General features: G+C 47.1%; 108 protein-coding genes, 8 tRNA genes and 2 riboswitches (1 of these 118 running past the window's edge). Of the genes, 24 read left to right on the top strand and 92 right to left on the bottom strand.

The window, feature by feature from the left end:
* Both BLU30_RS05450 and BLU30_RS05445 read left to right on the top strand, forming a co-directional pair.
* Nucleotides 1–898, top strand: partial view of an aminopeptidase gene (locus tag BLU30_RS05450; protein WP_090244251.1) — the 3' portion only. Its footprint begins 332 nt before the window's first position; the window shows 898 of its 1,230 coding nt (coding positions 333–1,230); its start codon lies beyond the left edge, outside the window; the stop codon is at nucleotides 896–898.
* 122 nt (nucleotides 899–1,020) lie between these two features.
* Entirely contained in the window at nucleotides 1,021–1,530 is a 510-nt protein-coding gene (locus BLU30_RS05445) for a nitroreductase family protein (RefSeq protein WP_090244248.1), read from the top strand.
* Between the two features lie 109 nt (nucleotides 1,531–1,639).
* Here BLU30_RS05445 and BLU30_RS05440 read toward each other — a convergent pair whose 3' ends face one another.
* The 20 genes from BLU30_RS05440 to BLU30_RS05350 form a co-directional block, all read right to left on the bottom strand.
* Nucleotides 1,640–2,440: a hypothetical protein gene (locus BLU30_RS05440; RefSeq protein WP_090244246.1), complete on the bottom strand. Its 801-nt coding sequence runs from the start codon at nucleotides 2,438–2,440 to the stop codon at nucleotides 1,640–1,642.
* 117 nt (nucleotides 2,441–2,557) lie between these two features.
* The gene (locus tag BLU30_RS05435; protein WP_090244244.1) at nucleotides 2,558–3,097 is read right to left on the bottom strand and encodes a 50S ribosomal protein L25/general stress protein Ctc; all 540 of its coding nucleotides are present in this window, start codon (nucleotides 3,095–3,097) and stop codon (nucleotides 2,558–2,560) included.
* Between the two features lie 247 nt (nucleotides 3,098–3,344).
* On the bottom strand, nucleotides 3,345–4,508 hold the full coding sequence (locus BLU30_RS05430; RefSeq protein WP_090244242.1) for a glycosyltransferase: 1,164 nt from the start codon (nucleotides 4,506–4,508) through the stop codon (nucleotides 3,345–3,347).
* Nucleotides 4,509–4,575: 67 nt separating this feature from the next.
* A complete protein-coding gene (gene msrB, locus BLU30_RS05425) occupies nucleotides 4,576–5,538 on the bottom strand; it encodes a peptide-methionine (R)-S-oxide reductase MsrB (RefSeq protein WP_143024206.1) in 963 nt (320 codons plus the stop codon).
* A 136-nt stretch (nucleotides 5,539–5,674) separates the two neighbouring features.
* Nucleotides 5,675–6,031 (bottom strand): ArsR/SmtB family transcription factor, encoded by a 357-nt coding sequence (locus BLU30_RS05420; protein WP_090244241.1) that lies wholly within the window; start codon nucleotides 6,029–6,031, stop codon nucleotides 5,675–5,677.
* Between the two features lie 11 nt (nucleotides 6,032–6,042).
* Nucleotides 6,043–6,942: a polyprenyl synthetase family protein gene (locus BLU30_RS05415; protein WP_090244239.1), complete on the bottom strand. Its 900-nt coding sequence runs from the start codon at nucleotides 6,940–6,942 to the stop codon at nucleotides 6,043–6,045.
* Complete coding sequence (xseB, locus tag BLU30_RS05410; protein WP_090244237.1) at nucleotides 6,935–7,162, bottom strand: exodeoxyribonuclease VII small subunit; 228 nt, start codon at nucleotides 7,160–7,162, stop codon at nucleotides 6,935–6,937. Before xseB ends, BLU30_RS05415 begins: the two co-directional genes overlap by 8 nt.
* Before the next feature lies 1 nt (nucleotide 7,163).
* Nucleotides 7,164–8,357, bottom strand: a complete 1,194-nt coding sequence (xseA, locus tag BLU30_RS05405; protein ID WP_090244235.1) for an exodeoxyribonuclease VII large subunit — start codon at nucleotides 8,355–8,357, stop codon at nucleotides 7,164–7,166.
* A 3-nt stretch (nucleotides 8,358–8,360) separates the two neighbouring features.
* Nucleotides 8,361–9,320 (bottom strand): Kae1-like domain-containing protein, encoded by a 960-nt coding sequence (locus BLU30_RS05400; protein ID WP_090244233.1) that lies wholly within the window; start codon nucleotides 9,318–9,320, stop codon nucleotides 8,361–8,363.
* A complete protein-coding gene (gene nusB / locus BLU30_RS05395) occupies nucleotides 9,317–9,799 on the bottom strand; it encodes a transcription antitermination factor NusB (RefSeq protein WP_090244231.1) in 483 nt (160 codons plus the stop codon). The genes BLU30_RS05400 and nusB overlap by 4 nt, the downstream gene beginning before the upstream one ends.
* Nucleotides 9,800–9,860: 61 nt before the next feature.
* Complete coding sequence (locus tag BLU30_RS05390) at nucleotides 9,861–10,205, bottom strand: Asp23/Gls24 family envelope stress response protein (protein ID WP_090244229.1); 345 nt, start codon at nucleotides 10,203–10,205, stop codon at nucleotides 9,861–9,863.
* Nucleotides 10,206–10,216: 11 nt separating this feature from the next.
* Nucleotides 10,217–10,666 (bottom strand): CD1247 N-terminal domain-containing protein, encoded by a 450-nt coding sequence (locus BLU30_RS05385; RefSeq protein WP_090244226.1) that lies wholly within the window; start codon nucleotides 10,664–10,666, stop codon nucleotides 10,217–10,219.
* A 5-nt stretch (nucleotides 10,667–10,671) separates the two neighbouring features.
* Nucleotides 10,672–11,229, bottom strand: a complete 558-nt coding sequence (efp, locus tag BLU30_RS05380; protein WP_090244224.1) for an elongation factor P — start codon at nucleotides 11,227–11,229, stop codon at nucleotides 10,672–10,674.
* A gap of 80 nt (nucleotides 11,230–11,309) precedes the next feature.
* Nucleotides 11,310–12,170, bottom strand: coding sequence for a peptide chain release factor N(5)-glutamine methyltransferase (gene prmC / locus BLU30_RS05375; RefSeq protein ID WP_176770834.1), 861 nt, complete (start codon nucleotides 12,168–12,170; stop codon nucleotides 11,310–11,312).
* A gap of 43 nt (nucleotides 12,171–12,213) precedes the next feature.
* Nucleotides 12,214–12,423, bottom strand: coding sequence for a 50S ribosomal protein L31 (rpmE, locus tag BLU30_RS05370; RefSeq protein ID WP_090244219.1), 210 nt, complete (start codon nucleotides 12,421–12,423; stop codon nucleotides 12,214–12,216).
* Between the two features lie 110 nt (nucleotides 12,424–12,533).
* Nucleotides 12,534–14,267: a transcription termination factor Rho gene (gene rho / locus BLU30_RS05365; RefSeq protein ID WP_242873520.1), complete on the bottom strand. Its 1,734-nt coding sequence runs from the start codon at nucleotides 14,265–14,267 to the stop codon at nucleotides 12,534–12,536.
* 105 nt (nucleotides 14,268–14,372) lie between these two features.
* Nucleotides 14,373–15,179, bottom strand: a complete 807-nt coding sequence (locus tag BLU30_RS05360) for a DUF2238 domain-containing protein (RefSeq protein ID WP_090244217.1) — start codon at nucleotides 15,177–15,179, stop codon at nucleotides 14,373–14,375.
* Between the two features lie 88 nt (nucleotides 15,180–15,267).
* Nucleotides 15,268–15,339, bottom strand: a tRNA-OTHER gene (locus BLU30_RS14210).
* Nucleotides 15,340–15,472: 133 nt separating this feature from the next.
* The gene (locus BLU30_RS05355; protein ID WP_090244216.1) at nucleotides 15,473–15,883 is read right to left on the bottom strand and encodes a type II toxin-antitoxin system HicB family antitoxin; all 411 of its coding nucleotides are present in this window, start codon (nucleotides 15,881–15,883) and stop codon (nucleotides 15,473–15,475) included.
* A gap of 34 nt (nucleotides 15,884–15,917) precedes the next feature.
* Nucleotides 15,918–16,100, bottom strand: a complete 183-nt coding sequence (locus BLU30_RS05350) for a type II toxin-antitoxin system HicA family toxin (protein ID WP_090244214.1) — start codon at nucleotides 16,098–16,100, stop codon at nucleotides 15,918–15,920.
* Nucleotides 16,101–16,305: 205 nt separating this feature from the next.
* Here BLU30_RS05350 and BLU30_RS05345 point away from each other — a divergent pair, with 205 nt between their 5' ends.
* Nucleotides 16,306–16,509: a hypothetical protein gene (locus BLU30_RS05345; protein WP_090244212.1), complete on the top strand. Its 204-nt coding sequence runs from the start codon at nucleotides 16,306–16,308 to the stop codon at nucleotides 16,507–16,509.
* A 578-nt stretch (nucleotides 16,510–17,087) separates the two neighbouring features.
* Here the strand turns inward: BLU30_RS05345 and BLU30_RS05340 are convergent.
* The 8 genes from BLU30_RS05340 to BLU30_RS05305 form a co-directional block, all read right to left on the bottom strand.
* A tRNA-Thr gene (locus BLU30_RS05340) sits at nucleotides 17,088–17,163 on the bottom strand.
* A 114-nt stretch (nucleotides 17,164–17,277) separates the two neighbouring features.
* The gene (locus BLU30_RS05335) at nucleotides 17,278–18,531 is read right to left on the bottom strand and encodes a murein hydrolase activator EnvC family protein (RefSeq protein WP_090244210.1); all 1,254 of its coding nucleotides are present in this window, start codon (nucleotides 18,529–18,531) and stop codon (nucleotides 17,278–17,280) included.
* Nucleotides 18,532–18,545: 14 nt separating this feature from the next.
* Nucleotides 18,546–19,484, bottom strand: coding sequence for a permease-like cell division protein FtsX (gene ftsX, locus BLU30_RS05330; RefSeq protein WP_242873521.1), 939 nt, complete (start codon nucleotides 19,482–19,484; stop codon nucleotides 18,546–18,548).
* Entirely contained in the window at nucleotides 19,453–20,139 is a 687-nt protein-coding gene (gene ftsE, locus BLU30_RS05325) for a cell division ATP-binding protein FtsE (RefSeq protein WP_090244206.1), read from the bottom strand. Before ftsE ends, ftsX begins: the two co-directional genes overlap by 32 nt.
* 167 nt (nucleotides 20,140–20,306) lie before the next feature.
* Nucleotides 20,307–21,485 (bottom strand): methionine adenosyltransferase, encoded by a 1,179-nt coding sequence (gene metK / locus BLU30_RS05320; protein ID WP_090244204.1) that lies wholly within the window; start codon nucleotides 21,483–21,485, stop codon nucleotides 20,307–20,309.
* A 100-nt stretch (nucleotides 21,486–21,585) separates the two neighbouring features.
* Nucleotides 21,586–21,681: riboswitch (SAM riboswitch) on the bottom strand.
* A 79-nt stretch (nucleotides 21,682–21,760) separates the two neighbouring features.
* Nucleotides 21,761–22,972: an aminopeptidase P N-terminal domain-containing protein gene (locus BLU30_RS05315; protein ID WP_242873519.1), complete on the bottom strand. Its 1,212-nt coding sequence runs from the start codon at nucleotides 22,970–22,972 to the stop codon at nucleotides 21,761–21,763.
* Between the two features lie 20 nt (nucleotides 22,973–22,992).
* Complete coding sequence (locus BLU30_RS05310; RefSeq protein WP_090244202.1) at nucleotides 22,993–23,790, bottom strand: Cof-type HAD-IIB family hydrolase; 798 nt, start codon at nucleotides 23,788–23,790, stop codon at nucleotides 22,993–22,995.
* A 1-nt stretch (nucleotide 23,791) separates the two neighbouring features.
* Nucleotides 23,792–24,283, bottom strand: coding sequence for a COG2426 family protein (locus tag BLU30_RS05305; RefSeq protein WP_090244309.1), 492 nt, complete (start codon nucleotides 24,281–24,283; stop codon nucleotides 23,792–23,794).
* Between the two features lie 146 nt (nucleotides 24,284–24,429).
* Here BLU30_RS05305 and BLU30_RS05300 point away from each other — a divergent pair, with 146 nt between their 5' ends.
* Genes BLU30_RS05300 through BLU30_RS05285 form a run of 4 tightly spaced genes read left to right on the top strand, consistent with a single transcriptional unit; the run spans nucleotide 24,430 to nucleotide 28,766 of the window.
* Complete coding sequence (locus tag BLU30_RS05300; protein WP_090244200.1) at nucleotides 24,430–25,140, top strand: tRNA 2-thiocytidine biosynthesis TtcA family protein; 711 nt, start codon at nucleotides 24,430–24,432, stop codon at nucleotides 25,138–25,140.
* Between the two features lie 21 nt (nucleotides 25,141–25,161).
* Complete coding sequence (locus BLU30_RS05295) at nucleotides 25,162–25,848, top strand: response regulator transcription factor (RefSeq protein WP_090244198.1); 687 nt, start codon at nucleotides 25,162–25,164, stop codon at nucleotides 25,846–25,848.
* Between the two features lie 10 nt (nucleotides 25,849–25,858).
* Nucleotides 25,859–27,652, top strand: coding sequence for a sensor histidine kinase (locus BLU30_RS05290; protein ID WP_090244195.1), 1,794 nt, complete (start codon nucleotides 25,859–25,861; stop codon nucleotides 27,650–27,652).
* The gene (locus BLU30_RS05285; RefSeq protein ID WP_090244193.1) at nucleotides 27,645–28,766 is read left to right on the top strand and encodes a hypothetical protein; all 1,122 of its coding nucleotides are present in this window, start codon (nucleotides 27,645–27,647) and stop codon (nucleotides 28,764–28,766) included. The genes BLU30_RS05290 and BLU30_RS05285 overlap by 8 nt, the downstream gene beginning before the upstream one ends.
* Nucleotides 28,767–28,780: 14 nt before the next feature.
* On the opposite strand, the gene tsaD is transcribed toward BLU30_RS05285, so the two are convergent.
* The 6 genes from tsaD to BLU30_RS05255 are packed head-to-tail and all read right to left on the bottom strand — an operon-like array spanning nucleotide 28,781 to nucleotide 34,688.
* Nucleotides 28,781–29,818, bottom strand: coding sequence for a tRNA (adenosine(37)-N6)-threonylcarbamoyltransferase complex transferase subunit TsaD (tsaD, locus tag BLU30_RS05280; protein ID WP_090244191.1), 1,038 nt, complete (start codon nucleotides 29,816–29,818; stop codon nucleotides 28,781–28,783).
* Entirely contained in the window at nucleotides 29,799–30,509 is a 711-nt protein-coding gene (locus tag BLU30_RS05275) for a TIGR01906 family membrane protein (protein ID WP_176770833.1), read from the bottom strand. The genes tsaD and BLU30_RS05275 overlap by 20 nt, the downstream gene beginning before the upstream one ends.
* Nucleotides 30,502–30,957, bottom strand: coding sequence for a ribosomal protein S18-alanine N-acetyltransferase (gene rimI / locus BLU30_RS05270; RefSeq protein WP_090244187.1), 456 nt, complete (start codon nucleotides 30,955–30,957; stop codon nucleotides 30,502–30,504). The genes BLU30_RS05275 and rimI overlap by 8 nt, the downstream gene beginning before the upstream one ends.
* A complete protein-coding gene (tsaB, locus tag BLU30_RS05265) occupies nucleotides 30,954–31,643 on the bottom strand; it encodes a tRNA (adenosine(37)-N6)-threonylcarbamoyltransferase complex dimerization subunit type 1 TsaB (RefSeq protein WP_090244185.1) in 690 nt (229 codons plus the stop codon). Before tsaB ends, rimI begins: the two co-directional genes overlap by 4 nt.
* The gene (locus BLU30_RS05260; RefSeq protein WP_242873518.1) at nucleotides 31,643–34,231 is read right to left on the bottom strand and encodes a beta-glucosidase family protein; all 2,589 of its coding nucleotides are present in this window, start codon (nucleotides 34,229–34,231) and stop codon (nucleotides 31,643–31,645) included. Before BLU30_RS05260 ends, tsaB begins: the two co-directional genes overlap by 1 nt.
* Nucleotides 34,232–34,268: 37 nt before the next feature.
* Nucleotides 34,269–34,688, bottom strand: a complete 420-nt coding sequence (locus BLU30_RS05255; protein WP_090244181.1) for a hypothetical protein — start codon at nucleotides 34,686–34,688, stop codon at nucleotides 34,269–34,271.
* 123 nt (nucleotides 34,689–34,811) lie between these two features.
* On the opposite strand from BLU30_RS05255, the gene BLU30_RS05250 reads away from it, so the two are divergent.
* The 3 genes from BLU30_RS05250 (at nucleotide 34,812) to BLU30_RS05240 (ending at nucleotide 37,589) form a co-directional block, all read left to right on the top strand.
* On the top strand, nucleotides 34,812–35,813 hold the full coding sequence (locus tag BLU30_RS05250; RefSeq protein WP_090244179.1) for a 3'-5' exonuclease: 1,002 nt from the start codon (nucleotides 34,812–34,814) through the stop codon (nucleotides 35,811–35,813).
* Between the two features lies 1 nt (nucleotide 35,814).
* On the top strand, nucleotides 35,815–36,714 hold the full coding sequence (locus BLU30_RS05245) for a putative ABC transporter permease (protein ID WP_090244177.1): 900 nt from the start codon (nucleotides 35,815–35,817) through the stop codon (nucleotides 36,712–36,714).
* Nucleotides 36,715–36,812: 98 nt separating this feature from the next.
* Nucleotides 36,813–37,589 carry a Tle-like phospholipase domain-containing protein gene (locus BLU30_RS05240; RefSeq protein ID WP_176770832.1) on the top strand — a complete coding sequence of 259 codons (777 nt, stop codon included), beginning with the start codon at nucleotides 36,813–36,815 and terminating at the stop codon, nucleotides 37,587–37,589.
* Nucleotides 37,590–37,618: 29 nt separating this feature from the next.
* Here the strand turns inward: BLU30_RS05240 and asrC are convergent, their stop codons facing one another.
* The 8 genes from asrC to BLU30_RS05200 form a co-directional block, all read right to left on the bottom strand.
* Nucleotides 37,619–38,581 (bottom strand): sulfite reductase subunit C, encoded by a 963-nt coding sequence (asrC, locus tag BLU30_RS05235; protein WP_090244173.1) that lies wholly within the window; start codon nucleotides 38,579–38,581, stop codon nucleotides 37,619–37,621.
* Nucleotides 38,582–38,594: 13 nt separating this feature from the next.
* Nucleotides 38,595–39,389: an anaerobic sulfite reductase subunit AsrB gene (gene asrB / locus BLU30_RS05230; RefSeq protein WP_090244171.1), complete on the bottom strand. Its 795-nt coding sequence runs from the start codon at nucleotides 39,387–39,389 to the stop codon at nucleotides 38,595–38,597.
* A complete protein-coding gene (gene asrA / locus BLU30_RS05225) occupies nucleotides 39,379–40,398 on the bottom strand; it encodes an anaerobic sulfite reductase subunit AsrA (protein ID WP_090244169.1) in 1,020 nt (339 codons plus the stop codon). The genes asrB and asrA overlap by 11 nt, the downstream gene beginning before the upstream one ends.
* A 139-nt stretch (nucleotides 40,399–40,537) precedes the next feature.
* Nucleotides 40,538–40,789, bottom strand: coding sequence for a helix-turn-helix domain-containing protein (locus BLU30_RS05220; protein WP_090244167.1), 252 nt, complete (start codon nucleotides 40,787–40,789; stop codon nucleotides 40,538–40,540).
* A gap of 66 nt (nucleotides 40,790–40,855) precedes the next feature.
* The gene (clpB, locus tag BLU30_RS05215; protein ID WP_090244165.1) at nucleotides 40,856–43,480 is read right to left on the bottom strand and encodes an ATP-dependent chaperone ClpB; all 2,625 of its coding nucleotides are present in this window, start codon (nucleotides 43,478–43,480) and stop codon (nucleotides 40,856–40,858) included.
* Between the two features lie 33 nt (nucleotides 43,481–43,513).
* A complete protein-coding gene (locus BLU30_RS05210) occupies nucleotides 43,514–44,152 on the bottom strand; it encodes a hypothetical protein (protein ID WP_090244163.1) in 639 nt (212 codons plus the stop codon).
* 191 nt (nucleotides 44,153–44,343) lie between these two features.
* Nucleotides 44,344–45,549: an isocitrate/isopropylmalate family dehydrogenase gene (locus BLU30_RS05205; protein ID WP_090244161.1), complete on the bottom strand. Its 1,206-nt coding sequence runs from the start codon at nucleotides 45,547–45,549 to the stop codon at nucleotides 44,344–44,346.
* A gap of 40 nt (nucleotides 45,550–45,589) precedes the next feature.
* The gene (locus BLU30_RS05200) at nucleotides 45,590–46,090 is read right to left on the bottom strand and encodes an HDIG domain-containing metalloprotein (RefSeq protein WP_090244159.1); all 501 of its coding nucleotides are present in this window, start codon (nucleotides 46,088–46,090) and stop codon (nucleotides 45,590–45,592) included.
* Nucleotides 46,091–46,257: 167 nt separating this feature from the next.
* On the opposite strand from BLU30_RS05200, the gene BLU30_RS05195 reads away from it, so the two are divergent.
* On the top strand, nucleotides 46,258–46,956 hold the full coding sequence (locus tag BLU30_RS05195) for a YoaK family protein (RefSeq protein ID WP_090244157.1): 699 nt from the start codon (nucleotides 46,258–46,260) through the stop codon (nucleotides 46,954–46,956).
* A 182-nt stretch (nucleotides 46,957–47,138) separates the two neighbouring features.
* Here BLU30_RS05195 and BLU30_RS05190 read toward each other — a convergent pair whose 3' ends face one another.
* On the bottom strand, nucleotides 47,139–47,489 hold the full coding sequence (locus tag BLU30_RS05190; RefSeq protein WP_090244155.1) for an Hpt domain-containing protein: 351 nt from the start codon (nucleotides 47,487–47,489) through the stop codon (nucleotides 47,139–47,141).
* Between the two features lie 61 nt (nucleotides 47,490–47,550).
* Nucleotides 47,551–47,901, bottom strand: coding sequence for an Hpt domain-containing protein (locus BLU30_RS05185; protein WP_090244153.1), 351 nt, complete (start codon nucleotides 47,899–47,901; stop codon nucleotides 47,551–47,553).
* Nucleotides 47,902–48,093: 192 nt separating this feature from the next.
* On the opposite strand from BLU30_RS05185, the gene BLU30_RS05180 reads away from it, so the two are divergent.
* Nucleotides 48,094–48,738: a TetR/AcrR family transcriptional regulator gene (locus tag BLU30_RS05180; RefSeq protein WP_090244151.1), complete on the top strand. Its 645-nt coding sequence runs from the start codon at nucleotides 48,094–48,096 to the stop codon at nucleotides 48,736–48,738.
* Nucleotides 48,739–48,795: 57 nt separating this feature from the next.
* Here BLU30_RS05180 and BLU30_RS05175 read toward each other — a convergent pair whose 3' ends face one another.
* The 10 genes from BLU30_RS05175 to BLU30_RS05130 all read right to left on the bottom strand — a co-directional run bounded on the left by BLU30_RS05175 (nucleotide 48,796) and on the right by BLU30_RS05130 (nucleotide 59,634).
* The gene (locus BLU30_RS05175; protein ID WP_340148129.1) at nucleotides 48,796–50,172 is read right to left on the bottom strand and encodes an FAD-dependent oxidoreductase; all 1,377 of its coding nucleotides are present in this window, start codon (nucleotides 50,170–50,172) and stop codon (nucleotides 48,796–48,798) included.
* Between the two features lie 11 nt (nucleotides 50,173–50,183).
* Nucleotides 50,184–50,609 carry an RrF2 family transcriptional regulator gene (locus tag BLU30_RS05170; RefSeq protein WP_090244147.1) on the bottom strand — a complete coding sequence of 142 codons (426 nt, stop codon included), beginning with the start codon at nucleotides 50,607–50,609 and terminating at the stop codon, nucleotides 50,184–50,186.
* A gap of 21 nt (nucleotides 50,610–50,630) precedes the next feature.
* Nucleotides 50,631–51,032 carry a rhodanese-like domain-containing protein gene (locus tag BLU30_RS05165; protein ID WP_090244145.1) on the bottom strand — a complete coding sequence of 134 codons (402 nt, stop codon included), beginning with the start codon at nucleotides 51,030–51,032 and terminating at the stop codon, nucleotides 50,631–50,633.
* Between the two features lie 160 nt (nucleotides 51,033–51,192).
* A complete protein-coding gene (locus BLU30_RS05160) occupies nucleotides 51,193–52,314 on the bottom strand; it encodes a hypothetical protein (protein ID WP_090244143.1) in 1,122 nt (373 codons plus the stop codon).
* On the bottom strand, nucleotides 52,311–53,720 hold the full coding sequence (locus tag BLU30_RS05155; RefSeq protein WP_090244141.1) for an FAD-binding oxidoreductase: 1,410 nt from the start codon (nucleotides 53,718–53,720) through the stop codon (nucleotides 52,311–52,313). Before BLU30_RS05155 ends, BLU30_RS05160 begins: the two co-directional genes overlap by 4 nt.
* 27 nt (nucleotides 53,721–53,747) lie before the next feature.
* A complete protein-coding gene (locus tag BLU30_RS05150) occupies nucleotides 53,748–54,113 on the bottom strand; it encodes a DUF1667 domain-containing protein (RefSeq protein WP_090244138.1) in 366 nt (121 codons plus the stop codon).
* Between the two features lie 2 nt (nucleotides 54,114–54,115).
* Entirely contained in the window at nucleotides 54,116–55,366 is a 1,251-nt protein-coding gene (locus BLU30_RS05145) for an NAD(P)/FAD-dependent oxidoreductase (RefSeq protein WP_090244136.1), read from the bottom strand.
* A gap of 2 nt (nucleotides 55,367–55,368) precedes the next feature.
* Nucleotides 55,369–57,081 (bottom strand): FAD-dependent oxidoreductase, encoded by a 1,713-nt coding sequence (locus BLU30_RS05140; protein WP_090244134.1) that lies wholly within the window; start codon nucleotides 57,079–57,081, stop codon nucleotides 55,369–55,371.
* Nucleotides 57,082–57,168: 87 nt separating this feature from the next.
* Nucleotides 57,169–58,659: an FGGY family carbohydrate kinase gene (locus BLU30_RS05135; protein ID WP_090244133.1), complete on the bottom strand. Its 1,491-nt coding sequence runs from the start codon at nucleotides 58,657–58,659 to the stop codon at nucleotides 57,169–57,171.
* A gap of 207 nt (nucleotides 58,660–58,866) precedes the next feature.
* Nucleotides 58,867–59,634 (bottom strand): DeoR/GlpR family DNA-binding transcription regulator, encoded by a 768-nt coding sequence (locus BLU30_RS05130; RefSeq protein ID WP_090244131.1) that lies wholly within the window; start codon nucleotides 59,632–59,634, stop codon nucleotides 58,867–58,869.
* A 146-nt stretch (nucleotides 59,635–59,780) separates the two neighbouring features.
* On the opposite strand from BLU30_RS05130, the gene BLU30_RS05125 reads away from it, so the two are divergent.
* Nucleotides 59,781–60,458 carry a response regulator transcription factor gene (locus BLU30_RS05125; protein WP_090244128.1) on the top strand — a complete coding sequence of 226 codons (678 nt, stop codon included), beginning with the start codon at nucleotides 59,781–59,783 and terminating at the stop codon, nucleotides 60,456–60,458.
* Nucleotides 60,451–61,500 carry a HAMP domain-containing sensor histidine kinase gene (locus BLU30_RS05120; RefSeq protein WP_242873517.1) on the top strand — a complete coding sequence of 350 codons (1,050 nt, stop codon included), beginning with the start codon at nucleotides 60,451–60,453 and terminating at the stop codon, nucleotides 61,498–61,500. The genes BLU30_RS05125 and BLU30_RS05120 overlap by 8 nt, the downstream gene beginning before the upstream one ends.
* A 39-nt stretch (nucleotides 61,501–61,539) precedes the next feature.
* Here BLU30_RS05120 and BLU30_RS05115 read toward each other — a convergent pair whose 3' ends face one another.
* The 11 genes from BLU30_RS05115 to BLU30_RS05065 all read right to left on the bottom strand — a co-directional run bounded on the left by BLU30_RS05115 (nucleotide 61,540) and on the right by BLU30_RS05065 (nucleotide 73,627).
* The gene (locus tag BLU30_RS05115; RefSeq protein ID WP_090244126.1) at nucleotides 61,540–62,037 is read right to left on the bottom strand and encodes a glycosyl-4,4'-diaponeurosporenoate acyltransferase CrtO family protein; all 498 of its coding nucleotides are present in this window, start codon (nucleotides 62,035–62,037) and stop codon (nucleotides 61,540–61,542) included.
* A 4-nt stretch (nucleotides 62,038–62,041) separates the two neighbouring features.
* Complete coding sequence (locus BLU30_RS05110) at nucleotides 62,042–63,133, bottom strand: glycosyltransferase family 2 protein (protein ID WP_090244124.1); 1,092 nt, start codon at nucleotides 63,131–63,133, stop codon at nucleotides 62,042–62,044.
* A 19-nt stretch (nucleotides 63,134–63,152) separates the two neighbouring features.
* Nucleotides 63,153–64,742 carry a phytoene desaturase family protein gene (locus BLU30_RS05105; protein ID WP_090244122.1) on the bottom strand — a complete coding sequence of 530 codons (1,590 nt, stop codon included), beginning with the start codon at nucleotides 64,740–64,742 and terminating at the stop codon, nucleotides 63,153–63,155.
* Between the two features lie 81 nt (nucleotides 64,743–64,823).
* The gene (locus BLU30_RS05100) at nucleotides 64,824–65,642 is read right to left on the bottom strand and encodes a tryptophan-rich sensory protein (RefSeq protein ID WP_207647988.1); all 819 of its coding nucleotides are present in this window, start codon (nucleotides 65,640–65,642) and stop codon (nucleotides 64,824–64,826) included.
* 296 nt (nucleotides 65,643–65,938) lie between these two features.
* Entirely contained in the window at nucleotides 65,939–66,580 is a 642-nt protein-coding gene (tsf, locus tag BLU30_RS05095) for a translation elongation factor Ts (RefSeq protein ID WP_090244120.1), read from the bottom strand.
* 25 nt (nucleotides 66,581–66,605) lie between these two features.
* Complete coding sequence (gene rpsB, locus BLU30_RS05090; protein WP_090244303.1) at nucleotides 66,606–67,394, bottom strand: 30S ribosomal protein S2; 789 nt, start codon at nucleotides 67,392–67,394, stop codon at nucleotides 66,606–66,608.
* Between the two features lie 140 nt (nucleotides 67,395–67,534).
* Entirely contained in the window at nucleotides 67,535–68,971 is a 1,437-nt protein-coding gene (hslU, locus tag BLU30_RS05085) for an ATP-dependent protease ATPase subunit HslU (RefSeq protein WP_207647991.1), read from the bottom strand.
* Between the two features lie 23 nt (nucleotides 68,972–68,994).
* Nucleotides 68,995–69,543 (bottom strand): ATP-dependent protease subunit HslV, encoded by a 549-nt coding sequence (hslV, locus tag BLU30_RS05080; RefSeq protein ID WP_090244118.1) that lies wholly within the window; start codon nucleotides 69,541–69,543, stop codon nucleotides 68,995–68,997.
* A 20-nt stretch (nucleotides 69,544–69,563) separates the two neighbouring features.
* The gene (topA, locus tag BLU30_RS05075; RefSeq protein WP_090244117.1) at nucleotides 69,564–71,621 is read right to left on the bottom strand and encodes a type I DNA topoisomerase; all 2,058 of its coding nucleotides are present in this window, start codon (nucleotides 71,619–71,621) and stop codon (nucleotides 69,564–69,566) included.
* A 33-nt stretch (nucleotides 71,622–71,654) separates the two neighbouring features.
* Nucleotides 71,655–72,824, bottom strand: coding sequence for an NAD(P)-dependent malic enzyme (locus BLU30_RS05070; protein WP_090244115.1), 1,170 nt, complete (start codon nucleotides 72,822–72,824; stop codon nucleotides 71,655–71,657).
* A 62-nt stretch (nucleotides 72,825–72,886) separates the two neighbouring features.
* Entirely contained in the window at nucleotides 72,887–73,627 is a 741-nt protein-coding gene (locus BLU30_RS05065; RefSeq protein WP_090244112.1) for a GH25 family lysozyme, read from the bottom strand.
* Between the two features lie 157 nt (nucleotides 73,628–73,784).
* Here BLU30_RS05065 and BLU30_RS05060 point away from each other — a divergent pair, with 157 nt between their 5' ends.
* Entirely contained in the window at nucleotides 73,785–74,168 is a 384-nt protein-coding gene (locus BLU30_RS05060) for a hypothetical protein (RefSeq protein WP_090244110.1), read from the top strand.
* 47 nt (nucleotides 74,169–74,215) lie between these two features.
* Here the strand turns inward: BLU30_RS05060 and BLU30_RS05055 are convergent.
* Nucleotides 74,216–74,301 (bottom strand) — tRNA-Leu (locus BLU30_RS05055).
* Nucleotides 74,302–74,380: 79 nt separating this feature from the next.
* On the opposite strand from BLU30_RS05055, the gene BLU30_RS05050 reads away from it, so the two are divergent.
* Nucleotides 74,381–74,755, top strand: coding sequence for a NusG domain II-containing protein (locus BLU30_RS05050; protein WP_090244108.1), 375 nt, complete (start codon nucleotides 74,381–74,383; stop codon nucleotides 74,753–74,755).
* Nucleotides 74,748–75,266, top strand: a complete 519-nt coding sequence (locus BLU30_RS05045) for a Gx transporter family protein (protein WP_090244106.1) — start codon at nucleotides 74,748–74,750, stop codon at nucleotides 75,264–75,266. The genes BLU30_RS05050 and BLU30_RS05045 overlap by 8 nt, the downstream gene beginning before the upstream one ends.
* Here the strand turns inward: BLU30_RS05045 and der are convergent.
* From der to BLU30_RS05025, 4 genes are read right to left on the bottom strand one after another with little or no spacing between them, the layout of a single operon-like run.
* Nucleotides 75,263–76,588 (bottom strand): ribosome biogenesis GTPase Der, encoded by a 1,326-nt coding sequence (gene der / locus BLU30_RS05040; protein ID WP_090244104.1) that lies wholly within the window; start codon nucleotides 76,586–76,588, stop codon nucleotides 75,263–75,265. The two genes, BLU30_RS05045 and der, sit on opposite strands and share 4 nt — an antisense overlap.
* 1 nt (nucleotide 76,589) lies before the next feature.
* Nucleotides 76,590–77,909 (bottom strand): DUF512 domain-containing protein, encoded by a 1,320-nt coding sequence (locus BLU30_RS05035; RefSeq protein WP_090244102.1) that lies wholly within the window; start codon nucleotides 77,907–77,909, stop codon nucleotides 76,590–76,592.
* Nucleotides 77,890–78,600, bottom strand: a complete 711-nt coding sequence (locus tag BLU30_RS05030; protein ID WP_176770831.1) for a 4Fe-4S double cluster binding domain-containing protein — start codon at nucleotides 78,598–78,600, stop codon at nucleotides 77,890–77,892. The genes BLU30_RS05035 and BLU30_RS05030 overlap by 20 nt, the downstream gene beginning before the upstream one ends.
* Nucleotides 78,597–79,304 carry a 4Fe-4S double cluster binding domain-containing protein gene (locus BLU30_RS05025; protein ID WP_242873515.1) on the bottom strand — a complete coding sequence of 236 codons (708 nt, stop codon included), beginning with the start codon at nucleotides 79,302–79,304 and terminating at the stop codon, nucleotides 78,597–78,599. Before BLU30_RS05025 ends, BLU30_RS05030 begins: the two co-directional genes overlap by 4 nt.
* A 69-nt stretch (nucleotides 79,305–79,373) precedes the next feature.
* Between BLU30_RS05025 and BLU30_RS05020 the strand changes: the two genes are divergently transcribed.
* Entirely contained in the window at nucleotides 79,374–79,895 is a 522-nt protein-coding gene (locus BLU30_RS05020; protein ID WP_090244096.1) for a DUF4364 family protein, read from the top strand.
* Between the two features lie 93 nt (nucleotides 79,896–79,988).
* Here BLU30_RS05020 and BLU30_RS05015 read toward each other — a convergent pair whose 3' ends face one another.
* The 10 genes from BLU30_RS05015 to BLU30_RS04970 form a co-directional block, all read right to left on the bottom strand.
* Nucleotides 79,989–82,613 carry a calcium-translocating P-type ATPase, PMCA-type gene (locus BLU30_RS05015; RefSeq protein ID WP_207647990.1) on the bottom strand — a complete coding sequence of 875 codons (2,625 nt, stop codon included), beginning with the start codon at nucleotides 82,611–82,613 and terminating at the stop codon, nucleotides 79,989–79,991.
* Nucleotides 82,614–82,935: 322 nt separating this feature from the next.
* Nucleotides 82,936–85,575 (bottom strand): valine--tRNA ligase, encoded by a 2,640-nt coding sequence (locus tag BLU30_RS05010; protein ID WP_176770836.1) that lies wholly within the window; start codon nucleotides 85,573–85,575, stop codon nucleotides 82,936–82,938.
* A gap of 115 nt (nucleotides 85,576–85,690) precedes the next feature.
* Nucleotides 85,691–86,506 carry a M15 family metallopeptidase gene (locus BLU30_RS05005; RefSeq protein ID WP_090244090.1) on the bottom strand — a complete coding sequence of 272 codons (816 nt, stop codon included), beginning with the start codon at nucleotides 86,504–86,506 and terminating at the stop codon, nucleotides 85,691–85,693.
* Nucleotides 86,507–86,575: 69 nt separating this feature from the next.
* Entirely contained in the window at nucleotides 86,576–90,679 is a 4,104-nt protein-coding gene (locus tag BLU30_RS05000; protein WP_090244088.1) for a PolC-type DNA polymerase III, read from the bottom strand.
* 11 nt (nucleotides 90,680–90,690) lie between these two features.
* Entirely contained in the window at nucleotides 90,691–91,755 is a 1,065-nt protein-coding gene (ispG, locus tag BLU30_RS04995) for a flavodoxin-dependent (E)-4-hydroxy-3-methylbut-2-enyl-diphosphate synthase (RefSeq protein ID WP_090244085.1), read from the bottom strand.
* Nucleotides 91,756–91,763: 8 nt separating this feature from the next.
* Nucleotides 91,764–92,561 (bottom strand): M50 family metallopeptidase, encoded by a 798-nt coding sequence (locus BLU30_RS04990; protein ID WP_090244083.1) that lies wholly within the window; start codon nucleotides 92,559–92,561, stop codon nucleotides 91,764–91,766.
* Between the two features lie 32 nt (nucleotides 92,562–92,593).
* The gene (locus BLU30_RS04985) at nucleotides 92,594–93,397 is read right to left on the bottom strand and encodes a phosphatidate cytidylyltransferase (RefSeq protein ID WP_090244081.1); all 804 of its coding nucleotides are present in this window, start codon (nucleotides 93,395–93,397) and stop codon (nucleotides 92,594–92,596) included.
* A gap of 1 nt (nucleotide 93,398) precedes the next feature.
* A complete protein-coding gene (locus tag BLU30_RS04980; RefSeq protein ID WP_090244079.1) occupies nucleotides 93,399–94,115 on the bottom strand; it encodes an isoprenyl transferase in 717 nt (238 codons plus the stop codon).
* Nucleotides 94,116–94,131: 16 nt separating this feature from the next.
* Nucleotides 94,132–98,364 carry a 2-hydroxyacyl-CoA dehydratase gene (locus BLU30_RS04975; RefSeq protein WP_090244077.1) on the bottom strand — a complete coding sequence of 1,411 codons (4,233 nt, stop codon included), beginning with the start codon at nucleotides 98,362–98,364 and terminating at the stop codon, nucleotides 94,132–94,134.
* Nucleotides 98,357–99,910, bottom strand: coding sequence for an FGGY-family carbohydrate kinase (locus BLU30_RS04970; protein ID WP_090244075.1), 1,554 nt, complete (start codon nucleotides 99,908–99,910; stop codon nucleotides 98,357–98,359). The genes BLU30_RS04975 and BLU30_RS04970 overlap by 8 nt, the downstream gene beginning before the upstream one ends.
* 169 nt (nucleotides 99,911–100,079) lie before the next feature.
* On the opposite strand from BLU30_RS04970, the gene BLU30_RS04965 reads away from it, so the two are divergent.
* Nucleotides 100,080–100,910: a carbon-nitrogen hydrolase family protein gene (locus tag BLU30_RS04965; protein WP_090244073.1), complete on the top strand. Its 831-nt coding sequence runs from the start codon at nucleotides 100,080–100,082 to the stop codon at nucleotides 100,908–100,910.
* 1 nt (nucleotide 100,911) lies between these two features.
* Nucleotides 100,912–101,583, top strand: coding sequence for a helix-turn-helix domain-containing protein (locus BLU30_RS04960; protein ID WP_090244071.1), 672 nt, complete (start codon nucleotides 100,912–100,914; stop codon nucleotides 101,581–101,583).
* A gap of 119 nt (nucleotides 101,584–101,702) precedes the next feature.
* Here BLU30_RS04960 and BLU30_RS04955 read toward each other — a convergent pair.
* From BLU30_RS04955 to polA, 4 genes are all read right to left on the bottom strand, one after another.
* Nucleotides 101,703–101,777, bottom strand: a tRNA-Gly gene (locus tag BLU30_RS04955).
* Between the two features lie 39 nt (nucleotides 101,778–101,816).
* Nucleotides 101,817–101,904 (bottom strand) — tRNA-Leu (locus BLU30_RS04950).
* Between the two features lie 79 nt (nucleotides 101,905–101,983).
* Nucleotides 101,984–102,583, bottom strand: coding sequence for a dephospho-CoA kinase (gene coaE / locus BLU30_RS04945; RefSeq protein ID WP_176770830.1), 600 nt, complete (start codon nucleotides 102,581–102,583; stop codon nucleotides 101,984–101,986).
* Between the two features lie 13 nt (nucleotides 102,584–102,596).
* A complete protein-coding gene (gene polA / locus BLU30_RS04940) occupies nucleotides 102,597–105,248 on the bottom strand; it encodes a DNA polymerase I (RefSeq protein ID WP_090244067.1) in 2,652 nt (883 codons plus the stop codon).
* 141 nt (nucleotides 105,249–105,389) lie between these two features.
* Nucleotides 105,390–105,486: riboswitch (THF riboswitch) on the top strand.
* 117 nt (nucleotides 105,487–105,603) lie between these two features.
* On the opposite strand from polA, the gene folE reads away from it, so the two are divergent.
* Genes folE through folK form a run of 4 tightly spaced genes read left to right on the top strand, consistent with a single transcriptional unit; the run spans nucleotide 105,604 to nucleotide 108,308 of the window.
* Nucleotides 105,604–106,161 carry a GTP cyclohydrolase I FolE gene (gene folE / locus BLU30_RS04935; protein WP_090244066.1) on the top strand — a complete coding sequence of 186 codons (558 nt, stop codon included), beginning with the start codon at nucleotides 105,604–105,606 and terminating at the stop codon, nucleotides 106,159–106,161.
* A 5-nt stretch (nucleotides 106,162–106,166) separates the two neighbouring features.
* On the top strand, nucleotides 106,167–106,646 hold the full coding sequence (locus BLU30_RS04930) for an HD domain-containing protein (RefSeq protein WP_090244064.1): 480 nt from the start codon (nucleotides 106,167–106,169) through the stop codon (nucleotides 106,644–106,646).
* Between the two features lie 9 nt (nucleotides 106,647–106,655).
* Complete coding sequence (gene folP, locus BLU30_RS04925) at nucleotides 106,656–107,462, top strand: dihydropteroate synthase (protein WP_090244062.1); 807 nt, start codon at nucleotides 106,656–106,658, stop codon at nucleotides 107,460–107,462.
* A gap of 12 nt (nucleotides 107,463–107,474) precedes the next feature.
* Nucleotides 107,475–108,308 (top strand): 2-amino-4-hydroxy-6-hydroxymethyldihydropteridine diphosphokinase, encoded by an 834-nt coding sequence (gene folK / locus BLU30_RS04920; RefSeq protein WP_090244060.1) that lies wholly within the window; start codon nucleotides 107,475–107,477, stop codon nucleotides 108,306–108,308.
* On the opposite strand, the gene BLU30_RS04915 is transcribed toward folK, so the two are convergent.
* The 8 genes from BLU30_RS04915 to BLU30_RS04880 all read right to left on the bottom strand — a co-directional run.
* A complete protein-coding gene (locus BLU30_RS04915; protein ID WP_090244058.1) occupies nucleotides 108,305–108,616 on the bottom strand; it encodes a type II toxin-antitoxin system RelE/ParE family toxin in 312 nt (103 codons plus the stop codon). The two genes, folK and BLU30_RS04915, sit on opposite strands and share 4 nt — an antisense overlap.
* Before the next feature lie 4 nt (nucleotides 108,617–108,620).
* The gene (locus BLU30_RS04910; protein WP_090244056.1) at nucleotides 108,621–108,890 is read right to left on the bottom strand and encodes a type II toxin-antitoxin system Phd/YefM family antitoxin; all 270 of its coding nucleotides are present in this window, start codon (nucleotides 108,888–108,890) and stop codon (nucleotides 108,621–108,623) included.
* A gap of 162 nt (nucleotides 108,891–109,052) precedes the next feature.
* Nucleotides 109,053–109,128: transfer RNA gene (locus BLU30_RS04905), tRNA-Phe, on the bottom strand.
* A 10-nt stretch (nucleotides 109,129–109,138) separates the two neighbouring features.
* A tRNA-Ile gene (locus BLU30_RS04900) sits at nucleotides 109,139–109,215 on the bottom strand.
* 15 nt (nucleotides 109,216–109,230) lie between these two features.
* Nucleotides 109,231–109,307: transfer RNA gene (locus BLU30_RS04895), tRNA-Pro, on the bottom strand.
* Between the two features lie 49 nt (nucleotides 109,308–109,356).
* Nucleotides 109,357–111,759, bottom strand: a complete 2,403-nt coding sequence (locus tag BLU30_RS04890) for a cation-translocating P-type ATPase (protein ID WP_242873514.1) — start codon at nucleotides 111,757–111,759, stop codon at nucleotides 109,357–109,359.
* 189 nt (nucleotides 111,760–111,948) lie between these two features.
* On the bottom strand, nucleotides 111,949–113,052 hold the full coding sequence (wecB, locus tag BLU30_RS04885) for a non-hydrolyzing UDP-N-acetylglucosamine 2-epimerase (RefSeq protein ID WP_090244054.1): 1,104 nt from the start codon (nucleotides 113,050–113,052) through the stop codon (nucleotides 111,949–111,951).
* 365 nt (nucleotides 113,053–113,417) lie between these two features.
* The coding region (locus BLU30_RS04880; protein ID WP_143024205.1) for an NlpC/P60 family protein at nucleotides 113,418–115,343 on the bottom strand (1,926 nt) is incomplete at its 5' end.

Raw genomic sequence — 115,343 nt, 5'->3', positions numbered from 1 at the left:
TGCTTCAAAAATCCAGGCCGCCTCCAACGCCATCCAGGAGGCCACCGAATTCTATAGCCAGGCAATTTCCAGTAATGATCGCCGCTGGTGCGTCATTTCAGTCCCCACACCGGGCTGGGCAAAAAGAGTCTTTCCGGATTGTACCGAAGCAGAAGCAATGGACCATTTATGGGAAGCCATTTTTAAAACAACCCGTACCGATCAGCCAGACCCCATCACCGCCTGGGAAAACCATGACCGTAATTTTGAGAGCAAATGTGCCTTCCTGAATGACAAGCAATTTGATGCCTTCATTTATTCCAACAGCCTTGGCACCAACCTGACGGTAGGCATGCCGAAAAACCATGTCTGGGCCGGCGGCAGTGAAGTAGCCGCCGATGGCATCTCTTTCTTTCCCAACATCCCCACTGAAGAGGTTTTTTGTGCCCCCCACAAATCCCGGGTGAATGGCCGCCTGGTGGCCACTCACCCCCTCATTTATAAAGGGCAGCTGATTGATGGTTTTGAATTCACCTTCAGAGACGGTCAGGTCGTGGATTACGCCGCCCAAGTTGGGTTAGACGCCCTTAAAAGCCTGGTAGAAGCCAACCCAGGCTCCAACTTCCTGGGAGAAATTGCCCTGGTGGCCCACCACTCCCCCATTTCTGATTTGAACCTGCTTTTCTACAATACGCTTTTTGATGAAAATGCGTCCTGTCACTTTGCCCTGGGTTCAGCCTATCCTTCCTGTATTGAAGGGGGTACTCAAATGCACCGGGAAGAGCAAGAGGCGGCTGGACTTAATTATTCCCTCAGCCATGTGGATTTTATGGTGGGCAGTGCAGATCTCTCTATTATCGGTGTCGATGCGGATGGTCATCAAACGCCTATTTTTGTCAATGGGGATTGGGCCATTTAGTATAGCTTAAATTGAGATAATTAAAAGATTCTTGAAAAATGCTACTGACTTATTTCTCAGTAATTGTATTTTTTAACCATCTGGTAGATAATAGAATCATTATAAAAAAGTGAGGTTTAAACATGAACGAAATTTTTTTGCGGCATTCGGTTCGCCGCTTTTCCGATTTACCTGTTGAATCAGAAAAGATTGAAAAACTATTAAAGGCCGCCATGGCAGCACCCACTGCCGGAAACCAGCGGGAATGGGAATTCATCGTCATCACAGACCCGGCATTATTGGGAAAAATTGCCCTGGCATCCCCCTATGCAAAGTCTGCTGCCACAGCCCCCTTAGCTATTATCACTCTGGCTAATTTACAGACAGCCCATTTTCCTGAAAACTGGGAACAGGACCTTGGTGCGGCGATGGAAAACATTCTCCTGGAAGCGGTTCATCTGAATCTTGGAGGTGTCTGGCTTGGGATTGCGCCGATGGAAGACCGTATGAATCAAATCTCAAAAATCTTTGATTTACCCGAACATATCAAACCCTACGCCATCGCAACTTTAGGGTACCCCCTGGCTTTTCCTGCCGAAGACGGCCGGGACTATGATTTTAGCCTGGTCCATTACAACGGTTATACAAAATAAGAATGAGGCGATCTCACTCACAAGTATCAGCAAACTGCTTTTCTTAAGTGAGATCGCCCGATCCATGCCATTTCTTTAACATATTTGACACCTTGCAAAGAACATTTGGTCAAAGGACATTTGATTTTTCGATTTCTTTATGAATCGTCAGTTTTTCCGGAATACGGTTTATTCGACAGAAATACCGGTAAATTCCCATTGCTTCGGCCGCTTTGACCGTCTCTGCGGTTCTTTGACAAATGTCAAACAAGATTTTTTCCATTACCTGATTCTGAACATACTTAAATGGAACACTCCCCCAAGGATTTTGAATCACATTTTTCTTGAAATACTTCCAAAATGAAATTCGATGCTCATGGGGTAATATCAATTGGTACGTCTCGTGCAGTTTTACCCGTCCGTCTGTACATGTATCCCCCCAAAAGTGTTCGTCCACCATTGATACCCCAATAATTTTTCGCTCATCCTCATTGCCTGGGGTGCAATCCGTCAAAACAATGGCCGAATTTGGTTGTATGTTGGCTGGAATTCGTGGTTTTCCCTTATTTAACCCGCTTAAAAAGCATCCTGTGTCCACATATTTCAAGCCATCAAGAGCCTCTTCAGAAAGATTATAAGCCATCTGGGATTTCGGCGGAATTTTCATTGTATACAGAAGACTCCGATATTGATTCTCCTCTGCAGCTTTTCGTCTCTTTTCATTTATTTTTTGTTCCCAGGCTTTATTTATTTTCTCAATTTTCTTTTGGATTGCAGTATTTTTCAACGTCAAATATCGGGGAACGGCATCTGGAAACAAAAATATTTTTTTGTTTTTTTCAAAGTGTACTGTGATTTTGTTATCACAATGATCCGTTATTATTCCCTTTCCAAAGATTTTGTGATTTACGGCCTGACCTAATAAATTCATGACTCTCCTCCCATAAAATACAAAAAAGCTCTTCCTGCACAACCCTTTTTCCGTCGGCATTCCAAGCTCTTTTGTGTTTGCTGTTTGCTTAAAAAGGTATTCTACCTATCAGGGATGTTACTGTCTTTCATTAATACGAAAGATTATTTCATCCACATCGACCTGAAGTTCAATTTTATCACTCATCAATTCAGGAATATCTTTTACGGTAACCATATCTCCGGGTTTCAATCCGTCGACATCAATACTAATCGTATCAATCATATCTCCCGGCAATGAGGCATAGGGAATTTCTGTTAGGATTTTTTCCATCTGGCCGACAAACTTTTCATCATTTGCAGAAAGGATATGAATAACACTATTCACTTTTTCATTTTCTGTTAATACCTGGAATCTAATATTTAAAATTTCATTGCTTAATGGATCTAAAGATTTTTCTTTGATTTGTACCGGAATAACCTGCCCGTCGATATTCAGTGAGATCTTGCTACCCTCACGTTTTTGACGAACCAATTTACGAGCAACCTTTTCGTCCATTTGAATTGAAATCGAATCCGACAACGATTTACCGAAGACGCTTCCCGGAACCATGCCGAGACGTCTTATTTTCTTTGCTTTTACCGATAAATCCCGTTTTTGAACAGTAATGCTCTCCATTATTCACTACCTCCTGTAGTTTGTGACTTTATATTAATAGCACCTACTGGTGTCATTAACCGTTATTTCCTCACCTATAAAAAAAAGAAGAGCCCTTCATATAACGCTGCCCAGCGTAATACCAAAAGCCCTTCTTCAAGACGGTTCTTTTTGTTTTTATTTTATTGTTTATAGTATAGCATGATTCTTTGGAAAAAGCAAATCCATCAGGAGGAAGTTGCGTTTTACCGTTTATTCTCCCATCCCTTTACCCTCCAAAATATTCCACAGCCAACTGGACAACCCGGTCCGCGCCGCCAAGGACCGTCAATTCCTTCCCCAAAATCTGTGCGTTTTTAGCATAGCCTTTATTCTCGAGTAAAGTTCGCATAATTCCACGAATATAAGGAGGCTCAAAGCAATGGGTATCAAGGACAATCCCCGCTTTGTTCTTAGCAATGCTTTGGGCATTGTAGCGCCGTTCAAAAACCTTTCCAGGACACAAAATCTGGGGAATACCATGGTAAAGGGCATCCATTATACTGTTTTGTCCTCCATGGTTAATGGATAGGCAGCACCGGGGATAAATCTCTGAAAAATCAAAATACTCACCAATATGGATGAACCCACGATGACTTTCCTTCACTCCCGGTGCCACAATAAATACCTCAAAATCCAGTTCACTAAAAACAGGATATAAGGCATTGACCAAGGCCTTTCCTGAGAGGGTTCCCGTTCCCATATAGGCTACAATGGTCGAACGCAGCCCATCCTCGTAATGGGTTTGATGAGCGGAGAAGGGACCAGTAAAGCAGACATTATCCCCAATAATGGGTTCCAGGCGTGGGCTGCTTGGCACGATCCGCCGATCCACCCACTCTAAAATATCCAGACTGGAGTCGACCTGGGGTAAACCCAGGGATTTTAACACACGCTTTACCCCATAGGCCAACCCCGGTGATGCGGCAAAATCCACCTGAGCCGGACGGCTATAGCTTCCAAAGACAGCAGTCCCGGCAAGCTTAGCCGCCGCGATTGCTGCCAGATTAAATTCAGAATAAACCACATCTGGTCGAAAGTCCTCAATAGCGGCCTGGATCTGATGGATCGCCCTTTTAAAATACCCTGGCTGGATATTCCCGCTAATAAACTGGACCTCTTCAAAACTGGAAATTTTTTTATGGCTTTGAATCCCCGTTTTTTCTACCACAGGCAGTAGTCTTTTCCCCATCATTTTGGGCAAGCCCAAGGGTACTGGCGTCTCTAAATCATAGAGGGGATAGTCCGTGGTCCCGTCAAAATTCCCATCCTTAGCCGCACAAAGGGCAACCTGATTCCCCTTTTTTGTAAAGGCCTCAGCCAAAGCCTTCGTCCGGTTAATTGGACCAGACATCTTTCCCATTGCTGCCATGGGGCATATCAGAATGCGCATATTCCCTCCCTGGTTCTTAAATATTTTCTAGTATACCACGAACCATGCAAAATAAGAAAGTCCGGGATTATCTAACAGCATCTACCAGGTCACCATACCCTGCCTCAACCATCTTATCTAAAGGAATAAATCGCAGAGCCGCCCCATTAATACAATAACGAACACCCTGTGGGCCCTCGGCGCTCCCCCGAAATACATGTCCCAAGTGGGAATTCCCCCTACGGCTGCGAACCTCTGTTCGGACCATACCGTGGCGATGATCCCGCTGTTCGGTAACGCCTGATTGCGCAATGGGTGCAGAGAAGGAGGGCCAGCCACAGGTACTTTGGAATTTATCCTTTGAGGAAAACAAGGGCTCCCCGGTTACCACATCCACATAAATACCTGGTTTGTCGGCGTCCCACAAAGGACTGGAAAAGGGGGGCTCAGTTCCATCCTCTTGAGTCACAGCGTACTGCATTTCATCCAGAGTATGGCGAAGGGTCTCCTCCGATGGCTTTACAAAACGACTTAAACGAGATGCTAAATCCCTGGCTTTTGCCATTTTTTCCAAGGAAATATGGCAGTACCCACCCGGATTTTTATCGAGATAATGCTGATGGTATTCCTCTGCGGGATAAAAATTTTCTAAGGGCCCAATTTCAACCATAAAGGGCTTTCCCCCAGCCGCCACCTCCGCCGCTGCCCTTTCCACAGCAGTTTTTTGTGCCGCGTCAAGATAATAAACCCCGGTTTGATATTGATGCCCAACATCATTCCCCTGGCGATCCGCCACCGTCGGGTCAATGACCTCAAAAAAAACGGACAACAGCGTATCCAGGGCTATTTTCAAGGGGTTATAGATTACCTCAACAGCTTCTTTAAACCCTGTTTCCCCGCCGCACACCCTTTCATACTGGGCATCGGCCGCTCCCCTTCCGTTGGCGTAGCCTGCACGGGTTTCTAAAACGCCCGGCAAACCATCCATCAGTTTTTGCAATCCCCAAAAACAGCCACCAGCAAAAATTATTTTTAATCCTTTCGTCTCCATATTCTGCCTCCTTTGTCATTGGTGCTATATTAACATGGAAATCTAAAGAATAACGGGAGGAGGGGACGAACGGAATGTGACTCATTTCGCAAAAAAGGGAGATAAGCTACCCATGATGGTCTTATCTCCCTCAATATTATAAGCAGCCCTCTTCCATTTTGTGGATGATATGGTTAAGGGATTCTTTTAGAATTCCCACCACATGATGGTCATCCAAAGAATAATATATATTTTTTCCCTCTCGGCGGGATTTCACCTGACCGTTGAGCTTTAAAAGTTTCAGTTGGTGGGAAACTGAAGATTGGGAAAGGGTGAGTGCCTCGGCCAAATCGCCCACGCACATTTCCTGGATCGAAAGGGCATAGATAATTTTTACCCGGCTCTCTTCCCCAATTACCTTAAAAAAGGTGGAAAGACCGGTGATGTATTCTGGCTTGATCATTTCCTCCCGGACCCGGGAGATCGCCTCTGAATCGTGCTGTTCCGTGTTCATCGTCCACCGTCCTAGTTTGCCCGGGTGCAAATATATGTGGCTAATTCCCGCAGGAAGGTGGTATCGTGGTCCAGACAATCCAGTGCTTTCAGTGCCCGTACCTCGAGCTCACCAACCTTGACTTCTGAAGATGCCAGACCATAAAGGGATACAAAGGTCGTCTTATGGTTTTTTTCATCACTCCCAATGGGTTTTCCAAGGGATTCCTCAGTCCCGGTTACATCTAAAATATCATCTACAATTTGGAAGGCCAAACCGATGGCATCCGCATAATCCTCAAGGGCCGCCAGCTCCGACTGCTTCGCCCCAGCGATGACAGCACCACATAAAACCGATGCTTTAATGAGGGCCCCGGTTTTATGGGCATGGATGTAAGCCAGCTTTTCTTCCGTAACCTCACCATCCTCTTCACAGAGGATATCCCCGGTTTGTCCCCCAATCATGCCATTGACACCTGAAGCATAAAACAGAATCTGAAGGGCCCGAATATAGCGGGTCATGGCCTCTGTTTCGCTATTAGGTACCCCGGCCAGAGCTGTTTCCACTGCATAATTCAGCAAAGCATCCCCTGCTAAAATAGCAATGCTTTCACCATAGACCTTGTGGTTTGTCGGCTCACCCCGACGGAGATCATCATCGTCCATGGCCGGTAAATCGTCATGAATCAACGAGTACGTATGAATCATCTCCAGAGCACAGGCTAATTTAACGACCATCTGAGAATCCCCTCCCAGGCAACGACAGGTCTCTTTCATTAAAACAGGGCGCAGGCGTTTACCACCGACAAAAAGGCTGTACTTCATCGCACTGATAATGATATCCGGCGAATCAAACTGCTCCATGAAGCAGGCGGTTAATTCCTCCTCGACTTCTGCTGCCAAGGTCTTCATTTTTTCAGAAAATTCACTCATTGGACTTCATCTCCTCCATAAAAGGTTTTTCTTCATCCGACTCTGTCAGAATCATGACCTGATGTCCAGCAGCATCCAGCTCCTTTTCACAGGCCTTCAGTAGCGCCATTCCCTCTTCAAAGCTGGCCAGGGATTCTTCCAGTGCCAAATCCCCCTGTTCCAGGGCTATGGTAATTTCCTCCAAACGATTTATCTTTGTTTGATACGTTAATTTTTCCATCTCAATCCTCCGATACAATAACAGTCAGGTCACCCCCGGCAAAGGTCAGCTTAAGCCGGCTTCCAGGCTCGAGATTCCCCGGGGTTCGAACCAGTTGCCCCTTGGTATCTCTGACGATGACAAAGCCCCGCTCCAGGGTTGCGCGAATATCCAATACGCCCATCCGCTCCCGAAATCCGGAAAACAGAAGGTGTTCCTCCTGTAAGACAGAATGGATGCCACTTATAAGACGGCTCTCAAGATAAGCGAGGTTCAACCGCTCCTTCTCCAGAACGCTACCAGGATTTTTCGCTGCTATGCGGTAGGACAGTGCCTCCATCCATTGGCGATGGCGTTTAAGGGACCCCATCATAGCCTCGGTCAAGCGCAGACGGTAAGCCGCCAGCACCTGATACCGCTCCCGGATATCCTGGGCTACCATTTCTCCAGCCACCGATGGCGTTGGTGCCCGGAAATCCGCCACAAAATCAGCAATGGTAAAATCAGTCTCGTGGCCCACCGCCGATATAATGGGGATATCGGCAAAGTGGATAGCCTCAGCTACGGGCTCTTCATTGAAGGCCCACAGATCCTCCATGGACCCGCCTCCGCGGCCAACGATAATGACATCAATGTCCCCCAGATCACATAGTTGATCGATGGCGGAAGCAATGGAAAGAGCCGCGCCATCTCCCTGTACCACAGTGGGACAGAGGAGGATTTCCACCCCCGGATCCCGTCTGGTAATCACTGAAATAATATCGTGGATTGCCGCCCCACTTGGTGAAGTAACGACCCCCACCCGCTTAATGACCTCGGGCAGCCCCGCCTTTTTTTCTGGATCAAACCAGCCCTTCTTAGCCAGCCGTTCCTTTAAAGCTTCAAATTGCTGAAACAAGTCACCCTGACCGTCGGGCTCCATAGTCCGCACCATCAGCTGGTACTGTCCGCTGGGCTCATAGACCGAAATATTCCCCCGGACCACCACCTTCATCCCATCCTCAGGCAGAAATGTGAGACCTCGGGTATTTCCTTTAAACAGCACACAGCTGATGCGGCTGCCTGCATCCTTGAGATAGAAATAGAGATGACCAGAGCCCTGACGCTTAAAATTTGAGATTTCCCCTGTCACCGTCATGCGTTTTAACACGCTGTTCGTTTCCAAAAGCGTGCTGATATAATGATTGACCTGGCTCACACTCAAATTTCGTTCCATGTTTTATTTCTCCTGTCGATAATGCTCCCACGCCAGTAAGGCCAGTCCCACCGCGTTGTCTGTAGCGTACCGGGGATCTGTAAAAAACAGTTCCATCCCACTGCCCTTCAAGCGATGCTCAATGGTCTTTCTCACGATGCCATTGGCCATGACCCCTCCGGAAAATACCACCTGTCGGATCCCCTCGGCCTGGGCCGATGCCCGGACAGCCCGTTCCAGGGTCTTCCCAATGGAGCGAAACAGGGCATAGGCCACCGCTGATTGGGGTGCGCCGCTCTCTAATAATGCCAGCGCCTGATTTTCCTGGCCCGAGAAATGAAAATTTCGTCCCTCTACCCGGGAAGAAATGGTGAATTGATGGTCCACATCCTGACTGGCCAGGGCTTCCAATGCCTTCCCTGCAGGAAAGCCCAGCCCCATGGCGACACCGATGCGATCGATAAGCTGCCCACTGTTTAAATCCAAGGTCTTTCCAAGGATTTCACAATCATATCCTATTTCCCTGGGGGTGACCTTTAGAATTTCCGAGGTTCCACCTGAAAAATGGACGGATAAAAAGGGAGAAGTAAGGCGATCCAGCTCAATCCCACACCCGTACATTGCCCCCCGAATATGATTTTCCTGATGGCTTAAAGGCAAAAAGGGAATCCCCAGGCCATGGGCTAAGGCACGCCCCTGGCCGCTGCCAACCCGAAAAACAGGCATATAGGAATCCTCCACCGGCCGAGGGGAGACCGAAGCCGCAATTCCCGTTACCTGTGCTTGGCTGAAGTCCAGGGCCTCCAGCATTTCCGGAAGATTTCGGACATGCTGAAACAATGCCTCGGATTGCCGAAGTCCCCTTTCCCCTGCCTTGACCGTTAATACCTGACGGCGATCCGAAAGAAGCTGTCCAACCTCATCGCACAGGGCAATGGATGTGGTATAATTACTGGTGTCAATCCCCAGAAAGCACGGGGTCATTCTGCCCCATCCCCTTTTTGGGTTTTCTTCAATATATTGTCACTGGCAAAATTATTCAAAATACCGTTGATATACTTTGTACTGTCCTCATCCCCATACTTTTTGGCCAACTCAATGGCTTCATTCATGGCAATTTCCTTAGGGGTTTCCATATAGAGCATCTCTGCGATACTCAGGCGCAAAATAGCCTTTTCCGCATTGGGGAGACGATCCAGGGCCCAGTCTTCTTTGAGATATTTTCGAATATAACCATCAATGGTGTCCCGATTCCCAAGAACCGCCATAATGATCCCTTCGGCAAAACCAGTCGTCTCACCGGGAATGCTATCTTCCGATTTTACTTCGGCATCGCCTTCCATAAAGCGCTCAATACAGCGCTCCACATCCCGCCCTTCTCCGTGAAAGGGTATTTGGAATATCCCACGGAGGGCCTGTTCACGTTCCTGGGTTCTTCCCATCTTACTTTTTTTATCTGACATTTTTCACTCTCTCAATAACGTTCAAAAAGGCCGCAAGAGTATGCCTGCGACCTTCTCAGCTTTAGTATTTTCCGCTGCCCTTCACATGGATATTGACTTGGGAGACCTGCTTTCCAGCCATAATCTCCACGGATTCCTTCACCTTGATCTGGGCCATTTTGGCAACCTTCACAATATCCACACCACTGCGCATGATGACGTGGATATCGATTGTGTAGCCTTCTTCGTATTCAACGACTTTGACACCCTTGGACACTGCCGACGGATTCAAAGCATCAATAAGCTCATCTGAAATCCGCATGAACATCTTTTCAATACCATCAACACCTAAAGCGGCCAGATTTGCAATGGAGCAAATCATTTCATTGGATACTTCCTTTGATTGTACATTGGGATTTTCATTCATGTTATCACCACCTATTCGTGATGCTGCCCACACTGGCACCCATCGGCATGGGTCAGCTCTTCTACAACCTTTTCTTCCAATTTGAATTGTTCCCCGCATTCCGGACAGAATACCTCATCCTCTTCGAAGGATTCAAAATCCGTCAGGTAAGCTGATCCGCAGCTGGGGCAGATGACTTCGTACAAATCATCGTCATCCTCATAATACTCGTCATCTTCATCGGCGAAGGCCATATCGTCCTCCAGGATGTACTCCTCCAGGTCCGTCATATCATCATCGATCATCTCCACATAATCTTCGAGTTCATCCTGGGCTTCCATGAGACCGTCGAGGGCATCGGTAATATCATCCAAAACATCTAACATCTTAAGGATGACCTTGCCTTCATTGGTGCTGTCATCCAAGCCCAGCCCGTCAGACAGCCCCTTTAGGTAAGAGACCTTTTCTTGAATATACTTCATCGTAATTATACACGTTCCATGTATTCCCCAGTACGGGTATCTACACGAATCGTATCTCCTTCCTCTACAAATAGCGGTACCGTGATGGTTGCACCGGTTTCCACTGTTGCAGGCTTGTTGGCACCCGTAGCGGTATCCCCCTTAAAGCCTGGTTCCGTCTTGGTAATCTGCAGTGTAACAAAATTGGGTGCTGAAACCGAGAAGGCTTCACCCTTGAAGAACTTAATGGTTGCCGTGTCATTTTCCTTTAAATATTTAAGGGCTTCTTCAACCACTTCAAAATTCAGGGGAATCTGTTCATAGCTTTCCGAATCCATGAAATAGTATAAATCACCATCACTGTACAGATATTCCATTTCCTTGGTATCAATGTGGGCTTTTTGGAATTTGTCGTTGGGGTTAAATGCTTCTTCCCGAATGGCCCCAGTAATGACATTGCGATACTTTGTCCGGACGAAAGCAGCACCCTTTCCAGGCTTGACATGTTGGAAATCCACCACGACAAACACATTACCGTCCATTTCAAAAGTGACACCCTTACGAAATTCTCCTGCTGAAATCATCTATTCTATACCTCCATTTAAATACGCATAATTCTCTATATTATTTATAATAGCACAACTCGTTTTCAAACTCAAACGCTTTACTGTTCTTTATAGGAGTTTTTATATCCACCAACAGCCCGAAGGACCCCGATTAAATCCCGTTCCTCGGTATCAATGGTAAAGCCGGCCGTTACCATGTGCTGGGCTAAGTCCCCAGCCTGGCCATCCCCCGCTTCAAATAGAAGACGGCCGCCATCCACCAGATGGTTTGGTGCCCCCTGGATAATCCGATTATAAAGTTCAAAGCCATCATTACCACCATCTAACGCGAGGTGCGGCTCAAATCCCTGAACATCTAATGCTAAGCCAAGAAGTATCTCCCTCGGGATATAGGGTGGATTGGAAACGATCAGATGAAACCGCCGGTTCTGTAAATTGTCAAACAAATCACTCTGAACAAGCTCTGCCTTTAGCCCAAGGGCATTGGCATTTTCTGTTGCAATGGCTAAGGCCCCCGGGGAGATGTCCCCCAGGACAATATCCACCTCTGGTCGGTATTTTTTAATGGACAGCCCGATGGCTCCAGAACCCGTGCATAAATCCAACACCCTTATCCCATGCCCATTCCCTGGTATTTGTGCCAAGGCTGCATTGACCACGGTCTCTGTATCTGGCCTGGGAATCAGTACCGCTGGACTGACGATAAAATCGAGCCCCATGAATTCTTTCTTACCTAAAATATAAGCCGTGGGTTCATGGGCACAGCGACGTTGAATCAGGGCCTCATATCCCTCAACATCCTCCTCGGTAAGGGGATGATCCGGATGGCTGTAAAAGTATACTCGGCCACAACCAAGGACCGCATCCAATAAAATTTCTGCTTCCAAACGGGGCTGAGGAATCTCTGCTTTATTGAATTGATAAACCGCTTTTTTTAAAGCATCTGTTATAGTCATCATTTTTTTCATTGTAACAAAAAGAAAAAGCCGGTTAAACCGACTCTTACTCTTCGCTCTTTAAACCAAATTTTCTGTTGAAACGTTCTACACGTCCGCCGGTGTCGACCAACTTCTGTTTCCCTGTAAAGAAGGGATGGCAAGCAGAACAGATTTCCACTTTCAGTTCATCTTTGACGGAACCAGTTTCAAAAGTATTTCCGCAAGCACATTTAACGATTGCTTTGCCATACTTAGGATGGATACCTTCCTTCATCAAATTCACCTCATTTCGTATCTTGTATTGATTATTATCATTTTGTATTCTAACAACTTAATTAGTATAGCAAACAACGGGCTAAAAGGCAATTCCTATTTTGAAAATCTTTAAGAATTCTTTTTAAGGAACATTTTAAGGAATTCTTCATTATTATCCGTCCGCTCCAAAGTATTAATCACCTTATCCGTCAGCTGAATGGCACTGGTGGAAGCGTAGCTTTTACGAATATTATAAGTTACCTTCAGCTCCTCATTACTGAGCAGCTTATCCTCCCGGCGGGTTCCGGATTTATGTAAATCGATGGCTGGAAATACGCGCCGCTCTGCTAATTCCCGATCTAAGTGGAGCTCCATATTCCCCGTTCCCTTAAATTCCTCGAAAATAATATCGTCCATACGACTCCCTGTATCAATAAGGGCAGTGGCCAAAATCGTCATACTACCGCCATGCTCAATTTTTCTGGCTGATCCAAAAAACTTCTTTGGAAAATATAAAGACTCGGGATCTAATCCCCCGGACAATGTCCGTCCTGATGGCGCAATCACCAGATTATTTCCCCGGGTCAGTCGAGTAAGGCTGTCCACCAGAACGACAACATCCTTCCCCTGTTCAACCAAACGTTTCCCGCGCTCCAACACAATTTCTGCAACGCGGATATGGTTTTCCGGGGGCTGGTCGAAGGTTGAAAAGACAATATCAGCCTGAACCGAGCGTTTCATATCCGTCACTTCTTCCGGACGCTCATCCACCAGTAAAATAATGAGCTCAATCTCCGGATGATTTTTTGTAATTCCCAGGGCGATATTCTTGAGAAGGGTCGTTTTCCCCGCTTTCGGTGCCGCCACAATCATCCCACGCTGACCCTTCCCCACTGGCGCAAACAAATCAATCATCCGGGTGGATACCACATCCGAAAGAGTTTCTAAGGTAATGCGCTCATTGGGGAAAATCGGTGTTAACCGCTCAAATTTTGGACGATGGGTCACGGTTTCGGGCAAATCGCCATTCACCCGTTCCACATATAAGAGTGCATCATATTTTTCACCTTCATTGGGTTTTCGGATTCTTCCCTCCAGCTTATCCCCGGTTCGCAGATTATAACGGCGAATCTGGTTAGCCGCCACATAAATGTCTTTTTCGCCAGAAAGATAATTATTGGTCCTTAGAAAACCAAAGCCCTCGGAGTTGATATCCAGGATTCCCCATTGAGTCCGCTTATAGCGGTCCATGTCTTCTTTATCCTCGGTGTACATCAAGCTGTTCATTTTTTCAATAATTTCGGTTGTCGGCGTCCCATTAACGATTTCCAAAAATAGCATCGCCGCATATTTTTCCCCTGTTTTAGGAGGGCGTACCTTCCCACCGATGATGTCACCCGTTACCAGTTTGAACTTTTGGATTTGTGAACCAGAAACATAAATGGGCAGCTCATTATCCCCACGATGAATAAACCCAAAGCCTTCGGGCAACACTTCTACCGGTCCTTCAATTTCCACCGCGTCCTGTATATTATCCTTTATCTTGGCATAACGGTTATTGCCGCCATTGCGGCCCTTCCCCTTGTTATTCATGCCTTTTTTAGGTTTTCTTTCCTTATTTTCCCGTGCTTTATAAGACCCACTGGTGGTCTGCTCACTCTCCTCATTTTTGACTTCTGGTTCTGTCTTAGTGGATTGTGGTTCTACTGGCAGCTCTGACTTAGCCTTCACCGCTTGTCCTTCATTTAGAATAGCATCGACCAATTCCTGCTTTTTCATTCGACTAATTTTTTTAATTCCCAGGGCTTCTGCTTCCTGACGCAGTTCCGCCACTGTTTTTTTACTTATGTTTGCTTGATCCAAGGGAACCTCCATCCGAGAATTCTTTAAAGAAAAGAAAAAACTATGAAAAATATTTTGAAGATATATTCAAAATATTATCATAGTTTTCACAATGTGTCAAAAAGGTTATTCGATGTTTTCTTCGCTGGCGGCACGTTTACGTCTTAGCCTGGGCATAAAGCGAGTGACGAAGCTGTCTTCCTTCCGGTTTTTAATATAAATCAATCCAAAGATGGAGAAAACGACAGCACCTACAAAATTGACAAATAAATCGCTCATGGTGTCGATCAGCCCGATATCAATGTATCCAGGCCACTCCTGCCCATTAATCATCACACTGTTAATATCCCAGGTCACGGCCACGTTGGCCCCATCCGGGTTAAGAAACACCGAGCTGACCCAGGGCAGCCAGGTATCCTTTTGCATATCCGTTTTAAACATCATATCCATAAAAAATTCATAAAATTCCCATAAAACACCGATGGTCATCGAAAAACAGAAAGCAAAGACAGCGACAAAAGCCGGGCTTAAGTTAAAGGTAACATTTTCGTTCCGGTTAAGAATATCAATAAGGGAAAATCCGATGGCGGCCATTAGAAAGCCATTGATGGTATGAAGCACAGCATCCCAATGTTCAAAAATCAGGTAATACTCCTGAATTTCCCCAAGAATTTCTGCTGAGAAAATAAAAATGACAATAATCACTTCTAGGGTTGTTGGTAATTCAATGTGAAGCTGCTTATCAACAAATGTTGGAATCATGAACAAGACCAAAGTCAGTACACAAAGAAATACATTATTCCAATTTTGGTTGTAAATTTGCGCAATCATCACCCCGATGACTGCAACCCGGAGGATGACATAGACAAACGCCTTTACCCTCTTTTCAAAACGTTCCTCTTGTTCCCTGGCCGCTTTATTTTTTTTATCCATGCTCTTCCCTTTCTAAAACCCCACCCAACCTAACGAAAATAAAAAAGCGGAAAGCCCTCAATTAGCAGGGTTTCCGCTTACTTTTTGATGGAGCTGAGAGGGGGATTCGAACCCCCGACCTATTGTTACGAATCAATTGAAAATAGCTTATTTCCATAGCTTTTGAAGCTTTCGGCAACAAATTGGCAACCAAATCTTATTTTCAATTTTTCGTTGTAGTTGTATAGTTATTCATACAAACTTGCAATTTAGTATAGCATAGAATCTAACGGTAAAACAGTCTTTTTTAAATTTTACATTCTTCGGTGTTCTCGTACTCCAACATAATCCACCAACGCCATTTCAAGCATACGCGAAAAATTGGCTCCCTTCGCTTCCGCTTCTTCTTTGAGCCAAGAAGGGATTGTAACATTCGTTTTAACTCGACGATTATCCATTTCCATTCTCACCAGATCTGGAAATATAGAAATAGGTGACACGATATTTCCGTCGGTATCTTCTCCAGACAATTGACCTGATGCTTCAGGCAGTGGATCGCCATCTTTTTCCATTCCATAAACGTGGAGTTCAAGGGCCTCCTGTGCCATTTCCAGAGCTTTTTCGAGTGTTTCACCATAAGAAACACATCCCGGAATATCTGGAAAATACACGCTATAATCGCCTTCGCCCGGCTCTAATACAGCCAAATAAGTTACTTTTCTCATTTTGCGTTCCTCCTTCAAAATGGTAGCCGAGTGGTTATTTCCACCCAGCCTGTTTAAGGATGCTATTCAGCGTGCCTTTTTTGATATCACCGGAATGATTTGGTACGGTGACTTTCCCACTTTTCTGTGGGTGCGAAAATTGGATGTGAGAACCTTTTGTATTGACCTCTTTCCAACCTTCTTTTTTTAATCGCTTGATGATTTCTTTTGCGGTCATCGCTTGGCCTCCTTATAAGGATATCATACTTATAATTCATGCGTACGTCAAGTGTTTTATACTTATATTTTATACGTACTCAAGGAATTATTTGAAGGGACACGAACTAAAGCCTCATAATAAGTGCTTCTTGCGAATTTCAAGGCTTGACACATCTGTTTGACGGTATAATTCTTTAGGTTGTTTTGGATGAAGGATACGTATAATGACTTCAAAAAAAACAGAAACCCGGAGACGCGGAAAAATAACAATCGGAACAGATCCGATTTCCGGAAAACCGATTTATAAATGGTTTTCTGGTAAAAGTAAAAAAGAACTTAAACAAAAGATGATGGCCTATGAATTATCAAGAAAGCAATCCCGAAATCACGAGGTCCCCATTCCCTTCTCCGATATTGCCGAGGAATAGCTTAGACTAAAGGAAGGTAGCTGCGAAGAAAGCACTTACATCGGATACGATCTTTTCGTTAGGCATCTCAGCCAATCCTTCGGCCACCCATTCATTCAAACCATCTCAAAGCGCCATATCGACGACTTTTTTATAAGCAAGCAGGGGATTATCACCATCTATGGTTAACAAACTTCAAATCACAGTTAAATCCATTTTTTTCATACGCCATCGAAGAAGATTATATCGTGAAAAATCCGTGTGCCGCAATGAAAAAGAAAAAAGATATTGCGCCAAAGGTAAATGAGCCATATGACGCAGAAGAAATACAAAAGGCCATCCAGCCGCAGTCTCACATAAAGACGGATTAGGGCCACTTATCATCCTAAAAACAGGTCTGCGCCGCGGAGAACTACTGGCACTGAAAACTAAGGACTTTGACCTATTACTAAAAAAAGTGCCGTGGCAACTTTTTGGCAACTTTTTACCCCAGATTACGCCAGATTCTGAGGGTTTTAGAGAACGCACACTCAACACTTGAGTGATAAATAAAAAAAGCGGAAAGCCCTGAATATCAAGGGTTTCCGCTACTTTTTTGATGGAGCTGAGAGGGGGATTCGAACCCCCGACCTATTGATTACGAATCAATTGCGCTACCAACTGTGCCATCCCAGCAAATATCCACATTCTTTCGGATGCAGATTAAATAATAACAGAAAAAACAGGTGCCGTCAATAATAAAAACGGTGCTTTCAACGAAAGAAAGCACCGTTTTTCATTCCATCGTGCTTAATAGGGAAGGAAATTAAGGGGATCCACGTAATTTTGGTTGCTATCGATAAAGCTAATGTGGATATGGGCACCCGTTGAGTTCCCAGTACTCCCCACATAGGCGATGACATCGCCCTGATTGACATAATCCCCCTCGGATACGGCCAGGGCGCTGTTATGTCCATACAGGGTGGTATAACCATCATTATGGGCAATCATAACCGCATTACCATAGCCCCCCCAATATTGTGACAGGGTGACAACCCCACTGGCAGCGGCGTAGACCGGTGTCCCGTAGGATGCGCCGATATCCAACCCCTGATGATTCGTACTCCCGATACCACCAGGAGATTCTCGATAACCAAAATAATCTGTGATAATATAACAATCACTTGGCCAGATGTAACCTGAAGAGGATGCCGCATTGGAGCTTCCGGAGGAGCTACTACTGTCCGAACTGCTGGATGATGAGCTATTATTTGCCGCGGCTTCAGCTTGGCGCTGAGCTTCTTCTGCCTGGCGCTGACGCTCTACCTCCGCCGCTTTTTCTGCTGCAATTTTAGCTAAACTATCTTCAGCCGCCTTAATTTCTGCATTCTGCTTTGCCACTTCTGTTTTGTATTCTTCAATAATGGCGTTATTTTTTGCCAATAACTCATCCTGCTGAGCCTTAATAACGTTTTGTTGGCTCAGAAGTGTTTCCTGCTCTGCCTTAGCCGACTCCGTCTGGGCTTTATTACTTTCGATGGTTGCCTTTTTCTTTTCGATTTCCTTCTGGGTCTGTTCCAGCTGTGCTGCTGAATCCTGGTCGGCCTGAGCAATGGAAGCGACCATATCGGCCTTGGAAATCAAATCCCCAAAATCTGTTGCAGAAAAGAGAACCTCCATATAGCCTTCATTGCCATACATATACATCACGCGAAGCCGCTCTTCTAACTCTTTTTGCTGCTGGTCACGCTTTGCTTCTGCTTTCTGTAACTCGTCCTCTGCATTCTTCTGCTGGGTGCTTAAATCGCTAATTTTGCTGTCCAAATCATTAATCTTCGTGGTTAACAAGGTAATCTGTTCATTGGCCTTATTAATTTCTGCGGTGATGCCATCAATGGTGGTCTGGGTCATATCCACCTGATATTGAGCAGCATCTTTCTTCTGGGTAGCCTCTGCTTTTTGTTGATTCAGTTCATCTTCTGTTGCTGCCGCCACAGAGGTTGCAATAATGGTCAGGCAAAAGAAAAAGGTAAAAATAAATCCAAGTCGTTTTAAATGCTTCATGTTTCCTCCAAATATTATACATCAAGGAATTTCCGAATGGCAAAGATACTCCCCAGGGCACCAATTACCACACCATACACAATGAAAAAGAATGACAACTGCCCCACCACTGCTCCAGGCGTGGCTAAGGTTGAGGTGATGGACAGCAACGAATTGCCGCTTAAAAAGCCTAACACGAAGAAGTATCCACTGCGTAGCGCCAGCAAGGCCACCACCGCTGCAATAATCCCTAAGAAGGTACCCTCCAGTACGAAGGGGATTCGAATATAGCCATCGGTTGCGCCAACATACTTCATAATACCGATTTCCTTACGCCTGGCAAAAACGGTAATTTTAATGGTATTGTAAATGAGCAGTAAAGCAATAACGGATAAAACCGCCGTGACAACAATACTCATTAAATTGGCAAAGTGGTTAAAATTCGTTAGTGCCGTAACATAATCTTCGCCGTATTTAACGTATTCAATCCCCGTAGAGCTCAATCCCTCGGCATAGGTTTTAATGGTAGCCATATCCTCTGCATTCTTTGCCGTTACTACAAAAGATTCCGGCATGGGATTGTTCTCTGCATTAAAGGAGGATAACAAACTGGAATAGCTGCTTAATTGGCCTGAAAAATTATTCAGGGCTTCATCCTTATTTTCAAATTTTACACTTGCAATCATGTCACTGCTGCGAAGACCTTGTTCAATGGTTGTTTTATCCGCTTCCGTTACATCCTGCTTCAAAAACACTTTTATCTCTAATCCTGATTCTACATTTGCCGTGGCCTGTCTGATATTAATGGTGAGAATGAGGAAGAAGCCGAGAATGACCAGCGCCGCCATGATGGAAAAAACCGACGCCAAACTCATGAGGCTGTTCCGCTTGATACTGTTGGCGGTATCCCGGATCACCGACCGGGACATCGCACGCCACTGACTATTGGGCATTGGTGTATCCGCCCCTTTCATCACTGGTTAGACAGCCTCCCTCTAAGGTAAGCACACGCTTTTGCATAACATCCACCATTTCACTATCATGGGTAACAACAACCACCGTCGTGCCATGACGATTGATTTCCAGCAAGATCCGCATAATATCCTTGGAGGTCTCTGGGTCAAGGTTTCCTGTGGGTTCATCACAAATGAGGATACTGGGATTATTAATAATCGCCCGGGCGATAACCACACGCTGCTGCTCCCCACCGGAAAGTTCATGGGGATAATGGTACATTCGATGGGATAGCCCGACCATTTCCAAAGCCAACGGAACCTTTTTCCGAATTTTACGCTCTGGACGACCGATAATTTCCATAGCATAAGCCACATTTTCATACACATTCTTATTTTCAAGCAAGCGGAAATCCTGGAAAACAACGCCGAGTTTCCGTCTCAGATATGGAATTTCCTTTTTAGAAAGCTTGGAAATATCATGGTTTTTAATTTTAACCACACCTTGGGTGGTTTCGATTTCCCTCAGCAATAATTTGATGAATGTCGATTTCCCGGCACCGCTTCGCCCCACCAGGAAGACAAACTCTCCTTTATCGATGAAAAGATTGATATCCCTTAATGCGTCTTTTTCATTTTTTTCATAAGTTTTAGTTACATTAATAAACTCAATCATCTTAATACATCCTTACTAGTCAGTCTTTTCGTCACTGACCGATTCTTGGTATGATTATAACCGAAAAACGATATAATGTCCTTAATAAAGTGAATTTTTTTCAAAAAAAATTATGCCCTGAAGTTCTTCCAGAGCATAATTTTTTACGAAAATATCAGCTGTGACTTTTATAAGATTTCCTTGAAAACATCCACTAAATCCGTGTTTTCCCAGGGCAACTCAATATCATCCCTTCCAAAATGGCCATATGCCGCCGTCTGTTTGTAAATGGGTTGGCGCAAACCAAGATTACGAATTATAGCTTCAGGTCTTAAATCAACATGATTTTGAATCACATTAACTATATCCTCTTCACTTACAACTCCCGTGCCAAAGGTATCGACATAAATGGAGACCGGCTTAGCGACACCGATGGCATAGGCCAGTTGGACTTCACATTTCTTAGCCAATCCAGCGGCCACAACGTTTTTAGCAATATAACGGGCCGCGTAAGCGGCGGAGCGGTCAACCTTTGTCGGATCCTTCCCGGAGAATGCACCGCCGCCGTGACGCCCCATTCCGCCGTAGGTATCCACAATAATCTTTCTGCCGGTAAGACCAGCATCCCCCTGGGGACCACCAATAACGAAACGCCCGGTGGGATTGATAAAAATTTTGGTATTTTCATCCATTAAGTCATCACTGATGACAGGCTTAATGACGTTCTCAATCAAATCTCTGCGAATGGTTGCAAGATCCACAGCGGCATCGTGCTGGGTTGAAATAACCACGGTATCCACTCTCACCGGTACACCATCCTCGTATTCCACAGTGACCTGGGATTTCCCATCAGGCCGTAAATAGGTTAGCGTACCATCCTTACGGACTTCTGAAAGCTTCCGGGCCAGCTTATGGGCCAGATAGATGGGCATTGGCAGATAAACCGGGGTGTCGTCACAGGCGTAGCCAAACATCATTCCCTGATCTCCCGCACCGGTGGCCAGCTCGATATCATCGACTTCGCCTTCTTTGGCTTCCAGACCTTTATCAACGCCCATGGCGATATCCGCAGATTGCTCATCAATGGATGCCAGCACGGCACAGGTATCACAGTCAAAGCCGTACTTGGCCCGATCGTAGCCGATGCCGCGAATGGTTTCCCGGACCACCTTTGGAATATCGACATAGCAATGGGTGGAAATCTCACCGGAGACTAAAACGAGACCAGTGGATACCGAGGTTTCACAAGCTACCCGGGCCATGGGGTCTTGTTCTAAAATAGCGTCTAAGACCGCATCAGAAACCTGGTCACAAATTTTATCCGGATGCCCTTCGGTTACGGATTCAGAAGTAAATAAACGTTTCATAAACACTCCTTATGTTGTTATTTTTGTAATCGCGTGTTTACCTGGAATTCATTCGTTTATACGAAAAGGGCCCCATTGGAAAACGGGACCCTTTTGTGTCATCCCATCATCGCAGTTTTACTGCAGGTATTGGCACCATGCATTTGCTGGTTGCCGGGCTTCATCGGGCCTGTCCCTCTGCCTCTCTGGATAGGTAAATATTCAATTACTGCTTAATATCTTAATCATGGACGACTCTTTTGTCAAGTCCCTTAAGGATTAAATTCGATGAGGCTTCATTGGATTTCATCCAATTCCTTGGGAATTTGAGGGGACAGATTAACGGGGCCTTGAGCGGTGACGAGTATATCATCTTCAATGCGTACGCCAATTCCGTAATCGGCCAAATATAGCCCCGGCTCACAGGTAATCACCATTCCAGGGGCAAGGACCATGCCTGGCTGCCGCCCTAAATCATGGGTATCCAATCCCAGGGGGTGGCCAACACCATGGTAATAGTACTGACCGATATCACCATCTGGCGGCTCGATACCATGACGGCTTAAGTTTTCATAAAGCAGCTCTTTAGCGGCCTCCTGAATCTCGGTCATGGGCCGCCCCGGAGTATACAGGGTAATGAGTTTTTTTTGTGCCTCTAATACCGATGTGTATACCCGTTCCTGATCCTTTGTAAAATGACCAGAGGCCGCCAGTGTCCGGCTGATATCCCCGCAATAGCCCTCGTACCGGGCTCCTAAATCCAGTAAAACCAAATCATCCTGGCCAATAGAGTCTTGGTTTGTAACATAGTGCAGGGTTGGCCCATGGACACCCGAAGCGACGATGGTGTCAAAGGAGACGCTCTGAGCGCCGGCCATGGCAATGGCATATTCAAACACCGCCTGTACCTGATATTCCATCATCCCGGGCTTCAGGTTCTGTCGGATGGCTTTAATCCCTTCTGCAGTCATGGCAATGGCCTGACGAAGGGCCTCGATTTCTACATCCTGCTTGATATTGCGCAGGGACTGCATAAGAGGGGCACTATCGGCAGATTCTGAACCAGACCACCCGGTAAGCGCTGTTTCAATATTCCTTTTCTGATGTGGCGGAACTTCTGAATCCAGGTAAAGACAGGTTTCTGTCCGGTCCTCCAGCCAATGGGCTAAGTGATTTTGATAATCCACCTCATCGATTCCGGAAATCTGAGTAGCTTCTTCCCTACGAATCTTTTTTCCCACCCACTTTTCCAAAAGGGGGTCCACCTCATTGATAAAGAGACGGCAGGATAATTCGCCATCCCCAGCCTTGACAATGGCCAAGGTGACTTCTGGATCGGTAATGCCTGTCAGATAATAAAAATTATTATTGGTAAAAAAGGGATAGTCCGCATCACCAGAGCGCACCACAGACCATCCTGAAAAAAACAGTGCGATGCTATTTGGGGTCATTTTATCCCCCAGACGCTGCCGATTTCCCGCGTAAAATGCTGCATGAAATGCCATCATCAAACCTTCTTCCTATTGCATCATAAAATATATCGCTCGATAAGCCAGGCGATTCCGTCCTCATCGTTGGTTTTTTCTCCAACGATATCCGCCGCTGCCTTCGCATTTTCCATGGCGTTGGCCACCGCAAATCCTAATCCAGCGCCTTCAAGCATCTGAATGTCATTTTCACTATCGCCAAAGCAGGCAATTTCTGATAGCTCTACCCCATAGATTTTCGCAATTTCCTTTAGGCCATTTAATTTGTTCATATCCACCATGGTAATTTCCCGGAGGTTACGCCCCGCACTAAAGTTAATGGTCCCCGGATGCTGGATTTCCTGGATGCGGGCCAGCTCTTCCTCGGAGGTAAAGGCAAAGACGAATTTCATGGGGTTTTTTACTGCCATTAAATCATCAATGGGAAAGATATAATCCCGCCGCGCTCCCTTGGCCTGATTATAGATGCTGCGCAGAGGCTGTTCTGCAATATCGTAATACACATTCTCGCCATTGGTCACATAGCAAGGCAGTCCAATTTCCCGTATGCGCTTAAGCACAGCGGCATAAATCCTTCGGGGAAAAGCCCCCATAATCTCAAGAATCCCATCTTCATTAAAGATTGTGCCGCCGCCATCCCCTAAATGGGGATTTTTTTCCAACCCAAGGTTGATCATCCGGATAAAAGCCAATTGGGATTCATTGAACCGCCCGCTAGCTGTAACCACATGTATGCCCTGATCTAAGCACGCCAGAAGTGCCTGTCGATTACCATCCGTTACCCGTTTATCTGAAGTCAGAAGGGTATCATCCAAATCTAAGGCTAACAGCTTAATCATTTTAAGCCCCCACAGCAGCCAATCCCATGGCACATAGGATCGTCATAATGACCCCGGCAACCGCAGAACCCAATGCCACAGAAAGCATTCCCTGCTTAAAATCCATTTCAATAAGGGCGGCTGCCAGACACCCGGTCCATACGCCGGTTCCCGGCAGGGGGATGGCTACAAAAATCATCAATCCCCAGAATTTGTATTGGGTAATCTTTTTAGATTTATTGATTCCCCTTGTATGGAGCCAATTGGCAAAGGGTCCAAAAATTTTTGTGCCCCGCATCCAATTCAGCACCGCCGGCAGGAATTTTAAAATGAAGGGCGCCGGTACAATACTCCCAAGCCACGCCAGTAAAAAGGTCTGCAAATAAGGCATGCGTAAAACCAAATCTCCCCATGGGATGGCACCACGCAGCTCCACCACAGGAATCATCGAAATGATAAAAATCTCCAGCCAGTCTGGGAAAAATGCAAAAAAATTAATAATCGATTGTGTCATTCGGATAATCTCCTTTGTTGTTTTCTTTTCCATAAAATGGTAAGATAAGAATAATTGGCATTCTAAAACGAATGCTTTCCCATTGTATCGGTTTTTTATCCCGATGACAACTAAAATGAATTTTTTTATAAAGGATTTATCAAGATATGCAAAAAATTCTCGGCTCAATGCGTCGGGCCATTCAGACCTTTAATATGATTACCCCGGGTGATCGTATTGCAGTGGGACTTTCCGGTGGCAAGGACAGCATCGCCCTATTGTCCGCCCTTAAGCACTATCAGATTTTTTCGCCGGAGCCCTTCGAGCTCGAGGCCATCACCTTGGATATGGGCTTTCCAGGAATGGATTTTGCCCCTGTTAAAGAATACTGTTACAGCATTGGGGTTCCCTATACCATTGAAAAGACCCAGATTGGTCCCATTGTCTTTGATGCACGAAGGGAGAAAAATCCCTGTTCCCTCTGTGCCCGCATGAAGCGGGGTGCCCTGCATGACCTGGCCCTCAGCCGGGACTGTCGGACCATTGCCCTGGGCCACCATATGGATGATGCGGTGGAAACCTTTTTCTTAAGCCTTTTTTATGAGGCCCGGGTTAATACCTTCCAGCCGATCACTCATCTGGACCGAAAGGATATCACCCTGATCCGTCCCTTGGTCTACACCCGGGAAAAAGACATTCTCTTTAACAAGGAATGTCAGGCCCTTCCCGTAGTTAAAAGCACCTGCCCGGCGGATGGACATACCAAACGAGAGGCGATTAAAAATCTTTTGGCCGATATGCGAAAGACCATTCCGGAACTGGATAACCGGGTACTGTCGGCCATCCAGAATAAAGCACAATTTAATTTATGGTTTTAATGATAGAACAAAGGAGATCCCATGAACGAAAAAATTTTAGTGGTGGATGATGAAGCCGCCATTGTCGATTTAATTAAAATGGAGTTAGAATTTGAAGGCTACCAGGTAGAAACCGCTTACGATGGTGAAGAGGCCATTGAAAAGGGAAAGCGCTGGCTTCCGGATTTAATTGTCTTAGATATCATGCTTCCCAAGGTAAACGGGTACGATGTGTGTAAAACCCTCTCCCCTGTTTTAGAGGTTCCCATCATCCTTCTCACGGCTAAAACCGATATTGTTGATAAGGTATTAGGCTTAGAATTAGGCGCAGACGACTACCTCACCAAGCCCTTTGACAACCGGGAGCTTCTGGCCCGAATCAAGGCCCATCTCCGCCGTTCATCCCGTTCTTCGGACAATAAAAGCAAGAACGTCATCATCACCAACGGCCCTTTAAGCATTATGCCCGAGGAGCGAATGGTGCTTCTGGAGGGGAATGAAATCCATTTAACCCCCAAGGAATTTGATTTATTGTATCTTCTGGCCTCTAATCTGGAGCAGGTTTTCCCCAGAGATGCCCTTTTAGAAAAAATTTGGGGTTATGATTACTATGGTGATACCCGTACCGTGGATATGCACGTCCAGCGTATCCGCCGAAAAATCGATACCCAGCCCAATAAATTTATCCAGACGGTTTTTGGTATTGGCTATAAAATGAGAAAAATCTGAGGAAAAACCCATGCAGCTAACCTATCGTGGCCGGATCATAGCCTATAATATCGCGATTTTCCTGGCCATCTTTGGCTTCATCCTGTTTTGCATCGTCCAGGGGACGATCTACCATTATGTCATCACCGCCCGCTCAGAGCTGGCAGTGATGGGGCAGAATGCCACCCTTTATATTGAAGAGTCTGCTGAAAGTAATTCCGATGGGAGTGATGCTGCCGCTTATTTTAATAAAACGGCCCGTCAGATCAGCAGCGCCATTTTCGCAACAACCAATACGCCTGCCCTCATTTTTTCATCAGAGGGCAAACCGTTGTATAATCCCACGGATGACAGTTCCCTGGATTTTTCCGAATCCATTTCCCAGGCAGAAGCCACGGGCAACGCCACGATGCTCTACACTGAATCCATGGGGACGCCGGTTGTCGAATTTTTGCAGCCTATCACCTTCGCTGGGGAGAACATCGGCTATATTGGCTTTCTATATTCCCTGGCTGCCATGGATGCCCAGCTGAATACCTGTCTGTTTTTTTATGCTCTGGGCTGCGCCTTGGGATTTCCCCTTTTGGTCGTCATCACCCTATCCTATTCCAATCATTTCATCCAACCCATTAAGGAGCTGACGAAGATCTCAAAGGAAATCACCCATGGCAATTACAATGTTCAAATCCATTACCGCCGGGAGGATGAAATCGGGGATTTGACCCGGGTGTTCAACAGCATGACCCAGAACGTCAACAATGTCATCAATCAGCTAAATTCGGAACGAAACCGGCTGGCCAGCGTCCTGGCTTCCCTGGATGATGGTCTTTTGGCTTTGGATGCCAAGGGGAATGTCATTACCTCCAATTCGTATATTAAAACGTATTTCGACGTCAGTAATCCAAAGACCATTTACGATTTTCAATACCAGTCCTTCCTCCGGGATATCTTTGATGATTTAAAAAATGGCAAGCTGCATATTTCTGTGGAAGTCGACAGCAATGACCGAAATCTCCTCATCATCGGAAGCCCCATTCGGAAAGCTGAATTTGAAGAGAATTATATGATTGTCATCCGAAACATGACCTCAACGAAGCAGATTCAAAAGGAACAGCAGCAGTTTATTAGCTCCGTATCCCATGAGCTGCGAACCCCCTTGACCACCATCATCGGATATACCGATATGCTGAGGCGACGTCAGGTTATGGAAGGCGAGATTTTAAACCGTTCTTTGGACACCATGAACCGTGAAGGCCATCGGCTTCTGCGCCTGGTGGATGATCTTTTAAACGTCAACCAGCTGGAACGCCCGGAATTTGATGTCAAAAAGACCAATCTGAACCTCCATACCCTCCTTGACGAGGTGGTGGAGCAAATGGAAATCAAATCCCAGCAAAAGGAAATCAGCATCAACTACAAATCCGATGAAAATCTCCCTGAAATCCTTGGCGATTATGGCCGGCTCCAGCAGCTTTTCATCAATATCCTCCACAACGCCATTAAATACTCGGACAAGGGTGACATCATCGATGTGGTATCAACCTTAGAGGAGGACAATATTATCGTTTCAATTCGGGATTACGGGGTCGGTATTTCTGAAAATGACCAGAAGAAGATTTTCTCAGCCTTTTACCGTGTGGAAGAAGATCGGGCCAGAAATGAAGGAGAAGGCGGTGCCGGCCTTGGCCTATACCTGGCCAAACAAATTGTGGATAAGCACCATGGAACCATTTCCATGGAAAGCGTCCTGGGAGAAGGAACCAATATCAGTATTCGTCTTCCCATTTTGATTAAAACAGTACAGGAGGGCCTGGCCAATGAATAAAGGACTCAAGATTATCGCAATCCTCCTGATATCCAGCCTTATGCTTGGTCTTACGGGCTGCCGGAGCTTTTTCGTCCCAAGAAATGCCCCCATCACCGTTACCAATGCCACTGACGGAGCCATTCTTTCAGAAAAAAAATTAACGGCCCTGGGGAGAGGGAGTTTAATGGATATCAATGCCGCAGGCGACTATCTCTTAACCTCTGGTACCTCGGATACACCGCCCATCACCTACAATCTGGATTTATATCGTCTGGACACCGGCAGCGGTTCCTGGTCTATTCTGAACTTTATTAACTCCGATAAACGCCAGCGCGGGGCTATATTTGCCGGCAACGGCAGCGGTGTCTTTTATATCGAAAAGGGAACCCTTCCCTCGGATGGCAGTGAAATCCTCCAATTGGTTTGGACCTCTCTGGATCGCACCAGCACCCGGGTCCTTTCATCCCAGGGGGAAAACATCATCTCTCCCCTCACTGTCGTGGGCGATGACATGGTTCTGTTTATCAACGACAAGCACGAGCTGGTCATGACGAACCCTGCCGGCGAACGCCGAACTTACACCATGGAAACGGGCTTTACCATTAAACAGCTGGATTACAATATAAAGACCAAAACCATTTATTTTATCGGCTCTCCCACTGCTGGTGAGGAAAACAACCTTTACAGCATGGCCTTAGACAATGATGGTCAAAAGCTAAAGCCTTCCCGTCTCGCCCAGGATGTCAATTGGCTTGATGTCAGTACGGTTTCCTCGGATGTGCTTTATATTCAAAGGAATATACCGACGGATAAGCTTTTTATCTACAGCCCGGAAAAAAAGCTTAAAACCGAAATTAGCCAGGGGAATTACACCCAAGCCTTTTTCGACCGGAATACCGATCATATCATTGCGGCCCAGTTTGATGATTCGGACATTCCTCAATACCAAAGCATCTGGATTATCGGCATTGATGGTAAGAACAAGCAGCAAATGCTTTCGCCCCATCTGCTGTCCTCTAACATTCGGATTTCTCCCACCTCGGACGCTATTTATTTTTCAGCCTTAGAGGAAGATCCCACCATGAATGACCAACAACGGGATATGCTTTACGCGATTACCTACCGCCCATAAAAAAAGGGAGGGCCTCACTGGGGCCTTCCCTTTTTCTTTAACGGCGAATCGCCAATGGACATTCCCGGTTGGGCATTAAGGGTTAAATCCCCCAGCCTGCCGGCTTTATAATTATAATAAGCCATGGATCCTATCATGGCGGCATTATCGGTGCAAAGGATGGGGTCTGGATAGTACAGGGCAATCCCCCGGGCATCACAGGCTGATTGCATAGCCGCCCTCAGGGCACTATTCGCGGAAACCCCACCAGCCAGGCAAAGTTTGTCCATGCCATACTCCCCAGCACAGGCCAGAGCCTTTTCTACCAATACTTCCACTACCGCCTGCTGGAAAGAGGCCGCCACATCCTCTGCCACCACCGGCTCGTTCTTCATTTTTTTACCATTCAGATAGTTCAGAACCGCCGATTTCAAACCACTAAAGCTAAAGTCATAACTTCCTTTTTCCAGGGTAACCCGGGGGAAATCAATGGCCTTAGGATTACCCATCTTGGCCGCTGCATCAATCCGTGGCCCGCCGGGATAGGGGAACCCCAAAACCCGGGCGATTTTATCATAGGCTTCTCCCGCCGCATCATCCCGTGTGCGTCCCACCACTTCAAAATGAACATAATCCCTTAAAACAATGAGATTGCTATGGCCCCCAGAGGTCACCAGTGCCAGCAGTGGCGGTTCTAATTCTGGGTATTGCAGAAAATTAGCAGCAATATGCCCTTCGATATGGTTAACCCCAATGAGGGGCTTCTTTAAGCTATAGGCCAGGGCCTTTGCCTCAGACACCCCAATGAGAAGTGCTCCCACCAGCCCCGGACCATTGGCCACGGCGATGGCATCAATGCCATCCCAGGTTAATCCGGCCTCAGCCAGGGCATCCTCAATAATATAGGGCAGCTTAATGACATGGTTCCGGGATGCAATTTCCGGAACCACCCCACCGTATTTTTGATGGATATCAATTTGGCTATAAATCTGATTGGATAAAATCCGCCGGCCATCGGCAACGATGGCCACCGAGGTTTCATCACAGGATGTTTCAATGCTTAATATGTTCATTCTTGTCTTGTTTCTCCTCACTGCTTTCGATTCTTTTCATTCGGACATACCCCCCAATACCCAGGGCCACAAAGAAAAGGTCCATGGCTGCGGCCATACCGGCAACCCGGAGGGCCAAATGGATAAAATAGGGCTCTGGTACAATGTTAATGAGTAAATCTTTTTTGGGGTCCAGAAGCCATAGATCATTGCTGAAAATCAATCGATGGGCGCCCTCAAAGACCGCTGTAAAATCCATACTTCCCAATAGGGCCAAAAGGATTAACAGGCCTAGCCCCCAAAGGCCGCCGTCAATCAGTCCGCGGTATAGGCCCTTTTGGTCCCTTAAAAACAACGTGGTGCCACAGCACAAAAGGGTTAAAAGGGATACCGCCAGCAGAATACGGGACAAGGCGGTCAAACCAGCCACATCCACCATGTGCTGCTGTTCATCCCCATTGAACAAATGGCGGGTTTGCCCCGCTGTGGTGATGGTAATATCGAAATCCGACCGCTCTCCTTCCAGGTAATTAAAGATTTCCACTGCCACATCACGTAATTCAGAATCCTTCAATCCTGTGCGTTGGCTCACCCGATTAATTTCTGCCTGGGCCATAAAATCATCCACATCATAGACGGACACCGGAATGGCAGCCATCAGAGCAAAGACTAGTATCCCCAGCCCAAGGCAATAAGATAAAACCTTATTCATGGGCATCGGCCCCTTCCAAAAGGGATGTCATCATCAAAATACCATCGGAATGATCCGGATAATAATCCTTCCTCAATCCATTGCGCTCAAAGCCTAACCCTTCATAAAGGTTAATGGCCTTGGTATTTCCGGCTTTAACCTCCAAGGTCATCACCACACAGCCATGACTTCGCCCCACGGCCATGAGTGCCTTCATCAGCTGTTTTCCAAGACCACGGCCCTGGCCCTCGGGAGCAACACCAATATTCATGACCTGGGCCTCATCAACGACACACCAAATCCCTGCAAAGCCCAAAACTTTACCAGCTTCTTCCAGAACGATATACTGGGCCACGGGGTTATCCACTTCCCCTAAAAAGGATTCCTCTGACCAGGGAGACAGTCCACAGGCTTCACACAATTTATTGAGAGGGCCTGCATCCTGGGGCATCATCTTTCGACTCTTCATTTTTTCTTTTGTTCCTCCGCATAGGATGGCCGGATATACATTGGCTCAATGGTTTTGTAATCCTGCATCTGGCCATTTTGAAGCTTTTCGAGGGCCAGCCACGCCGCTGAGGATGCCCGATTCATTCGGACATAGGGCAAAGCTTTGTAGACATCCAGCTCCTCAGACATGGTTTCAAAATATTTGGGAACGCCGTCCCCTAAAACGTGGATGGGGCCATCGGTGGTTTCAGACAGATGGCGAATTAATGCTTCGATGGAAAGCACTGTATCCGGCAGCAGGGTTTCAAAGCAGCCATCGATAAATTGATAAACCCCGGTGTAAACCTGGTCCCTCTGAGCATCCAGAATGGGGCAAATAATCCCCTGGGCACAGGGTAAATTATAGGCCAGGGCCTCCAGGGTGGACACGCCAACCACTGGTTTATTTAAAGCCTGGGCAAAGCCCTTTACTGTGGCCATCCCGATACGCAGCCCCGTAAAGGAGCCCGGGCCACAGACAATGCCAAAGGCGTCTATCTCAGAAATATCCAGCCCGGCATCCATTAAAAGATGGTCGATGGCGGGCAGCAGCTTTTCTGAATGTTTTTTCTGGTGGTTGATAATGACTTCCCCCACCAGCTTTTCTTCCTCTATAACTGCGGCAGAAGCCACAATCGTCGCCGTATCTACCATTAATAAGCGCATTAAATCTCCTTCTTTATTTCCTTTAAATTTGTGTTAATTTCTTCCAACAATGTCTCTGGAAAAATGTCCTGGGGAACCAGCTTTTGGATGCGCCGAAGGGTTAAGCCCATTCGGGCTGCAACACGCAGCTGTTCACCATCTAAAATATCCTCTGGACAATACCGGGCCAGGACACCCCGGGTATCCGGGTTATTCAAAAGGACACTCATTTTATCCTCCACTGAATAGACCGTCGCCACATTGCCCTTCATGATCTTTCCGACCCAATCAAAAATACCGGCAATTAATCCCCTGGAGGTTCCGCCTGCCCCTTCATCCCCCACCTTTAGCCGATCCATGGTAAAGGTGTCTGTCAGATCGCCATTATTCAAATATTCAATCAGAAGCTCAATGGTACGGGGGGCGATCAGTCCATGGGAAGCCGTCGTCAGCTTGCAGATGGGTGTGCTGTAAAACATGGTTTTCGCAAAGCCCTGGAGATCCATGATGTTCTCACCCGTTAACTGTTCCATCTCTCTGGCAATAACCTCAAAGACCCGCGGGCCCTTGGGATGATCCAGGATATCCCCTAAATAGCTGTACTTTGTAATGGTTGGGATATAATTTCGGGTGATTTCCACGTCGCTGACTAAGGGAAGCTCCCGGCTGGATTCCCCCACTTCAATGGTATGGACGCCCCCTTCGGTGCACCATTTTTTCTCCCGGGCATTATAATAGGTGAAGGCATCTTCCTCCAATTCAAATGTCAAGGTAACCGCCTCCCCTGGGTTAAGTGCTACTTTTTTAAAAGCCCGAAGCTCACGAATCGGCCGCATGATTTTAGGGGATTTTTGCCCGGTATACACCTGGACGACGGTTTTACCCTTTACCTCCCCGGTATTCTTTACCCGACAGCCAATTCGAAAAATATTGTTCCCCAGACTCTGAATGTCAAGATCCGTGTATTCAAAGGTTGTATAGGATAATCCAAAGCCAAAGGGATAGCGCACCGGACAGTGGACATGATCATAATGGCGATAGCCCACAAAAATTCCCTCGCCATAAACAGCCGTATTCCCATCCCCGGGGAAGGAATCATAACACCCCGTATCCTGAAGTCTAAAGGGAATGCTTTCCGCTAGATGACCGCTGGGATTCACCTTCCCCGTTAGGATACCTGATAATGCACTGCCAACGGATTCGCCCCCCAGCCAGGCCTCGATGATGGCTTGGGCGGCATCCCCTTCAGCAAGATCCAGGGCTCCGCCATTCATATAAATGAGAACCGTATGGGGATTGGCCTGGGAAATGGTAGTAATCAGATCCTGCTGGTTCTTTGGAAGGGCCATATCCCCGCGGTCATACCCCTCAGATTCCCATTGGGCGGGAAGCCCGACAAAGAGTAAGACGACATCCGCATGGGTGGCCAAGGTCTGAGCTTCTGCCATCAAACATCCATTGCGCTCGGTATCACTATCCGAATACCCCTGGCTGGAAACAATCTCTATTCCCGACTCCAGGGACTTTGTGAGGGCCTCGTAGGGGGTATCAATGCTGATTTCATTGATTTTCGAGCTCCCGGCTCCCTGAATTCTTGGATCAAAGGCCATTTTACCAATGATGGCTACCTTCTTATATTTGTCCTTCGTAATGGGGAGAAGATTTCCCTCGTTTTTAAGCAAGACGATGCTTTCCTCTGCAATGCGCCGGGCTAAGGCATGCTGGGCCTCATAATCCACCGCCCCACTGGATTCTTCCCATTGTTCCCGGTGTTTAGCCACCGTTAAAGCAAAATCGATATTACGTTCCACTAAGGCATTTAGACTGCTTTTGCGCAGGGTCCCATTTTGGATGGCGCAGGCCACCTGCTGATCTCCCACACCGCCACTCCCTGGCATTTCCAGATCCACCCCAGCTTTGACGCCCTTTACCCGATTATACACCCCATTCCAATCGGTCATGACGATCCCGTCGAATCCCCATTCCCTGCGGAGTACATCCGTTATAAGAGCCTTATTTTGGCTCATAAAGGTGCCATTCACCGCATTGTAAGCAGACATAACCGCCATGGGGTGGCTATTTTTAATGGCAATTTCAAATCCCTTGAGATAGATTTCCCGGAGGGTACGCTCATCGATATGGGCATCCACCGTCATCCGACGGGTCTCCTGATTATTGGCCACAAAATGCTTGAGGGTACAGCCCACGGATTCCGCTGCCGCCCCCTTCACAAAGGCAGACGCCAATTGACCAGAGAGTAATGGGTCTTCGGAATAGTACTCAAAATTACGACCGCATAAGGGCGAGCGCTTAATATTCAGCCCTGGTCCCAGGATAAGATCTACCCCCAGCTTTTTAGCCTCTTTGGCAATGGCGGCCGCCATCTCTGAGATCAGGGCCGTATTCCAGCTGCAGGCAGATAGCCCCGCCGTTGGGAAGCAGGTTGACGGATAGCTATCAGCAGCGTTAAAGCCTTCCCGAGGTTTTTCCACACGCATGCCATTGGGCCCATCAGACATCACTACTGCCGGAATTCCAAGATCCTCGTAAGCTTCCGTTTCCCAATCATTTTTTCCTGAACAAAGGGATGCCTGTTGCTTTAACGTCATCCTTCTCCGTATCTTCTTTGCACATTCAGACATATTTTCATCCGTCCCTTCTACATTGTGTAAAGGCGCCCCATACCATTAAAGCCGGCACGAGTATTCCTCCGAAAAGCGACATCCACAAATCCGAGGATGCGCCACTTAAGCTGGTCTGAAACAACATTTGAATAAATTGTACCCCCATGAGGATCATTCCCATCCAAAATAAACGCTGCATCCAGGGCCAATCATAAAGATGGCGCAGGACTAAAATACCCGTGACCATCTCCAAGCCATAAATGCATCCATAAACCACCATCTTTATATAATAAACGGCAATGGGCAGGTCACTGGCTTCACTCATGGCCAATCGCACCGAAGCATCCACCATCATGAAACCGACCAATCCCACCACCGCGAAGATAACCCCAAACACCCCGATGATAATCATTAAAATTCCACCGATCCGCAGTCTGTTCATCCGTTAACCTCCATGTTTTATCCACGCCTTATATTGTTTAATATTATAGCACAGACTGATGCCAAAGTTAGGAGTTTTCCCTTATAATTGACAAAGTGACGATTTAACCCTATTATTATAGGTATGAAATCTCAGTTAGCTAAATTTAAGAAAATTAAAGACAAGCCCTTATCCGATATTTTACACATTTTGCACCTCAGTGAAGAACGCCTTTACAAACTGTGCCATATGTGGATCGATCAGGGCCACCTCAAAAAAGATGACCCCATTTTCACAGAAATACGGGAACACCGACAAGCCCGAAGACAACACGCCATCCAAAACCGACGCGAACAGGAATTGAAAGCCTATCAGGAATTACGGGATGCTGATCTGACCATCGGTGAAACGGCCAAACGCCTGCGCTTTTCCAGGCTGAAAATGGATCACTTTTTCAAAAAATGGTACCAAACCCTCTCTCAACAGGAACATTCTGATACTGAAATTGCACATATTCTCCGGGTCAATACTACCCATTATGAAAATATTCGCACAGAGTATGAGGAAGAGGCCCGACTCAAATCAGAAGCCCGGGAGCGCCGCCTCTCTGCCAACCGCCTTTACGCCGATACCCATCTGGCTGGTATCCAGGAGGATTTGCAAAGGGGCACCCAGCGCTACTTAATCTTTGACATTGAAGCCATACAATGCCCCGATGAACCCATTGAAATTTCCATGATTGACTGCCATGGCAATACGGTTCTCAATCAACTCATCAAGCCCGTAAATAACATTAACTGGCGTATTGAAAAGCTCACTGGCATCACCAATGACATGGTTGCCCATCAGCCCAACATCCACAGTGTCATGCCCATTATTAAAGAACTGACCCAGGGGCGCACACTCCTATCCTGGGGGTCAGATTACGATGCAGTCCTCTTTAAAGCGGCGTGTGAAGAAACCGGTACTGACTTAAAATGCACCTTTGGATGTGCCCAGCGCATTCATATGGGCGTCCTGGATTCTAAAAACCAAATTGCCCTGGGAACCGCAGCGGGCACCAACACCCAAAGCCATCGGGCCCTGGATGATTGCCTCCTGGTCCTCGATATTTTAAAACGAGACATTGCATTGAAAGGACTCTAGTATGGAAACGGACTATAATCTCAGCCTGCTCTTTTTATACTTCTTTTTTTATGCCGTACTTGGATGGTGCAGCGAGGTTGTTTATTGTTCAATTCCCCAAAAGAAATTTGTGAATCGCGGCTTTTTAATTGGCCCTTATTGTCCCATTTATGGGGTTGGGGCCATTATCCTGATTTTTCTTCTAACTCCTTTTTTAACCAATCCCATTTTTGTTTTTATCGTTGGGGTGGGATCGACCTCTACTTTAGAGTACCTGACAAGCTGGGGTATGGAAAAGCTCTTTCATGCCACCTGGTGGGACTATTCAAGCTGCCGGTTTAACCTAAGGGGCCGCATTTGTCTCAAAAACTCTGTGCTTTTCGGCATCATGTCCGTTGTGCTTTTGTACATCATCCATCCCCTTACCGCTGATTTTCTCAATGGGCTTCCCACCATGGCCGTCCTTATCATGGCCAGTGTCCTGGTGTGCCTGATGCTCATTGATCTCGTGATTTCCACCATTGAGACCATCGATTTGAAAAATAAGATTTATCATGTCTCGGAGCTGGCAGATATTGTGATCTCTGATTTAAGGGATCTGGGCGTCAGCACAATGACCCAGTTCTCTGAAAAGCTGGGAGATACCCGAAAGGCCGCCGATGCCCTTCGGAGCAATGCGGCGGCCAGTCTGGATGATTTGGAAATGCGTCTCAATCATTTTGCAGAAAACCTTCGGGAAAAAAAGGGTCTCCACCGCTATGCTCATCGCCGTCTGCTCGGAGCTTTTCCCGCCCTTAAATCCCAGGTTGATGCCAAAGCCACCGAAGTTTACCGCAGTGCTATGACCCGGAACAAGCACCTTCGAAAAGCAAAAAAGCAATTGTTAAAACTAAAGAAAAAGGACCATACCAAGGAACGATGAAACCACTCTCACACAGCCAACTCAATTTATTAAGTCAAATAACAGCCCTTGCACTCCCCGTCCCCCCTGAAAACGTCCCGTGTCTGACGGTTGCCAGTATGGTAAATTTTCACGCAGATCGAGTGAAATACCTTGATGGGGATGCTGCCATGTCCCCCAGGGAGTGGCAGGAATCCCTCAGCCGTATTCAGCAGGATGAGCAGCTGATGGGTCTGCACATCTTAGCCTCCATCGACCGCCCCTATAACGGCCTTCATAGCCTGTGCTTTAGCGATGAAACCCGGGAACGGGGGGTTTTAACCTTCCGTGGAACCGTCAGCCTTGGGGGATGGATTGATAATTACCGAGGGGGCTTTGTGCCCGATACACCCCAGCAGGCCAGCGCCCTGGCCTTTAAGCACCGCATGGACCGGGAGTACCATTTTAAAACCTACGATCTGGCCGGACACTCAAAGGGTGGCAATTGTGCCCAATACATTACGATTTTAGAGGGCAACACCATCGACCGATGCCTCACCTTTAATGCTCCCGGCTTCTCCGCCGAATTTGTGGAAAAATACAATGACGGGATAAACGCCTATCAACATAAAATAACGGCCTACGAGGGGGCCTATGATATGGTCAATGTGCTCTTAAACAGTGTGGCTGGGGAGCGTATCGTGGTGGATAAGGGCAGCATGGACCCTAACCAAAACCATAAGCCCAATCGTTTTTTAGATGCCCGGGGCCAGATCCGCAGACGCCGAAAACGAAACCCCATTCTGGTGGCCATGCAAAACGCCACCATTGGCCTCACCTTTGCCGCCAAGGATGCCAAGGCCCATGTCCAGGAGATGAATAAGAAGAAAAAGAAAAAAACCGGAACCCATTCCTGAGTTCCGGTTAAGTCCATCAAAATAATCCATTAGTACTTAATCCCATTCCAATACACCGGAGTGAAGATTTCTGCCTTTTCCGGCATATGGACATCCTGCAGCGCCCATTTTTTAAATTCTTCAAAGCCGGTACGATCGACAATATAGCCGATATGTTCCTTCCCGCCCGGGGAGGTGGGGTCGATGTATTCTTTAACATAGTCGTAGGTATTGAGGATGATTTTCACAATACTTTCTGCATCCGCCCATTTGATAAAGTCCTGGCCCATCCGGGGATTTTTCTTCCCCGTCCGGCCAAAGAGGGTCAGGCGGTAGTATTTTTCAGAACTCCGAGTCCAGGCGACATTGGGACAGGCCAATACACATTCCCCGCAGCCAATGCAGTGGTCTGCATCCCGCCGGGGCTGGAAATTAATGGGGGTTAAAACATCCGCAGATTTCCGTTTACAGGCTTTGATACAAGCCCCACAACTCACGCAGCGGGTCGAATCAAATTGGGGCTCTGTCATCCCCATGATGCCAAAATCGTGCATTCGAACTTTCACACAATCGTTGGGGCAGCCCGTTACCGCTACCTTGAAATGTAAATCATTGGGGAAAATAGCCTTTTCGATTTTCCTGGCCAGGGCCGTTGTATCGTAGCAGGCATAGGGACAGACCTTATTCCCAATACAGGCCACAATATTTCGGGTACCTGCTGCTGGATATCCCCCCAGAACTTCCTCCTGATTAATCTCGAGCCCATCGATGAGATCCTGAAGGGCTTGATTGACCTCAGGCATCTTGTCAAAGGGGATACCGGTAATTTCAAATCCCTGACGACTGGTGAGATGGACCCCGCCATCCCCGTACTCCTGGGCAATTCTCTGGATATCCCCAAGGTATTTTGCCTCTATATGACCACCAGGAACCCGAATCCGGGAAGCCGCAATCCCTCTTTTTTTTGTGACACGAAAGGCATTCTTTTTAAGCTTCTTTGTATTAATATCCATGATGCATTCCTTCCTAGTCCACCAAATTTTTTCCGATGGTGTACTTGAACACCGGTCCATCCAGGCAGACATAGGCTTCACCAATGCGGCAATGGCCACATTTTCCTAATCCACAACACATTTTTCGCTCCTGGGATATCCAGATATTTTCTTCCTGAAGGCCAATGCCCAACAGTCCCTGGACTGAAAAACGCATCATTGCCGGAGGGCCCACCACAATGGCCACTGCTGTCCGGGGATTCTTCAATTTGATTTTCGGGATAAACTCTGTCACCAGCCCAACCTGACAGGCCGTATCTCCCTCGGCACAGTCCACGGTCAGTATGACATCCATGGTTTTCTGCCATTTTTCAATATCAGACCGAAACAACGTATCACTTGGGGTTTTAAAGCCGCAAATCAGAGTCATCCCCTGACGTTTTTCAGGGTGCTCCGCGAAATACTCTACCACGCCCCGAACTGGAGATAATCCTGTTCCCCCAGCCATCACAACAATTTCTTTACCCGCATAATCCGAGACATCAAAGCCATTGCCGTAGGGTCCCCTGAGGAACAGGGTTCGCCCGGTGTAATATTCAAAGACCTCGTCGGTCACCCGGCCAACCCGCCGGATGGTGAGGTCCACATAATCAGAGCCAATGCCGCTGACCGAAATGGGGGCTTCACCATATTTCGGAATGGACACCTCAAAAAACTGCCCGGGGCGAACATCCCCCACATAAGCCATCCTGAAAGTATATTCAATATCCGTATGTTTTGAAATGGCCAATACCTTTGATGGAAATGGAATATAATGATTATTCTTCATTACTACTTACCTCCTTCATGGCTTGCTCAAGGCCATTAATCCCATGGGAAAAGGAAATATACTCGGGGCAAACATCATCGCAACGACCGCATCCGACACACATCTGAAAGCCATGCTTCGCCTTAAAATCCAGGACCTTATGGAGGACCTTGAACCGCATCCGCTGACCGTTTTTCTGACGGTAACTTCCGCCGCCAGCCACATCGGTAAAGCCATCCACCATACAGGAGGCCCACACCCGCCGGCGTTCCCCGGCCTTACCGTTTTCAGTATAGGGCATATCCTGCATGGTGAAGCAGGTACAGGTGGGACAGACAAAGTTACATCGCCCACAGGCAATACACCGGCTGTCGTAATCATTCCACAGGGCACTGCCTGCTACCCGTGCATCTAAGTTTTCAGGGATTTTCACGGTCACTGCATTTTCTGACACAAACTCAGGCGTAACCGCCTGCTGGGGAATGCCATCCTCAAGGAGCCGGTTCTGCCAAAGCGCATTTTGACAATCCACGTGGAAGGCACCGTCCTTGGAATCGACACTCAAATCGTAATCGCTGGTTTCATTCGTCCCCATGGAAACGCAAAAACAATTCTCGTAGGAATGGGGGCATCCAATAAGGATGATCTTCATCTTCTCCCGAAGGCGTTTGTAGTAATAATCCTCGGGGCCATTGTCTAAATACATGGCATCCAGAACTTTTAGGCCATGAATATCACAGCTGCGTATAAAGACTACCGCCCCCTTCTGGGGTGCGTCCGCCAGAGTTACCTTATCCTCGGTAAAATAGAATAAAGTTTCAATCACCGGGAGCAGCACCTCTTTAAATGAATACAGGGATTTCTCTTCAAATTCAATCTCCGATACCGATGATACTTCGCCGTAACGGATGATATCCGTATCGGAATATATCCCATCCCCGGGATAACGCCTTGGGGCAAAAATCCGATAATCTGATGCCAGGTCAGAAAGATATTGGTCCATTTCCGCCTGAGTCAATACAAAACCCATTGCACACCTCCTACACGTTTTTAAGTTTTCTTAAACCATGCCATGCTTACTTCGTTAAAAAACAGTCAATTCTTTTATCACACAGTATATCGCAAAAAAGAGAAACAAGATGTTGCACAGGCAACATTTTGTTTCTCTTTCATGGCTCTTTTAAGAGACGGAAGGACCTTTTCTCAAAATCGATCACGCCCTCCGCCTTCATATTTCCCAGTTCCCGGGTCAGGGCGCTGCGGTCAGCACATAAATACTCCGCCAACTCAGTACGCCCCAGGGATATTTCAAAATAACGGCAATGCTGATACTGGGCCTGGATGGAAAGATAGGCCATAATTTTTTTCCTCAGGTTTTTTGAAATCACTTCTACCTTGCCGTATTCTTCAAAATATCCCATGGCTGTTTCCTTTTCGTTATTTTTAGCAAAGCCGTCCAATAGCCCAAACGCTTTTACGCTTAAAACTTATTCCGAAGCCGATGTTTTTTCATCGATGACAGTAAAGCGTCCGTCTTTAAAATCAATGGTTAATACATCCCCTTCATCCAGACTTCCCCGGATGATTTCCTTGCCCACCATGGTTTCAATGTTCTTTTGAATAAACCGTTTCAGTGGACGGGCTCCATAGCTTGGGTCGTAGCCCTGATCAATAATGGCTTCCTTGGCGCCTTCGGTTAAAACCACCGATAAACGGTTATCCTCCAGACGTTTTTGCAGCTCGACCATCATCAAATCGACAATATGGGTAATGGATTCCCGGGATAATGGCTTGTAAAGCACAATTTCATCGATCCGGTTGAGGAATTCCGGCCGAAAATAGTTTCTGAGGGAAGACATCACGGCATCTTCTGTTTCTTCCTTAATCTCTCCATCCGGCCCAATACCCTCTAACAGAAATTCCGACCCAATATTGCTGGTCATAATAATAATGGTATTCTTAAAGTCCACCGTCCGGCCCTGGGAATCGGTAATTCGACCATCATCCAGTACCTGGAGCAGAATATTAAAGACATCCTTGTGGGCCTTTTCAATTTCATCCAGAAGGATGACAGAATAGGGTTTACGCCGGACGGCTTCAGTCAGCTGCCCGCCTTCTTCATACCCTACATATCCCGGAGGTGCCCCAATCAGGCGGCTCACCGAGAATTTTTCCATATATTCACTCATATCAATACGGACCATATTGTTTTCTGTATCAAAGAGATTGGCCGCCACAGCCTTAGCCAGCTCGGTTTTCCCAACCCCTGTGGGTCCTAAAAACAGGAAGGAGCCAATGGGGGTATTGGGGTTCTTTATCCCAGCCCGGGACCGGATAATGGCATCCACAACCTTTTTAATGGGCTCTTCCTGACCAATGACCCGTTCCTCCAGGGTTTCTTCCAAATTAAGAAGTTTTTCCCGTTCACCGGAGACCAGTTTACTCAGGGGGATACCCGTCCAATTGGAAATAATTTCTGCAATTTCTTCTTCAGAAACCCGTTCCCGGATCAGAGAGTCATCCGCACCCTTGCTTTCCGCAAGCGCTTCTAACTCTTCCATCTTTTTCTTTAGCTCTGGCAGCTTGCCATACTTCAGTTCCGCTGCTTTATCCAGATCGTATGCCCGTTCGGCCTTTTCAATTTGATGATTAACCGAATCGATTTCCTCTTTTACCTTCTGAACTTCTTCAACGGCATCCTTTTCATTTTGCCATTGAATTTTCATGCCATTGAAATCATCCTTGTATTCAGCTAATTCCTTTTGGAGCCGTTCAAGGCGTTCCTTGGAGAGCTTATCATCATCCTTTTTCAAGGCCGCTTCTTCAATTTCCATTTGGATGATCTTCCGGTTAACCTCGTCCATTTCTACTGGCATGGAGTCGATTTCCGTCCGGATCATGGCGCAGGCCTCATCCACTAAGTCGATGGCCTTGTCTGGCAGGAAACGGTCCGAGATATAACGATTGGACAGCACTGCCGCAGAGACCAGGGCATTGTCTAAAATTTTAACCCCATGAAAGATTTCATAGCGTTCCTTCAGCCCTCGGAGGATGGCGATGGTATCTTCAACGGTGGGTTCATCCACCATAACTGGCTGGAACCGACGTTCCAGTGCCGGATCTTTTTCAATATACTGACGGTATTCATCCAGAGTCGTCGCCCCAATACAATGGAGCTCGCCCCTTGCCAGCATAGGTTTTAGCATATTGCCGGCATCCATGGCGCCGTCTGTTTTGCCTGCCCCCACAATGGTGTGAAGCTCATCGATAAAGAGGATGATTTCCCCATCAGAATCTTTAACTTCCTTCAATACAGCCTTAAAGCGCTCTTCAAATTCACCGCGGTATTTGGCCCCGGCGACCAGTGCCCCCAAGTCAAGAGAGATGATGCGCTTGCCCTTCAAACCTTCAGGGACATCCCCGGCGACAATCCGGGCTGCTAATCCCTCGACGATAGCCGTTTTACCGACCCCCGGTTCCCCAATGAGCACCGGGTTATTTTTCGTCTTCCGGGACAAGATCCGAATGGTATGGCGAATTTCAGAATCCCGCCCGATGACAGGGTCCAGCTTGTTATCCATACAATCCTGAACCAGATCATGACCATATTGAGCCAGAGCTTCGTAGGTGGTTTCGGGATGATCCGAGGTTACCTTTTGGCCTCCTCTCACTTCATTTAATACCGTATCGATGCTGGCCTTTGTAATGCCATAGCGTCCCAACAGCTCCACCACCGGGCTTTTTTTGCCTAAATCAAACATTCCCAGGAGAATATGCTCCACGGAAATGTATTGATCATCCATATTCTTTGCTATTTTATAGGCCTCATTCAGGACCTTTTCAGTGTCTCGGCTGATGTATACCTTACCCGGCTCCCGGCCGGGCCCACTCATTGATGGCTTGTTCGCCACCAACCGCTTTAATTCTTCAATAATGGGGTACGTCGATTTTCCCATTCGTTCAAAAATCCGGGAGACCACGCCATTTTCCTGGGTCACTAGAGCCAGTAAAAGATGGTCCGGTTCGATTTCCGGCGCATTATGATCAAGGGCAATTTTTTCAGCATCCTTGACCGCCTCAATGGATTTTTGAGTCAACATATTCATATCCATAGTATACACCTCACTTTGTGTTCATTTTATTTGTTATTCATTCTTATAATAGCTTGTATAGATGTCTTCAAGTTCTCCAGCAATATTTACCCCTGAATCAACATCTGCAAAATAGTGGGTCATTGCAGAATCAATCATCTGCAGGTATCGGGTTAAGGTTTCAGTAATGCTCTCCACATCCCGGGTGACTTCTCCGCTGGTTTTAAACTCCCGTACAAATTTATGGTTGGTGTCCCCTGGTCCGTATTGACCATCGGTGACCGCATGGGATGACTCAATTCCTTTTATAATATCAAAAAAATCCTGGAAATGGGCATTCAAATCCTGGGACTGGGTACGGGAGCTAATTTTTAGAACAGCGTACTTCGTTCCGCCATTTCCGATGAATTCATAGCTGTATCGCACCTTGGGACGATATTTGTACTTCAGGCTCTTGCCAAACTGAATACTGGAGTTTTTAACCATCTGTCCCACAGATAGTTTGTTTTCAAAATTCTCTTCCAGGGATTCTAGTACCGCCTGAACCTTTTGTTCCGGCGTTTCTAACCCAATATGCTCAGCTAAAATATCATTAATAAGCTGGGATCGGTTCGTATTCTTTAAATAAGCCAGTTGATCGATCTGCTCGACAATCTCGTCAAACAGCATCAGACTATAAACGCTCTTCTTCATATCTACACCTCACTATGTACTTATCATACAGCCTACCTCTAAATTTGTCAATTAATATATGTAAATTAAGTTACAGTTTATATTTTTTTAATTTTGATTTAAGGTGGATTGATTACTTAAAAGAAAATTAAAAAAAGGCAGCTACCGGAGCAGCTGCCTTAATTCGTCCTAAGAATACATGCGATTCGTCCCTATTTTTGGTAAGAAGCATAAACCGCTTCTAAATCATCTCTGGATAAGGTATCCATGACATATTGGGCATATTCGGCACCGGTTGCACCAGTATCCCGCCCTGTCAACTCGAGCTTCTTTTCAAACAAGCCACAGATATCCAGGGCCATCTGAAGCTTTTTCGCTTCGTCATTTTTCCCGATATGTTCCAGAAGCAGACCCGCCGCCCGGAGCATACTACAAGGATCGGCGTATTGGCCACGGCCTTCTTTGACCATCCGGGGTGCTGAGCCATGGATGGCTTCAAACATGGCATAGCGTTTGCCGATGTTGGCTGATCCGGCGGTTCCAACGCCACCCTGGAATTCAGCGGCTTCATCCGTTAAAATATCCCCATAAAGGTTAGGCAGAACCATAACCTTAAACTGGGTCCGGCGTTTTTCATCCACCAGTTTAGCCGTCATAATATCGATATACCAGTCATCCATTTCCACTTCCGGGTATTCCTTGGCAATGGCCTTAGCCGTATCTAAGAATTTACCGTCCGTGGTCTTGATGACGTTAGCCTTGGTGACCACCGTTACCTTATTTTTCCCGGATTTTTGGGCATAATCAAAGGCGGCACGAATAATCCGTTCAGAGCCCTCCTGGGTTGCTACGGTAAAATCAATGGCTAAATCATCATTTACATGGATGCCCTTACTGCCAACGGCGTAACCACCTTCAGTATTCTCCCGATAGAACATCCAGTCGATCCCCTGTTCCGGCACACTTACCGGGCGCACATTAGCAAAGAGATCCAATTCCTTACGCATAGCCACATTGGCACTTTCAATGTTCGGCCATTCATCCCCTTCCCGCGGGGTTGTTGTCGGTCCCTTCAGAATAACATCACAGGCCTTCAGCTCAGCCAGTACATCATCTGGAATCGCCTTGCCGCAAGCGGCACGGTTTTCAATGGTCAACCCGTCAATTTCCTTGAACTCGACGCGTCCAGAGGCAACATCATCCTTTAACAAAAAGGCTAAAACCCTTTCGCCTTCAGCTGTAATAAAAGGTCCAATGCCATCACCGCCACACACGCCAATGACAATATGATCCTTATTGGCGAAATCAACAAAGTCCTTTTCTTCCTTCATCTTCTGGATTCTGGCGAATTGCTCCTCGATGATCTGTGCAAAGTGATTCTTTGCCGCTTCAATTTCTACGCTGTAATTATTTCCCATTTTTCCTCCAGTATATCTTAATTTTTTTATTGGCTGATGACTAAGCCGCCCGAAGCTTCCGATAAAGCTTACGCGGCGTATGCTCCTGGGCCATTTCCTTAATGGCCACCCCTTTATCCACCATGGTAACCACCCAGCTCTCCAAATGCATGGGGGGCACAATGGTTAAAGGAAACATATGCTTGAGGATCATATCCTCTTCTTTTTCATTTAAATTAAAATAAATGGTCGCATTGCGCAGGGCATCCTTGGGATGCTTAAAGCCATGCATTTCTTTGATCCGCCCAAATCCCTTCCCATTTTTTTCAGCGTCCTTCCAATCTTCAAAAAAGAAATCATGGAGTAACGCCCCGCGTGCAACGGATTCGGCATCCAAACCTAATTTTTTTGCAATAACGTATGAATTGTAGGCCACAGAAATACAATGCTCCTGCAAGCCATTACCGTGGTGCTCTATGGACTTTAGTCCTATGAATTTGGGATGATTCAGAATATCCCAAACAATCCCTTCAAACTCGACTTGATACTTTCTATCTTTCATAAAACCTTCACTTCCCGAAAAGAATTTGTGCTCAACATCTCCCTTTCTGATTGAATTATACCACAAAAAAAATTCATTTCATTAAAAATTTCTAAATTGTATACAATATCTTTTTGTCCTTTTATGCTATCATAATAGACGCAAGAATTTTAAAGGAAGTGCACCCCATGAAAGAACGCTTTAGAAAAAAGTTTGAAGAACAGTTGGCTATTTCAGAATCTATGATTCTTTGTCTTACCCTCGCCATCGTCGGAGGCTTTTTAGACGCCTATACCTATATTTCCCGGGGACAGGTCTTTGCCAATGCCCAAACCGGTAATATCGTTTTGCTTGGAATCGGGATTGCCAAGGGAGAACCCATGGTGGCGGTCCATTATCTTCTCCCCATCCTGGCCTTTGCTGTGGGCATTGTAGTATCCGAATATTTAAAGTCCATCAACAGCGACAATCTGCATTGGCGGCAGCTGGTCATCGGTATCGAATTCGTCATCATCGCCATCGTCGGCTTTCTCGGTCCCGATCACCTTGATTATATTGCCAATGTCGCCATTTCCTTTGTCTGTGCCCTCCAGGTTCAGGCCTTTCGGCGCATCCATGGCACTCCCTTTGCCACCACCATGTGTACTGGCAACCTGCGAACCGGCATGGAGTTTTTCTGTGTCTACCTGAAAACCCATGATCCCTCGAAGCTCCGAAAAACCCTCCAGTATTTTGGGGTCATTGCCTTCTTTGCCCTGGGGGCATTCCTGGGAGCTCACCTCACCTGGCGATGGGATGCCCATGCCATCTTCTTTTGTAATATCCTTTTGGCAATTGTCTTTTTGCTATTGTTTGAGGAGAAGCGGTTTTATAAGGAAAGGATATAAAAAAAGCGCTGAATCCAGCGCCTCTCAGGTTTTAATTTTTTAAAACCATACAAACATCAATTTTCTTTCCTACTTTAGCCGTTGTTTTAACTATACACCAACTCTATATTCGATCCAAGGGTGCTTGTTCAAAAATAATATTTTATTGTTCAAACATTGAAAGCAACACCTTTATTTAAGATTTATACACCTTCTAAAAGATCAGTCAGATTTTTCAGGCTCTTTTTAAATTCAAAAAACTCATCTTCTAAATGAGTATCCTTCCCAGCACGTAATACCTCGACAATCTTTGAAATACTAACGTATAGAGGTGTGATACCGGTATTTCCACAAATCCCCTTTAAAGTGTGCGCTGAGTCGAAGGCAGCTGTTAAATCACCACTGGCTAAATTTTTTTCAAGTTCATTAATCGCATTATCCTGAGTCACCAAAGTTATACAATCCACCAATAGTTCAGAATCTCCCGCCATTCGATCTAAAGCGCCATCAATATCACAACCATAGTCCTTCAATTTTTGTAATAATGCTTCCATCCCAATTTCTCCTTTGAGTATTATTTAAATGACACGTTTCGAAAGATATATTTTAAAAAGTTTACTCAATCGTCTTTAATGCTCGGATCGTCTGTTCGTAGTCAGCTTCTATATCTTGAAAACAAGCAATCGCCAACGGGATATCCTTCCCCTCCCGAAGTGCCTCAACAAAAGGCTCGATATGCTTTAATAAAAAGAAAAAGCTGAGATTTCCTACCACCCCTTTAAGGGTATGCGCCAATAAAAAAGCCTCTTGATATTCCTCTTGATCCATTGCCGTTTTCAATCGACCATAAGTTGAATCTTCCAAAAATCGTTTAAGATATTTTTGATAAAGGACATCTTTTCCAGAAAATCGTTTTAGGCCATCGATATAATCAATCCCATTTTGCTTTAAAAATTCAATATCCATTGCTTTCTCCATAAACTATTGTCTTTAAAATATAATTCTCTTTCGTAAAATCAAACCACTTACTTTAAAGATATTATAATTATAGACGCATTGTAACGAAAACTCAAGTAAATCTATCTTTTCAAATCGGATATCTTCGCAAAAATACAAAATGATGCTATAATAAAGCTAAAAATAGAATGGAAAAAGTTTATGCCAACAGCAGAAGATCGAAAAAAGAATATAGAACGCGTTTATGAAGCGGCAACACAATGCTTTTTGGAAATGGGAATCCACGCGACTCAGCAAAAGGATATCGCAGAACGGGCGGGGTTAACCACACGTTCCCTTCAGCGATATTTTCCATCAAAGGATGCCATGCTCCTGGCCGTCTTAAAAAAATTAATTTATGAGCACTGTATCGAACTTTTAAAAGCTTTTGAAAACTATAACCGTAAACCCCATACTGGGCTGGAACAAACACTCTTTTGGCTACAGCTTCATTTTCCTCTCGTTGGTGATTATTCAAAGAAGTTATTGCTATTAATTGAAATTGATATTTATTTAAAAAGGCAAAAGATCCAAACCAGTGAGATTATCCATGAGATTCCAGTGATCACCAAAACAACGGCCATTTTACAAAGTACCATTGAAAAGGGAATTCAGGATGGCAGCATTAAGGAACACCTTAATCCAAAATGGGAGAGAACCATGATTTCAACCACCTTTATCGGATTAATCCAGCGAATCGTTATCCTGGGAGAGAATCGTTTCGAATCGGAATACGGCTGTCCTTCTCAGGATATTATCGATGCCTACCTGATGTCTTTGAAAAACACTTTAATACGCACTCATTAAAAAAACAAGAAGCCCCATTCAGTCTCCAATGGGGCTTCTTGTTTTTAGTTTTTCTTATTATCCAAGTTTAATCATTCCAAACAAATCATTGAGGGCTTCACTCATGGTTGGATGGGTATAGATTTGATCCCGTAGCACGGTATAATCAGCCCCCATATCCATAGCAAGCTTAACAATATTAATCACTTCATAGGATTCTTCACAAAAGAGCATGGCCCCTAAAATTTTACCGGTATCTGCATCAACGATGGCTTTTAGCAAACCTTCAGGCACCTTCTGGACCTGAGCCTTTGGCACCGCGGCAGCCGGCATTTTAGCAACGACATAATTATATCCTGCGGCTTTGGCCTCTTCTTCATTTAAACCAACCCGTGAAAACGCAGGGGCGATAAAGACACTATAGGGTACATTGCTGCGCTTCGCTGTGGAGCGGGTTGCCGTGCCATAAACCTGTGGCAGGACAATACGATAATCATCCAGGGATACATAAGTGAATTGTAACCCTCCTGCAACATCGCCCATTGCCCAAATATTGGGAGCAGTGGTTTTCAAATACTCGTCGACCTTGATGGCCCCCCGATCCGTTAATTCAACACCAGCCTCTTCAACATTCAGACCCGCTACATTTGGCTTTCTACCAGTGGCAATCAGGACCGCATCTGCCTCTAAAACCGTTTCTTTCCCAGCTACGGTATAATGTACCTGAGCCGTCTTCCCATCATTTTCGATGGCAGTGGTGCTGGCTGAAAAGACAAATTTAACACCACGTTTTTCAAAGACAGCCTGAATGGCATCGGCTATATCCCGATCCTCCCTGGGAATAAAGGTATCCTCCACCTGGATGACGGTAACCTCCGACCCAAAGCCAGTGTACATGGAAGCAAATTCAAGTCCGATGTATCCGCCCCCGATAATGACTAAATGCTTTGGCAATTTTTCCAAAGAGAGCATCCCTTCACTGGTATAAACAAAGGGATTCCCTTTAATCCCCTGAATGGGAGGAACAAAGGAGGTTGACCCGGTATTAATGAAAATTTTATCGCCTTCCAGAATGGTATCTCCATTGTCAGTATGGACCTTAACCTGATTTTGGGAGACAAAGCTTCCTTCCCCATCATAGACCGTTACATTGGGATGGTCTGCCAGCTTCGCATAGTTTTTACCCCGAAGCATATCCGTTAACCGGACCTTTTCTGCGATAGCGGCCTTAAAACGCCGGCTTTTTTCATCAAAGCCACCACCGTTTAAATCCGATAGGTGTGCACTGCGAACCAAGGATTTTGACGGAATACATCCAACATTGATACAGGTTCCCCCATACATTTTAGAATCTTTTTCAATAAGCGCAACTTTTTTACCCTGGCCAGCCAAAGCTCCTGCCATTGTTTTTCCACCTTTGCCAAACCCAATGATAATTGCATCGTACTTCATAATAGCCTCCTGAATTATTGATTATTCGTTGCTTCAAACAGCCGATTCTCAACCATCGAAATGGTAATCTTTGCCAAATACTGTCGACATTCCTGATCCATTCCTTCAAACATTTCATCCATTACCGCTGCAATGCCAGAGGATATTTGACAATCCTTATCCACATCCCCGGAACGCCACGGCTGCTTAATGACATGGCTACCCACTGCATCAAAAGTATCTAACAGGGTAATCTCACCGGAGGGATCTGCCAGTTCATACCCACCGATGACTCCAGCATGACCAACGACCAGGTTGGCTTTACACAGTTTTCCCATTACCTTTCGGATACGGGCCGGATTAGTACATACATTATCTGCTAGCTCCTCACTTGAAACTTTATAGTCGTGATGCTTCAAATAAACGAGGGAATGTACGGCTACAATAAATTCTCCTGTCATAAAAAACCTCCTTTGCACCTACTATTCTGTCGTTAATCCATCGGTCCAGGTGTTCACGCCGCCAAAATCATAGATGTGGTCATAACCCAGAGAGACCAATTTTTCAGCAGCCTGTCGGCTGCGATTCCCGGAACGGCAGTAAACTAAAATGGTGGCCTGTTTATCAGTCAATTGCTTTTCTCCACCATTTCCAATGGTCCCCAAGGGAATATTAATGGCTCCCTGAATGTGTCCGCCCGCATATTCATCAGGCTCACGGACATCCACGATGGTTAATGCTTGCCCCGAATCCATCATCCCCTTGGCTTGGGATGAGGAAATGGTTTCATATCCTGCTTTGTGGCTGTTTTGCCGACTATAAAATAGCCAGCCACCAATACCGATTAAGGCGGCAAGGACGATTACGATAATCCAAACCTTCATTTTTCACCTCTGTAATTATATTAGTTACTTTTTATAACTGTAATTATAAATCGTACAATTAAAATTGTCAATTCTTTTTTTATTTTCTTACAAATGAACCAAGCCGACAGCAGAGCTGTCGGCTTGGTTTAAAGGGAGTTTAATATTGATGATGATGCTATTATGCCAGCTGTTCCAGATAGGAATGGACAGAATAATCGGGACAGGCTTCCTTTAAAATCGGCAAAGCCGTCGGTTCAAAACAAAGAATACTTTTGGCCCCAGACATCCGGATATCCCGGAGGGCGTCTTCCTCGATTTTTGTAAGAAGAGACTCTGCCATTCCAAAAATACGGTACTCTGGACCCAGGGGCTTTTGCCAAATGGTCAGGGTATTGAGACGGACATCTCCCTTTACCAGAGGTGTAAACTCCTGGCTTGTGGGGATGCTGTCCTGGACAGCGTTGTCATAAAGAGTATTGAGACGGTGGCTTTCCTGGCAATAGCGCAGGTTAAAGCTTCCGGCGTATAAATAGGAGGGTGTGTCGCACCAGGCCCTTTCCATGGTGTCCACTAAGTATTCAACCTGGAAGGCTGGAGGCATCCCCAATTTTTCGGCTAAGGTGGTCAGCATATATTTAGCCTGTGCGGAGAGGACAATCACCCGTTTGACACCCTGGTGCTCAAGATCTTCAATCAAAGCCTTGAGATGAGCAATACCTGCGTCAACTAAGCCATGGGCGAAATATTCAAATCCCAGAAATACCGGTCTGGCCGATGCGGGGATGAAGGACTCCCCTTTTCTTTTAAAATAATTTCCAACCCCAGCGATTCCTGATTCATCAAAGGCTGCTGTGGCATCATCAATGAGCAGGGCGGTATCACTTGCGGCATCGATGGGCAGATCATTGGTGTAATCCTGTTGATTTACCCCGTAGATATGGCCGCCATTTTTGCCAAGTGCTTCTTCTAAGTCGTCTACAATGGATGCCCCATAACCCTTCTGTACAAACATGTCCCGGCAAAGGATGGTGGCGTCCATTCCATCCTCAGGGTTTTCGCCAAAATTCTGCCAGCGCTCCCCCTGACGGGAAAGGATGCTTTGGAATTGGAGGTTTGCGATGAAGTCGTTGGCCTCCAGGTCCCCCTTAAAAACGGAACGGGCCAGCTGCAACCGTCTCGAGGGATAATCATGCATCATGCAGGACGCCCGGAATTCCGGGCAATAGCAGACCGCCTGGTCCATATGGATAACCTGATGATTCAGCTGCTCTTCATAATTTTTTAATGTATAGTCTCTCATAATCCCAGCACTCCTTTATTGACTAATCCCTTCGGATCCAGGGCATCTTTAATCTTCTGCATCACTTCAATACCGGCTTGTCCATGTTCGTCTACCAGATAAGGGGCTTTCGCTTTTCCACTGCCATGGTGGTGGGACACATTGCCCCCATTGGCCAGGCTTGTGCGAATGGCGGTGTCCAGACATTCTTTATAACGCTGTTCACCATCAAAATCATCGCCGCCGGTTTGGGCGTGGAAGATGACATAGACACTGGCCCCGGTGTGATACACATGGGAGAAATGGCAGTCGACGCTGGTGCACAGTGGCTCCAGGGCCTTGCGCATTTCCCGCCAGACGTTGGCAATGCAATCCCAGGGTGCTGCGACTTCAATGGCATCTGCAGTCCCCCCCTTCATGGCATCATGATCCAGCATTTTTTTAGTGGAGAAGCGGGAGTTGAACCAGTCATATCCCGGTTCTTTGCCTTTGGCAACACCCCCATTGGCTTCGCAGTAGCCCTTTACCAACTCAACTTCTAAATCCACCTGCTGCACCAGACCTTCGTACCCAAAGACGACAAAGACATAGCCTGTTTCATAGCCATATTTTTCAATCTTCGGAATGGCTTCCTCTTCGTCATAGACCCGGACGACGGCTGGGTGGACGTTGTTCTGCACAAAGCTTCGAACCGCAGTGAGTGCCTGTTCCGTTGAGGGGAAGGTATAAGCCTCAAAATAACGTTTTTCCGCCACGGGATAGATTTTAACTTCCACCTCCGTCACTAAGCCATAAACACCTTCGGCCCCTAAAAATAATTGATCGAGCTCTGGACCCGTGGAGGCCTTTGGACATTTATGCGTGCGCAGGATATGCCCATTGGGAAGAACCACCTCCATGGAATTGACCATATCATCCATTTTGCCGTACTTGGTCGAGAAGGTCCCTATGGCTCGGGTAGAAACCATCCCACCCAATACTGCACTTTGAAAGGACTGGGGGTACTGGCCGCAGGTAAACCCAGCTTCATTTAACATATTTTCAAATTCAGCTCCGGTTAAGCCTGCACCGCCCGTTGCCGTACAATTGATGGCATTGATTTCAAAATGACGCAATCGCTTTAGATCCACCATAACCTCGTGGTTTTCAGCAATACTGCCGCCGACAATGCCGGAGCCACCACCAAAGGGGATGATGCCTACGTCACCAGCTTCAGAGAGGCTCATAATCGCGCTGACTTCTGCTGTGTTATTGGGCATAAGGATAGCTTCAGGCAAATATTTATAGGGTCCCTGAAGCAGCCATTTATATTCCAGGGGATAACAACCATGGGCATAAATCAGTCGTTCCTCCTCCCGGGTGAGGATGGTCACCTCGGGGAGCTGCGCTTCTACCAATTGTAAAAAGTGTTTTACTTTTGCTTCCATTAATTGACTCACTTTCTTTTGAATGTCTTACTTTGTACTTAAGCTGCGGGCTGCAAGAATATCCACACCACTGCCACAAATATCCGTCACCAGAATCTCCCCGGCTTTTACCGGTGCCTGAACTGAAATTTGATATAAATACTCCAGGCACTCCGGAATGAGGGATCGTCTGATTTCACCACTTCCCACCACCGGCAGCAGGTTAAAAACTGCATTCTCAATGGCTACAGTGGTCGTCAGCATCCGCTTGGGTGCGGTATATTCATCCTGGGCGTATTGCTTCCCATTTTTACAGTCAAAGCCTTCTGTGGTCATCCCCCCGTCTTCAGCAATGGTCAGCGTTCCTTTGCAGCTTTTCGGACAGACGATACAGGTGTATTCTCTTTTCTCCATGGCTATTTCTCCATTCCGATGATGAGTGGTTCATCCAGGGAAAGGTCTGAAAGTGCGATGGTCTCACAAACCATTTCCGGCGGTTTAACCACCTGGTGTTTTTTAATCCTTTGGGACTCTCCCCCCTGGATGCGTACTGAAGCTACCTTTGTATCCGGCTTACGGACCCGCATGAATACATGAAGGGCTTCATTTTGAGTATCTTTACGAATTTTCTGGGGAAAGACAAAGCTGACATTATCCCCGGGCTGTACCGCGATGGTTTCCACCGGGGTCTCCCCTTCTGTCACATAGCGAATGGCACCCCGGGCTGCAATCTCACCAGTGAGGGAAACATAATCCACTAAATCGAAAACGGTCGCCACATTACCCGCTGCGAAAACACCAGGAAGGGAGGTCATCATTTCATCATTCACCACCGGCCCCTTGGTGACTGGATCCATCACAACCTCGAGTTTTTCACTCAGCTCATTTTCCGGAATAAGCCCCACGGAAAGCACCAGCAAATCACAGGGGATGTATTCCTCTGTCCCGGCAATAGGCTTCAGATTGTCATCAACCTTCGCCACGGTAACACCTTCGATGGCTTTTTTTCCATGGATTTTCCGGACGGTGGTGCCTAAATGCAAGGGAATATCATAATCCTCCAGACATTGGACGATATTCCGGGTAAGTCCCCCCTCAGAATGCATAATTTCATACACACCCTTGACCTGGATGCCCTCCAGGGTCATCCGTCTGGCCATGATGAGACCAATATCACCGGATCCCAGAATCACCGCTTCCTTACCGGGGAGGTATCCCTCCATATTAATATACCGCTGGACAGCACCCGCCGTTAAAACGCCAGAGGGCCGGCTGCCGTAGATCATCACCTGGGAACGGGTCCGTTCACGACAGCCCATTGTCAAAATGACCGTTTTTGCCTGGATAGCCAGCATTCCTTCCTGGTCATTGATGGCATAAACCATCTTATCCTTGGTAATTTCCAAGACCATGGTATTCAGCTTTACAGCGATACCCTCCGCCTCGACATCGTCAATAAAGGCCTGGGCATACTGCCCCCCCGTCATGCGGCGCTTAAAGCGGGTCAGGCCAAAGCCATCGTGGATGCACTGCTGTAAAATCCCACCAAGGCAGACATCCCGCTCGATAATAAGGACATCAAGCCCCCCACGATGGGCTTCGATGGCGGCCGCCAGGCCAGCCGGGCCTCCTCCGATAATGGCACAATCAATATTCATTCGCTTCATGGCTACACCCTCTCCTTTCGCGATGGACCGGACAAAACCTCGGAGCCTTGACCACATTTAGTGACACGGTCTTCAGGTATTCCCAGTTCCCGGGCGATGATTTCAACGACCCGGGGACCACAGAATCCTCCTTGGCAGCGTCCCATCCCCGCCCGGGTCCGCCGTTTTACGGCATCCACCGTAAGTGCTGGAATTTTACCATGAATGGCCGCGACGATTTCCGCCTCGGTGATGGTTTCACATCGGCAGATCATATGGCCATAGAGGGGATTTTCTGCCACCAAAGCGTCCTGCTCTTCTCGAGTGCAGTCCCTAAAGGGTTTAACTTTCGAACGAATGGGATTGTAATTTTCTTTCACCTGGGCTCCCGGAAGGAGGCCGGTGTAAATTTCTTCAACCGCTTCTGCAATGGCCGGGGCCGAGGCCAGCCCCGGGGATTGAATCCCCGCAACATGAATAAAGTTTTCCAGGGTTTCAGACGCTTCAATGATGAAATCCTCGATATAATTGGCCGCACGGCATCCCGAGAAAAAGGTAATGATGTCCCGCTCCGTAATCCCATCGGTGAGGTGCTTCCCCTTTTTCATGATAAAGGTTAAATCCTCCTCATCCACTTCGGTATTTTCTTTATCTGCCACCTCAATGGCCGATGGCCCCCAGAAGGGATTGCCTTCGGGGCTCTGGGTTGGCCCGCCACCCTTTGTAAAATTTTTCGGAGGTGTGCCGATAAAAGCCTTCGTCGCCTTTTCTCCCAGCTTCTTATCCAGCACCACCAGGCTTCCCCGCCGGGGATGAATGGTATAAAAGCGGTCCCCGGCCATTTCTGCAACGACATCTGCATACAATCCTGCGGCATTAATGACACATGAAGTCTTGACAATCCCCCGACTGGTCACCACGGTGGTCACCCGTTGACCTTCTTGATCCATGGCCAGAACTTCCGTATCTAACATTAACCGTGCCCCATTATCAATGGCATTTTCCATCAGAGCTTCAACCACCTCATAGGGCTCAACATAGGCCGCAGAAGGTGTCCACAGAACTTTTTTTACTGCTTTCCCAAGGGCGGGTTCGATTTTTCTGGCCTTATCGGCATCCATTACTTCGATTCCCGGCACCCCATTTTTTTTGCCAAGCTCATAATAGGCTTGAAGGTACCCCTCGTCCTCTTCATCAAAGCCGGCAACAAAGGAGCCACAGCGATTCATCTTAAATCCAAGCTCCTTCTGCCACTTTGTGTACATGGCATTTCCCTTAACATTCATGAGGGCCTTAAGGGACCCGGCTTTAGAATCGTAGCCGGAGTGAATCATCCCATTGTTGGATTTCGATGTCCCCTCAGAGATATCGGATTTTTTCTCAATAACCAAAATCGATCGATTGTATTTAGACAGTGTCCGTGCAATACCCGCACCCGTCACACCAGCGCCTACAATCACAATATCATAGGTCCCGATCTGCCCAAGGCCACGAGCCGACTGGGCGGCACTGGAATAATCTTTTTTCATTGTGGGTATTCCCTTGGCTGTCAGCTCATTGATGACGCCTTTAACACCCTTTAGCTTTCCTGCAACATGACCGGCATCCACCACCTGTTGCCAGGATTCCACCTCTCCCACCAGGGTCACGACCTTGCGGTCATCCACTGAAAAGGTGATTTTCTTTTGGTCTAGCCCCAAAATAGCTTGGCACCCTTCTTCAAATTGTTTTTTCATGCTTCTGCGTACCTCATCCCAAGAATTCCAGAGAGGAGCTATCCCATTCAGGTCCTGAATGGGATATCCCCAACATTACGATTATACTTATCGATTCATCCAGCCAATGCTGCGCTGAATGGCCGCCTTCCAATCCTTATAGCGGGATTCCCGCTTCTCAGCTGACATTTCCGGGACAAAGGATTTTTCAATTTCCAAACAAGCATCAAAATCTGATTCCTGCCATAACCCCACCGCAAGGCCAGCCATTTCAGCAGCACCCAGGCTGGTGGCTTCCACGGAGAAGGGACGATCCACCTGAGCCACTAACATATCCGCCATGCGCTGGGCCAGAAAATCGTTCTTTGATGCCCCGCCATCGATACGGATTTGCTCCATTTTAACCCCAGATTCCTTTTCCACGACATCCAGAATATCCCGGAGACGATAGGCTATCCCTTCCAGGGTCGCCCGGACAATATGGGCCTTGGTCGTCCCCCGGGTGATCCCAAACAGCGTTCCCCGGGCAAAGGGATCATGGTAGGGCGCGCTTAAGCCCGTTAGGGCCGGCACAAAATAAACACCGTTGGCACTTTCCACGGAGCGGGCCAGGGTTTCAGTCTCCGCCGAGGTTTCAATGCACTGCAGACCGTCCCGAAGCCACTGAACCGCAGAGCCGGTCACATCCTCATACCCCTCTAGGGCATAAGTAATTTCATCTCCGATTTTCCAGGCGATGACCGTATTCAGACCCTCATCTGAAATGGTCAGATTATTACCCACATTGACATCCAGGAAAGACCCCGTCCCATTGGTAATTTTACAGGACCCTTGCTTCCGACACCCTTGGGCGTACAATGCGGCGTGCTGGTCGGCAATGACTCCAGTAATGGGAATGGCTGCGCCAAAGATTTCTGGCTCCGTCACACCAAAATCACCGGAATCATCTTCTACCACTGGATAAATATCCACGGGAATCCCCAGGAAATCTAAAAATTCCTGATACCAGTTCCCGGTGTGTAAATCATAGCTTCCCATAACCGAAGCATTGGAGTAGCTGACCTTATGTACTTTCCCCCCAGTCAGCTTCCAAATCAGCCAGGTATCCATGGTTCCAAAAAGAGCTTCCCCGGCATCAATTTTCGATTGAATAGCCGGCACATTTTCCATAAACCATTTCAGCATCATGGAAGAGTAAACCGGTGCCACTGTCCATCCCGTTGCCTTTCGTGCCTTTTCTCCCCAGGGTCCATCATTAATGGCTTGGCACTGGGCCGCCGTTCGGGTGTCCTGCCACACAATGGCATTGTACAGTGGCTCTCCCGTTTGTTTATCCCAAACCACCGCCGTTGCCCGCTGATTGGTAATCCCAATGGCGGCGATATCAGCGGGATCGATGCCTGCCTGGTCAATGGCCTTTTGGCACATTTCCACGGATTTTTCATAAATCTCCATGGCATCATGCTCCACCTTATCCTCGCTGGGCGTGTACTGGGTAAACTCTTCATAACTCTGGGCTACAATGCGAAAATCCTTGTTAAAGATTAAAGAACGTGTCCCCGTCGTTCCCTCATCAATGACCATAATATACTGTTTCATTTTTTACCTCTCCTGTTCTCCTGTTAAAAAAATGAATTCTGCCCCCTGTGGACTCCCCCCTTTCTGTCCACTTTATATCAACAATATATTTACTTTATATTCATATTATATTCACATTCGACAAAAAGTCAATATAAAAAGCACTAAAGTGCCATAAACTTTAGTGCTTTTTATGATTTATTCTATTCACTTCATCGCATCATTTCATTAAATAATAATAATATCATTATTTCTGGCATACTCTCTGTAAATTTCCGGGGTAGCCTCATCCAGGATAAATCCATGGAATTGGGACAAATCATACATCTTAATAAGGGACGTCTTATCAAATTTAGAGTGATCTGCCAGCAAATAGCATTCACGACTAATATCCGCCAAAATTTGATTGGTCTTTACCTCCTCCAGGGAAGGGTGGGTCACCCCCTTATTAATGGACACCGCTACTACGCCTAAGAAGGCCTTATCAATATTAAATCGCTTTAAAAAGCTCTCGGTTTCACTGCCATAAAAGGCTCCGGAATAATTTCTCAGCTTTCCTCCAGGCATATAAATGGTGGCCCCGGGAATGGTAGACGCCCGCAGGGCAACATTGAGGGAAAGGGTGACGATATTTACTGCGTTTATCCCTTCCAAATAGTCCAGAACCAGCTCCACAGAGCTGCCAGCATTAAGCGCAATGGTATCGCCATCCTCTACAATGGCCGCTGCTTTTTTAGCAATAAAACGCTTATCTTCTAAATGATGCATCCGCTTCTGAGTAATATTTAGCTCCACCACGTGTTGATTGGCCAGGGACTCCTTCCGATAGGCCCCACCATAAGCTATTTCAATACCATATTCCTCAGCCAAATATTTTAAATCTCTACGGATTGTTGGGACCCCAACGGCATAGCGCTTAGCCAGCTCCTCGGCCTTTACTGACCCCTCCTGCATAATGAGATTGAGGATGTCTTTTCTTCGTTCCAGATAGTGCATTTTCATTCTCCCTTGTGATGTTATGGATTTATTATAGGTTGAAGTCTTTACACTGTCAAATAGTTGTTTTGTCGGATCTGTTAATCTGTACTTTATTCTACATGGTATAATAGTATTATCTATAATGAGTAAAGGAGGATGACGTCATGTTTGATCTATTAGTGGTTGAGGACGATTTAAGCACCGCACGCTTAATGCGGGCAATTTTAAAGCACGCAGGCTACCATGTCCACACTGCGGATAATGGCCTTTTGGCACTGGAGCTCCTGGATAACCAGCACATCGATTTGATCGTCCTGGATATCATGATGCCGGAAATGAACGGCTATACCTTCACCCAGGAGCTAAGAAACGCCGGAGATTCCACCCCCATCCTTATGGTCAGTGCGAAGGCCTTACCAGAGGATAAATGCCAAGGCTTTCTGTCAGGAACAGATGATTATATGGTCAAGCCGGTGAACGAGGACGAGATGCTCCTTCGGATAAAAGCCCTACTGCGGCGTTCCCAGATTATGAATGAAAAGATTTTGACCATCGGAGCCGTCACCCTGGAGTACGACACCCTAACGGTCATTCGGGGCAAGGAACGCCAAACCCTCCCCCCTAAGGAGTTTTACCTTCTTTACAAGCTTCTCTGCACGCCCAATGTCATCTTTACCCGAATTCAGCTTATGGATGAAATCTGGGGAATGGAATCAGAATCCCTGGATACCACTGTCAATGTTCATATCAATCGTCTGAGAAAGCGCTTTGAGGATTACCCTGAATTTGATCTGGTCACCATAAGAGGCATCGGCTACAAGGCGGTGAAACACTGTGAATAAACCATCCAACCGCCTTCAGCAGCAGTATCTTGCCCTTTTTTTTGCCTCGATTATCTTTGTCATAATGCTGTTTACCATGAGCTTTATTTTTTTAATCTTCATCTTTTTAAGCTCCCGGGGATGGTTTGATGTCATGCTGCCACTGAGTCCCCTCATGCCCGTTTTTATCTTTGGGCTCATCAGCATCTTCACTGGAACCCTTATTGCAGGTTTTTTCAGCCGCATCCCCCTTGCTCCCATCCGGGAGATTATCTCCGCCGTGGATCATCTTGCCGATGGGGATTTTAACACCCGACTGAATCTTAAGGGTCCTGGGGAACTGCAAAACCTCAATCATAGCTTTAACCATATGGCCCAAGAATTGGGGAGTATTGAGGTCCTGAGGACAGATTTTACCAATAACTTCTCCCATGAATTTAAGACACCCATCGTCTCCATCCGGGGATTTGCCCGAATCCTCAAATACGAGGACCTGACCCCTGAAGAGCGCAGCGACTATCTGGATATCATCATCAAAGAATCGGACCGATTGGTGGAGCTGTCAACCAATGTCCTGAATCTTTCCAAGGTGGAAAACCAATCCATCCTCTCGGATAAAAGCACCTATAACTTAAGCGAACAACTCCGCCGGGTGGTGGCCCTCCTTGAACAAAAATGGACTGAAAAAAATCTGGAGATCGATTTTGATTCTCCAGAAATCGGCATCAATGCCGGGGAAGAGCTTTTAAAACAGGTGTGGATCAATCTGTTGGACAACGCCATCAAATTCTCACCCACAGGTGGAAAAATTACCATTAGCATTGAAAAAGCCCCAGGATCCCTCATCATCACCTTCTCCGATGAAGGACAAGGTATTGAGGCCGCTTCCAGGGACCGGATTTTCGAAAAATTTTATCAAGGAGATTCCTCCCATGCAACCAAGGGGAACGGTCTGGGCCTTACCCTTTCAAAAAAAATCATCGAGCTCCACAGCGGTACCATCACCGTGGCACCCAATATCCCCGTGGGGACAACCTTTATTGTCAAGCTCCCTGCGGCGTAATAAGTGGCCCTGCCACTCCCATAGAACTGTTTATCTTTTCTATTCCTCTAACTTCTCCATTCGTCCCATCATCGCTTTAATGCGAGGCCGATTGTAGCGTTGGGCCATGATACAAGGTACATTCACCAATAGGGCATAGCACAACATAATCCCCACAACCCCAGGTCCTGCGAAAAACCCAAAGATCCAAAAGGGGAAAATAGCCAGCCAATGGGTCAGCTCTGCCCGACAGGATTCAATTAAAAATTGATTGAAATAAGACCCGGAGGTTTCCTTTAAATGCTTTTTCCGAAATCCCTTTCCTTTAAATACCGCCCCACCATCGGGCAGCCATTGTTTCCAGCGCTTAATTTTAAACCATTTCGCATAAATCCGCCCCCCCTGTTCAAAGGGGTAGCTACGGTACCAAAAAGCATCAGGATTAAAAAAACGATGGGGTAAATAATAGCAGAACAACGCTGCAGACACCTGAAAGACTGGCCACAAAAGAAAGAATAGAAAAAGGGTCTGCCCCTTTGACAGAACAATCATCTGCATACGATCACCTTGTCCCCATGGACCGCCCTTTCCAATGAACCTGTAAACCAAAGATTTTTTTAATGAAAGAAACCATAAAAATCATTAAAAATGCCAGTAAGGGTATGGGGTAAAGGAGGATACTCCAAAAGCGGAAATCCCCAATTTCTTTTGATAACCCCTTTAAAAGTACAATCCAAAGGATGTACAGCGTTAAAAAGAGGCTAACAAAACCCAATTGGCCTGCTGCCAGGAAGTTATATAAGGCCATGGGTACGGCGATCAATGAAGAAACCCAGCAAAAAACCATCATTCCCCGAAATATGGGCGTTTTACTGGCACCTGTGGCCATATTTTTTGTCCAGCCATGGATCAAATCCCCAATCCCCCCGGCGTACATTCGAAATCGGATATCGGGATTGCCAATGAATAATTGGAATGGAATGTTCCCGGCTTTAAGAATATCTCCCAGGGAAACATCTTCTGCAATGCAGTGTCGAACGGAGGCATGTCCACCAATTTGCCAATAGACCCGCCGCTCCATCAAAATAATGGGTCCAAAAAGCCCAATGGCTCTTTGCTGTGGCAGTGCCGCTCCATTGGCCCCGATGAGTACAAGATTAAAAAAGAGAGAAAGTTGTTCATAGAATCGCCGGGTATGATGATAGGGCTGTACCGAAATAACCGCCTGCCGTACCATTTGTTGACGTACCAATGCTTCGATGGCTTGATGGCCTAAGCGCACGTCTGCATCGATAAAAAGTAGTAATTCCCCTTTAGCCTGGGCCGCCCCGCATTGACAGGCCCAGGACTTCCCCATCCACTGAGCCGGTTTTTCCTTTAACGCAATGACAAATGCACCATGGGCCAGGGCCACCGCTGCTGTATCGTCATTGGATGAATCATCCACACAGATAATATCCACCAAGGAAATCGTCTGTTGTTTTAAATCCTCCAAAATCAACGGAAGATTCTTCGCTTCATTTCGTGCGGGAATGATAACCGATACCCCGGGTAAATCCTCTGTGTTATCATAAAAGCGCGGTAACCTCGGGAAATGATAAAAAAGGATTCCTGTCATTGCCATCCCCACTATACTGATGATCAACATAAACATGGGTCATCCATCCTTCCGTCTATCTTTTACCACACCGATCCGCCGCAATTTTTCCGGTTAAAATGGAAACCGGCAAACCCGAGGGACTAAAGGTCCATTGCCCACACTGGAGAATATCCTCAAAGGGGGTTTCAACAGCTTTTGTAATTTTTCGCATTCGATTTTCCGCCGGTAGTCCATGGTCCATAAAGGCCCAGCCAGTCAAGGCACCGCCTCTGTTTCCGGTTTTACACTCAATGGTCTGGGGGGTGCCACAACAATGAAACAGGATTTTTTCTTTAAGGCCAGGAAATACCTCCTGGCTTAATAATTCAATGACCGTCTTTGTACAAAAGGCCTTAAAATGATGGTATTCTCCCCAACGTTTAAAACATTCAATGAGTTCATAATCGATTAAAGTGCTGAGGGTTATACCGGTTTGTCCCCTAGGGGATAGTCTGACATCCATCAGGGATGGAATAGCAATTTCATAGGTCGTCCGTTCAAGATAGGTGCGCACCCATTTGTAAAGTGCCTCTGGTCCCTCGAATGACCGCTCCTGCCACTTTTCCAAAGAAGACAATCCCTTTAGGCTTTCAGTGTAAAAGCCATGGCTTCCACAGCGCCTATTAAAATAGTCTGCCTCTAAATCAGCCCCCAGAAAGAAAGAGAGCACAGAGTCTCCGCACTGTCCATGAAGGACTGATTGATACTGCTGATGGGTACGTCTATGTCCCTGGTAGGGAATACAATGGTACAACCTGGTTTGATCGGCAGCCCATATAAGCTTCTTATAACCCAACTGTTCACCATTTTTCAAAAATATACCGTGCCCATTTTCATTAATCCCAGTAACCAAACAATTCGTCCGTAGTTTACCTCCTTTTTTTAAAATGAAATTCATCAACCCCTGGGGCAAAGCTTCGGTTCCACCCATGGGGTAATAATAATCCTGATACAGGCTAAAATAACTGAGGGCAAAATAAGCTGGTGTCCCTTTAAAGAAATGCTGGGAAATCAGATCCGACAAAGAAACATTCTGTGTCATTCGCTGTAAAAAAACATCAATGGGCTCTTGGTTTTGACTGATGACTTTTATACTTTTCTGATATTTAATCAGCCAGGGGATCAATGTCTTCACCAGATATCGACTATCCACCGTTTTAGGATCTAAAAACAAAGGATTCTCAATACCACTGATGATTTGCTCACAGTGCACCATTCGGTTGATTTCCTGAATAATATTATGAATATCCTCGTGGTGATGGGGAAAGGACTTTTCCAGCAATGCGGTATAGCCCTCAATCCCCCGGGATTCCAGATTAACCCATTTTCCCTGCATCCCAATGGTCACCGAAGATTTCTTAAAACAAATATCAATTCCCAAGTTCTTAAGCATTGGAAATAAAATTCCCGAGTTTTCCAAGGCTCGAATGCCACCATCAAAGGCAAAGCCCCTATACCAAAAGGTATTGACCAGACCCCCGATTTTTTCCTCCTTTTCACACAGCAATGTCTTTTTACCATGGAGACAGGCATAAGCGGCAGCGGTCAAACCAGCTACACCCCCGCCTACGACGATTATATCGTATTCTTCCCGGGGTTTACCTTCACAGTCCTTGCTTTTCATGGTGACCCACCGACTTTCATAAAATTCGTTAAGCCAAAATAAGAATCCTTTAAAAAAGCGTATCAATGGAGTCTTAAAATACTACCCATCGGTATCGTTTGTTTTTGTTATATTCCTCCTATCCGATTTTATCCAGAGATAAGTCACTTCTATGACAAACACGACCAAACCAATGGAGACAGCAAAAATCACAATCGGATAGCACCCGAAAAATCCTGAGGCATCTAAATGCTTATAGAGGATGCCCAAATAGGCCCAAATCAACACCAATGTATAAGAGATGCTTTTTAAAAAAAATGCGGTCACCACACCAATGGCGGTCCCTATAATCAAAATAGCAACCATCCATAGCTGGGATGCCAGGCTAAAGCCATCCCACCCCAGGCTAATAAACAAAACTGTAAAGTTAGCGATGGTAGCAATGGTGATCCATCCAAAGTAAATATTGAAGGGAATTCGAATAAAATAATCTTCCCGGCGTGATCTGGGGGAACTCTGAATTATACGGTTAATTTTAATGAGGAGAAGAAGAAGCCCAATCATCAACACAACGGACAATGGAATAATACGATACTGCCAGGCAAAAATCCATGCACTATTGACCAGGGACGAAACTGAAAAAAGGAGTGCGATTTGATCTTGATCCTCTTTGGATATCTGCTCCCCCGGACTATGAAAAAATCCAATGTAATACAGTGTGTATGCCCCCAGGGATAAATAAATGACACTCCAGATCGAAAAGGTAATACCCGCTGGTGCAAAGAGATTTGGATAGGCATCAGAGACAGCCCCTGTTGATATGCCATTAATTGGCAATAGAACAGCCAGTGTATTAATAATGATCATTGCTAAAAACGATAAACCAATAAATATCTTTAAAAACAAACCATACCGTTTCACTTGTTAACCTCCTGGTTAATGGAATTTTCCTTTTCAAGCCATTCCTTTAACACCACTTAAAACCATGTATCGATACAACCTTTCCGTAAAATTTGATTTATCATATAACGGTAAATTCTCCTTGTCAATTTCTTTTTCGTTGTTTTGACTGATTGTGATTATTTTTAGTATCAACCGACATCTTGTTAAGCGAGGATAAAGATTAAGACGCAAAAAAACCCCCGGTTTCGCCCATAAAACCGGGGCTCATCCGGGGGATTTTCAATGCATTGTCATTCGCTTAAATCAAGCTTGGCTTACGCCATTTGCTTGGCCACTTCTTCAGCAAAATTTTCTTCCTTCTTTTCGATACCTTCCCCTAATTGGAAACGGGCAAAGCGACGAATCTTGACGTTTTCGCCGATGGTCATGATCTGTTCTTTGACCAAATCTTCTACGGTGAGGTCAGGATTTTTAACAAAAGGCTGTTCCAACAAACAGATTTCTTTGTAGAACTTCTGGATCCGGCCTTCCACCATCTTATCGACGATTTTTTCGGGCTTGCCTTCATTTAAAGCCTGGGCCCGCAGGATTTCTTTTTCATGCTCGACTTCATCCTGGGGTACTTCGTCTTTAGAGACATAGCTTGGATTGGCAGCAGCGATGTGCATGGCGACATCTCTTGCAAAGGCTTTAAAGCCATCCGTTTTTGCAACAAAGTCAGTTTCACAGTTGATTTCAACCAGAACACCGATTTTACCCCCCATATGAATATAGGATTCGACGACGCCTTCTGCGGCGATACGGCCTGCTTTTTTTGCGGTAGCAGCTAAGCCCTTTTCACGCAGATGTTCAATGGCTTTTTCAATATTACCATCGGTTGCGACTAAGGCTTTTTTACAATCCATCATGCCAGCGCCGGTTTTTTCTCTTAATTCTTTTACGAGTTTTGCGTCCATTTTGGTCCTCCTTATGATAATTTAATTATTCTGCAGCAACTTCTGCAGCGACTTCTTCAATAATTTCTTCGGTAACAGCGATTTCTTCAGCGACGGCTTCAACAACTTCTGCCACGGCTTCTTCAATCTGTTCACCCTGCTTGCCTTCGATGATGGCATCAGCTAATACGCCTAAGATTAAGGCAACAGCACGGATGGCGTCATCATTCCCAGGAATAACATAATCGATTTCGTCAGGGTCGCAGTTCGTATCCACGATACTGATAATGGGGATGCCTAATTTATGGGCTTCTGCAATGGCGATCCGTTCCTTCTTGCTGTCAATGACAATCATTGCGCCAGGCATACGTCTCATATCCTCAATACCACCCAGGAATTTCTGGAGTTTTTCACGTTCTCTTCTTAATTTGATGATTTCCTTCTTCGGCAGTAAATCGAAGGTGCCATCTTCTTCCATGGCCTTCAATTCCTTCAGGCGGCGAGTCCGCTTGCTGATGGTTTCAAAGTTAGTTAAGGTCCCCCCTAACCAACGATGGTTAACGAAGAAGCTGCCAGAACGCTTTGCTTCTGCTTCAATGCTGTTCTGAGCTTGTTTTTTAGTTCCGACGAAGAGGATGTCCTTGCCATCGGCTGCGATTTCTCTGACAAAATCATAAGCGACATCAATCAGCTTAACGGTCTGCTGTAAGTCGATGATGTAAATCCCATTTCTTTCGGTGAAGATATAGGGAGCCATCTTCGGGTTCCAACGTCTGGTCTGATGTCCAAAGTGGACGCCTGCTTCGAGTAATTGTTTCATTGATACGGTTGCCATTTTTAATTCCTCCTGGTTTTTTTCCTCCATTTCCCTCATGAACCACCATGACCCTGTGGGCACCAATGGCAGTTTCTGGAAATGTGTGTAATAGCATACTTAAATAATTTAACATAAACGGTGGAACAAATCAAGCCTTTTTACAAAAAGTACTTGGCGTAGCTCCGTTCCTGATCCCCCAGCTTGAACACGGATTCCACATATTTTTCGTCGATGTTGAAAACCTCCGCATCATAGTCGCTGGCGTAGAAGGAAATTTCTTCCAACAGCTCTTCAAAAACGGTGTGGAGGCGCCGGGCACCGATGTTCTCTTCCACTTCATTTTTAGTGAAGGCAATTTTAGCAATCTTACGGATGGCCGCCTCGTCAAAGTGCAGCTCTACCCCTTCGGTACGCAGCAGGCTGGTGTACTGCTTGACCACTGCATTTTCCGGTGCCGTTAGGATTTGTACAAAATCCTCTTCGGTGAGACTGTCCAGCTGGACCGTTACCGGAAAACGCCCCTGAAGTTCAGGAATCATATCCTCGATTTTAGCGACATGGAAGGCCCCGGCACCAATAAAGAGGATGAAGTCCGTCTTCACCGGGCCGTACTTGGTGGTCACTGTGCTGCCTTCGACAATAGGAAGGATATCCCGCTGGACCCCTTCCCGGGAGACATCCGGGCCATTACCGCCGTTATTACCAATGATTTTGTCGATTTCATCAATAAAGATGATACCGCTCTGCTCGGCTGCCCGAAGCCCCAGCTCGTGGACCTCGTCCATATCGATCATTTTAGTGGCTTCCTGATTGGTAATGATCTTCCGGGCTTCGCTGACCTTCACGGTCCGTTTTTTCTTCTTTTTATTCCCCCCAGGGAGAAGGCCATCAAAGATATTCCCGATGCTGATGCTCATATCCTCGTTCATTCCGGCCATCATGCCAATGGATTTCATGCCGTCATCATCCACATCAATTTCGATGACTTCGTCCTCCAGCTTACCGGCTGCCAAATCTTTTTTAATCTCTGCCCGCTTGGTCTGAATGGCCTGTTCCTTCTCTGGGTCCTCCACTGGCACCACCTCTGTGGTTTGGGGGTTGGAAGCCGCTGTACTATTGCCCATTTTAGAGAGAATCTCAAAGGGGTTCATCAGGGTTTCGTTTTTCTGTTGTTTTTTATGCTGGGGAACCAGAACGTCTAAAATCATGCCCTCTGCCTTAGCCTGGGCCTGTTCATAAACTTCCTTCATTTTCTCCTGCTGAACCATACGGATGGAGGTGGTGACCAGATCCCGGACCATGGATTCCACATCCCTGCCCACATAGCCCACCTCGGTGAATTTAGTAGCCTCTACCTTGATGAAGGGGGCCGACACCAGCTTGGCAATCCGTCTGGCAATTTCCGTTTTTCCCACCCCGGTGGGTCCCATGAGAATAATATTCTTAGGTGTAAATTCATCCCGTTCTGCTTCTGGAAGAAGGGATCTTCGGTAGCGATTCCGCAGAGAGACGGCCACGGCCTTTTTGGCCTTCTCCTGACCGATGATATAGCGATTCAGCTCCGAGACGATGCGCTTGGGGGTCAACTCTTTCATTTCGATGGCACACATACCCGTACCTATAAGCTTTCTACGATAATATTATCGTTGGTAAACACGCAAATTTCCGAAGCAATCTTCATGGATTCATACACGATCTCACTGGCAGACAGCTGGGAATGGGCCTTTAGTGCCCGGGCTGCGGACATGGCGTAGAACCCACCGGAGCCAATGGCCGCGATATCGTCATCGGGCTCGATGACCTCGCCGGTCCCAGAGACAATAAGCATGTTTTCTTTATCCATCACGATAAGCATGGCCTCCAGCTTCCGCAGCACCTTATCGGAACGCCACTCCTTGGCCAACTCCACAGCAGAACGCTTGAGGTTGCCATTGTATTGCTCCAGCTTTTGTTCAAATAAATCACACAGCGTAAAGGCATCGGCCACCGAGCCAGCAAAGCCAGTGAGCACCTGGTCGTTGTAAAGCCGGCGGATTTTTTTAGCTGTTGCCTTCATAATCACACTTTCGCCCATGGTGACCTGGCCGTCGCCGGCGATGGCTACCTGGCCGTTATGCCGAATACCAACGATGGTGGTGGCATGTAATGCCGTTCTTTCTTCTTTCATTGTATTATCCTTCTTTTTTATTATTTCGCTTCATTCCCACTGCACTTGGCGCAATAGGTGCGTTTCCGTTTCCCAAAGCCTTTTTGGAACATGGTATTGCCACAAACCGGACATTTCTCGACCATAGGAACATCCCAGGTGACAAATTCACACTCCGGATAATTTGAACAGGCATAAAAGGTTCGTCCTTTTTTGGAGACACGTTTAATGAGGTCCCCCCCACATTCCGGACAAATCCCCCCTGTTTTTTCCAAAAAGGGCTTGGTATTTTTACACTCCGGGAAGCCTGGGCAAGCCAGAAACTTTCCGTATTTTCCTTTTTTAATGACCATGCGACGCCCGCACAGCTCACAGATTTCATCGGATTCCGGGTCCTCGACCTTAACGCTTTGGGCGTTTTCCTGGGCATTTTCCAACTCGCTTTTAAAGCCGACGTAGAATTTATCCAGCAAATCGATCCAGTTTTCACCACCGGTGGCCACTTCATCCAGGCCTTCCTCCATCTTTGCGGTAAAGGCTTCATCGACGATATCAGCAAAGTACTCCTTCATCAGGTCCGTAACGACAACCCCAAGCTCTGTGGGATAAAAGTACTTTTCCTTGACCTCAACGTAGTCACGGTTTTTAATGGTGGAAATGGTCGGTGCGTAGGTACTTGGCCTGCCAATTCCCTTTTCTTCCAAAACCTTAACCAGCGTTGCTTCGGTGTACCGGGCCGGGGGCTTGGTGAATTTCTGATCCTTGTGGAGTTTCTTTAAATCCACAACCTCCCCTTCCGATAACTCCGGGAGGATATTATCCTTCTTGGATTTACTTTCCATGATTTCAGTGAAACCCTTAAATTTAATGGTCTCTCCCTTTGCCTTAAAGAGCAAATCACCAAAAAGAACATCCACATCGGTCACGTAATATTCAGCCTCTGACATCTGGCTGGCAATCATCCGCTCCCAAATGAGCTTATACAGCTTGTATTGGTCTTTTTCCAGGGAGCTGGCAATGCTGTCCGGGGTTAAATCGATGGTTGATGGACGGATGGCTTCGTGGGCATCCTGGACATTTTTTTTCTTAACGGTACTCTTTCCCCCACCCAGGTATTCTTTGCCAAACTGTGTTTCGATATAATCCTTGGCCGCCGCCACAGCCTCATCGGCTAAACGGGTGGAGTCGGTACGGATATAGCTCACCAGACCGATCTGGCCACGTCCCATGATATCCACCCCTTCGTACAGCTGCTGGGCGATACGCATGGTCCGCTGGGTGGTAAAGCCTAAGGCCTGGTAGGCCGTCTGCTGGAGGGTACTGGTGGTAAAGGGCAGGGGGGGCTTTTGCTTCCGCACCCTTTTTTTCACCCCGGATACCACAAACTCGCCCTCTCCTTTAAGGAGCGCTTCCAGTCGATCTGCTTCGACCCCATTGGAAATCTTAAGTTTCTTTCCCTTTTCAGAATGCAGGGAAGCGGTGAAAACAGCCTTATCCTCTTTCTTCTTTAAGTCCGCATCAATGGTCCAATATTCCTCTGGAACGAAGGCCTGAATTTCCTCCTCCCGATCGACGATGATTCGGGTAACCACAGACTGGACCCGACCGCCACTGAGGCCTTTTTTGACCTTTTTCCAAAGGAAGGGACTCAGGGAATACCCCACCAATCGGTCAAGGATACGCCTTGCCTGCTGGGAATTTACCAGGTCCATATCGACCTGACGTTTATTATCAATGGCCGCATTAATGGCCTTTTTTGTAATTTCATGAAATTCAATCCGACAGGAATCCCCAGGGTCCATTTCCAAAAAATTGGCGACATGCCAGGAAATGGCCTCCCCTTCGCGGTCGGGGTCCGTTGCCAGAAGGACATTATCCGCCTTCTTTGCTTCCTTTTTGAGCTTCTTGAGTAAGTCGCCCTTACCGCGAATTTTAATATAATCGGGTTGAAAATGGTTGTCCACATCGATTCCAAGCCGGCTTTTGGGCAGGTCGATGACATGACCCATGGTGGCTTCCACCTCATAGCCCTTGGGAAGGTATTTCTTGATGGTTTTCGCCTTGGCCGGCGACTCAACAATCACCAATGTACTCGGCATTCATTTCCTCCTTGTTCATATATGATAGATCGATTATTCTGCATCATCCTCAGCCATCCATGCATCATAGACTGCCTGGGTGACCGCTGGTCCCACACGTTTATCGAAGGGACTGGGGATAATACAGAGATCACAGCGTTCCTCTTCAGACACCAGATTGGCAATGGCATTGGCGGCAGCCACCTTCATCCCCTGGGTAATGCGCTTGGCCCGGGCATCTAAGGCCCCACGGAAAAGTCCCGGGAAGGCCAGCAGGTTATTGATTTGATTGGGGTAATCCGACCGTCCGGTTCCAATGATCCGGGCTCCGGCCGCCTGGGCATCCTCCGGCATGATTTCCGGCACGGGGTTTGCCATGGCAAATACGATGGCATCCTCAGCCATGGAGCGCACCATCTCCTGGGAGACGATATTCGGAGCAGAAACCCCAACAAAGGCATCGGCCCCGGCCATGGCTTCGGCTAAGCCCCCGGTAATCCCCTGGGGATTGGTGTGCTCTGCCAACCAAGCCATATGCTCTGGCATACCGCTTTTCCCCTTGTACAATACGCCATCGCAATCCACCATTACAATATCCACAAAGCCAACGGCCAGCAGCATCTTTGCGATGGCGGTCCCGGCAGATCCGGCTCCACTAATGACCACACGCACCTGGTCCATGGCTTTATCCACCACCTTCATGGCATTAATCAGCCCAGAGGCCACAACAATAGCGGTTCCGTGCTGATCATCGTGGAAAATGGGAATATCCAGCGCCGCCTGGAGACGCTCCTCAATTTCAAAGCACCGGGGTGCTGCAATATCCTCAAGATTGATTCCCCCAAAGGTGGGGGCGATGTTAATGGCGGTCTGGACGATTTCATCCACATCCTGGGTGTCCACGCAGATGGGGAAGGCATCGACATTGCCAAATTCTTTGAACAGGATGGCCTTGCCCTCCATAACCGGCATGGCGGCTTCTGGTCCGATATTTCCTAGTCCAAGGACGGCTGAACCATCGGTGAGGATGGCCACCAGGTTTCCCTTGGCGGTATAAGTATACACATCCTCCTTGTTTTCTGCAATCCGGCGACAGGGCTCTGCCACACCAGGCGTGTAGGCAATGCTCAGGGCATCCTTATCCCCGACATCCATTTTTGAAACCACTTCAACTTTTCCCTTGTGGGCCTTGTGAGCCTTTAGCGCTTCTGTATTATAGTCCATGTTTATCTCCCTTATACTCATGTTAAAAGCCTGTCCAGGACAGGCTGTGTAATTATTACCTATTATTTGAACATTGCTTTAAATGCTTTTGTGTCGCCATTAAAAACATTCATATCGATAAAGCGTTCCTCCCCATCGTATCCCTGGAGGATTTGACGCTGGGAATATTGCCAGAATACCCACTTATGCCCCCCAGAAAGTTCTGGATTACTCGAGGAAATATCACAGATCCAAATGGGTACCTCGGTAAAAGCATTGCTTAAATATTGGTTGTAGGTATTATAATTGGTATAGATAATCGGGGTTTCGCCATATTCTTCTTTCAAGGTTTCAATCATTTCTTTAAGCATGGTATTCACCTTATCCCTTTGGGGTGGATTATCCAGGTAATCACCGTAGAGCTCCAGATCAATGACCGGCGGCAAGCTGTCTGATTCCTTCGGTACATTTTTAATAAAATACTCAGCCTGGCCTTTTCCGCTTTCACTGAAATTCACAAAGAAGTAAGCCCCAACCTTCAAATTGGTTTTCCGTGCCGCTGTCCAATTTTCATTAAAGCGTTTATCGGTAAAATCGGTCCCTTCCGTTGCCTTGATATATGCAAAGGAAATCCCCTGTTCCGAAATGACCTTCCAATCAATCTCTCCCTGATAGGCCGAAACATCAACCCCTAAAACAATCTTCTTATTATCATAATAGAAAGTTCGCCATAATGCAAAGGCAATAATTAAAACAATCAGAATACCGATCCCAATCAGGACTGGCACCTTGTGGTCCAAAACCCATGTTTTCAAACGCTCCATAAAATCCTCTCTTTCCTTAAATCAATTGACAGTCAGCATCATACCAATACAGCCTTAAAGAATCTTTATACTGTTTCTTTTTTGCAGACCCCCAGGCAATGTGCTATAATACCCCTTGCCCAGGTGCTGGGTAACATCTTACAGAAGGAGTATTCTTATGAACTGGAACCATAATATCACCCCATTTATTCCAAGCATGGCCCTTAATGATGATTGGAGTTCTTATTCCATTACCGATTTAGCCGAGCTTTCCATGGGAAGTGCCCGGAAGCTCCAGGCCTCACTGACGGATAATAGTATGGCCAACCGCTACTATAAAGACGATGTGGTCAATTTTAGGATGAATCCCACCGAGATTCCCACCGCTGCCGACGGCATGATTCTGCTTCCCGATAATTCTGTGATTTTTCGGTGCTATACCATCAATGAAGATACCATGACCTTGACACCGTTTGATGCTGAAGCGGAATCACCCCAATGCTATCCGTTATCGGATATTACAATTTTAGGGATTCCCTGTGGTATTATCCGTGTCTCATAGCTTTAGAAAGAAAAAAAGACAGACCGAAGTCTGTCGTCTTTATCAACTGGTGCGAGAGACGGGAGTCGAACCCGTACGTACGGAGTACACACGCCTCTGAAACGTGCTTGTCTGCCAATTCCAACACTCTCGCTTACCGCCTTTTCTGTCGGCTGCTTGTATATAATAACGCAGCGCCATAGTAATGTCAAGGATCTTTTTTCGGTTTTTTCATGTTTTTTAGTAAGGAGTCTGTTATTAAAAGAAAAGAAATTATTTACATTGCAGGGATCGCTTTATTTTCGATTTTGGGCATCTTCCTCTACCAACAATGGAACTACTCCGCCCAAAGGCTTTATGTTGTGGTCACCGCCCAGGGTAAAGAAGTGGTCAACACCCCATTGGACACCGATTTTACCCAAACCATCACCACCGACGAGGGAACCAATACCTTGGTGGTGACCGATGGCCACGCCTATGTAGAATCTGCGGACTGTACCAATCAAGTCTGTGTCCATAGCGCCGCCATTGATTCTCCAGGAGAAACCATTGCCTGCCTGCCCCATCACCTCATTGTAGAAATTAAGCCGGGAGGCGGCCATGAGTAGGAACCGCAAGCTTGTGGTTTTAGCCATGTATCTGACCACTGCCCTTATTTTAAGCTATGTGGAATCCCTGGTGCCCCTGCCCATCCCCATTCCAGGGATTAAGCTGGGGCTTGCCAATATCGCCACAGTGGTTTGTCTGTATACCTTTGGCCTTCCCCTCACCCTGTTTCTGGTGGTCAGTCGGGTTTTTCTCTCTGGTTTTCTCTTTGGCAGCATGAGCTCGATTCTCTACGCCCTTTCCGGAGGGCTGGTCAGTGCTCTGATCATGGGACTTTTATCCATGGCCAATAAAAAAGAGCAACGACTTTCTCTCATGGCCATCAGCGTGGCTGGGGCCATTGCCCACAACCTTGGCCAACTCATCGTCGCTGCCCTCGTCATTGGAAATCTTAAGTTGCTGTTATACTATCTGCCCTTCCTGGTTCTGCTGGCCATTCCCACGGGGTTGGTCGTGGGAATGGCGGCCCTGCTTCTCATCCGCGCCCTTAAGCACCAAAAGCTGCTGCCCTAATTCTTCTCTTTCCGTTCCCGGATGAATAGCCGGATGGGCGTTCCAAAGAAATCAAAGGTCTCGTTGATTTTGTTCTCCAGATAACGCTCATAGGAAAAGTGCATCAGGGAGGCATCGTTGACAAAAAGCACAAAGGTCGGTGGATTGATGGCCGGCTGGGAAGCGTAGAAAATTTTCAGCCTGCGGCCGCTTTTAGACGGTGGCTGCTTCATCATGACGAAGCTGGTAATGGCTTCATTGAGCTTCCCGGTGCTAATGCGCTTTTCGCTCTGGGACTTGACAAAATCAATTTTTTCATAGAGCTGGGATACCCGCTGTCCGGTCTTGGCCGAGATGAACATCATGGGAGCATAGGGCATAAAGGAAAGGGTTTTTCGGATGTCCTCGGTCATCTTTTTCATCGTCTTATCATCCTTAGCCACAGAATCCCACTTGTTGACAACAATGATAGAGGGCTTGGAACGATTGTGGGCGATACCGGCAATCTTACTGTCTTGCTCGGTGACCCCCTGTTCCGCATCAATCAGAATCAAAACAACATCCGCCCGTTCCACGGCTGCCACCGCCCGAATGATGCTGTAACGCTCAATATCGTCATAAATTTTATTTTTACGGCGCAGTCCGGCAGTATCGATTAAGGTATAGATTTTCCCATGGTACTTCACATCCGTATCCACGGCATCCCGGGTGGTTCCTGCCACATTACTGACAATGAGACGGTCCTCTCCTAACATCTTATTAATCAGGGTGGATTTCCCGGCGTTGGGCTTCCCAACAACGGCTACCTTCAGACGGTTATCCTCCTGCTCCTCTTCATCATAGACCTTTTTGACTTTCTCGATGATGGCATCCAGCAGATCGCCCAGGCCCAGGCCCTGCTCCCCGGAAATCGGAAGGGGCTCCCCAAGACCAAGGGTATAAAATTCATAAAGAGCATCCTCTAAATTCTTGGTATCTAACTTGTTCACCGCCAGGACGACATTTTTCCCACGCTTTCGGATCATCCCTGCGACTTCTTCATCTGCGGCGGTCATCCCTCCCCGGCCATCGACTAAGAGCAGAATCAAATCCGCCATATCCATGGCGACCTCTGCCTGCACCCGCATCTGAAATAAAATATCATCCTTAGCAGCCGGTTCAATCCCACCGGTGTCAATGAGTGTAAAATGATGATTTTGCCACTCCGCATCGGAAATAATGCGATCCCGGGTGACCCCTGGAGTATCCTCCACAATGGCGATGCGTTCCCCTACCAGTTTATTGAACAGGGTTGATTTTCCTACATTTGGCCGTCCGACGACGGCAACAATTGGTTTTGCCATATTATCCTCCTATTAATCGCTGGGCAACGGCTTCGGCCAACGCGTCTCCCCGAACGGGAACAATGGCTACCTCCGCCCCAAGGGCTTGGGACAATGCCCCCAGCGTCATATCATCTAAAAAATCTTCAGTCCCATATCTTACCATATTTTCCGGAATAAAATAAGTCTCTATTTCATTTTCTTTTGGAATCTGGGCGACAATGTCCCCACCGGTGACGAGTCCAGATACGGTAATGGAAGGTCCAAAGTGATTGTTTTTTATAGGAAGTACCCCAATATCCGCACCGGGATAGACTTTCTCAATGGCCCCAGCGCAGGCCTCCATAAAGCCCTTGGCCAGTACCCCGGTAATAATCCCAAAGCGATGGCTCCCCTTAGACTTTGGTGTTCTCCCTGCCAGAGCATCCCGAAGTCCCGCCTTAAAATCCGTCATCATACCAACACCATTTTCCAACTGGCTGAAGTCCCCGTAGTAATCTTCTCCGGGCAGGTCCTGCCCTGCCAAGAGAAAGAACTCATCGCTGGGAAAGACAAATCGCACACCGTATTGAGCCAGCATTTTGTCCTGTGCCTCCCTTATAATATCCAGGGTTTCAGCTGCTTTCTGAGCATCCACCGGGTACAAGGCAGGCAGTCCTTCCCGATAGCTGCTAAGTCCCACCGGAACGACGGATAGGGACTGCAGCCAGGGATAAAAAGCCATGACGTCCTCCAGGGTTTTCTTCAGGGCTTCTCCATCATTATAACCTGGGCACATCACGATTTGGCCATTCATCTGGATGTGATGTTCGGAAAAAAAGGCTAGATCCTCCAGGATACTCCCGGCAAAGCGGTTGCCCAACATTTTGCACCGCAGCTCCGGGTCCGTGGTGTGAATGGAAATATTAATGGGCATGATATGATAATCGACGATACGCCGCTTCAGCGCTTCACTAAGATTGGTCAGGGTCACATAATTACCCTGGAGAAAAGATAGACGCTCGTCATCATCTTTAATATATAAGGTGTCCCGCATCCCCGGGGGCATTTGATCAATAAAGCAAAAGACACAATTATTTCGGCAGCGGCGGATTCCCAAAGTTCCCCCATCACAGTGAAGGCCCAGGGGCTCATCGCTCTCCTTTTCAATCTCCAGCTCCCAAATTTCACCATCGGGCTTTTGGATCTCCACAAGGATTTCCTCTTCTCCGCCTAAAAAGCGGATATCCAATTCATCCACCACGCTCCGGCCATTAATCGATAAAAGCAGGTCTCCCTGCTCTACCCCCATTTCTGCCAGCACCCCCGTCGGGCTTAGTTCTTTAATTTCGTAGGGATTCATCAATCTTCCTCGTTCCTTTCGTAAAAGGGCAATGGGCCATACATAGGCCACAGACCATTTGATGGGCAATTTCTTCATGATGGGTGTTGATATAGGCATCACATTTCAGGGCATCAAAAAGGGTATCCCGTTCCATGCCAAGGGCCCACTTCTCTCCCTTAATGGCACCTGAGGGACACACCCGGGTACAGATCCGACATCCGCCACATTGGCTCTCCATAGGCTTATTTTCAATGGGAAGCTCTGTGGTGGTAAGTACAGAACCCAGCCGGACACCAGACCCGTACTCTTGGTGGAGAAAAAGGGCACTTTTTCCAATCCATCCCATTCCAGACAACACCGCGGTGGTCTTATGCTGGAACAGACCATGGAGGACCGTATCATCAGACAGCATAGGAGGACCGGCAGGGATGGCCTGGGCAGGATACCCCTGTGCCTCCAGGAGCAAGGCCAGCTGGAGGGTAATATCATCAATCAGACGATTGACGGATACATAATGGGCGTAGTAGGCATGGGTCGGTGTTTCCTGGATATGACTGATCACCCCACGGTTTAGGGGCACCACGATACATAATGCTTGCTTAAAGTCATCCGGTGCCGATACTGAAGCGGCTTCTAAATCGGCCCATCCCACATCAACAGCACCCATTTCCAGGGCCTTCTGACGAATTTTCTCTTTGATTCCATTCATAATGATGATACCTTTTCTTTCTGTATTGCCCCAAAGGGACAGTGAACCATACATAGACCACAAACCACACCCCGGCCTATATGCTGATAAGCTTCTTTCATATGTGTACTACAGGCGTGTACATCGATGAGCTGACTTCTGGCCATCCCTATCTGCCACTCGACACCCTCGATCGCTTGTGCCGGGCAAACATCCCGGCAGCGGGTACACTGGCCACAGCGGCTTTCCATGGGCTCTGGACCACTCCCCAAAGGAGCATCCGTCAGCACCGTCCCCAGACGAACTGCCGGACCATAACGGCTATGGATGAAGAGGGCGCTTTTCCCAATCCAGCCCATTCCAGACAGCACCGCCGCTGTCTTATGAGAAAATACCGCCTGATACCCTCCTGTCTCAGGATCGGACTGGGAAGCTGGCACAGGATATGCCCGATAACCCTGTCGCTCTAAAAACAGGGCAAGCTGAAGGGTTGTATCGTCAATGAGACGATTCATGGTCCGATAATGGTGGAAATAAGTAATGGTCGGTGCGGTGTCGATCTCGGACAAAATTCCCCGGGATAATGGGAAAACAAGGGATATTGCCTGCCCATAGCCCCGTCCCCCAGCCTTATCCAATATTGAAATATCCGCAAATCCCAAATCCCCGACGCCACGATGACGGGCAATATCTGAAACTTGAAGGATAATTTGTTTTTTTTTCACGTTATTCGACCAACCTTTCTTTCGTTCCATGGTCCTTTGTGCTATAATGATGCAGAAAGGAGCAGTGCGATGCTGAATCCATTCCATCAAACAGAAGATAAACTTATTATATTATATGTGCTCAATAAAATCAAAACCGGCATTACCCGGGAACAGTTGGCTTACATTATTATTCAGAATGTGCAGATCAGCTATTTTGATATTCAGCTTTATATCGATGCCCTCCTGGGAGAGCAGCTTATCCAGAAAACCAAAGATGGTGACGAAAAAGAAATTTTAACGAACACCACTGACGGTAATAAAACCCTGGAGTTGCTTTTGGATAAGATCCCCATGTATCTCCAGGAAATGCTGGACCGATATATTCTGGAAAGCCGGAACAAGATTTTAAATGAGGTATACACCACAGCAGATTACAAAAAAAATGGCCCCTACGATTACCAGGTATCCCTTAGTCTTTCAGAGAACGGAATTGCACTGATGTCCATCAGTGTCAACACCCCCACCAAGGAAGAGGCCGTGGCCATGTGTGAAAAATGGAAGGGCAATACCCAAAAGATTTATGCTGCCATTTTAAAGGATTTAACTTAAGATTTTCACAATATTTCATTTCATAAGAAAGCTCTGCCACAGGCGATCATGTCGCCTCAATGGCAGAGCTTTTTTTAAATCATGACTTATGGCCTAGTGCTTATCATCCTGATGGAATATCCGTCCAAGAAGTTTTGTTATTTCAACAATAACAAGGGGTGCTAAGGATGCCCCAATGACAATGAGCCATTCCCGTAAATCTAAGGTGGTCACATCAAAGATGGCATGGGCACCAGGAATCAGAATAACGGAAAGCTGGAGCACCAGGGAAATGCCGATAGCTCCCCAAAGATAACGGTTGGTAAAGAACTTTTTACTAAAGACAGACTTGCTTTCCGAACGGACATTGAGAACATGGGTCAACTGGGATAACCCCAGCACTGCAAAGACCATGGTCCGTCCAACGTCAACCCCGAAATGGGTCAGACCGTAGTGGAATACGCCAAGGGATAAAACCGCCAGAACGATTCCCTGAAAAATAATTCGTCCGCCAACACCATGGGCAAAAATGCTTTCCTTGGGATTTCTCGGCTTCCGTTCCATGATATCTTCGTCATTTTTCTCAACCCCCAGGGCCAAGGCCGGCAGGCTATCGGTAATCAGATTAATCCACAAAATATGGATGGGCAGTAAGGGCTGCACCCAGCCCACTACCGTGGCAAAGAATAAAATAAGGATTTCCGCAATATTACAGGAGAGCAGGAAATGAACGGCCTTTTTAATATTTTCATAAATATTCCGGCCTTCCTTCACCGCCGATACAATGGTGGCAAAATTATCATCCGTCAAAATCATATCTGCGGATTCCTTGGAAACATCGGTTCCCGTTATTCCCATGGCACAGCCGATATCCGCCTTCTTAAGGGCCGGGGCATCATTAACCCCGTCTCCGGTCATGGCAACCACAGCTCCCCTCTTCTGCCAGGTATCCACGATGCGCACCTTGTTTTCCGGGGATACCCGGGCGTATACCGCAACGCGATCGATTTCCTTCTCAAGCTCAGCATCGGATAATGCATCCAGCTCAACACCGGAAAGGGCAATGCTATCCTCTTCAAAAATCTTTAAATCCTTGGCAATGGCCACTGCCGTATTTTTATGGTCTCCGGTAATCATCACCGTCTTAATACCCGCCGTGTGACATTCGGTAATGGCTCCACGAACCTCTTCCCGGGGGGGATCAATCATCCCGGTCAGGCCGGCAAAGATTAAATTGTTTTCCAAATTCTCCATGGTAACTTCAGGGGAATCCATATAATGTTGGAAGGCATATCCCAATACCCGATAGGCTTCGTCGGACATTTCCGTGTTAGCCGCCAATATTTCGGCCTGGGCCGCAGCATCCATGGGAAGAACCTCATAGCCCTTTAAATAGTGGGTACAACGGGAGAGGAGTACATCTGGCGCCCCCTTGGTATAACCCACCCAGGAATTGCCATATTTATGAACGGTGGTCATCAGCTTCCGTTCAGAGTCAAAGGGAAGCTCCGCTACCCGGGGAGCTGTCATCAGGGATTCGTTCTTATCAAACCCCAGGAGGTTCGCATAGGCGACCATAGCCACCTCCGTGGGATCCCCAATTTCTACAGTTTCTTCCCCATTGTAGGTAATGGAAGCATCGTTACACAGCTGGCCCACCCGGACAACAAATTTCTCGCTTTCCGTAAAGCCATCATCCATAATATCCTCTGCATCCACAATCCCTTCGTTGGCATACACCTTGCGGATGGTCATACGGTTTTGGGTCAGGGTCCCGGTTTTATCCGAGCAAATGACCGAGGCGCAGCCCAGGGTCTCCACTGCTGGCAGCTTTCTGATAATGGCGTGCTTAGCAATAAGCTTCTGGGTTCCCAGGGCCAGCACCACCGTGACGATGGCTGGTAAGCCCTCTGGAATGGCGGCCACCGCCAAACTGACGGCGGTCATAAAGAGCAACAGGGGATCACCCCCGCGCAAAAGGCCCACTAAAAAGACAACGGCACAGGCGGCCAGAGCCCCTACAGCCAACACCTTCCCCAGCTGTTCTAAGCTGCGCTGGAGTGGGGTCTGAGTGCTTTCCGTTCCCTGGAGCATCCCGGCAATCTTTCCTATTTCGGTGTTCATCCCCGTCGCCGTTACGATGAAACGGCCCCGGCCATAGGTGACCAGACTGCTGGAGAACACGGTATTGACCCGATCCCCCAAGGGTGTATCCGGATCGGTGATTTCGATATTCTCTTTCTCCACTGGAACCGATTCTCCGGTGAGGGCTGATTCCTGAATCTGCAGGGTTGCTGCCTCAATCAAACGGCCATCTGCCGGTACAAAATCCCCGGCATCCAGCAGGACAATATCCCCAGGCACTAATTCCTCAGAGGGCACCACCAGCTGCACGCCGCCCCGGAGAACTTTAGCTTCGGGAATCGTCATGCGTTTGAGGGCCTCCATGGCGTCCTCAGCCTTGTTTTCCTGAATCACACCGATAACCGCATTCAAAACGACGATGACCATGATCAGGACTGCGTCACTCACTTCTCCTAAAAATCCAGAGATAACGGCGGCAACCATCAAAACGATGATCAGAAAGTCTTTAAACTGTTCGAAGAACATTCGAATGGGTGACTTTCGCTTGCCCTCTTCCATGCGGTTGGGTCCGTACTCTGCCCTCAGGGCTTCCACCTGAGTATCGCTGAGTCCGGTTTCCGCATTGGTGCCGGTGAGGGCCTCTGCTTCAGCCACCGAGAGTAAATAGCTTTGTTTCTCTTTTTGTTCTGCCAATTTTTCCTCCTATTGATGCAATAATAAAAAGACCCCCACCCAAACCAAAAATCTAGCCTGGATAAAGGTCTTACTCTCAAGAAATCCTTGATGCATGGCCGGGGCAATGCCCGGAATGACGACCATACAAATCCTTTCGGTGAGTTACTCCCCTTTAGGTTTTTTTATTATTTTAATGATCTGATTTTAACACGAGATCGTGCAATTGTCAAAACGGAAAGGTTTTCCGCTTCGATCTTTTTTTCTAAAACTTAAGGCTCTTAAGGTATATGCTTATTTATTTTTATTTTTCAAAATAGGCCAGACGGTCTTCAACCTTCGCCATCATCTCGGTGTACCCCGCCAGCTTTTCACGCTCAGCGGCCACCACCTGCTCCGGTGCTTTTTTAAGGAATCCTTCGTTACCCAGCTTGCCATTTAAGCGGGCTAATTCCTTTTCAATTTTTTTCTTTTCATTCTGGAGACGGGCAATTTCCTTTTCCTTATCCACCAAATCCTCCAAGGAAAGGAAGATTTCGGCATCTTCTATGACAGCAGAGATAAAGCCATCCCCCACCGCATCCTTCTCGATGGTCTTCACCCCGGATACTGACGCCAGCTTTTCAAGGAGAGCATCGGAGGTCATGAGGAGGCTTTCATGCTCAGCATTATCGGTCATGAAATACAACTCGGCTTTTCTGGAATTTGGCACATCGGCTTCCGCCCGGATATTCCGGATATTCCGAATGACCTCCATTAAGAAAATAACGTCCTTTTCCTCCTGGGGATAACTCAGGGCTTCATCGTATTCCGGCCATTTGGCCACGATGATGGCCTCTCCACTCCCAGGTAAATAGGCATAAATTTCTTCTGTGATAAAGGGCACCACGGGGTGCAGCAGTTTTAAAATCGTCGTGAGCACAGTATTTAAGGTGTATTCTGCCGAAAGCTTACTGCCTTCATCATCACCGTACAGCCGGGGTTTCACCAGCTCGATATACCAATCACAGTATTCACTCCAGGTAAAATCGTAAATTTTTTGTGCGGCAATCCCCAGCTCGTATTTTTCCATGTTCTGGGTCACTTCCCCCACCACGGTGTTCATCCGGCTAAGGATCCACTTATCCGTGGCTTCCAGGTTCGCCATGGCGGTTTCCCGGCGATCCATGATATCCTCCTCTAAATTCATGAGGACAAAACGGGTTGCATTCCACACCTTGTTCAGGAAGTTCCGGCTGGCTTCAACCTTTTCGTCCTGCCAACGGATATCATTTCCCGCAGAGTTACCAGTGATAATGGCGAAACGCAGAGCGTCCGCAGAGTATTCCTCAATGATTTCCAGGGGATCGATCCCATTCCCCAAGGATTTACTCATCTTCCGTCCCTGGGAATCCCGGATGAGACCGTGGATGTACACATCAGAGAAGGGTGCTTCACCCATGTTGTAAAGCCCCATAAAAATCATACGGGCAACCCAGAAGAAAATAATATCATATCCTGTGACCAATACGGCATTGGGATAGAATTTTTCTAAGTCGGCGGTATCCTCAGGCCATCCCAGGGTTGAGAAGGGCCAGAGGGCAGAGCTAAACCAGGTATCCAGAGCATCGGGGTCCTGGGTAAAGTGACTGCCACCACATTTCGGACAGGTCACTGGCATTTCCTTGGCAACAACCAGCTCGCCACAGGCATCACAGGTGTAAGCCGGAATCCGGTGTCCCCACCACAGCTGACGGGAAATACACCAGTCCCGAATGTTTTCCATCCAATTGAAATAAATCTTGCTGAAACGGTCCGGTACAAATTTTGTATCGCCATTTCGCACCGCATCAATGGCTGGCCCGGCCAGGGGTGCCATTTTTACAAACCATTGCTCAGAGGTCATGGTTTCCACGGTGGTATTGCACCGGTAGCAATGGCCCACATTATGGACGTGGTCCTCAATCTTTTCCAGCAGTCCCAGGGACTCTAAATCCGCTAAAACGGCCTTCCGACAAGTATAACGATCCATACCGGCGTATTTTTCCCCGGCCAGGGCGTTCATGGTGCCGTCCTCGTTCATGATATTGATTTCTTCCAAATGATGGCGCTTGCCTACCTCGTAGTCGTTGGGGTCGTGGGCTGGGGTCATCTTGACCACACCGGTCCCAAAGGCCATGTCCACGTAATCGTCCGCCACCACAGGAATCGGCTTGTTGACGATGGGCAGGATGACGTTACGGCCCACCAGGTCCGTGTAGCGTTCATCCTTGGGGTTAACCGCGACACCACTGTCTCCCAGCATCGTTTCCGGACGGGTGGTGGCCACGGTGACATAGCCCTCTCCATCCTCAAAGGGGTAACGAATATGCCACAAATGGCCATTTTCTTCCTGATATTCGACCTCTGCATCGGACAACGCCGTTTTACAATCCGGGCACCAGTTAATAATCCGGCTACCCTTGTAAATAAGGCCCTCCTCATACAGGCGAACAAAGGTGTCTTTAACGGCCTCTGAGCATCCCTCGTCCATGGTGAAACGCTCTCTGTCCCAGTCGCAGGAAGCGCCAAGCTTTTTCACCTGTTCCCGGATGCGGTCTCTATAAGTAATGGCCCAATCCCAGGCGCGTTTTAAAAATTCATCACGACCCAGATCTTCTTTTGTTTTACCTTCTTCGTTTCGGATTTTATCCACCACCTTCACCTCGGTGGCAATACTGGCATGGTCCATACCGGGAACCCATAAGGCGGCATAACCCTGCATCCGCTTAAAGCGGGTGAGGACATCCTGGAGGGTATCATCAAAGGCATGACCCATGTGGAGCTGACCCGTAATATTTGGTGGAGGCATCATGATGGTGTAGGCCTTTCCCTCTGGATGGACCTCTGGTTTAAAATAACCTTTTTCCTGCCACCAATCATAAATCCGGCCCTCGACCGAATGGGGTTCATAGACTTTCGACATTTCTTTTTTCAATGGGCTGCATCCTCTCTTAATCTTAATACTAATAATAGATTATAACAAAAAAGAACAGAGGCTTCCACCTCTGCCCCCTTTATTTTTTCTTTCCCCAATCACTTTAATCCATAATATTCAAATACTCTTCGTAGGTCTTTCCACTATCGTAGACTGCCTTAGCCACATCCACACCTAAATACCGCAAATGCCAGGGCTCATAGGTATAGCCGGTAATGCCCTCCTGGCCATTGGGATAGCGAATGATAAAACCATAACGCCAGCCATTGGCATCCAGCCATGCCCCTTCAGCGGTGTTGATAAAATCCGTTGTCAGGGCCAATCCGATGCTATTACTGGTTACATCGATACATAAACCCGTTTGATGCTCACTATAGCCTGGAGGGGCCGTGGTAGCCTCAGCAGAGGCCTGGCCCGTACTCGCCGCCTCTGAATCAAAGACACTAACCTGGGTATCATAATCCCGAAAGCCCGAGCAGCACTGTAAGTCCAGGCCCTGAGCCTGTCCAGCGGCAAATAATTCTGCCAGTGCGGTGGCTGCCTCTGAACGAAGATAGGTCTGGCGGATACCCGGCAAATCATTGGCCACAAGATCTCCAGGGCTATAATCCTGGGGAAGTCCATGGGTCTTATTCACCAACTGGGTAATGCTGCCGATGGTCAGGGGATCCACCACCGCCCCCTGGACTGGCTCAGCCGTAGGCACTGGAGCGGTAATGGTTGAAACCACTGGTCCGGTAATCGAGGAACTCCCTCCTGCCGGCTCCTTTTTTATCAAAGTGGCGTAATAGGCGGCGTCCGTGGTGAACAAAGTACTACTGGCCAAAAGACACAGCAGAATAATCAACAGTCCGGCTAAAAAACCGTACAACTGGCGTTGCTTCACTTTTTTATTTATTTTTCGATTAACTGCCGCCACCCCCTTTTTTCATTAATAGTATAACACTAACATAAAACATCCCTCAATAACTTAAGAATTTTTGAATTTTTAGCCAAAGCTGAAAAAGGACATTTGGTCCGAGTCGGGTAATCCTGCCAAACAGCCAAAGGAATCCAGCTTTTCCAGGTTACTCTTATTGACATGGGCCCGATTCTGAAGATCTTCCTTGGACATGAAGGGCTTAATCCGGGCTTCTTCATAAATTTGGACGGCTACCTTTTCCCCCAGACCATCGATGGCCATCAAGGGGGGCAATAGCTTACCATCCTCAATGAGGAAATTCTTGTAGTGGGAGCGATAAATATCCACCTTTACAAATTCAAACCCTCGACAATACATTTCCAAGGCCAGCTCCAATGAGGTTAATGAATTGGACTCTTTATTACTGGCGTTATTCCCCAAAGCCTTAATTTCGGCAATGGTCTTTTTAACGTGTTCCTTTCCGCTGGTCATATCCCTCAGATTAAATTCCTTGGCCCGGATACTGAAATAAGTGGCATAATAGGCCAATGGGTGATAAACCTTATAGTAGGCAATGCGAAAGGCCATCATCACATAGGCCACAGCATGGGCCTTGGGGAACATATAGGAAATCTTCTGACAGGAATCTATGTACCACTCCGGTACATTAAAGCTGCGCATATAGGCTTCTTCCTCATCGGTCAGGCCCTTCCCTTTCCGCACATGCTCCATAATTTTAAAGGATTCTTCTGAATCCAGGCCCATAGAAATCAGGCCAAGCATAATATCATCCCGGGTACAAATGACCTCTTTAATGGAAACCACCTTATTGAGAATCAAGTCCTGGGCATTATTAAGCCAAACATTAGTCCCATGGGACAGCCCGGAAATCCGAACAAGATCGGCAAAGGCATTGGGCTTAGCATCCAGTACCATCTGCCGGACGAAACCCGTCCCAAACTCCGGGACCCCGCAGGTTCCCAGGGGAATATCGAAATCATTGTCCACCAATCCCAGGGAATCCGTTCCCCTAAAAAGCTTCAGCACATTTTCATCGTCCAGGGGAATACTTTGGGGGTCTACGCCGGTCAGGTCTTGAAGCATCCGCAGCATGGTGGGGTCATCATGTCCCAGAATATCCAGCTTCAGCATCCGCCCCTGGATGGAGTGGTAATCAAAATGGGTGGTTAGGGTATCGCTGTCCCGATCATCCGCAGGGTGCTGGATGGGGGTGAAATCGTAAATATCCTTATCCCGGGGGACGACCATAACGCCACCGGGATGCTGCCCAGTGGTGCGCTTAACCCCTTCACAGCCCGAGATCACCCGGCTGATTTCCGCATCGGGCTTGTACTCCCCCTTCTCTTCATAGAAATTTTTGACATAGCCATAGGCTGTTTTATCTGCCAGGGTTGCAATGGTACCGGCCCGGTAGACCTTGCCCTCCCCGAAAAGCACCTCGGTATAGCGATGGGCCTCCGCTTGGTTTTCCCCAGAGAAGTTCAAGTCGATATCAGGCTCTTTATTTCCTTTAAAGCCCAGGAAGGTTTCAAAGGGGATATCAAAGCCGTCTTTTTCCATGGGGGTGCCGCATTCCGGGCAATTGGCATCGGGAAGGTCCGGACCATAGCCCACCTTGGTGCTGTCAAAAAACTCATAATGCTTGCAATGGGGACAGATATAATGGGGTGCCAGGGAATTAACCTCGGTAATTCCACAGAGCATGGCCACCAGAGAGGAACCGACAGAGCCCCGGGATCCCACCAAATACCCATCCTCCAGGGAGTGGTGCACCAGCTTTTGAGCGATGAGATAAAGCACCGAATACCCATTGCCAATAATAGAATCCAGTTCCCGTTTTACCCGGCTTTCCACAATCTCCGGTAAGGGGTCCCCGTAAATTTCATGGGCCTTATCGTAGACCATATTTCGGATATCGTCATCAGACCCCTCAATGACCGGGGGAAAGGTCCCGTCGGGAATGGGCAAAACGGCATCCATGGAATCCGCAATTTTTCGGGTATTGGTCACCACGATTTCGTAGGCGGTTTCCGGATCTAAATAGTCAAATTCATCCAACATTTCCTGGGTGGAACGGTAATATAAAGGTGGCTGCATATCTGCATCCCGATAGCCTTGACCGGATTGAAGCACCTCCCGGTAGAGGGCATCCTCGGGATCTACAAAGTGAACATCCCCGGTGGCGACCACCAGCTTCCCCTTTTCCTTCCCCAGGGCAATGATTTTTTCATTGATTTCGATGAGCTCTTCCCGGGTCCGTCCTTCCTCCCGAATGAGGAAATCATTGTTCCCCAAGGGTTGGACCTCATAGTAATCATAAAAATCTGCCAAAGCATCGATACGGGCCTGCTTCTCGCCATTTTTAAAGGCCAAATAAAGCTCCCCGGCCTCACAGGCCGACCCAATGATCAGGTTTTTTCGATTGGCCGCCAGAAGTGATTTTGGAATTTTCGGCTTGCGATAAAAGTATTCCACATGGGCTTTGGAGACAATTTTGTACAAATCCTTGATCCCATTCTGATTTTTGGCATAAATAATGACATGGCGTCCTTGTTCCGTCTTTAAAATCTGCTCATTATTCATGAGCCCATTCAGCTCAGACACCCGATGACAGCCGGATTTTTCTGCCCGCTCCATGAGCTTGAACATAATCTTTGAAGAACAAATGGCGTCATCCAGTGCCCGATGGTGGTGCCCCATATCGATTTTAAAATAACTGGCCAGCTTTTTAAGGTTATGCTTTCCTATTTCCTTCATGAGGGCCCGGGCCATGGTCAGGGTATCAAAATAGGTAATGGTATCCTCAATGCCATAGTCCTCCAGGGCACAGCGTAAAAAGCCCATATCAAAGGCGGCGTTGTGAGCTACTAAAATCCGACCGTCACAAAATTCCAAAAAATCGCGAATGACATTCTCGGCCTCTTCCCCCCCGGCTACCATTTGATCCGTAATCCCCGTAAGCTCTGTAATCTTAACGGGGATGGGCCGATGGGGATTAATGATCTTTGAAAAGGTTTCGACAATATGCTTGTTCTTAATCTTCGTGGCGGCAATTTCAATGATGACATCCTTCCCCGCGGCCAGACCGGTGGTTTCCAAATCGAAGAAAACAAATTCACCAGAGAAGGGCTCATCCTGGGGACCATTCACAATGGATACACCATCATCCACCAAATAACCTTCCACGCCGTACAGAACCTTGATGCCGTTTTTCTTACTCAAATTCATCATTTCCGGATAGGCCTGAACCACACCATGGTCTGTAATCCCAATGGCATCATGCCCAAAATCTGCTGCCTGCTTCATGATTTTATGGACCTTGCTCACGGCGTCCATGGAGCTGTACTGGCTATGGAGGTGGAGCTCCACCCGTTTGATCTGGGCATCATCAGTACGTTTCGGAGCAGTAGCTGGCTCAATATTTCGGGGTTTTAAAAAGATTTGATTCCTGAAGTTATCCAGGGTCAGGGTCCCTTCAATTCGGACCCAGGCATCCTTTTTAAGGCTGTCCATTAGTGGCTGTAAACGGTCCTCGGCATCAAAGAGCTGACAGCCTACGGAACCCGTTCCGTCGGTCACGTTGAAATTAAAGCTGACCCGTCCGCCCCGGACCGACCGACTATCAATGCCGAACACGCACCCGGCGATGCACAGCTTCTGCCCTACCAGCTGGGTTTGCTTGGAAAAATCAATGGTTGCTAAAGATTCTACAGGAACCCGGATGGGCTTTCCCCAAAGGGCCCCACCACTGGCACTGGGTCTGGCTTTGCCATCCTTTCCCATCCTGCCCTTGGGGGAGGGCGGTGCTGCTACGGGCTTTTGCTTGGCAATGGCCACATTTTCATTCTGGATAACCTCCAGACGTTTGGCTTTAACCGCCTCAATCTGGCTCTTTCGCTCTTCATCCGCCGTGGTAATGTGGTCCATGAGCTTTAAATCTGGCCCTTGGGATATTTTCTCAACCGGAATGACCACCGCCACACTCTTGGCATAATCAAAAATCTGGCAAAGATCCTGCTGGACCGCCACATTGTCACAGGATTTCGGGTTTGCCTTAAAGGTAAATATAATTTCCTGGCTGCCACTGGCCACCTCGATCCGTTCTGGTTCCAGGCTATATTTTTTTAGAACGTCTTGCAGTGCTGCCTGTTTTCCACTCATCGGATTCATCCTGGGCCCTCCTACATTTTTTCAATTTCTTCCATTAATGCAGAGATGATTTCATCCTCCGCCACCGTTTTAAAAACCTGTCCTTTTTTGAACAGCACGCCCTTTCCCTTTCCGCCAGCCACACCAATATCGGCTTCCTTGCCTTCTCCAGGACCGTTTACCACACAGCCCATAACGGCGACCTTTAAGTCCTTATGGACAGTCTGCAGTCGATTGTTCATTTCTTTGGCGATGCCAATCAGGTCGATTTCGGTCCGGCCGCAGGTGGGACAGGAGACCACCTCTACCATGCCATCCTTCTGTTGAAACAGCCCCATGGAGGATAAAAGATCCTTGGCAACGTAAATCTCCTCCAGGGGGTCCCCGGTTACAGATACCCGGAGGGTATCCCCAATCCCATTTAACAGCAGATATCCCAGTCCCACACCCGTTTTAACGGCGGCACTGCGCAATACCCCTGCTTCAGTTACACCGAGATGCAGGGGATAATCGTATTTTTCAGAGAATAAGGAGTAGGCATCAATGGTTAACAGGACGTTTGATGCCTTCATGGATACCACAATATCCTCAAAGCCCAAATCCTGGAGGATTTGGATATGTCCCTCGGCGCTCTCCACCATTCCCTGGGCCGTGGGCCCCTGGTATTTATCCAACAGACGCTTTTCCAGGGACCCGGCATTCACACCGATTCGGATGGGGATTCCCCGATCCTTCGCGGCCGAAACGACCTCCCTTACTTTATTAACATCCCCAATATTCCCTGGATTAATCCGCAGCTTATCCACCCCATTTTCAATGGCCTTTAAGGCCAAACGGTAATCGAAATGGATATCCGCCACCAGGGGGATGCTGATCTTCGTTTTAATGGCAGACAGAGCATCCGCTGCCGCTTCGTCCGGTACCGCCACCCGGGCAATCTCACACCCCACTGCTGACAGGGCATTGATTTGGGCGGCTGTCGCTTCTGCATCCCGGGTATCCGTATTGGTCATGGATTGAATCAAAATAGGATTCTCTCCACCGATGGCCCTGCCACCGATGGAAACAATCCTGGTTTTTCTACGATTAATTTTCATTTTCTCACCTATCCCATTATGCGTAAAACATCATTCACTGCAATGACGAGGGCCAGCCCCATCAATGCCATAAAACCGATATAATTAATGGTTGCTGCCTTTTTGGGGTCCAGCTCCTTCCCCGTTATTTTTTCAATGATCAAAATCAATGCCTGTCCACCGTCCAGCGCAGGAAGGGGCAGCAGATTAATCACACCGAGGTTAACTGAAATAAGGGCTGTAAAAGTTAGTAAGGCAGCAAATCCGTATTGATAAAAACTGGAAACCATGCCCACCATCCCAATGGGACCTGCAAAATCATTCAGCCCGAGCTGACCGGTAATGAGCATTCCCAGGCTTTGGAAGATGGTCCCACCAAAGCTGATGGTTGCCTGAGCCCCTTTTAAAAGGGACGGACCAAATCCGGTTCCCTTGAGCAAAAACACCACCACCAGGCAGAGATAGGCAAAGATAATATTCATGGCAGCCCCGGCCACTAAAATGGCCAGCCGCTGTCCCTTTGTCTTATTCTGAAAGCTCCGGGATTCATCCACGGATATAGGGAGAGGTTCTGGCTCTGTCTCAGCATCGTCATCATTGTCATTCTCCCCATACAGGCGGCAAAACCCGCCAATGGGAAAGGCCCGGATGCTAAAACGCGTCTCCTTGCCCTGACGGGAAAACAGGACCGGCCCCATGCCAATGGCAAATTCAATGACATACACCCCTGTTTTCTTGGCAACGATATAGTGCCCCCATTCATGGACCACCACCAATATGGAAAGAATCAGCAGGGTGAGGATAACCATTAGTACTGTATTTAACATCAATACCTCCTAAGCTTTAATACCCCATCTTTTTAAAGATATCCGAAGGTATATATCGCAAAAATATATACAATGGGGATGATAAACAGAATACTATCAAAGCGATCCAGAATGCCCCCGTGGCCGGGCAGGCATTTTCCAAAATCCTTGATATCCATCTTCCGTTTGAGCATCGATGCTGTTAAATCTCCGCACTGGCCGGCAATAGAGCCCACCACACCGAGTACGATGTACATATAAATCGGAAGGGTAAAATTAAAATTATACTGAAGAATCAAGCCGTAGATTACCATGGCGATGGCGGCGAAAACCACCCCGCCAACAGCCCCGGCCACTGTTTTCTTTGGGCTGATTTTAGGGGCCAGCTTTGTCTTTCCAATGGCCATCCCGGTGAAATAAGCCGCTGTATCGGTAATAAAAGCAATGACAAAAACCATCCAAAGATAGCATCGTCCCGATGGCACCGTATCAAAGAGCAGCAGAAAACCAAACATCATGGGAATATAAACCAGTCCCACCACCGAAGCCATCCCCCGATAAACATCGGCCTTTCCCAGAAATACCTCCGTACAAAAAACGGCAATGAAGCAAACCGCCAGCAAGGGCAAAACCATCCCATAATCGAGCTTCATAAAGCATAGAATCAATATTCCTAAAATGAACAGGAAAGGAAAGCGAATTTTACAGTCTAAGCGCCGATTAACCGCCTGGGCATATTCCCACAGACCAATGGATGTGAGCACAACACAGGTTATAAACAGGTAAATCCCTCCGAAATAAAGCATTGCGAATAGCAGGGGTAAACCCACCACCGCCGTCAAAATCCGTTTTCGCATTTTACTTTACCGCACCATAACGCCTTTCCCTTTTTTGATATTCCTCGATAACCCTGTAAAAAGCATCTGAATCAAAATCCGGCCACCAAATATCGTCAAAAATAATTTCTGCGTAGGAGTCCTGCCAAAGCAAAAAATTACTCAAACGTTTTTCCCCGCCGGTCCTTAAAATAATATCCGGGTCTGGCAGCCCTGCGGTGTACAGATGATTGGAGATACAGGCCTCAGTAACTTCCTCTGGAGGAATCCCCTCGGCCATAATGGCCTTCACGGCCCGCAGGATTTCATCCCGCCCCCCATAGTTGAGTGCCACATTCAGAATCAGCCCTTCATTTTCGGCGGTGAGCCCACAAGCATCTGCGGCTGCCTTTTGCACATCTGCAGGAACCCGGCTCATATCACCAATCATGCGGACCTGGACATGGTTTTCATGGAGCTCTGCAATCTCTTTAATAAAATACTCCACGGCAATCTTCATCAGGCCATCCACCTCTTCAGGGCTCCGCTTCCAGTTTTCTGTGGAAAAAGCATACACCGTCAGAACCTTTACCCCTAAATCAGAGGCGGTTTTTACCGTCGTGTGCAGCGCCTTCATCCCCGCATTGTGTCCAAAGAGACGGGGCCTCAGCTTTCTCTTTGCCCAACGTCCATTGCCATCCATAATGATAGCAACATGGGCCGGTATATTCCCCATGTCGATCTTAAAATCTGCTAACATGACATCTCTCCAATCTTTATTTTTCCAAATTTCTTCGGGCCGTCTCCATCATCAGCTTAATTCGATTGATTTGATTGACCTCGGAGTCCCCAGGATCATAATCAATGGGCGCAATATTTGCCTTGGGGTAACGTCTGCGAATGGGCTTAATCATTCCCTTCCCCATAACATGGTTCGGCAAGCACGCAAAGGGCTGAACACAAACAATATTCTCCACCCCGTTTTCAATGAGCTCCATCATTTCCGCCGTCAGGAACCAGCCTTCTCCCCCCTGGTTCCCCAGTGCAATGAGCTCCTGGGCCTTTGTCGCCTTTTCCTGGATAGTGGAGGGCCCCCGATAATGGATGCTCCCATTAAGGGCCCTTTTCATATTTCTTCGGTACTGCTCAATCACCTTGATGGCCAGCTGGCTGCTCCGCTTCCCGGAAAGGGTGCCCGAAAGAACATCATACTTATAAATTGAATTATAACAGCAATAGAGGAAGAAATCCAATAAATCCGGTACCACCACCTCGGCACCTTCCTTTTCCAAGACTTCCACAAGGTTATTATTGGCCGTCGGATGGTATTTCACCAGAATTTCTCCCACAATGGCCACCTTTGGGATATGTCGGTTTATCCGGGGAAGGGCGTCGAACTCGGCAATGATCTCCCGCACATTGCGACGGAATACCCGGATGCTGGGCTTTGTAACATTGTGCTTAACGATTCGGCGCCATTTTTCGTAAAGCGCCATGGTGGCCCCGGCATCCCGTTCATAGGGCCGTGTTCCATAAATAAGTCGTTGGAATAAATCCCCATACACCGCAGCAATCATCAGCCGATGGCCCATGCCCACCGTAATCTTAAAGCCCGGATTTTCCTCCAGACCCACGATATTGAGGGAAATAACCGGAACTTGCTCCATCCCTGCTTCCCGCAAGGCTTTCCGGATAAAGCCCACATAATTAGATGCCCGGCAGGGGCCGCCGGTCTGGGTCATCATCACCGAAACGTTATCCAAATCGTACTTCCCGGACTTCAGGGCCGCCATAATCTGCCCCGTGGTCAAAATGCTGGGGTAGCAGGCATCGTTATTCACATAGCTCAGTCCCGCTTCAACCGCCGCCGCATCCACGCTGGGCAGCACCTCCAGGTTGTAGCCACAGGCCTTCATCACATCCGCAATGAAATCAAAATGAATGGGTGACATCTGGGGTGCTAAAATCGTGTGGTTCCTGCGCATTTCCTTGGTAAAGGACATCCGCTTGGGTAACGGGTGTTCGGGCAGCTTGATATGGTTTTTCGCCCGTTCCTCCATGGCGGCCTTTAAAGAGCGCATTCGGATTCGGACAGCCCCCAGGTTATTGACCTCATCGATTTTAATGAGGGTATAAATCCCCCCTTTGCTTTCCAGAAGCTCCTGGGTTTGTTCCGAGGTCACCGCATCCAGGCCGCACCCAAAGGAGGTCAGCTGCACCAGCTCTAAGCAATCATTTTGGGCCACCACCTCCGCTGCCTTGTAAAGCCGGCTGTGGTATTTCCACTGGTCCAATACCCGGTAATGGTCCCCGGCATTGCTTCCAGCCGCCAGATGCGCGACGGAATCCTCAGTGAGAACCGCCAGCCCCAGGGAAGTAATGACATGATCCAGCCCGTGGTTGATTTCGGGGTCAATGTGGTAGGGCCGGCCAGCCAGGACGATCCCCCTTTGATGGTTACGCTTCAGCCAGGCCAGGGTTTCTTCTCCCTTGCGCTGCATATCCTTCCGGAAGCGTTCCCGCTCTCCATGGGCATGGCGAAGGGCGATGCTCACCTCTTCCCTGGTGGCCCCCTCTTCCCCAAAGATCTCAATCAGCCGTTCTTCCAGCCGTTTATGATTATCCAGGGCCAGGAAGGGATTAATAAAGGTAATACCCTCTTCCCCCAAAACATCCATATTATGCTTAATGGTTTCAGGGTAAGACATCACAATCGGGCAATTATACCAATTATCCACCCCCTCAAATTCCTTTTCCTCCAAAGAAATACAGGGATAAAAAATCTTTTTAACCCCACGATCAATAAGATCCTGGATGTGTCCGTGCACCAGCTTTGCCGGATAGCAAACGGATTCCGAAGGAATGCTGGCCATTCCCTTTTCGTAGGTTTTTCGGTTCGAATCCCCGGAGAGAATAACCCGATAGCCCAGTGATGTTAAAAAGATAAACCAAAAGGGATAATTTTCATATTGATTGAGCACCCGGGGGATGCCAATGACACCCTTGGCAGCCATGGCCGTTGGCAACGGCTGATAATCAAAAACCCGCTGATATTTATATTTATACAGATTGGGAAGATCATTTTGCTTATGGCTGACACCAGCTCCGATTTCACATCGGTTTCCGGTAATATGCCGGGAGCCATCCCCAAAGATATTGACGGTCAGCTGACAATTATTGCTGCAGCCACCGCAGCGGCGATGTTTGACCGACACACTAAAGGAATCCAGGGCCTCTCTCCCCAGGAGTGTGGTCGTTTCGCCCTGGGTGTACCCTTCTCTGGCAATGAGAGCCGCACCAAAGGCACCCATCAGCCCGGCAATATCCGGGCGTACTACATCTTTTTCTGTGATTTTCTCAAAGGCCCGGAGCACCGCGTCATTATTGAAGGTTCCTCCCTGGACGATGATATTCTCCCCTAAATCTTTGGGGTTATGGACCTTAATCACCTTTTGGAGGGCATTTTTTATAACCGAATAGGACAGTCCCGCCGAAATTTCACCCACGCTGGCCCCTTCTTTTTGGGCCTGTTTGACCTTGGAATTCATGAACACTGTACAGCGGGTCCCTAAATTAATGGGGGCTTCTGCATCCAGGGCACTTTCCACAAAATCCGTCATGGAAAGATTTAAGGATTTCGCAAAGGTCTCCAAAAAAGATCCACAGCCCGAGGAACAGGCTTCGTTTAAGATAATGCTGTCAATGGTTCCATTACGGATCTTCATGCACTTCATATCCTGGCCGCCAATATCCAGGATGAAGTCCACCTCCGGTTTAAAATACTTTGCGCCCTTATAGTGGGCGATGGTTTCAATCTCCCCAATGTCTACCTTCAGGGCTGTTTGGATAAGGCCTTCCCCATAGCCCGTCACCGCCGACTTGGCAATGACAGCTTCCCGGGGCAGATTCGCATAAATATCTAACAAAATTTGCCGGGACTTTTCTAAGGGGTCCCCCTCATTACTGCCATAGAAGCTGTAGAGCAGCTCTCCATCCTGACCAATCAGAACGGTTTTAGTTGTGGTTGATCCCACATCGATCCCTAAAAAGCAGGGCCCGCCATAAGTCCTCAGATCCCCGCGCACCACCCTGGCCTGGGCATGGCGCGTTTCAAAAGCCTGGCGTTCCCGGGTATCTGCAAATAAGGGCTGAAGGCGATCCACCCCCATATCCTGGACAAAGATGTTTTCTTTCAGGCGCCTGATAATCTCCCCAAAGGGAAGGACGTCATTTTTCTCTGAAGAATAAGCGGCCCCCATGGCGACAAAGAGGTTGGAATCATCAGGGAAAATCACCTGGGTCGGAGTCAGCTTCAGGCTATCAATAAAACGCTTCCTAAGCTCGGATAAAAAGAAAAGGGGCCCCCCCAGAAAAGCAACATTACCACGGATGGTATGACCGCAGGCCAGACCGCTGATGGTCTGGTTGACCACTGCCTGGAAAATAGAGGCGGCAATATCCGCTTTTTCAGCCCCTTCATTGAGGAGAGGCTGAATATCCGTCTTTGAAAAAACCCCACATCGGGACGCAATGGGATAAATGGTGGTGTGGGTCTTTGCCATTTCATTTAATCCCCCGGCGTCGGTTTTTAGGAGGGTCGCCATCTGGTCGATAAAGGCGCCGGTTCCGCCAGCGCAGGTCCCGTTCATCCGCTGCTCAATATTCCCTTCAAAGAAGGTGATTTTGGCATCCTCTCCCCCCAGTTCTATGGCACAGTCTGTCCGGGGAATCTTCTTCTCCACAGCAATGGTCCCAGCGACGACTTCCTGGACAAAGGCAACATCAATCCATTTAGACACCAGGAGCCCTCCAGACCCTGTCACACTAATGGTCACTGGAACATCACCAATCAAGGTGTAGGTTTCCTGCAAAAGCACCGCCATCATCTCTCGAATATTCGACAGATGGCGCCTGTAGGCCTTAAAAATCATCGTGTTTTCTTCATCTAAAACAACCACCTTAATGGTGGTTGATCCCACATCCAATCCGATTTTACATTTCTTAGTCATTTTCCACCTTTGCCATAATGCTCTTTAAGGATTGATATAAGGGTTTATACCGCTTATAAGCCTTCGCATATACGTCTCTATAAATCGCATCGTACAGCCTCTGTCTTTTGGGGTCTGGACGATATATCCGGGTTTTCCGAATCATATTGTAACCCGCTTCCCTTAAATCTTCATATCGGCCAAGGGCAACAAAGATGGCCATGGCCCCACCGAGGCCTGTCGTCGCTGATGTCTGTACCCGATAGGTCTCTCTTCCAAAAATATCGGCCATTATGCCACAAATAACATCACTTTGGGCGCCACCACCGGATAATCCAATACTGTTAACCCGGGTGCCAGACTTGGCTTCAATCTGTTCGAGCCCCTCCCGCAGGGCATAGCCAATCCCCTCAATGATTGCACGGTAGATATGGTATTTACTTTGCCCCTCGGTCAGACCAATAATGGACCCCAGGGCTTCCGGCTTGAAGGATTCCATTCCCCAATAGGGCTGGAGTACCAAGCCTTCAGACCCCGCCGGAATTCTTTCAACCTGTCGGTCCAAAAAGGCTAAAATATCCTCTCCCCGCTCATCACATTGCTGCTTTTCCAGCTGGGCAAAGGTTTCAACAAACCAATTCATCATCCAAAAACCATTATAAACTGTAATTTCCGGATTATAGCTTTTGGGGCCAACGCCTGGAAATGGCGGATAAAAACGAATCAATTCAAAGTACTGATCAGTCGTTATTTCCACTGTCGCCTGGGTTCCCAGGGAAACGCTGGCTGTGTCTGGACCCAAACAGCCCACACCAATGGTTTCACAGCCCTTATCCGTCCCCGATCCAATAACCGGCAGTCCTGCTGGCAGTCCGGTTTCCAGGGCGGCTTTTTCTGTGATGCCTCCCAGAGCGGCACAGGAATCCACCAGGGGAATCAGTTTTTCCCGCTCAATGCGGATAATTTGGGTTAAAATATCCCTGGGGCCACTCCATTCCTTTTTTTTAAAGTTAAAGGGAAGATGCCCTGCAATATCAGACCGGCAATCAATGCATTTCCCCGTTAATTTTCCGATGAGGTAGCTGGATAACAAAACATAGGCATGGGCTGACGCCCATTTTTCCGGCTCATTGACTTTAATCCAATGGGCATGCGTCTGGGTGTTAAAGGAATCCACAAAGGGGCCCTTTCCTGCCAAATCAAAAAGGATGCGCCAAAGCCTTGGAATCTCCACGGGCTTATCCAGTTTTCGCCGATCCTGCCAGATAATGAAATCCCTTAGTGCCTCGCCCCGATGATCAACAATGGTTCCGGTATCCCTCTGGCAAGCCACGGTGATACCCGCCACCCGGGCGAAAAGCGCTGGTTCTTCCTGCTTTAAAATACCCAGTACCTGGCACAGATCATCCCAAAACATTTTGGCAGGGGCTTCCACCCAGCCCATATTCAGGCTATAATAGCTTTCATACCGCTTTTCAGCCGTTGCCAATTGATTGCCATATGAATCAAAAATAATGCCCCTTAACCCTTTTGTCCCACAATCAATGGTTAATGCCAAATCACTCATGCACAGACCTCTTCTTCTCTTTACTAACTTATAATTATAACAAAAAAAGCCGAGGTTGGGAGCATAATTCCTTAATTTTTAATTCTTGATTGTCGTTTCCGTTTTTTACTTCTCCCTTTCCTTCTTTTTAAAGGATAGGGTATAATACGAATATGAACTGGAGGAAAATATGAAAGCAAAAATCGCCTGTTGCCAAATGACACCCATTAATCATTTGGAGACCAATTTAAATACAGCCAAAGCAATGGTTGAAAAAGCTGCTGGAGAAGGTGCGGATTTCGTTGTCTTACCAGAAATGTTTGTTTGTCCCTATTGCCATGGCAATTTCAGCCGAGTGGCCGAGCCCATAGAAGGCTATATCTATGGCCAGCTCAGCCAGCTGGCCGCCGATTCCGGGGTCTATCTTTTTGCCGGAAGCGTCCCCGAGCGCGTCGATAAACGCATTTACAACACTTGCTATATTTTTGATCGAAGGGGGGCATGCATCGGGCATCACCGTAAAATTCATCTTTTCGATGTCGCCATCGAAGGGGGCATCCATTTCCGGGAATCCCGGGTCCTTTCCGCTGGTGATAGCATCACGGTCGTCCAAACTGAATTTGGCCCCGTTGGGGTCGCCATCTGTTTTGACCTGCGCTTTCCAGAGCTTTTCCGCATCATGGCGAATCAAGGCGCACAGCTGATGGTGATTCCCGCCGCCTTTAACATGACCACCGGTCTCCTGCACTGGGATTTAACCCTCCGGGCCCGGGCAGTGGATAACCAATGCTACGTGGCAGCCTGCTCCTCAGCCCGGGACACAGAAGCCGAATATTGTGCCTGGGGACATTCCTCCCTGATAGACCCATGGGGCCATATCGTCGCGGCTCTAGATGAGCATCCGGGTATTCTTTATGGCACCTTAGATTTTGATCTGGTGAATAAAGTCCGACAGGAACTTCCCATTCTCTCCTCCCGGCGTACTGATCTTTACGACTGTATCACAAAGGGTGGGCATTGAAATGACAAAGCCTAAAATCAACAAAGCCATCTTTGGCGAGCGGCTCAAGGCCCTGATGGATGCAGCCCAGGAAAACACCTATTCCATGGGGCGGACCTTTAATCTCTCCCCCCCCAGCATTTCACGCTATACCCGGGGTGAAATGGCACCTAAAATAACCACCATCCAGCAAATGGCCGCTTACTTTGACGTCAATCCCCAATGGCTCATGGGGGAACCTGTTAACCGCTATGAAAGTGAAATCATTTTAGAGGATACAGTTTCAGCCGATGCCTATTCCGAGGTTGCCGTGTTTGACTGTATTCGGTATGAGATTCCCCTTTTCTCCAATACCCGCACCGGGGAATCCCTGCGTCTGCCCGTGGAGAAGGTAGCTAAGTGGGGAGCGGTCTTTGCCTTCCAAATACCAGATGACAGCATGGCCCCGACACTGGGGCAAGGTGCCCAGGCCATCATTCGCCTGGATACCACTTTGAGGCCAGGAGCCGCCATGGCTCTCCACATCAACCGGGAGGATCTCATCATCCGAAAGGTCGTCCTTCAGGATGATTATGTTATTCTCCAGCCCCATAACCCTGATTACGATGCCCAGTGCTGCCATATCAAACGGGATGAGATCCATATCATTGGCGAAGTTGTTTATATTCAGCATTGCTTCGAAAAATACTTTTAAAAGGCATAAATTTCAAAGACAAAAGCCACAGACCCCTCTGAAAGAATCTGTGGCTTTTCGTTTATGAAGTTGATTTAAAGCATAAAAAAAGCCCGATTCAATCGAGCTTGGTTTTCTAATGGAGCGGAAGACGAGATTTGAACTCGCGACCCTCGCCTTGGCAAGGCGATGCTCTACCACTGAGCCACTTCCGCATATTTTTATTATTCATACTTCGCATATTCAATACTACATGGTGCGAGGAAAGGGATTCGAACCCTCACAGCCGCATTGGCCACAGGTCCCTCAAACCTGCGTGTCTGCCAGTTCCACCATCCTCGCACTGTTTGTCTCTCTAAAAGAAGACAAGCATTATTATAACCAAAGCATTTCTGAATTGCAAGTACTTTTTTCAAAAAAATCAACAATTTTTCCAGCGCATGACCAACCGTGAAAGCGCCTCTCTCAGAGCCTCTTCATCCCCATCATTGGAAATCAGAAAATCGGCGTACCGCTGTTTATCCCCATCTGACATTTGAATGGCGATTTTTTTCCTGGCTTCATCCTCTGTAATCCCATCTCTTTCCATGAGCCGCCGAACCCGCAGGGCAATATCCGTTACCACCAAGGCCACCGAATCCACAAAACGTTCCTGTCTGGCCTCGAGTAAAAGGGGGCAGTCATAGACGATCAAATCCGTTCCCCTGGCGCGATAATCCGCAATAATATTTTCAACATGGTGCTCAATAATAGGATGGAGAATACCTTCCAGACGATTTTTGGCCTTGGTATCCTCACAGATCAAAGCTCCCATGCGTTTACGGTCCAGCCCACCACCGGGCAGAAGGTATTCCGATCCGAAGGCCTCTGCAATGCGTTCCAAGGCAGCCCCCCCTGGGGCCACCACATCCCGGGAAATCTGATCTGCATCAACAATGGGGATCCCGAACTCCTCGCGAAGAATCCGGGATACCGTGCTTTTACCTGAAGCGATGCCGCCTGTTAAACCAATAACTTTCATGTGCTCTCCTGCTTTACTTGACCTCATACCAAGAATGGCCGCAATGGGCATCCACTGTCAGTGGGACAGACAATACCGCTGCACGCTCCATCTCCTGGATCAAAATGGATAGTACCTGTTCCTGCTCGGATTCCAGAGCATCCACAATTAACTCATCGTGAACCTGGAGAATCAATTTTGCCTTTAGCCCCTCCTGGGCGAGACGGGCAGATACGGTAATCATTGCTTTTTTAATGATATCCGCCGCCGTTCCCTGAATGGGTGTATTCAAGGCCATGCGTTCCCCGGATTGAACCAGCATCCGGTTACGGGAGTGGATCTCTGGAAGATAGCGCCGTCGGCCCCACAGCGTTGTCACATAGCCCTTCTCCTTCGCTTCTGTGACCACATTTTCCATATACGCCGCCACCTTGGGGTAACGGGCAAAATACGTATCAATATAATCCTGGGCCTCCTTTCGGCTGATGCCCAGCTCCTTCCCAAGACTAAAGGCCTGTTTGCCATAGATCAGCCCAAAATTGATGGCCTTGGCATGACCACGCTGCTCCCTCGTAACTTCATCCATGGGCACTCCAAATATTTCTGAAGCTGTGCGGGTATGGATATCCTGTTCCTTTTTAAAGGCATCGATCAGATTTTCATCCCCAGAGAGATGGGCCAGAACCCGCAGCTCAATTTGGGAATAGTCCGCATCCACCAGGATTCGGTCTGGTGCCGAGGGAATGAACACCCGACGGATTTCCCGCCCCAGCTCTGTTTTAACCGGTATATTCTGTAAATTCGGGTCCGATGAACTCAACCGCCCGGTGGCCGCTACCGTCTGATTGAAGGTTGAATACACCCTGTGGGTCTTGGGGTCAATGAGCTTAATCAGCCCCTTGCCATAGGTCCCGTCAAGCTTCGAGAGGGATCGATATTCCAAAATTTTTTCAATAATGGGATGGAAGAGCTTCAGCTCCTCCAGTACTTCCACACTGGTAGAATATCCTGTCTTTGTTTTTTTAATCACCGGCAGCTTTAAATTGTCAAAAAGGATCACACCCAGCTGCTTGGTGGAATTAATATTAAAGGTCTCCCCTGCCAAATCATAAATCTCCTGGGTAAGCTCCAGAAGCCGCTTTTCAAAGGAATGGGACAATGCCTCCAAAGCCCCAACGTCAATGGTAAAGCCCAGCTCCTCCATGGAAGCCATAATGGCCAGAAGGGGCAGCTCAATGGTGTCCATTAAACAAGTCATGCCATCCTCTTCAATTTTTTCAGGCAGAAGTTTCCACAATCGATAGAGGGCATCACAGAGGCGAATGGTGTACGGCGCCAATACCCCGACGTCAATATCCTCTGCCGCTTTCTTGGTTTTACCCTTCCCAAAAAATTCCTCGTCGTCTGGCAGGGCCTCATCCAGATATTTAGCGGCCAACGCCGATAAATGATATCGGCTGTCCGAGGGATTCAGTAAATAGCCTCCAATCATGGTGTCAAAGGTATAATTAGGAATACATCCCCCAAAGCGATTAAAAATATGGGTCAGCTGCTTTAAATCCTGACCAATGATTTCAACATCATCGGCCACAGGAATATCCGCTAAGCCTCCGATAAAAGCCTCTACCATGGCCGCATTGGGTAAAAAATAATACTGACTCCCCGCCCGCAGGGCCATCCAGAGGGCATCCCCCTCCTCTAAGGCATAGATAAAAACACGGCTGAATTGGTTGATCTGCCCCAGCAGCCCCATAAGGCTGCGCTGGTCCTCAATCAGGGTAAAGGGCAACATATCGCCCTGGTGTGCCGTCAATACGGCATCTGCCCCATCCACCTTTTTAAGGATTGACTTAAACTCTAATTCGGCTAACATCTCCTTGGCACTATCCGTAAACATCCCGTCAAAGGCCAAATCCTCAATATGCTTCTCCACCGGTGCCATCACGCAGATCTCACCTAAAAACCGACTTTCATAGGCCGATTCCCGGCCATCCACCAGCTTTTCCTTCTGCTTTCCCTTAAGGTCATCAATATGATCGTACAGGCCATCAATGGTGTGATAGGCTTTAATTAGCTTAATGGCTGTTTTTTCCCCAATTCCCGCCACTCCCGGAATATTGTCTGAGGGGTCCCCCATAAGGGCCTTCACATCAATGAGCTCTGGCGGAGTTACCCCATAGCGCTCCATGATATAATCCGCATCCACTGTGGTAAATTGGTTGCCGCTGCGGGTAGTCGTGTACAAAACAGAAATCCGATCATCCACCAGCTGGAAGGAATCTTTATCCCCAGTAATAATGAAGGTATCCGCATCCTGGCGTTCTCCCTCCTTTGCCAAAGTCCCGATGATATCGTCGGCCTCGTAGCCAGATAGCTCCAGGATGGGCACCTCCATTTTCCGAAGGAGCTCTTTTAACAAAACGAACTGAGATCCCAAATCCTCGGGCATTTTATCCCGCCCGGCTTTATAATCGGTATATTTTTCATGACGGAAGGTGGGAGCTTTTAAATCAAAGGCGACACCGAAATAATCCGGACGATATTCCTGCTCAATTTTTACCAGGACACCGACAAAGCCGTAAATGGCATTGGTGGGCACCCCCTTTGCTGTCGTCATTTCCCGAATACCATAAAACATCCGGTATAACAGGCTATTCCCATCGATTAAGATACTTTTTTTTCTCATGTATGCTCCTCCCCTTCGTATTAATTCCTATTATAACAAATTTTTTTAATTATGATAGAAAATTATACCCTGAAAAATAAAAAAGAAAATTTAATGAATTCATCCACCCAATCGTGCTATACTGTTTCCAAATAAATAATATGCAAAATAGGATTTCGTGCGTCAAGTGTTCAACGGATGGGGAGTTGCCGTCGAAACGAAAAGTATGTCTTACGATATGAAGTCCGCACCCATTGCTATACACAGATGACAACCATCTCGATTGTAAAGGGAAATGAATTATTATTTATTCAAAGACTTATACAACGGGATGTTTTTTGTACCTGACATTCCGAAATTTAAGGAGGTATAAGAAATGATGGATTCTGTGAAAATTAAAGAAGGTGTCCGGCTTATGCTGGAAGGCATCGGTGAGGACATCAACCGGGAAGGTCTGCTTCAGACCCCGGACCGCATCGCCCGGATGTGCGAACAAATTTACGGCGGATTGACCGAGGACCCTGCAGTCCATTTGAACACCCAATTTCAGGCAATCAATAACAACATGGTTCTCGAAAAGGATATTACCTTTTACTCTGTTTGCGAACACCACCTTCTCCCCTTTTACGGCAAAGCCCACGTGGCCTATATCCCAGACGGCAAGGTTGCCGGTCTGAGTAAGCTGGCCCGAACCGTCGAGGTTTTTGCCCGGCGGCCCCAAATTCAGGAAAACATGACAGCCCAGATTGCAGAGGCACTGGAAACCCACCTACACCCCAAGGGTGTCATGGTCGTGCTTGAAGCCGAGCATCTGTGTATGACCATGCGGGGCGTCCAAAAGCCCGGCGCCCAAACCGTCACCACCATGGTCCGGGGTGTTTTTGCCGAGGATTACGCCCTTCAGCAAACCTTTCTGCAAATAGTCCGGGGGTAATGGCGATGGACCGGATCGAAAAAATCCGCTGCCACCCCCTGTACACAGAGCACTACCGCCTTTTACAGAGCGCAGAAGCCGACCGTATTTTTTGCCGGCATACCCTGGAACATTTCTTAGACGTCGCGCGATTAATGGTTATTTATAATTTGGAGGAAGGCGCCGGCCTGCCAAAGGAGCACCTTTATGCCACCGCTCTTCTCCACGATATCGGCCGCTACGAGGAACAGACCCAGGGAACGCCCCACCATGAAGCCAGCGCAAGGCTAACCGGTATTATTCTAAAAGATTGTGGCTTTTCTTCCCCAGAAATCACCGAAATTCAAGGGGCAATCCGCCATCACCGGGACGCTGACGCTAGGGATACCCCCTTATCGAACTATCTCTACCGGGCAGATAAAGCCTCTCGCTGCTGTTTTGCATGCCCGGCCATAAAGGATTGTCACTGGCCAGACAGCAAAAAAAACCTCACCTTGACCCTATAGGAGGCAACAATGATTATTGGTAACCGAAAATTTGACACAGAAAACCACACCTACATTATGGGAATCCTGAATGTTACCCCGGATTCTTTTTCCGATGGCGGCCAGTTTAACAGCCTGGATGCCGCCCTTGCTCACACCGAAGAAATGATCCACCAGGGAGCAGACATCATCGATATTGGCGGTGAATCCACCCGACCAGGCCATCAGAAAATTTCTGATGCTGAAGAAATCGACCGCATCACCCCCATCGTCACTGCTGTTAAATCCCGATTCGATATCCCCATCTCCATCGACACCTACAAAGGCCCTGTGGCAAAAGCTGCCCTCCAGGCCGGTGCCGACCTGGTCAATGATATCTGGGGCTTTAAAGCCGATCCCACCATTGCCCAAATCACCGCTGCCCACGGCGCCGCCTGCTGCCTCATGCACAACCGTCGGGAAGCAGATTACACCGACTTTCTTAAGGACATGGCGGCGGACCTTTTGGAGTCCATTACCCTGGCCCAGGCTGCCGGCATTCCTAAGACCAATATCATGATCGATCCTGGTGTCGGCTTTGGAAAAACCCAGGATCAAAACCTTGCCGCCATCAACCATCTGGATGCCCTCAAGGTCCTGGGCCTTCCCATTCTTTTAGGCACCTCCAGAAAATCCGTCATCGGCAATACCCTGCACCTTCCATCCGATGAACGGGTTGAGGGAACACTGGCCACCACCGTCATCGGGCTGATGAGAGGCTGCGCCTTCGTCCGGGTCCATGATGTGCTGGAAAACAAGCGGATCATCCAAATGACCCAGGCCATTCTGGCCCGATAAAAGGAGGCATCTATGGATAAAATACGGATTAAGAAATTAGAGGTTTTTGCCAAGCACGGGGTTTTCCCTGAAGAAAATGTCCTTGGCCAAAAATTCGTCATTTCGGCAACGCTGCACATCAACACGCGACAGGCCGGCCTCACCGACGATTTATCCCAATCCATTAATTACGGAGAAGTCTGCCAGTTTATCAAGTCCCTCACCGAAAACAATGTCTTTAAGCTCCTTGAAACCCTGGCTGAAGAATTGGCCCAGGGGCTGCTCCTCCAATTCTCTAAAATTACCAAAATCGATATCCTCATTGAAAAGCCCTGGGCTCCCATCGGACTCCCCTTAGAGACCGCATCAGTGGAAATCACCCGGGGTTGGCATACCGCATACATCGCCCTGGGCTCCAATATGGGGGATAAAAAAGATCATCTGGACACCGCCGTAAAGACCCTGGATTCCCGGGAAGATTGCAGCGTTATGGCTGTATCGGATTATCGCGTCACCCCACCCTACGGCGTCCTCGATCAGGATGACTTTTTAAACGGTGCCCTGGCCCTGCACACCCTCCTCCCCCCCGAGGAGCTCCTGGATGTCCTCCAGGGCATAGAGGCCAACGCCCATCGTGAGCGGATAATCCACTGGGGCCCCCGCACCCTGGACCTGGATATCCTCCTCTACGACGATTTGGTCCTGGATACCCCGACCCTTCATATTCCCCATATTGAAATGCACCTCCGGGATTTCGTGCTGGTTCCCCTGGCCCAAATTGCCCCCTGGGTACGGCACCCGGTATTGGGGAAGACGGTGGCGGTGTTATGCCAGCAGGTTAACAGTGATGAATTGAAAAGGGCTTAAATTAAATGACGATATTCTTGTCGTGCATCAACGACGGCATAAATCATCACGGTTTTTTCAGCTTCAAAAACTTTATAGAAAACCAGATGATTTCCAATAATTAACACACGATAACCTTGCTTCTTAAGAATAGAATACCGTGGATAAGAGCCCGAATAAGGGTAATTCTCCAATCGATGAATGGCTTCTTCTAACCGGTCTAAATAACGCAATGCCACCGCTGAATCACCGCTACTGTCTGCAATATAGAAAATAATCCTTCGAATTTGTTCTTCTGCCGTATCCGTCCGTCTCAGTTTATAGCTCATCTGACTATTTTTCCTGTAAATCACTGCGTAAAGAATCGAAGGTGGCTTGCATGGATGCTGTCCGCCCCTCGGTAACATCCAATTCCGCATCGGCTAAGGTTTTTAATAACTCCAGCTCTGCTTTCATCTGATAGTAGTCCTGTAACCCCAGAACTGCCGTATCCCCCCGTCCATTGACGGTGATGATGACTGGCTCGCGCGTTTCCCGACATTGCTTTGATATTTCACTATAATGATTCCGCAAATCAGCGGAAGGTCGTATTTCTGGTCTCATTTCTACACCTCCTTGAGATAGTCGTATTATATCGCAATTTGACTATTATTTCAAGACTTCATTGTTATGCCTTATTTTTTCTTTTTTTTCTTTCAAAAAAACCAAAAAGCCAGACTGATCACCCATCAATCTGGCTTTTTCTCTCAATATTTTATCTGGAAATGGTGCCCAGAGGCGGAATCGAACCACCGACACGGGGATTTTCAGTCCCCTGCTCTACCGACTGAGCTATCTGGGCAAAAACAAAATGGTGGGCCTTCAGGGACTTGAACCCAGGACCTACCGGTTATGAGCCGGCCGCTCTAACCAACTGAGCTAAAGGCCCCCCTAAATTAAAAAATGGTCGAGGTGAAAGGATTCGAACCTTCGGCCCCCTGGTCCCAAACCAGGTGCGCTACCAAACTGCGCTACACCTCGACAGCCGCTCTCGGCGACTCGATAATAATAACAAATATTCCCTTCCCCGTCAAGCGCTTTTATCGTTTCTTTGGAATATTTTGCGATTTTTTTTATTCTGCCCATACCATCGGTCCAGCCACCCCACAAACCGACGCATTAAAAGCATAACGGGATAAGTCAGAAGCATCATTGGCACTAAAACAAGGAGCATCGGCAATGACATCTCCGGCATCGGCATAATGGCGAAAAACCACGGGAAGAAGCACAACGCCATAACAAACAGGAAAACCATTCCCAGAAAAAGAACAATCCGCTTTTTATCCAAGGGCTGGCATACCGCGTATAAAATAACAAGGCCAACGGTCCCACATAAAATCGTCGCAATGGATGAAATCTGGGCATTGGAGAAATGCATGAGCCCCCCAATCCAAACCACCACCCCAATGGTCAAGGCATCCGTCAATGCACCCGGCAGCGCCTTTCGCAGCACATTTTGCAGAAATTCCCCTGAAACAATGGCATGGTTCGGCTCCAGAGCCAGAAAAAAGGATGGGATCCCGATGGTCACCGTACTAATCAAGGTCAGCTGAATGGGGACAAAGGGGTATAAATCATTGGATAAAATGACTAACAAGGCCAAAATCAGTGAAAAACCCGTTTTCACCAGGAACAAAGAGGACGCCCGGGTAATATTATTAATGACACGCCGCCCCTCGGCCAAAACCTGGGTCAGGCTGGCAAAATTGGAATCTAACAGCACCAGCTGGGCGACCTGCTTCGTCGCATCGCTGCCACTGGCCATGGCAATGCTGCAATCCGCATCCCGAAGGGCCAAGACATCGTTCACCCCATCCCCTGTCATGGCAACCGTATGCCCGCATTCCTTCAGGGCATCCACTAAAACCTTCTTTTGCTCCGGGCTTACCCGTCCAAACACCGTATATTCTGAGGCGGCCTTAGCCACCGCAGCCTCATCCAACAGCGTCGACGCATCCACGAAACGCTCGTATCCTTTAAGACCAGCACGATGGGCCACCTCTGACACCGTCACTGGATTATCTCCGGAAATCACCTTAATTTCCACACCCTGATCGGCAAAATACTCCAGGGTCTCCCGGGCTTCCGGCCGGATTTTATCCCCAATCACTAAGAGTGCCATCACCCTCAGATCCTCCGGCAGACCAGAATCCCCATTAAAGGCCAAATCGGAATGGCAGAGTACCAGCACCCGATAGCCAAGTGCCGCCTGGGCTTCCACCCGCGCCTTCACCTCGGCATACCGTTCTTTGAGTACAAATTCCGGCGCCCCCATAACATAGGCCCCGTGATCTTCAAAGGATGCCCCACTGTATTTTCGAGCGGAGGAAAAGGGTACGATCTGGGTCGCTTTCCAATCCGGAGCCTTCCCCTTCAAGCTCTTTTGGAGGGCCACAAAGGTCGGATTATCATCCGATAAATTGGCGATGAGGGCCTTTAAGGCCTGGGAGGTCTCCTGACAATCCCCCAAAACATCCATGGTCTTTAATTCCATGGAACCTTCCGTAATGGTCCCGGTTTTATCCAGGCAAAGCACATCCACCCGGGCAAGGGTCTCAATGCAATAGAGCTCCTGGACCAGGGTCCGATATCGACTTAGTCGGATAACCCCCACTGCCAGAGCGATGCTGGTCAGGAGCACTAATCCCTCGGGAATCATCCCCACCAGGGCCGCCACCGTCGTCGTCACCGATTGTTGAATGTCCAGACCCTGGACCTGTAAGGAAAGAAAGAGCAAAGCGATTCCCACCGGAACAATGATAATCCCCACAAATTTAGTAATCAGCTTCAAGGCCCGCATAATATCGGAATTGGGTTTGCGCAGGGTTCGGACATCCTCCGCCAATTTTGTGGCATAATTATCCTTTCCCACCCGAATTACCTGGACCCGCGCCCTCCCCGACACCACAAAGCTGCCAGAAAGCACGGTATCCCCGGATTTTTTCATAATAGCATCAGCCTCACCCGTCAGCAATGATTCATCCACCTCCATATCACCGCTGACCACGATCGAATCCGCCGGAATCTGGTTCCCCGCCTTGAGCTCTACCAAGTCACCCAGGACGATTTCCTCCAACGCAATGGTTTCAGGATGACCACACCGGATCACATGGGCCTTAGGCTCCGACAGCAGGGAGATTTTATCGACCGTTCTCTTGGCACGAATTTCCTGGACGATACCAATCACTGTATTAATCACGATAATATTGATGAAAAGGGCATTTTTATAGGATCCCACACTAATAACCATCATTGCCAGGATCACATTCAGCAGGTTAAAAAGGGTGCAGGTATTATCCCGAATAATCTGAGAAACTGATTTTGTCTTCGATTCTGGCTGGACATTCGTCTTCCCCTCTGCCTTTAGCCGCTCAACCTCTGGCCTATCCAACCCCTTTTGCGCATATTCCATGTGCTGTGTTCTTTCCATCATTCCTATTCTCGCCTTTCATCTTCTGTTTGGGGAGATATGGTATCATTTAAAGCTTAAGGATAGCACATCATCAATTTGAAGGAATTCAAAAAAAAAAGAAGCGGCAGTAACATTGCCCACCGCTACGATTTCTATTGAGATAACGTGCAAAGTAAAGTCTCCATCCGGATTCCACATTAATGTTTTATTCTATAAAAAATTTTTTTCCTCTATAATATCTGTTATTCTTTTGGACGCAAATCCATCCCCATAAGGATTACTTGCTTTTGACATCGCTTCATAAACTTCTTTATTTTCTAAAAGAAGTTTAAAATTATCATAAATTACCTTTTCATCTGTACCAACCAATTTTAAGGTACCCGCTTTTATTCCTTCTGGCCGTTCTGTCGTATCACGCATTACAAGCACCGGCTTACCTAAGCTTGGTGCTTCTTCTTGAATTCCGCCACTATCCGTTAAAATCATAAAACTATGAGCTAAAAAGTTGTGAAAGTCGAGAACATCCAGTGGATCAATAATATGGATTCTTTTGCAACCTTTTAATTCTGCTCTAGCAGCTTTACGAACCACGGGATTCATGTGAATAGGATAAATGGCTTTAACATCTGGATGTTCATCCATCACACGACGAATTGCACGGAACATATTATGCATCGGTTCTCCAAGGTTTTCACGTCGATGTGCCGTGATCATAATTAATCGGCTATCCTTTGCCCACACTAATTCAGGATGAGTATAGTCTTCACGCACCGTCGTTTTCAAAGCATCTATTGCCGTATTTCCTGTAATGTAGATACTTTTTGCATCTTTACCTTCTTGTATCAAATTATCCTTTGATAATTCCGTAGGTGCGAAATTATACTTAGCAATAATTGAAACAGCCTGACGATTAAACTCTTCTGGATAAGGACTATAAATATTATAGGTTCGTAAGCCTGCTTCAACATGCCCAACTGGTATTTGTTTATAAAAACAAGCTAGCGCCGTTGCAAAGGTCGTTGTCGTATCACCATGAACCAATACAATATCCGGTTTTACATCATCTAATACAAAATTAATTTTTTCAAGAATATTTGTTGTTATATCGAATAGTGTTTGCTTATCTTTCATAATTGATAAATCATAATCAGGAATCACATCAAAGGCTCTAAGAACTTGATCCAACATTTGGCGATGCTGACCAGTTACACAAACGACGCTTTTTACTCCGACCCGTAACTTTAATTCATTAACCAAAGGGCACATTTTTATAGCTTCCGGGCGTGTACCAAAAGCAAGCATAATAGTTTTCATTCAAAAATTTTCCTCATCATTTTAATATAAATATTAGGCATTAATAAAACGCCTAAAGCCTTTGTTCTACAGGTTTTTTGTTCAAAACAGAATAAATAATTGAATTGTCTAAAAACAATCAAACACAACCCTAAAAGAAGTTGTTTCAAAGTGTAGACAAAGTGTCATCGCGCGGTCGAGGAGCGGATAAAAAAGATTCCCCCCGGACCCCAGGCGCTGATGAATAAAGAATTGCCCCTCACTCTCCAAGGCGCAAAAGCTACGGTTTTAATTGAGTTGTAGGCGTGTTTGTTTTCTTAACTTGATACACATCGAGTCCACCCCCTCTCCTGTCTTCATTAAAATTGCTCCTATTATTTTCAGTCCTATTTCCATGGCCTCACGATCAACACTTCTGAAAACATATCTGTTGAAAACAAATCGTGAACAACTACTTTTTTTTCAGCATTAGATGCCTCTAATACCTTCCCATTTCCTAAATAGATAGAAGAATGATGTATTTCTCCCTCCATTTGACAGTTCTTTTCAACACAATTAGCATCTTGAAAGAAAAGAATATCACCTGCTTTTGCATGGTTTATATCTTCAACTATTGCAATTGAATCATCATGTAAAAAATATAAGCATTGTTCCCATGACAACATACCTTCAGTGTGAATATCAATAGCACTTAAAGCATAAGAAACTAAACTACTACAATATATACCAGTATCAATATCGTAAGATCTTCCCAACCATTCCAATCCTTTTTCAATAATTTTTGATTGTTGATCAGATTCAGAGCCTATCTTTTCAATAGTAGCATAGCCCCGCTCATCAAGACTATAATTAACACCATCAATTTTTATTGTTTGGTTTTTCAACATTCCATTCTTCTTATCAAAATAAAACAAAGTACTATTTTGTGAATTCAAACCACTATTTACTCTCCCATATCGATCAAAATAATAACTATTACCGCTCTTAGGATCTTTTTGTATGCCTGAACTTCCGATAATTCCTCCTCCTTTCAAAAAACAATAATCTTCACCATTCACTTCAATAATACCTGTTTGCATTACACCCTTTTCATTAAAATAATATTCTTTATTTTGTATGCGAACAAGACCAGTTCGCATTTCACCACCAACGGCACCTAATAAACCACCTCTTGATGAATCAAAGAAGTAATATCTTCCGTCATTAAAAACATCTTTGGGTTCAGTCGCTTTGTAAATGCCATTATCAGTAAAATAATAAGCTTTCTCCCCAATATAATAAATTCCCGTACATTTAATTCCTTTATCATCGTAATAGTAAATCTGATCATTTTCCTTACGCAAATTTTTATTTAGCTGGTTTTCAAAAGTAACAATTCCAGATTCATATAAATGAAAATTAATTCCATTAATATTTATTATCTTATTTTGACCTAGTACAAGACAATGAGTTGTATCATCGAAGTAATAATTATATCCGTTTTCTAGTTCGATAACACCTGATATTTCATGTCCATCATCAGTATCATAGTAATATCCTGGTTTAAAAGAATTAGAATTCTTTTGAACATAGCCATGACACATTGCTCCATCTGTTCCAAAATTGTACCATTGCTCCTCAATTTTTTGCCGGCCACACAACATTTTTGCCGAAATAGGATCAAAATAGTATTTCTTACCCATTATTTCACTGAAACCTTTAAATGCTTTTTTTGTATTAGGATCAAAATAATATTTAATTGAATCAATTTCCTGCCATCCAGATACCGCAATACCATTATTATTAAATAGATAATAGTCATTATTGATACAAAACAAACCTTTTGCAAAGTACCCGTTTGTATACAAGTACATATAATTATTTTTTGAAACTTCTACTAATCCACTTTGGAGTTCTCCAGAAATAATATCAAAATAATAACGTCTCCCCTCTATTATTTTTAAACCAACAGTCATTCTTCCATTGTCATCAAAAAGAAAAGTTTTATTATCAATTATTCTCCACCCTGTAAAAGCACCATTCATTCCATCAAAATAATAGGTGCTGGTTTTATAAAGCTCATTAACAAATTTCCATCCCGTATATAATTCACAAGTATCCAAATCAAAATAATAAATTTTGCCATTAATTTGATTCATTCCTTTGACTCTTTGGCCTGAAGCATCTGTATAGTATACTTTTTCTCCAACCGAACTAAAAGTATTGATTTTACAAGCACCATTTTCATCAAATGCGTAGTTTTTCCCATCAATATTCTGCTCACCTGTTAACGCATAGTATCCTTCGGTTGTGAAATAATAACGGCTTCCTTC

Origin of the sequence: Eubacterium barkeri (assembly GCF_900107125.1) — a bacterium.
Taxonomy (GTDB): domain Bacteria; phylum Bacillota; class Clostridia; order Eubacteriales; family Eubacteriaceae; genus Eubacterium_O; species Eubacterium_O barkeri.
Note: the sequence above shows the minus strand (reverse complement) of the source record. Positions and strands in the feature narration are given on the sequence as shown.

Bases quoted from the DNA above. Each gene is read 5' to 3' on its own strand.
- BLU30_RS05445 (WP_090244248.1), top strand. From the start codon at position 1,021: ATGAACGAAATTTTTTTGCGGCATTCGGTTCGCCGCTTTTCCGATTTA.
- BLU30_RS05440 (WP_090244246.1), bottom strand. From the start codon at position 2,440: ATGAATTTATTAGGTCAGGCCGTAAATCACAAAATCTTTGGAAAGGGA.
- BLU30_RS05435 (WP_090244244.1), bottom strand. From the start codon at position 3,097: ATGGAGAGCATTACTGTTCAAAAACGGGATTTATCGGTAAAAGCAAAG.
- BLU30_RS05430 (WP_090244242.1), bottom strand. From the start codon at position 4,508: ATGCGCATTCTGATATGCCCCATGGCAGCAATGGGAAAGATGTCTGGT.
- msrB (WP_143024206.1), bottom strand. From the start codon at position 5,538: ATGGAGACGAAAGGATTAAAAATAATTTTTGCTGGTGGCTGTTTTTGG.
- BLU30_RS05420 (WP_090244241.1), bottom strand. From the start codon at position 6,031: ATGAACACGGAACAGCACGATTCAGAGGCGATCTCCCGGGTCCGGGAG.
- BLU30_RS05415 (WP_090244239.1), bottom strand. From the start codon at position 6,942: ATGAGTGAATTTTCTGAAAAAATGAAGACCTTGGCAGCAGAAGTCGAG.
- xseB (WP_090244237.1), bottom strand. From the start codon at position 7,162: ATGGAAAAATTAACGTATCAAACAAAGATAAATCGTTTGGAGGAAATT.
- xseA (WP_090244235.1), bottom strand. From the start codon at position 8,357: ATGGAACGAAATTTGAGTGTGAGCCAGGTCAATCATTATATCAGCACG.
- BLU30_RS05400 (WP_090244233.1), bottom strand. From the start codon at position 9,320: ATGACCCCGTGCTTTCTGGGGATTGACACCAGTAATTATACCACATCC.
- nusB (WP_090244231.1), bottom strand. From the start codon at position 9,799: ATGTCAGATAAAAAAAGTAAGATGGGAAGAACCCAGGAACGTGAACAG.
- BLU30_RS05390 (WP_090244229.1), bottom strand. From the start codon at position 10,205: ATGAATGAAAATCCCAATGTACAATCAAAGGAAGTATCCAATGAAATG.
- BLU30_RS05385 (WP_090244226.1), bottom strand. From the start codon at position 10,666: ATGAAGTATATTCAAGAAAAGGTCTCTTACCTAAAGGGGCTGTCTGAC.
- efp (WP_090244224.1), bottom strand. From the start codon at position 11,229: ATGATTTCAGCAGGAGAATTTCGTAAGGGTGTCACTTTTGAAATGGAC.
- prmC (WP_176770834.1), bottom strand. From the start codon at position 12,170: ATGATGACTATAACAGATGCTTTAAAAAAAGCGGTTTATCAATTCAAT.
- rpmE (WP_090244219.1), bottom strand. From the start codon at position 12,423: ATGAAGGAAGGTATCCATCCTAAGTATGGCAAAGCAATCGTTAAATGT.
- BLU30_RS05360 (WP_090244217.1), bottom strand. From the start codon at position 15,179: ATGGATAAAAAAAATAAAGCGGCCAGGGAACAAGAGGAACGTTTTGAA.
- BLU30_RS05355 (WP_090244216.1), bottom strand. From the start codon at position 15,883: ATGAGAAAAGTAACTTATTTGGCTGTATTAGAGCCGGGCGAAGGCGAT.
- BLU30_RS05350 (WP_090244214.1), bottom strand. From the start codon at position 16,100: ATGACCGCAAAAGAAATCATCAAGCGATTAAAAAAAGAAGGTTGGAAA.
- BLU30_RS05345 (WP_090244212.1), top strand. From the start codon at position 16,306: ATGACTTCAAAAAAAACAGAAACCCGGAGACGCGGAAAAATAACAATC.
- BLU30_RS05335 (WP_090244210.1), bottom strand. From the start codon at position 18,531: ATGAAGCATTTAAAACGACTTGGATTTATTTTTACCTTTTTCTTTTGC.
- ftsX (WP_242873521.1), bottom strand. From the start codon at position 19,484: ATGAAAGGGGCGGATACACCAATGCCCAATAGTCAGTGGCGTGCGATG.
- ftsE (WP_090244206.1), bottom strand. From the start codon at position 20,139: ATGATTGAGTTTATTAATGTAACTAAAACTTATGAAAAAAATGAAAAA.
- metK (WP_090244204.1), bottom strand. From the start codon at position 21,485: ATGAAACGTTTATTTACTTCTGAATCCGTAACCGAAGGGCATCCGGAT.
- BLU30_RS05315 (WP_242873519.1), bottom strand. From the start codon at position 22,972: ATGATGGCATTTCATGCAGCATTTTACGCGGGAAATCGGCAGCGTCTG.
- BLU30_RS05310 (WP_090244202.1), bottom strand. From the start codon at position 23,790: ATGATTAAGCTGTTAGCCTTAGATTTGGATGATACCCTTCTGACTTCA.
- BLU30_RS05305 (WP_090244309.1), bottom strand. From the start codon at position 24,283: ATGACACAATCGATTATTAATTTTTTTGCATTTTTCCCAGACTGGCTG.
- BLU30_RS05300 (WP_090244200.1), top strand. From the start codon at position 24,430: ATGCAAAAAATTCTCGGCTCAATGCGTCGGGCCATTCAGACCTTTAAT.
- BLU30_RS05295 (WP_090244198.1), top strand. From the start codon at position 25,162: ATGAACGAAAAAATTTTAGTGGTGGATGATGAAGCCGCCATTGTCGAT.
- BLU30_RS05290 (WP_090244195.1), top strand. From the start codon at position 25,859: ATGCAGCTAACCTATCGTGGCCGGATCATAGCCTATAATATCGCGATT.
- BLU30_RS05285 (WP_090244193.1), top strand. From the start codon at position 27,645: ATGAATAAAGGACTCAAGATTATCGCAATCCTCCTGATATCCAGCCTT.
- tsaD (WP_090244191.1), bottom strand. From the start codon at position 29,818: ATGAACATATTAAGCATTGAAACATCCTGTGATGAAACCTCGGTGGCC.
- BLU30_RS05275 (WP_176770833.1), bottom strand. From the start codon at position 30,509: ATGAATAAGGTTTTATCTTATTGCCTTGGGCTGGGGATACTAGTCTTT.
- rimI (WP_090244187.1), bottom strand. From the start codon at position 30,957: ATGAAGAGTCGAAAGATGATGCCCCAGGATGCAGGCCCTCTCAATAAA.
- tsaB (WP_090244185.1), bottom strand. From the start codon at position 31,643: ATGCGCTTATTAATGGTAGATACGGCGACGATTGTGGCTTCTGCCGCA.
- BLU30_RS05260 (WP_242873518.1), bottom strand. From the start codon at position 34,231: ATGACGTTAAAGCAACAGGCATCCCTTTGTTCAGGAAAAAATGATTGG.
- BLU30_RS05255 (WP_090244181.1), bottom strand. From the start codon at position 34,688: ATGAACAGACTGCGGATCGGTGGAATTTTAATGATTATCATCGGGGTG.
- BLU30_RS05250 (WP_090244179.1), top strand. From the start codon at position 34,812: ATGAAATCTCAGTTAGCTAAATTTAAGAAAATTAAAGACAAGCCCTTA.
- BLU30_RS05245 (WP_090244177.1), top strand. From the start codon at position 35,815: ATGGAAACGGACTATAATCTCAGCCTGCTCTTTTTATACTTCTTTTTT.
- BLU30_RS05240 (WP_176770832.1), top strand. From the start codon at position 36,813: ATGGTAAATTTTCACGCAGATCGAGTGAAATACCTTGATGGGGATGCT.
- asrC (WP_090244173.1), bottom strand. From the start codon at position 38,581: ATGGATATTAATACAAAGAAGCTTAAAAAGAATGCCTTTCGTGTCACA.
- asrB (WP_090244171.1), bottom strand. From the start codon at position 39,389: ATGAAGAATAATCATTATATTCCATTTCCATCAAAGGTATTGGCCATT.
- asrA (WP_090244169.1), bottom strand. From the start codon at position 40,398: ATGGGTTTTGTATTGACTCAGGCGGAAATGGACCAATATCTTTCTGAC.
- BLU30_RS05220 (WP_090244167.1), bottom strand. From the start codon at position 40,789: ATGGGATATTTTGAAGAATACGGCAAGGTAGAAGTGATTTCAAAAAAC.
- clpB (WP_090244165.1), bottom strand. From the start codon at position 43,480: ATGGATATGAATATGTTGACTCAAAAATCCATTGAGGCGGTCAAGGAT.
- BLU30_RS05210 (WP_090244163.1), bottom strand. From the start codon at position 44,152: ATGAAGAAGAGCGTTTATAGTCTGATGCTGTTTGACGAGATTGTCGAG.
- BLU30_RS05205 (WP_090244161.1), bottom strand. From the start codon at position 45,549: ATGGGAAATAATTACAGCGTAGAAATTGAAGCGGCAAAGAATCACTTT.
- BLU30_RS05200 (WP_090244159.1), bottom strand. From the start codon at position 46,090: ATGAAAGATAGAAAGTATCAAGTCGAGTTTGAAGGGATTGTTTGGGAT.
- BLU30_RS05195 (WP_090244157.1), top strand. From the start codon at position 46,258: ATGAAAGAACGCTTTAGAAAAAAGTTTGAAGAACAGTTGGCTATTTCA.
- BLU30_RS05190 (WP_090244155.1), bottom strand. From the start codon at position 47,489: ATGGAAGCATTATTACAAAAATTGAAGGACTATGGTTGTGATATTGAT.
- BLU30_RS05185 (WP_090244153.1), bottom strand. From the start codon at position 47,901: ATGGATATTGAATTTTTAAAGCAAAATGGGATTGATTATATCGATGGC.
- BLU30_RS05180 (WP_090244151.1), top strand. From the start codon at position 48,094: ATGCCAACAGCAGAAGATCGAAAAAAGAATATAGAACGCGTTTATGAA.
- BLU30_RS05170 (WP_090244147.1), bottom strand. From the start codon at position 50,609: ATGACAGGAGAATTTATTGTAGCCGTACATTCCCTCGTTTATTTGAAG.
- BLU30_RS05165 (WP_090244145.1), bottom strand. From the start codon at position 51,032: ATGAAGGTTTGGATTATCGTAATCGTCCTTGCCGCCTTAATCGGTATT.
- BLU30_RS05160 (WP_090244143.1), bottom strand. From the start codon at position 52,314: ATGAGAGACTATACATTAAAAAATTATGAAGAGCAGCTGAATCATCAG.
- BLU30_RS05155 (WP_090244141.1), bottom strand. From the start codon at position 53,720: ATGGAAGCAAAAGTAAAACACTTTTTACAATTGGTAGAAGCGCAGCTC.
- BLU30_RS05150 (WP_090244138.1), bottom strand. From the start codon at position 54,113: ATGGAGAAAAGAGAATACACCTGTATCGTCTGTCCGAAAAGCTGCAAA.
- BLU30_RS05145 (WP_090244136.1), bottom strand. From the start codon at position 55,366: ATGAAGCGAATGAATATTGATTGTGCCATTATCGGAGGAGGCCCGGCT.
- BLU30_RS05140 (WP_090244134.1), bottom strand. From the start codon at position 57,081: ATGAAAAAACAATTTGAAGAAGGGTGCCAAGCTATTTTGGGGCTAGAC.
- BLU30_RS05135 (WP_090244133.1), bottom strand. From the start codon at position 58,659: ATGAAACAGTATATTATGGTCATTGATGAGGGAACGACGGGGACACGT.
- BLU30_RS05130 (WP_090244131.1), bottom strand. From the start codon at position 59,634: ATGCACTATCTGGAACGAAGAAAAGACATCCTCAATCTCATTATGCAG.
- BLU30_RS05125 (WP_090244128.1), top strand. From the start codon at position 59,781: ATGTTTGATCTATTAGTGGTTGAGGACGATTTAAGCACCGCACGCTTA.
- BLU30_RS05115 (WP_090244126.1), bottom strand. From the start codon at position 62,037: ATGCAGATGATTGTTCTGTCAAAGGGGCAGACCCTTTTTCTATTCTTT.
- BLU30_RS05110 (WP_090244124.1), bottom strand. From the start codon at position 63,133: ATGTTTATGTTGATCATCAGTATAGTGGGGATGGCAATGACAGGAATC.
- BLU30_RS05105 (WP_090244122.1), bottom strand. From the start codon at position 64,742: ATGAAAAGCAAGGACTGTGAAGGTAAACCCCGGGAAGAATACGATATA.
- tsf (WP_090244120.1), bottom strand. From the start codon at position 66,580: ATGGACGCAAAACTCGTAAAAGAATTAAGAGAAAAAACCGGCGCTGGC.
- rpsB (WP_090244303.1), bottom strand. From the start codon at position 67,394: ATGGCAACCGTATCAATGAAACAATTACTCGAAGCAGGCGTCCACTTT.
- hslU (WP_207647991.1), bottom strand. From the start codon at position 68,971: ATGAAAGAGTTGACCCCCAAGCGCATCGTCTCGGAGCTGAATCGCTAT.
- hslV (WP_090244118.1), bottom strand. From the start codon at position 69,543: ATGAAAGAAGAAAGAACGGCATTACATGCCACCACCATCGTTGGTATT.
- topA (WP_090244117.1), bottom strand. From the start codon at position 71,621: ATGCCGAGTACATTGGTGATTGTTGAGTCGCCGGCCAAGGCGAAAACC.
- BLU30_RS05070 (WP_090244115.1), bottom strand. From the start codon at position 72,824: ATGGACTATAATACAGAAGCGCTAAAGGCTCACAAGGCCCACAAGGGA.
- BLU30_RS05065 (WP_090244112.1), bottom strand. From the start codon at position 73,627: ATGGAGCGTTTGAAAACATGGGTTTTGGACCACAAGGTGCCAGTCCTG.
- BLU30_RS05060 (WP_090244110.1), top strand. From the start codon at position 73,785: ATGAACTGGAACCATAATATCACCCCATTTATTCCAAGCATGGCCCTT.
- BLU30_RS05050 (WP_090244108.1), top strand. From the start codon at position 74,381: ATGTTTTTTAGTAAGGAGTCTGTTATTAAAAGAAAAGAAATTATTTAC.
- BLU30_RS05045 (WP_090244106.1), top strand. From the start codon at position 74,748: ATGAGTAGGAACCGCAAGCTTGTGGTTTTAGCCATGTATCTGACCACT.
- der (WP_090244104.1), bottom strand. From the start codon at position 76,588: ATGGCAAAACCAATTGTTGCCGTCGTCGGACGGCCAAATGTAGGAAAA.
- BLU30_RS05035 (WP_090244102.1), bottom strand. From the start codon at position 77,909: ATGAATCCCTACGAAATTAAAGAACTAAGCCCGACGGGGGTGCTGGCA.
- BLU30_RS05030 (WP_176770831.1), bottom strand. From the start codon at position 78,600: ATGAATGGAATCAAAGAGAAAATTCGTCAGAAGGCCCTGGAAATGGGT.
- BLU30_RS05020 (WP_090244096.1), top strand. From the start codon at position 79,374: ATGCTGAATCCATTCCATCAAACAGAAGATAAACTTATTATATTATAT.
- BLU30_RS05010 (WP_176770836.1), bottom strand. From the start codon at position 85,575: ATGTCGAAAGTCTATGAACCCCATTCGGTCGAGGGCCGGATTTATGAT.
- BLU30_RS05000 (WP_090244088.1), bottom strand. From the start codon at position 90,679: ATGAATCCGATGAGTGGAAAACAGGCAGCACTGCAAGACGTTCTAAAA.
- ispG (WP_090244085.1), bottom strand. From the start codon at position 91,755: ATGAAAATTAATCGTAGAAAAACCAGGATTGTTTCCATCGGTGGCAGG.
- BLU30_RS04990 (WP_090244083.1), bottom strand. From the start codon at position 92,561: ATGTTAAATACAGTACTAATGGTTATCCTCACCCTGCTGATTCTTTCC.
- BLU30_RS04985 (WP_090244081.1), bottom strand. From the start codon at position 93,397: ATGCGAAAACGGATTTTGACGGCGGTGGTGGGTTTACCCCTGCTATTC.
- BLU30_RS04980 (WP_090244079.1), bottom strand. From the start codon at position 94,115: ATGTTAGCAGATTTTAAGATCGACATGGGGAATATACCGGCCCATGTT.
- BLU30_RS04975 (WP_090244077.1), bottom strand. From the start codon at position 98,364: ATGACTAAGAAATGTAAAATCGGATTGGATGTGGGATCAACCACCATT.
- BLU30_RS04970 (WP_090244075.1), bottom strand. From the start codon at position 99,910: ATGAGTGATTTGGCATTAACCATTGATTGTGGGACAAAAGGGTTAAGG.
- BLU30_RS04965 (WP_090244073.1), top strand. From the start codon at position 100,080: ATGAAAGCAAAAATCGCCTGTTGCCAAATGACACCCATTAATCATTTG.
- BLU30_RS04960 (WP_090244071.1), top strand. From the start codon at position 100,912: ATGACAAAGCCTAAAATCAACAAAGCCATCTTTGGCGAGCGGCTCAAG.
- coaE (WP_176770830.1), bottom strand. From the start codon at position 102,583: ATGAAAGTTATTGGTTTAACAGGCGGCATCGCTTCAGGTAAAAGCACG.
- polA (WP_090244067.1), bottom strand. From the start codon at position 105,248: ATGAGAAAAAAAAGTATCTTAATCGATGGGAATAGCCTGTTATACCGG.
- folE (WP_090244066.1), top strand. From the start codon at position 105,604: ATGATGGATTCTGTGAAAATTAAAGAAGGTGTCCGGCTTATGCTGGAA.
- BLU30_RS04930 (WP_090244064.1), top strand. From the start codon at position 106,167: ATGGACCGGATCGAAAAAATCCGCTGCCACCCCCTGTACACAGAGCAC.
- folP (WP_090244062.1), top strand. From the start codon at position 106,656: ATGATTATTGGTAACCGAAAATTTGACACAGAAAACCACACCTACATT.
- folK (WP_090244060.1), top strand. From the start codon at position 107,475: ATGGATAAAATACGGATTAAGAAATTAGAGGTTTTTGCCAAGCACGGG.
- BLU30_RS04915 (WP_090244058.1), bottom strand. From the start codon at position 108,616: ATGAGCTATAAACTGAGACGGACGGATACGGCAGAAGAACAAATTCGA.
- BLU30_RS04910 (WP_090244056.1), bottom strand. From the start codon at position 108,890: ATGAGACCAGAAATACGACCTTCCGCTGATTTGCGGAATCATTATAGT.
- BLU30_RS04890 (WP_242873514.1), bottom strand. From the start codon at position 111,759: ATGATGGAAAGAACACAGCACATGGAATATGCGCAAAAGGGGTTGGAT.
- wecB (WP_090244054.1), bottom strand. From the start codon at position 113,052: ATGAAAACTATTATGCTTGCTTTTGGTACACGCCCGGAAGCTATAAAA.